This is a genomic window from Ruegeria sp. HKCCD4315, assembly GCF_013112245.1.
Classification (GTDB): domain Bacteria; phylum Pseudomonadota; class Alphaproteobacteria; order Rhodobacterales; family Rhodobacteraceae; genus Ruegeria.
This window is the reverse complement of sequence record NZ_WVRN01000001.1, coordinates 1,073,722-1,184,902: the sequence shown is the minus strand read 5'-3', so window position 1 is coordinate 1,184,902 and position 111,181 is coordinate 1,073,722. Positions and strand designations below refer to the sequence as shown.

General features: G+C 56.9%; 121 protein-coding genes and 1 tRNA gene (1 of these 122 cut by a window edge). 49 read left to right on the top strand and 73 right to left on the bottom strand.

What is annotated here, in order from left to right:
• From acnA to GS646_RS05915, 3 genes are all read left to right on the top strand, one after another.
• Positions 1-1,891, top strand: the 3' portion of a protein-coding gene (acnA, locus tag GS646_RS05925; RefSeq protein ID WP_171185873.1) for an aconitate hydratase AcnA. Its footprint begins 800 nt before the window's first position; the window shows 1,891 of its 2,691 coding nt (coding positions 801-2,691); its start codon lies beyond the left edge, outside the window; the stop codon is at positions 1,889-1,891.
• A 119-nt stretch (positions 1,892-2,010) separates the two neighbouring features.
• Positions 2,011-3,513 carry a BCCT family transporter gene (locus tag GS646_RS05920; protein ID WP_171647651.1) on the top strand — a complete coding sequence of 501 codons (1,503 nt, stop codon included), beginning with the start codon at positions 2,011-2,013 and terminating at the stop codon, positions 3,511-3,513.
• Positions 3,514-3,652: 139 nt separating this feature from the next.
• The gene (locus GS646_RS05915) at positions 3,653-4,354 is read left to right on the top strand and encodes an SDR family NAD(P)-dependent oxidoreductase (protein WP_171647653.1); all 702 of its coding nucleotides are present in this window, start codon (positions 3,653-3,655) and stop codon (positions 4,352-4,354) included.
• Between the two features lie 25 nt (positions 4,355-4,379).
• Here GS646_RS05915 and GS646_RS05910 read toward each other — a convergent pair whose 3' ends face one another.
• The 10 genes from GS646_RS05910 to yajC form a co-directional block, all read right to left on the bottom strand.
• Entirely contained in the window at positions 4,380-4,919 is a 540-nt protein-coding gene (locus tag GS646_RS05910; protein WP_171647654.1) for a DsbE family thiol:disulfide interchange protein, read from the bottom strand.
• Complete coding sequence (ccmD, locus tag GS646_RS05905) at positions 4,912-5,070, bottom strand: heme exporter protein CcmD (protein WP_171647656.1); 159 nt, start codon at positions 5,068-5,070, stop codon at positions 4,912-4,914. Before ccmD ends, GS646_RS05910 begins: the two co-directional genes overlap by 8 nt.
• Positions 5,067-5,840, bottom strand: coding sequence for a heme ABC transporter permease (locus GS646_RS05900; protein WP_171090769.1), 774 nt, complete (start codon positions 5,838-5,840; stop codon positions 5,067-5,069). Before GS646_RS05900 ends, ccmD begins: the two co-directional genes overlap by 4 nt.
• Before the next feature lie 61 nt (positions 5,841-5,901).
• A complete protein-coding gene (ccmB, locus tag GS646_RS05895) occupies positions 5,902-6,558 on the bottom strand; it encodes a heme exporter protein CcmB (RefSeq protein WP_171185885.1) in 657 nt (218 codons plus the stop codon).
• Positions 6,555-7,169 carry a heme ABC exporter ATP-binding protein CcmA gene (ccmA, locus tag GS646_RS05890; protein WP_171647657.1) on the bottom strand — a complete coding sequence of 205 codons (615 nt, stop codon included), beginning with the start codon at positions 7,167-7,169 and terminating at the stop codon, positions 6,555-6,557. Before ccmA ends, ccmB begins: the two co-directional genes overlap by 4 nt.
• A gap of 98 nt (positions 7,170-7,267) precedes the next feature.
• Positions 7,268-7,621, bottom strand: a complete 354-nt coding sequence (locus GS646_RS05885) for an Mth938-like domain-containing protein (RefSeq protein ID WP_171185889.1) — start codon at positions 7,619-7,621, stop codon at positions 7,268-7,270.
• A 12-nt stretch (positions 7,622-7,633) separates the two neighbouring features.
• Positions 7,634-8,386 carry a sulfite exporter TauE/SafE family protein gene (locus tag GS646_RS05880; RefSeq protein WP_171185890.1) on the bottom strand — a complete coding sequence of 251 codons (753 nt, stop codon included), beginning with the start codon at positions 8,384-8,386 and terminating at the stop codon, positions 7,634-7,636.
• Positions 8,379-9,347, bottom strand: coding sequence for a protein translocase subunit SecF (gene secF / locus GS646_RS05875; protein WP_171185892.1), 969 nt, complete (start codon positions 9,345-9,347; stop codon positions 8,379-8,381). Before secF ends, GS646_RS05880 begins: the two co-directional genes overlap by 8 nt.
• Before the next feature lies 1 nt (position 9,348).
• The gene (gene secD, locus GS646_RS05870; protein ID WP_171185894.1) at positions 9,349-11,010 is read right to left on the bottom strand and encodes a protein translocase subunit SecD; all 1,662 of its coding nucleotides are present in this window, start codon (positions 11,008-11,010) and stop codon (positions 9,349-9,351) included.
• A gap of 33 nt (positions 11,011-11,043) precedes the next feature.
• Positions 11,044-11,331 carry a preprotein translocase subunit YajC gene (yajC, locus tag GS646_RS05865; protein ID WP_171090782.1) on the bottom strand — a complete coding sequence of 96 codons (288 nt, stop codon included), beginning with the start codon at positions 11,329-11,331 and terminating at the stop codon, positions 11,044-11,046.
• A 201-nt stretch (positions 11,332-11,532) separates the two neighbouring features.
• Here yajC and GS646_RS05860 point away from each other — a divergent pair, with 201 nt between their 5' ends.
• On the top strand, positions 11,533-13,197 hold the full coding sequence (locus GS646_RS05860; RefSeq protein WP_171185896.1) for a mechanosensitive ion channel family protein: 1,665 nt from the start codon (positions 11,533-11,535) through the stop codon (positions 13,195-13,197).
• A 72-nt stretch (positions 13,198-13,269) separates the two neighbouring features.
• Positions 13,270-14,562, top strand: a complete 1,293-nt coding sequence (serS, locus tag GS646_RS05855) for a serine--tRNA ligase (RefSeq protein ID WP_171185898.1) — start codon at positions 13,270-13,272, stop codon at positions 14,560-14,562.
• 55 nt (positions 14,563-14,617) lie between these two features.
• Here the strand turns inward: serS and GS646_RS05850 are convergent, their stop codons facing one another.
• Together GS646_RS05850 and GS646_RS05845 are read right to left on the bottom strand one after the other, a co-directional pair.
• Positions 14,618-15,253: a helix-hairpin-helix domain-containing protein gene (locus GS646_RS05850; protein ID WP_171647659.1), complete on the bottom strand. Its 636-nt coding sequence runs from the start codon at positions 15,251-15,253 to the stop codon at positions 14,618-14,620.
• Positions 15,254-15,342: 89 nt separating this feature from the next.
• On the bottom strand, positions 15,343-16,326 hold the full coding sequence (locus GS646_RS05845) for a fatty acid desaturase (protein ID WP_171090790.1): 984 nt from the start codon (positions 16,324-16,326) through the stop codon (positions 15,343-15,345).
• A 353-nt stretch (positions 16,327-16,679) separates the two neighbouring features.
• Here GS646_RS05845 and GS646_RS05840 point away from each other — a divergent pair, with 353 nt between their 5' ends.
• Genes GS646_RS05840 through GS646_RS05830 form a run of 3 tightly spaced genes read left to right on the top strand, consistent with a single transcriptional unit; the run spans position 16,680 to position 18,068 of the window.
• The gene (locus tag GS646_RS05840; RefSeq protein ID WP_171185901.1) at positions 16,680-17,186 is read left to right on the top strand and encodes a hypothetical protein; all 507 of its coding nucleotides are present in this window, start codon (positions 16,680-16,682) and stop codon (positions 17,184-17,186) included.
• Positions 17,183-17,611, top strand: coding sequence for a hypothetical protein (locus GS646_RS05835; RefSeq protein WP_171185904.1), 429 nt, complete (start codon positions 17,183-17,185; stop codon positions 17,609-17,611). The genes GS646_RS05840 and GS646_RS05835 overlap by 4 nt, the downstream gene beginning before the upstream one ends.
• On the top strand, positions 17,604-18,068 hold the full coding sequence (locus GS646_RS05830) for a hypothetical protein (RefSeq protein WP_171185905.1): 465 nt from the start codon (positions 17,604-17,606) through the stop codon (positions 18,066-18,068). The genes GS646_RS05835 and GS646_RS05830 overlap by 8 nt, the downstream gene beginning before the upstream one ends.
• Positions 18,069-18,118: 50 nt before the next feature.
• On the opposite strand, the gene der is transcribed toward GS646_RS05830, so the two are convergent.
• From der to GS646_RS05815, 3 genes are read right to left on the bottom strand one after another with little or no spacing between them, the layout of a single operon-like run.
• Positions 18,119-19,582 carry a ribosome biogenesis GTPase Der gene (der, locus tag GS646_RS05825; protein WP_171185908.1) on the bottom strand — a complete coding sequence of 488 codons (1,464 nt, stop codon included), beginning with the start codon at positions 19,580-19,582 and terminating at the stop codon, positions 18,119-18,121.
• A gap of 49 nt (positions 19,583-19,631) precedes the next feature.
• Positions 19,632-20,954: a PQQ-like beta-propeller repeat protein gene (locus tag GS646_RS05820; protein ID WP_171185909.1), complete on the bottom strand. Its 1,323-nt coding sequence runs from the start codon at positions 20,952-20,954 to the stop codon at positions 19,632-19,634.
• A 45-nt stretch (positions 20,955-20,999) separates the two neighbouring features.
• A complete protein-coding gene (locus GS646_RS05815) occupies positions 21,000-21,671 on the bottom strand; it encodes a hypothetical protein (RefSeq protein WP_171185911.1) in 672 nt (223 codons plus the stop codon).
• Positions 21,672-21,898: 227 nt separating this feature from the next.
• On the opposite strand from GS646_RS05815, the gene GS646_RS05810 reads away from it, so the two are divergent.
• Both GS646_RS05810 and GS646_RS05805 read left to right on the top strand, forming a co-directional pair.
• Complete coding sequence (locus tag GS646_RS05810) at positions 21,899-23,125, top strand: efflux RND transporter periplasmic adaptor subunit (RefSeq protein ID WP_171185912.1); 1,227 nt, start codon at positions 21,899-21,901, stop codon at positions 23,123-23,125.
• On the top strand, positions 23,122-26,910 hold the full coding sequence (locus GS646_RS05805) for an efflux RND transporter permease subunit (RefSeq protein ID WP_171185913.1): 3,789 nt from the start codon (positions 23,122-23,124) through the stop codon (positions 26,908-26,910). The genes GS646_RS05810 and GS646_RS05805 overlap by 4 nt, the downstream gene beginning before the upstream one ends.
• A gap of 43 nt (positions 26,911-26,953) precedes the next feature.
• Here the strand turns inward: GS646_RS05805 and GS646_RS05800 are convergent, their stop codons facing one another.
• From GS646_RS05800 to GS646_RS05790, 3 genes are all read right to left on the bottom strand, one after another.
• The gene (locus GS646_RS05800) at positions 26,954-27,340 is read right to left on the bottom strand and encodes a DUF2147 domain-containing protein (RefSeq protein WP_253746597.1); all 387 of its coding nucleotides are present in this window, start codon (positions 27,338-27,340) and stop codon (positions 26,954-26,956) included.
• A gap of 69 nt (positions 27,341-27,409) precedes the next feature.
• Positions 27,410-29,200: an ABC transporter ATP-binding protein/permease gene (locus GS646_RS05795; protein ID WP_216600447.1), complete on the bottom strand. Its 1,791-nt coding sequence runs from the start codon at positions 29,198-29,200 to the stop codon at positions 27,410-27,412.
• A gap of 92 nt (positions 29,201-29,292) precedes the next feature.
• Positions 29,293-30,681 carry a LysM peptidoglycan-binding domain-containing protein gene (locus tag GS646_RS05790; protein WP_171185920.1) on the bottom strand — a complete coding sequence of 463 codons (1,389 nt, stop codon included), beginning with the start codon at positions 30,679-30,681 and terminating at the stop codon, positions 29,293-29,295.
• Between the two features lie 126 nt (positions 30,682-30,807).
• Between GS646_RS05790 and GS646_RS05785 the strand changes: the two genes are divergently transcribed.
• Entirely contained in the window at positions 30,808-31,359 is a 552-nt protein-coding gene (locus tag GS646_RS05785; protein WP_171185923.1) for a TIGR00730 family Rossman fold protein, read from the top strand.
• Positions 31,360-31,401: 42 nt separating this feature from the next.
• On the opposite strand, the gene GS646_RS05780 is transcribed toward GS646_RS05785, so the two are convergent.
• The 3 genes from GS646_RS05780 to GS646_RS05770 all read right to left on the bottom strand — a co-directional run bounded on the left by GS646_RS05780 (position 31,402) and on the right by GS646_RS05770 (position 33,565).
• Positions 31,402-31,863 carry a host attachment family protein gene (locus GS646_RS05780; RefSeq protein WP_171090811.1) on the bottom strand — a complete coding sequence of 154 codons (462 nt, stop codon included), beginning with the start codon at positions 31,861-31,863 and terminating at the stop codon, positions 31,402-31,404.
• 219 nt (positions 31,864-32,082) lie between these two features.
• The gene (locus GS646_RS05775) at positions 32,083-32,961 is read right to left on the bottom strand and encodes a metallophosphoesterase (protein ID WP_171185925.1); all 879 of its coding nucleotides are present in this window, start codon (positions 32,959-32,961) and stop codon (positions 32,083-32,085) included.
• A 4-nt stretch (positions 32,962-32,965) separates the two neighbouring features.
• Positions 32,966-33,565, bottom strand: a complete 600-nt coding sequence (locus tag GS646_RS05770; RefSeq protein WP_170704218.1) for a superoxide dismutase — start codon at positions 33,563-33,565, stop codon at positions 32,966-32,968.
• A 100-nt stretch (positions 33,566-33,665) separates the two neighbouring features.
• On the opposite strand from GS646_RS05770, the gene GS646_RS05765 reads away from it, so the two are divergent.
• The gene (locus GS646_RS05765; RefSeq protein WP_171185930.1) at positions 33,666-34,424 is read left to right on the top strand and encodes an FkbM family methyltransferase; all 759 of its coding nucleotides are present in this window, start codon (positions 33,666-33,668) and stop codon (positions 34,422-34,424) included.
• A 106-nt stretch (positions 34,425-34,530) separates the two neighbouring features.
• The gene (locus GS646_RS05760) at positions 34,531-34,923 is read left to right on the top strand and encodes a hypothetical protein (protein ID WP_171185932.1); all 393 of its coding nucleotides are present in this window, start codon (positions 34,531-34,533) and stop codon (positions 34,921-34,923) included.
• A 37-nt stretch (positions 34,924-34,960) separates the two neighbouring features.
• On the opposite strand, the gene GS646_RS05755 is transcribed toward GS646_RS05760, so the two are convergent.
• The 4 genes from GS646_RS05755 to GS646_RS05740 form a co-directional block, all read right to left on the bottom strand.
• Positions 34,961-35,527 carry a sarcosine oxidase subunit gamma gene (locus GS646_RS05755; protein ID WP_171185934.1) on the bottom strand — a complete coding sequence of 189 codons (567 nt, stop codon included), beginning with the start codon at positions 35,525-35,527 and terminating at the stop codon, positions 34,961-34,963.
• On the bottom strand, positions 35,520-38,534 hold the full coding sequence (locus GS646_RS05750; protein ID WP_171185935.1) for a sarcosine oxidase subunit alpha family protein: 3,015 nt from the start codon (positions 38,532-38,534) through the stop codon (positions 35,520-35,522). Before GS646_RS05750 ends, GS646_RS05755 begins: the two co-directional genes overlap by 8 nt.
• A 64-nt stretch (positions 38,535-38,598) precedes the next feature.
• Entirely contained in the window at positions 38,599-38,931 is a 333-nt protein-coding gene (locus GS646_RS05745; protein WP_171185937.1) for a sarcosine oxidase subunit delta, read from the bottom strand.
• 76 nt (positions 38,932-39,007) lie between these two features.
• The gene (locus GS646_RS05740) at positions 39,008-40,252 is read right to left on the bottom strand and encodes a sarcosine oxidase subunit beta family protein (protein WP_171185939.1); all 1,245 of its coding nucleotides are present in this window, start codon (positions 40,250-40,252) and stop codon (positions 39,008-39,010) included.
• 176 nt (positions 40,253-40,428) lie between these two features.
• Between GS646_RS05740 and ccmI the strand changes: the two genes are divergently transcribed.
• Genes ccmI through GS646_RS05725 form a run of 3 tightly spaced genes read left to right on the top strand, consistent with a single transcriptional unit; the run spans position 40,429 to position 42,362 of the window.
• Positions 40,429-41,649 carry a c-type cytochrome biogenesis protein CcmI gene (gene ccmI, locus GS646_RS05735; protein ID WP_171185941.1) on the top strand — a complete coding sequence of 407 codons (1,221 nt, stop codon included), beginning with the start codon at positions 40,429-40,431 and terminating at the stop codon, positions 41,647-41,649.
• Positions 41,646-42,110 (top strand): Holliday junction resolvase RuvX, encoded by a 465-nt coding sequence (gene ruvX, locus GS646_RS05730; protein ID WP_171090829.1) that lies wholly within the window; start codon positions 41,646-41,648, stop codon positions 42,108-42,110. The genes ccmI and ruvX overlap by 4 nt, the downstream gene beginning before the upstream one ends.
• Positions 42,111-42,128: 18 nt before the next feature.
• Positions 42,129-42,362, top strand: a complete 234-nt coding sequence (locus GS646_RS05725) for a DUF1289 domain-containing protein (RefSeq protein ID WP_171090831.1) — start codon at positions 42,129-42,131, stop codon at positions 42,360-42,362.
• A 571-nt stretch (positions 42,363-42,933) separates the two neighbouring features.
• Here the strand turns inward: GS646_RS05725 and GS646_RS05720 are convergent.
• The 6 genes from GS646_RS05720 to GS646_RS05695 all read right to left on the bottom strand — a co-directional run bounded on the left by GS646_RS05720 (position 42,934) and on the right by GS646_RS05695 (position 48,301).
• Complete coding sequence (locus GS646_RS05720) at positions 42,934-43,662, bottom strand: STAS/SEC14 domain-containing protein (protein ID WP_171185943.1); 729 nt, start codon at positions 43,660-43,662, stop codon at positions 42,934-42,936.
• A gap of 36 nt (positions 43,663-43,698) precedes the next feature.
• A complete protein-coding gene (locus tag GS646_RS05715) occupies positions 43,699-44,481 on the bottom strand; it encodes a hypothetical protein (protein WP_171185945.1) in 783 nt (260 codons plus the stop codon).
• Entirely contained in the window at positions 44,478-45,302 is an 825-nt protein-coding gene (locus tag GS646_RS05710) for a sulfite exporter TauE/SafE family protein (RefSeq protein WP_171185947.1), read from the bottom strand. Before GS646_RS05710 ends, GS646_RS05715 begins: the two co-directional genes overlap by 4 nt.
• Positions 45,303-45,317: 15 nt before the next feature.
• Positions 45,318-46,313, bottom strand: a complete 996-nt coding sequence (gene dusA, locus GS646_RS05705) for a tRNA dihydrouridine(20/20a) synthase DusA (protein WP_256368441.1) — start codon at positions 46,311-46,313, stop codon at positions 45,318-45,320.
• A gap of 390 nt (positions 46,314-46,703) precedes the next feature.
• Positions 46,704-47,459: a sulfotransferase family protein gene (locus tag GS646_RS05700; protein ID WP_171185949.1), complete on the bottom strand. Its 756-nt coding sequence runs from the start codon at positions 47,457-47,459 to the stop codon at positions 46,704-46,706.
• A gap of 5 nt (positions 47,460-47,464) precedes the next feature.
• A complete protein-coding gene (locus GS646_RS05695; protein ID WP_171090845.1) occupies positions 47,465-48,301 on the bottom strand; it encodes a hypothetical protein in 837 nt (278 codons plus the stop codon).
• A gap of 111 nt (positions 48,302-48,412) precedes the next feature.
• Here GS646_RS05695 and GS646_RS05690 point away from each other — a divergent pair, with 111 nt between their 5' ends.
• Positions 48,413-49,291, top strand: a complete 879-nt coding sequence (locus GS646_RS05690) for a LysR family transcriptional regulator (RefSeq protein ID WP_171185950.1) — start codon at positions 48,413-48,415, stop codon at positions 49,289-49,291.
• Positions 49,292-49,434: 143 nt separating this feature from the next.
• On the opposite strand, the gene GS646_RS05685 is transcribed toward GS646_RS05690, so the two are convergent.
• A complete protein-coding gene (locus tag GS646_RS05685; protein ID WP_171185952.1) occupies positions 49,435-50,058 on the bottom strand; it encodes a TetR/AcrR family transcriptional regulator in 624 nt (207 codons plus the stop codon).
• Positions 50,059-50,195: 137 nt separating this feature from the next.
• On the opposite strand from GS646_RS05685, the gene GS646_RS05680 reads away from it, so the two are divergent.
• From GS646_RS05680 to GS646_RS05650, 7 genes are all read left to right on the top strand, one after another.
• Positions 50,196-50,660 (top strand): (2Fe-2S)-binding protein, encoded by a 465-nt coding sequence (locus tag GS646_RS05680; protein WP_171185954.1) that lies wholly within the window; start codon positions 50,196-50,198, stop codon positions 50,658-50,660.
• 3 nt (positions 50,661-50,663) lie between these two features.
• Complete coding sequence (locus GS646_RS05675) at positions 50,664-52,850, top strand: xanthine dehydrogenase family protein molybdopterin-binding subunit (RefSeq protein ID WP_171647664.1); 2,187 nt, start codon at positions 50,664-50,666, stop codon at positions 52,848-52,850.
• 135 nt (positions 52,851-52,985) lie between these two features.
• Positions 52,986-54,305 (top strand): glutamine synthetase family protein, encoded by a 1,320-nt coding sequence (locus GS646_RS05670; protein WP_171185959.1) that lies wholly within the window; start codon positions 52,986-52,988, stop codon positions 54,303-54,305.
• A gap of 58 nt (positions 54,306-54,363) precedes the next feature.
• Complete coding sequence (locus GS646_RS05665) at positions 54,364-55,044, top strand: type 1 glutamine amidotransferase (RefSeq protein ID WP_171090856.1); 681 nt, start codon at positions 54,364-54,366, stop codon at positions 55,042-55,044.
• Entirely contained in the window at positions 55,044-56,402 is a 1,359-nt protein-coding gene (locus tag GS646_RS05660) for a glutamine synthetase family protein (protein WP_171090858.1), read from the top strand. The genes GS646_RS05665 and GS646_RS05660 overlap by 1 nt, the downstream gene beginning before the upstream one ends.
• 8 nt (positions 56,403-56,410) lie before the next feature.
• Positions 56,411-57,715 (top strand): FAD-binding oxidoreductase, encoded by a 1,305-nt coding sequence (locus GS646_RS05655; protein ID WP_171185961.1) that lies wholly within the window; start codon positions 56,411-56,413, stop codon positions 57,713-57,715.
• 113 nt (positions 57,716-57,828) lie between these two features.
• Positions 57,829-59,043 (top strand): DegT/DnrJ/EryC1/StrS aminotransferase family protein, encoded by a 1,215-nt coding sequence (locus GS646_RS05650; protein ID WP_171185963.1) that lies wholly within the window; start codon positions 57,829-57,831, stop codon positions 59,041-59,043.
• Positions 59,044-59,083: 40 nt separating this feature from the next.
• Here the strand turns inward: GS646_RS05650 and phaR are convergent, their stop codons facing one another.
• From phaR to GS646_RS05635, 3 genes are all read right to left on the bottom strand, one after another.
• A complete protein-coding gene (gene phaR / locus GS646_RS05645) occupies positions 59,084-59,635 on the bottom strand; it encodes a polyhydroxyalkanoate synthesis repressor PhaR (protein WP_171185965.1) in 552 nt (183 codons plus the stop codon).
• A 134-nt stretch (positions 59,636-59,769) separates the two neighbouring features.
• Entirely contained in the window at positions 59,770-60,216 is a 447-nt protein-coding gene (locus tag GS646_RS05640; RefSeq protein ID WP_171090867.1) for a phasin family protein, read from the bottom strand.
• Positions 60,217-60,347: 131 nt separating this feature from the next.
• On the bottom strand, positions 60,348-62,150 hold the full coding sequence (locus tag GS646_RS05635; RefSeq protein WP_171185967.1) for an alpha/beta hydrolase: 1,803 nt from the start codon (positions 62,148-62,150) through the stop codon (positions 60,348-60,350).
• Positions 62,151-62,261: 111 nt separating this feature from the next.
• On the opposite strand from GS646_RS05635, the gene phaZ reads away from it, so the two are divergent.
• Together phaZ and GS646_RS05625 are read left to right on the top strand one after the other, a co-directional pair.
• Positions 62,262-63,533, top strand: coding sequence for a polyhydroxyalkanoate depolymerase (gene phaZ / locus GS646_RS05630; protein ID WP_171185969.1), 1,272 nt, complete (start codon positions 62,262-62,264; stop codon positions 63,531-63,533).
• A 6-nt stretch (positions 63,534-63,539) separates the two neighbouring features.
• Positions 63,540-64,127 carry a DUF6151 family protein gene (locus tag GS646_RS05625; protein WP_171185972.1) on the top strand — a complete coding sequence of 196 codons (588 nt, stop codon included), beginning with the start codon at positions 63,540-63,542 and terminating at the stop codon, positions 64,125-64,127.
• Here the strand turns inward: GS646_RS05625 and GS646_RS05620 are convergent.
• From GS646_RS05620 to GS646_RS05605, 4 genes are all read right to left on the bottom strand, one after another.
• Entirely contained in the window at positions 64,118-64,834 is a 717-nt protein-coding gene (locus GS646_RS05620; RefSeq protein WP_171185974.1) for an alpha/beta fold hydrolase, read from the bottom strand. The genes GS646_RS05625 and GS646_RS05620 overlap by 10 nt on opposite strands.
• A gap of 84 nt (positions 64,835-64,918) precedes the next feature.
• The gene (locus GS646_RS05615) at positions 64,919-65,533 is read right to left on the bottom strand and encodes a hypothetical protein (RefSeq protein WP_171186243.1); all 615 of its coding nucleotides are present in this window, start codon (positions 65,531-65,533) and stop codon (positions 64,919-64,921) included.
• 44 nt (positions 65,534-65,577) lie between these two features.
• Positions 65,578-66,570 (bottom strand): carboxylesterase, encoded by a 993-nt coding sequence (locus GS646_RS05610; protein WP_171185976.1) that lies wholly within the window; start codon positions 66,568-66,570, stop codon positions 65,578-65,580.
• A complete protein-coding gene (locus tag GS646_RS05605) occupies positions 66,570-67,319 on the bottom strand; it encodes an alpha/beta fold hydrolase (protein WP_171185978.1) in 750 nt (249 codons plus the stop codon). The genes GS646_RS05610 and GS646_RS05605 overlap by 1 nt, the downstream gene beginning before the upstream one ends.
• Before the next feature lie 215 nt (positions 67,320-67,534).
• Here GS646_RS05605 and thrS point away from each other — a divergent pair, with 215 nt between their 5' ends.
• The 5 genes from thrS to GS646_RS05580 all read left to right on the top strand — a co-directional run bounded on the left by thrS (position 67,535) and on the right by GS646_RS05580 (position 72,230).
• Positions 67,535-69,493 carry a threonine--tRNA ligase gene (gene thrS, locus GS646_RS05600; RefSeq protein ID WP_171185980.1) on the top strand — a complete coding sequence of 653 codons (1,959 nt, stop codon included), beginning with the start codon at positions 67,535-67,537 and terminating at the stop codon, positions 69,491-69,493.
• 221 nt (positions 69,494-69,714) lie between these two features.
• Positions 69,715-70,017: a DUF2282 domain-containing protein gene (locus GS646_RS05595; protein ID WP_171090883.1), complete on the top strand. Its 303-nt coding sequence runs from the start codon at positions 69,715-69,717 to the stop codon at positions 70,015-70,017.
• A gap of 73 nt (positions 70,018-70,090) precedes the next feature.
• The gene (locus tag GS646_RS05590) at positions 70,091-70,948 is read left to right on the top strand and encodes a DUF692 family multinuclear iron-containing protein (RefSeq protein ID WP_171647665.1); all 858 of its coding nucleotides are present in this window, start codon (positions 70,091-70,093) and stop codon (positions 70,946-70,948) included.
• Positions 70,945-71,706 (top strand): DNA-binding domain-containing protein, encoded by a 762-nt coding sequence (locus GS646_RS05585; protein WP_171185984.1) that lies wholly within the window; start codon positions 70,945-70,947, stop codon positions 71,704-71,706. Before GS646_RS05590 ends, GS646_RS05585 begins: the two co-directional genes overlap by 4 nt.
• Positions 71,703-72,230 carry a DoxX family protein gene (locus GS646_RS05580; protein WP_171185986.1) on the top strand — a complete coding sequence of 176 codons (528 nt, stop codon included), beginning with the start codon at positions 71,703-71,705 and terminating at the stop codon, positions 72,228-72,230. The genes GS646_RS05585 and GS646_RS05580 overlap by 4 nt, the downstream gene beginning before the upstream one ends.
• 1 nt (position 72,231) lies before the next feature.
• Here the strand turns inward: GS646_RS05580 and GS646_RS05575 are convergent, their stop codons facing one another.
• Together GS646_RS05575 and GS646_RS05570 are read right to left on the bottom strand one after the other, a co-directional pair.
• Entirely contained in the window at positions 72,232-72,600 is a 369-nt protein-coding gene (locus GS646_RS05575) for a hypothetical protein (protein WP_171090895.1), read from the bottom strand.
• Between the two features lie 41 nt (positions 72,601-72,641).
• Positions 72,642-72,959, bottom strand: coding sequence for an ArsC/Spx/MgsR family protein (locus tag GS646_RS05570; RefSeq protein ID WP_171185988.1), 318 nt, complete (start codon positions 72,957-72,959; stop codon positions 72,642-72,644).
• 214 nt (positions 72,960-73,173) lie between these two features.
• Between GS646_RS05570 and GS646_RS05565 the strand changes: the two genes are divergently transcribed.
• A complete protein-coding gene (locus tag GS646_RS05565; RefSeq protein WP_008758035.1) occupies positions 73,174-73,380 on the top strand; it encodes a cold-shock protein in 207 nt (68 codons plus the stop codon).
• An 87-nt stretch (positions 73,381-73,467) separates the two neighbouring features.
• Here the strand turns inward: GS646_RS05565 and GS646_RS05560 are convergent, their stop codons facing one another.
• Together GS646_RS05560 and thyX are read right to left on the bottom strand one after the other, a co-directional pair.
• A complete protein-coding gene (locus GS646_RS05560) occupies positions 73,468-73,764 on the bottom strand; it encodes a hypothetical protein (protein WP_371732034.1) in 297 nt (98 codons plus the stop codon).
• A gap of 72 nt (positions 73,765-73,836) precedes the next feature.
• Positions 73,837-74,745, bottom strand: a complete 909-nt coding sequence (gene thyX / locus GS646_RS05555) for an FAD-dependent thymidylate synthase (protein ID WP_171090900.1) — start codon at positions 74,743-74,745, stop codon at positions 73,837-73,839.
• Positions 74,746-74,921: 176 nt separating this feature from the next.
• Between thyX and GS646_RS05550 the strand changes: the two genes are divergently transcribed.
• From GS646_RS05550 to GS646_RS05540, 3 genes are read left to right on the top strand one after another with little or no spacing between them, the layout of a single operon-like run.
• A complete protein-coding gene (locus GS646_RS05550) occupies positions 74,922-75,350 on the top strand; it encodes a VOC family protein (protein ID WP_171185989.1) in 429 nt (142 codons plus the stop codon).
• A complete protein-coding gene (locus tag GS646_RS05545; RefSeq protein ID WP_171185991.1) occupies positions 75,347-76,048 on the top strand; it encodes a DUF1194 domain-containing protein in 702 nt (233 codons plus the stop codon). Before GS646_RS05550 ends, GS646_RS05545 begins: the two co-directional genes overlap by 4 nt.
• Positions 76,045-76,758, top strand: a complete 714-nt coding sequence (locus tag GS646_RS05540; RefSeq protein ID WP_171185993.1) for a DUF1194 domain-containing protein — start codon at positions 76,045-76,047, stop codon at positions 76,756-76,758. The genes GS646_RS05545 and GS646_RS05540 overlap by 4 nt, the downstream gene beginning before the upstream one ends.
• On the opposite strand, the gene GS646_RS05535 is transcribed toward GS646_RS05540, so the two are convergent.
• The 3 genes from GS646_RS05535 to GS646_RS05525 all read right to left on the bottom strand — a co-directional run bounded on the left by GS646_RS05535 (position 76,759) and on the right by GS646_RS05525 (position 77,981).
• The gene (locus GS646_RS05535; RefSeq protein WP_371732032.1) at positions 76,759-77,256 is read right to left on the bottom strand and encodes a MarR family winged helix-turn-helix transcriptional regulator; all 498 of its coding nucleotides are present in this window, start codon (positions 77,254-77,256) and stop codon (positions 76,759-76,761) included.
• 78 nt (positions 77,257-77,334) lie between these two features.
• Positions 77,335-77,559: a succinate dehydrogenase assembly factor 2 gene (locus GS646_RS05530; RefSeq protein WP_171091216.1), complete on the bottom strand. Its 225-nt coding sequence runs from the start codon at positions 77,557-77,559 to the stop codon at positions 77,335-77,337.
• Positions 77,560-77,588: 29 nt separating this feature from the next.
• The gene (locus GS646_RS05525; protein WP_171185995.1) at positions 77,589-77,981 is read right to left on the bottom strand and encodes a helix-turn-helix domain-containing protein; all 393 of its coding nucleotides are present in this window, start codon (positions 77,979-77,981) and stop codon (positions 77,589-77,591) included.
• Positions 77,982-78,073: 92 nt separating this feature from the next.
• On the opposite strand from GS646_RS05525, the gene GS646_RS05520 reads away from it, so the two are divergent.
• Both GS646_RS05520 and GS646_RS05515 read left to right on the top strand, forming a co-directional pair.
• Complete coding sequence (locus GS646_RS05520; RefSeq protein WP_171185996.1) at positions 78,074-79,276, top strand: pyridoxal phosphate-dependent aminotransferase; 1,203 nt, start codon at positions 78,074-78,076, stop codon at positions 79,274-79,276.
• A 2-nt stretch (positions 79,277-79,278) separates the two neighbouring features.
• Positions 79,279-79,680, top strand: coding sequence for a hypothetical protein (locus tag GS646_RS05515; RefSeq protein ID WP_171185998.1), 402 nt, complete (start codon positions 79,279-79,281; stop codon positions 79,678-79,680).
• Here the strand turns inward: GS646_RS05515 and GS646_RS05510 are convergent.
• A complete protein-coding gene (locus tag GS646_RS05510) occupies positions 79,677-81,047 on the bottom strand; it encodes an MATE family efflux transporter (protein ID WP_171090912.1) in 1,371 nt (456 codons plus the stop codon). The genes GS646_RS05515 and GS646_RS05510 overlap by 4 nt on opposite strands.
• Before the next feature lie 107 nt (positions 81,048-81,154).
• A complete protein-coding gene (ppk2, locus tag GS646_RS05505; RefSeq protein ID WP_171090914.1) occupies positions 81,155-82,078 on the bottom strand; it encodes a polyphosphate kinase 2 in 924 nt (307 codons plus the stop codon).
• A 122-nt stretch (positions 82,079-82,200) separates the two neighbouring features.
• Between ppk2 and GS646_RS05500 the strand changes: the two genes are divergently transcribed.
• Entirely contained in the window at positions 82,201-83,079 is an 879-nt protein-coding gene (locus tag GS646_RS05500; protein ID WP_171186000.1) for an alpha/beta fold hydrolase, read from the top strand.
• 13 nt (positions 83,080-83,092) lie between these two features.
• Here the strand turns inward: GS646_RS05500 and GS646_RS05495 are convergent, their stop codons facing one another.
• Complete coding sequence (locus tag GS646_RS05495; RefSeq protein ID WP_171647667.1) at positions 83,093-83,701, bottom strand: carboxymuconolactone decarboxylase family protein; 609 nt, start codon at positions 83,699-83,701, stop codon at positions 83,093-83,095.
• Between the two features lie 195 nt (positions 83,702-83,896).
• Between GS646_RS05495 and GS646_RS05490 the strand changes: the two genes are divergently transcribed.
• From GS646_RS05490 to GS646_RS05470, 5 genes are all read left to right on the top strand, one after another.
• On the top strand, positions 83,897-84,667 hold the full coding sequence (locus GS646_RS05490; protein ID WP_171186003.1) for an SH3 domain-containing protein: 771 nt from the start codon (positions 83,897-83,899) through the stop codon (positions 84,665-84,667).
• 434 nt (positions 84,668-85,101) lie between these two features.
• Complete coding sequence (parE, locus tag GS646_RS05485; protein ID WP_171186005.1) at positions 85,102-87,060, top strand: DNA topoisomerase IV subunit B; 1,959 nt, start codon at positions 85,102-85,104, stop codon at positions 87,058-87,060.
• Between the two features lie 129 nt (positions 87,061-87,189).
• Complete coding sequence (locus GS646_RS05480) at positions 87,190-87,876, top strand: hypothetical protein (protein ID WP_171647669.1); 687 nt, start codon at positions 87,190-87,192, stop codon at positions 87,874-87,876.
• Between the two features lie 283 nt (positions 87,877-88,159).
• Positions 88,160-89,131 (top strand): UDP-glucuronic acid decarboxylase family protein, encoded by a 972-nt coding sequence (locus tag GS646_RS05475; RefSeq protein WP_171186009.1) that lies wholly within the window; start codon positions 88,160-88,162, stop codon positions 89,129-89,131.
• A gap of 203 nt (positions 89,132-89,334) precedes the next feature.
• Positions 89,335-89,616: a hypothetical protein gene (locus GS646_RS05470; RefSeq protein WP_171186011.1), complete on the top strand. Its 282-nt coding sequence runs from the start codon at positions 89,335-89,337 to the stop codon at positions 89,614-89,616.
• Positions 89,617-89,631: 15 nt separating this feature from the next.
• Here GS646_RS05470 and GS646_RS05465 read toward each other — a convergent pair whose 3' ends face one another.
• The 3 genes from GS646_RS05465 to GS646_RS05450 form a co-directional block, all read right to left on the bottom strand.
• Complete coding sequence (locus tag GS646_RS05465; protein ID WP_171186013.1) at positions 89,632-90,471, bottom strand: DMT family transporter; 840 nt, start codon at positions 90,469-90,471, stop codon at positions 89,632-89,634.
• Between the two features lie 99 nt (positions 90,472-90,570).
• Positions 90,571-91,341, bottom strand: coding sequence for an alpha/beta hydrolase (locus GS646_RS05460; protein WP_171186015.1), 771 nt, complete (start codon positions 91,339-91,341; stop codon positions 90,571-90,573).
• A gap of 867 nt (positions 91,342-92,208) precedes the next feature.
• A complete protein-coding gene (locus tag GS646_RS05450; protein ID WP_171186016.1) occupies positions 92,209-92,883 on the bottom strand; it encodes a TIGR04283 family arsenosugar biosynthesis glycosyltransferase in 675 nt (224 codons plus the stop codon).
• A 73-nt stretch (positions 92,884-92,956) separates the two neighbouring features.
• Here GS646_RS05450 and GS646_RS05445 point away from each other — a divergent pair, with 73 nt between their 5' ends.
• Both GS646_RS05445 and GS646_RS05440 read left to right on the top strand, forming a co-directional pair.
• On the top strand, positions 92,957-93,694 hold the full coding sequence (locus GS646_RS05445) for a folate-binding protein YgfZ (protein WP_171186018.1): 738 nt from the start codon (positions 92,957-92,959) through the stop codon (positions 93,692-93,694).
• A gap of 112 nt (positions 93,695-93,806) precedes the next feature.
• Positions 93,807-94,748: an ABC transporter transmembrane domain-containing protein gene (locus GS646_RS05440; protein WP_171186020.1), complete on the top strand. Its 942-nt coding sequence runs from the start codon at positions 93,807-93,809 to the stop codon at positions 94,746-94,748.
• A gap of 52 nt (positions 94,749-94,800) precedes the next feature.
• Here GS646_RS05440 and efp read toward each other — a convergent pair whose 3' ends face one another.
• Entirely contained in the window at positions 94,801-95,364 is a 564-nt protein-coding gene (gene efp / locus GS646_RS05435; protein ID WP_170459112.1) for an elongation factor P, read from the bottom strand.
• A gap of 218 nt (positions 95,365-95,582) precedes the next feature.
• Between efp and GS646_RS05430 the strand changes: the two genes are divergently transcribed.
• Positions 95,583-95,903 carry a DUF6280 family protein gene (locus tag GS646_RS05430; protein WP_171090939.1) on the top strand — a complete coding sequence of 107 codons (321 nt, stop codon included), beginning with the start codon at positions 95,583-95,585 and terminating at the stop codon, positions 95,901-95,903.
• A gap of 81 nt (positions 95,904-95,984) precedes the next feature.
• Here the strand turns inward: GS646_RS05430 and GS646_RS05425 are convergent, their stop codons facing one another.
• Positions 95,985-96,554, bottom strand: coding sequence for a cobalamin biosynthesis protein CobQ (locus GS646_RS05425; protein ID WP_171186022.1), 570 nt, complete (start codon positions 96,552-96,554; stop codon positions 95,985-95,987).
• 62 nt (positions 96,555-96,616) lie between these two features.
• On the opposite strand from GS646_RS05425, the gene GS646_RS05420 reads away from it, so the two are divergent.
• Complete coding sequence (locus GS646_RS05420) at positions 96,617-98,074, top strand: cobyric acid synthase (RefSeq protein WP_171186023.1); 1,458 nt, start codon at positions 96,617-96,619, stop codon at positions 98,072-98,074.
• A gap of 3 nt (positions 98,075-98,077) precedes the next feature.
• On the opposite strand, the gene GS646_RS05415 is transcribed toward GS646_RS05420, so the two are convergent.
• From GS646_RS05415 to GS646_RS05405, 3 genes are all read right to left on the bottom strand, one after another.
• Positions 98,078-98,848: a hypothetical protein gene (locus GS646_RS05415; protein WP_171186025.1), complete on the bottom strand. Its 771-nt coding sequence runs from the start codon at positions 98,846-98,848 to the stop codon at positions 98,078-98,080.
• Positions 98,849-98,921: 73 nt separating this feature from the next.
• A complete protein-coding gene (locus GS646_RS05410) occupies positions 98,922-100,340 on the bottom strand; it encodes a TolC family outer membrane protein (protein WP_171186027.1) in 1,419 nt (472 codons plus the stop codon).
• Positions 100,341-100,435: 95 nt separating this feature from the next.
• Positions 100,436-101,089 (bottom strand): protein-L-isoaspartate O-methyltransferase, encoded by a 654-nt coding sequence (locus GS646_RS05405; protein ID WP_171186029.1) that lies wholly within the window; start codon positions 101,087-101,089, stop codon positions 100,436-100,438.
• 226 nt (positions 101,090-101,315) lie between these two features.
• Here GS646_RS05405 and GS646_RS05400 point away from each other — a divergent pair.
• Positions 101,316-101,389, top strand: a tRNA-Cys gene (locus GS646_RS05400).
• An 83-nt stretch (positions 101,390-101,472) separates the two neighbouring features.
• Complete coding sequence (locus tag GS646_RS05395; RefSeq protein WP_171678520.1) at positions 101,473-102,276, top strand: tyrosine-type recombinase/integrase; 804 nt, start codon at positions 101,473-101,475, stop codon at positions 102,274-102,276.
• Positions 102,277-102,291: 15 nt separating this feature from the next.
• On the opposite strand, the gene GS646_RS05390 is transcribed toward GS646_RS05395, so the two are convergent.
• The 16 genes from GS646_RS05390 to GS646_RS05315 all read right to left on the bottom strand — a co-directional run bounded on the left by GS646_RS05390 (position 102,292) and on the right by GS646_RS05315 (position 110,497).
• Positions 102,292-102,804, bottom strand: a complete 513-nt coding sequence (locus GS646_RS05390; protein WP_171647673.1) for a hypothetical protein — start codon at positions 102,802-102,804, stop codon at positions 102,292-102,294.
• Positions 102,804-103,010: a hypothetical protein gene (locus GS646_RS05385; protein ID WP_171647674.1), complete on the bottom strand. Its 207-nt coding sequence runs from the start codon at positions 103,008-103,010 to the stop codon at positions 102,804-102,806. Before GS646_RS05385 ends, GS646_RS05390 begins: the two co-directional genes overlap by 1 nt.
• A gap of 37 nt (positions 103,011-103,047) precedes the next feature.
• A complete protein-coding gene (locus tag GS646_RS05380) occupies positions 103,048-103,947 on the bottom strand; it encodes a hypothetical protein (protein WP_171647676.1) in 900 nt (299 codons plus the stop codon).
• A gap of 311 nt (positions 103,948-104,258) precedes the next feature.
• Positions 104,259-104,585, bottom strand: coding sequence for a hypothetical protein (locus GS646_RS05375; protein WP_171647678.1), 327 nt, complete (start codon positions 104,583-104,585; stop codon positions 104,259-104,261).
• A complete protein-coding gene (locus tag GS646_RS22835) occupies positions 104,585-106,375 on the bottom strand; it encodes a phage tail tape measure protein (RefSeq protein ID WP_216600442.1) in 1,791 nt (596 codons plus the stop codon). The genes GS646_RS05375 and GS646_RS22835 overlap by 1 nt, the downstream gene beginning before the upstream one ends.
• Complete coding sequence (locus GS646_RS05365) at positions 106,375-106,635, bottom strand: hypothetical protein (RefSeq protein WP_171647680.1); 261 nt, start codon at positions 106,633-106,635, stop codon at positions 106,375-106,377. The genes GS646_RS22835 and GS646_RS05365 overlap by 1 nt, the downstream gene beginning before the upstream one ends.
• Entirely contained in the window at positions 106,622-106,828 is a 207-nt protein-coding gene (locus tag GS646_RS05360; RefSeq protein WP_171647682.1) for a hypothetical protein, read from the bottom strand. The genes GS646_RS05365 and GS646_RS05360 overlap by 14 nt, the downstream gene beginning before the upstream one ends.
• A complete protein-coding gene (locus GS646_RS05355) occupies positions 106,818-106,985 on the bottom strand; it encodes a hypothetical protein (RefSeq protein WP_171647684.1) in 168 nt (55 codons plus the stop codon). Before GS646_RS05355 ends, GS646_RS05360 begins: the two co-directional genes overlap by 11 nt.
• Before the next feature lie 7 nt (positions 106,986-106,992).
• On the bottom strand, positions 106,993-107,220 hold the full coding sequence (locus tag GS646_RS05350; protein ID WP_171647686.1) for a hypothetical protein: 228 nt from the start codon (positions 107,218-107,220) through the stop codon (positions 106,993-106,995).
• Positions 107,217-107,399 (bottom strand): hypothetical protein, encoded by a 183-nt coding sequence (locus GS646_RS05345; protein ID WP_171647688.1) that lies wholly within the window; start codon positions 107,397-107,399, stop codon positions 107,217-107,219. The genes GS646_RS05350 and GS646_RS05345 overlap by 4 nt, the downstream gene beginning before the upstream one ends.
• Entirely contained in the window at positions 107,399-107,689 is a 291-nt protein-coding gene (locus GS646_RS05340) for a hypothetical protein (RefSeq protein WP_171647690.1), read from the bottom strand. Before GS646_RS05340 ends, GS646_RS05345 begins: the two co-directional genes overlap by 1 nt.
• A complete protein-coding gene (locus GS646_RS05335) occupies positions 107,682-107,921 on the bottom strand; it encodes a hypothetical protein (RefSeq protein WP_171647692.1) in 240 nt (79 codons plus the stop codon). The genes GS646_RS05340 and GS646_RS05335 overlap by 8 nt, the downstream gene beginning before the upstream one ends.
• Positions 107,918-109,312, bottom strand: coding sequence for a hypothetical protein (locus GS646_RS05330; RefSeq protein WP_171647693.1), 1,395 nt, complete (start codon positions 109,310-109,312; stop codon positions 107,918-107,920). The genes GS646_RS05335 and GS646_RS05330 overlap by 4 nt, the downstream gene beginning before the upstream one ends.
• Entirely contained in the window at positions 109,309-109,545 is a 237-nt protein-coding gene (locus GS646_RS05325) for a hypothetical protein (protein ID WP_171647695.1), read from the bottom strand. Before GS646_RS05325 ends, GS646_RS05330 begins: the two co-directional genes overlap by 4 nt.
• Positions 109,542-109,949, bottom strand: a complete 408-nt coding sequence (locus GS646_RS05320; protein ID WP_171647697.1) for a hypothetical protein — start codon at positions 109,947-109,949, stop codon at positions 109,542-109,544. Before GS646_RS05320 ends, GS646_RS05325 begins: the two co-directional genes overlap by 4 nt.
• Positions 109,946-110,497, bottom strand: coding sequence for a hypothetical protein (locus GS646_RS05315; RefSeq protein WP_171647699.1), 552 nt, complete (start codon positions 110,495-110,497; stop codon positions 109,946-109,948). Before GS646_RS05315 ends, GS646_RS05320 begins: the two co-directional genes overlap by 4 nt.
• Between the last annotated feature and the right edge of the window lie 684 nt (positions 110,498-111,181).

The window sequence follows — 111,181 nt, the reverse complement described above, 5'->3', positions numbered from 1 at the left end:
AGGCACCACCGGTACAGACCTTGTTCTCAAGGTCGTAGAAATGCTGCGCGAAAAGGGCGTTGTTGGTAAGTTCGTCGAGTTCTACGGCGAAGGCCTGGACCGCCTGCCGCTGGCCGATCGTGCGACCATCGCCAACATGGCACCAGAGTACGGCGCGACCTGCGGCTTCTTCCCCATCGACGGCGAGACCCTTCGTTACATGCGCAATACCGGGCGCGACGAGGACCGTCTGGCGCTGGTCGAAGCCTATGCCAAGGAAAACGGCCTCTGGCGCGACGCGGACTACGCTCCGATCTACACCGATACCCTGACGCTGGACATGGGCACGATCGTTCCGGCGATCTCGGGCCCGAAGCGCCCGCAGGACTATGTTGCCCTGACCGACGCCAAAGCGGCCTTTACCAAGGAAATGGCCGAGACCTTCAAACGCCCGATGGGCAAACAGGTCGAAGTCAAAGGCGAAGAATACGGCATGGAGTCGGGTAAGGTCGTGATCGCTTCGATCACCTCCTGCACCAACACCTCGAACCCTTATGTGATGATCGGCGCTGGTTTGGTGGCGAAGAAAGCACATGAACTGGGTCTGAACCGTCAACCCTGGGTCAAGACGTCTCTGGCCCCCGGTTCGCAGGTCGTGTCTGAATACCTCGAGGCCGCCGGTCTGCAACAGCATCTGGACGCCATCGGGTTCAACCTTGTTGGTTATGGCTGTACCACCTGCATTGGGAACTCGGGCCCGATCCAGAAAGAAATTTCCGAGGCAATTGCCGAGGGCGATCTGGTCGCCACGTCGGTTTTGTCGGGCAATCGCAACTTCGAGGGGCGTATTTCACCGGACGTCCGCGCCAACTATCTGGCTTCGCCGCCGCTGGTGGTGGTTTATGCCCTGGCTGGCACGATGGATATCGACCTGACTTCGGAACCGATCGGTCAGGACAAGGACGGCAATGACGTCTTCATGAAAGACATCTGGCCGACCCAGAGTGAAATCGCTGAACTGGTCGAGGCCACTGTGACCCGCGAGGCGTTCCAATCAAAATACGCCGACGTGTTTAAGGGCGACGAGAAATGGCGCGGGGTCGAAGTTCCACAACAGGAAACCTACAACTGGCCGCCGACCTCGACCTACATTCAAAACCCGCCTTACTTTCAGGGCATGGGTGCTGAACCGGGCACAATCTCGAATATCGAAGGGGCCAAGGTGCTGGCAATTCTGGGCGACATGGTCACAACCGACCATATCTCGCCTGCCGGGTCATTTGCGACGACCTCGCCCGCTGGCCAGTATCTGATCGAACGGCAGGTGCAACCGCGTGAGTTCAACTCTTACGGCTCGCGTCGTGGCAACCACGAGGTCATGATGCGCGGCACCTTCGCCAATATCCGCATCAAAAACGAGATGCTGGAGGGCGTCGAAGGCGGTTACACCAAGGGTCCGGATGGCGAACAGACCTCGATCTACGACGCGTCGATGGCCTATCAGGCGAACGGCACGCCGTTGGTGGTGTTTGGTGGCGAGCAGTACGGCGCGGGCTCAAGCCGCGACTGGGCAGCCAAAGGCACTGCGCTGCTGGGTGTGAAAGCCGTCATCGCCGAAAGCTTTGAGCGTATACACCGGTCAAACCTGGTTGGAATGGGCGTCATTCCGTTTGAATTTACGGGGGGTGACACACGCAAGACGCTTGGCCTGAAAGGAGATGAAACCGTCTCAATCCACGGATTGGATTCGGTTGAGCCCCTGCAAGAGGTGCCCTGCACAATCGTTTATGGCGACGGAAGTGAAAAAGCCATCACCCTGAAATGCCGCATCGATACCGCGCCCGAGATTGAATACATCGAAAACGGTGGCGTGTTGCACTATGTGCTGCGCAATCTTGCAAAGGCATCGTAAACCGATAGCGTTGCGAGCGATTAAAACCCCCGGCTTAGCGTCGGGGGTTCTTTGTTATCTGGTCATTCATTCGAAAACCTGAAACTGTTGGGCAAGGTCATTCACGGAAGCCACACGCCATGCAAAAACCAAACGCCCTGCTGGTTTGTTCCCTCAGTGTCATTGCCGTGATCGGGATATGGGGGGTTGTCGACATCCAGAGTTTGGTGACCTGGGCCAGTGGTATTGTCCAACAGACCTTCCACAGCCGGGGATGGTTTGTGATGCTTGCCGCCTCGGGCATGTTGATCGGGTGTCTGGTTCTGGCGTTCTCGAAATACGGGAACATTCGCCTTGGTCGCGATGACGAAGAACCAGAATTCTCGACCGCCACATGGATTTCGATGTTGTTCTCAGCCGGGATGGGGGTCGGTCTTTTGTTCTGGGCGGTGGCCGAACCATTAACCCACTTCAATTTCATCTCAGGCATGGCGCCGGATTACATTGCTGCTCAGCAGGCCATGCTGGCGACCAACTTCCATTGGGGTTTGCACGCTTGGGCCATATACGGATCAACTGCCCTAACCATCGCCTATTTCAGCTTCCGGCGCGGCACTGGGATGATGGTCAGCGCACCGATCATAAGCCTGTTTCCCGGTGAACGCTGGGCCGAACGTGTCGGATGGCTTTCAGACTTCATGGCGATCATTGCGATTGCCATTGGCGTGGGTGGCTCAATGGCCATGGGCGTCTTTCAGGTCGCAGATGGAATTGCGGTGTTGGGAGGCCGGGAAACGGTCGGAGCATTTTTGATTACCGTCGTGTTTCTGGCAATGGTCGGAGCGTATATCCCAGCACTCTTGATCGATCTGGGGCAAGGCATGGCGCGCTTATCTAACGCTGCCATGCTGATTGCGATCGGCCTCGTGGCCTACACCATCATTCTTGGCCCAACCGAATACCTTTTGAATACTGTGGTTCAGGGGTTTGGCGACTATGTCACCAATGTCATCCCACGCGGCTTTCAAACCTTCACGTTTTTTGGGGACGACGTCACCAGATGGTTCAGCGACTGGACCCTCACCTACATGGTCTGGTGGATCGCGTGGGGGCCTTTTGTGGGCGTCTTCGTGGCGCGCATCTCTCGTGGTCGAACGATACGAGAGTTCGTAATCGGGGTACTGTTCGCCCCCACCCTGTTCTCAATCCTCTGGTTCGGCGCTTTTGGCGGCATTGGCCTGTTCGAGGCACTCAACGGCGCAGGCGAACTTCTGGCCTATACGCAGACAAACATTGAACGCGTGACCTTTGCCCTGCTCGACCGGCTGCCGCTGTCCCTGATGACAACGCTTGCAACGGTACTGGCTGCGTTCCTGTTCATTGTGACCAGCGTTGTCAGCGCGGCATTTGTTCTGGGCACCTTCTCGACCGGTGGCGACGAGAACCCGCCCCCCCGCGTACGCCTGATCTGGGGGGCGTTACTAGGACTATTAAGCGTTGCGATGATCCTTTCAGGTTCTGTGGACTCGGTCAAAATTCTGATTTCACTGGGTGCTTTGCCCTTTGTCTTCATTTCAGTTCTTCTGATGGTCTGCTTATTCCGTGGCCTGAGAGAGGAGGGTCAAAACAATGCTGATCGGTGATCTCACAGATACTCTGATGAACCTGGTAACCTTTGCGTTCATCGCGGCGATGATCTGGATTCTGCTGCGCAGCTGACGCATTTCCAAGGCGACCAGATTAAGCGTTGAAACAAATCCACTTTACAGATTTGGTGTGCCTATGGACAAAGTTGCATTGATAACCGGCGGCGCCCGAGGGATTGGCCGGGCAATCGTCGAAAACCTTGGTCGAGATCACAAAATTGCGTTTACGTGGTTAAACAGCGCCCCCGATTTGGATGTGTTGGACGGCGACGTTCTGGCGATACGCTCAGACCTGACGCAGCAAGATCAGCCCACTCGCGTGATTGATCAGGTCATCGCACAGTTCGGACGGCTGGATGTTATTGTGAACAATGCCGGGCTTGTCCGCCCAACGCCTAAAGAGGCGTTCAATTTCCAGGATCACAGAGACATCCTTGACCTGAATTTGCTTGCACCCGTGGCCCTTCTGACCGCCGCCCTGCCCCATCTGCAAGCCGGGGCATCCATCGTGAACATCTCGTCCATGAACGCAACCCTCCCACCGCGCGATGCCGCGACCTATGGGGCCAGCAAAGCTGCGCTTAACCTGTGGACCCGTGCCATGGCCAAGGAGCTGGGCTCGCAGGGTATCCGCGTCAATGCGATTGCCCCGGGCGCGATCAACATCCCCGAGGCTCCACGCTCTGACGATCTGACGGAGTTGTTTGTCAAAGACACCGCCCTTGGCCGGGTTGGCGTACCGGAAGACATCGCCAAAGTCGTGCGGTTTCTTGCCTCGGACGAAGCGGGGTTCGTAACCGGTGAAGTCTTGGGCGTCACCGGAGGCTATCGGTTGTAATTCTAGCTGATGCAAAATGAGGGCGTTATCCGCCCGCAGCTTTTTCCAACGCAGGGCGGATCGTGCTTTCGATCACACGCTGCGTAATAGGCCCGGCAAAGCGCAGGATGATGGTGCCATCACCGTCAATCACATAGGTTTCAGGCACGCCGTAAAGGCCCCAATCCAACGCCATGCGGCCTTGCTCGTCGCGTCCCATCGCGGTGTAAGGATCGCCTAGCTCGGTCAGAAATGCGTCTGCGTTGGCCAACTGGTCCTTGTAGTTGATACCATAGACCGGAATGCCTTCTTTCGCCAAAGCGTCCAGATTGGGGTGTTCGGCCCGGCAAGGGGCGCACCAACTGGCCCAATAGTTGACCAGCTTGACCTCTCCGTCGCGCAGGGTTGCGTCATCGAATGGGGTTTTGCCAGGAAACTCGCTTAGGACCACCGGTGGGGCGGGCTGCCCTTCCCGCGCGGATGGCAGAGCGTTTGGATCGTCGCGGAACATGCCGATTCCGGCCAATACGGCAAAGGCACCAAAAATCAGCGGCGGAGCGATCATCAAGGGCGAAATCTTAGCCATTGCGCGACATCCTTTGTTCGACGTGTTCCATATCTTTGCGCACCTTGCGTCCACGCATCACACTGAACGCAACCAACGCCACCAGAAGAACGATAGACACGGCATAAGACGACAGAACCGCATCAGCATATTTTCCAAGATCGGGAGTCATCCGCCCACCCTTTCCCGCGCCATCAGCGCCTTGATCCGACGCGCGCGAATTTCGGTTCCGGTACGGTACAGCACCAATGCGATGAACAGCAAAACAAAGCCGATGATGCAGACCAGCAGCGGATAGAAGAAAATGTTGCTGACCTTTTCTTCGGTGTCTGTCCCGGTCACTGCTGCTGCGCGCATGACAGATGCGCCCTGATGAAGCCCCTGATTCCAGAAGTTCACCGCATAACGGCTGAGGATCGCAAAAACAGACCCCACAAGGCACAGGACCGAGGTCAGGTCGGCCGCCGTATCCGGGTCTTCAATCGCTTCCCACAGGGCGACATATCCCAGGTAGAACAGGAACAGGATCAAAAACGAGGTCAGTCGCGGATCCCAGGCCCACCAGGTGCCCCACATCGGCTGCCCCCAGATCGCGCCTGTCAGCAAAGCAATAAGGGTCATCACAATCCCAATCGGTGCCGCCGCCCGCGCTGCCAGCGCACTGACATGGTGACGTCGTACCAGCCAAACCAACGACGTCGCCAGCATCATAAGCCAGCAGTTGATCGCCATCAGTGCCGCAGGCACATGCAGATAGATGATCTTGACCGTCGACCCTTGTTTGTAATCGTCCGGCGTAAAGAAAAAGCCCCAGATCAGCCCAACGACGATGCAGGCAATCGAGGTGATCCAGAAAAACGGGAGGACACGCTCGCTGGTTGCAAGAAACTTGCGCGGGTTGGCATATTCCCAGAGGGCATTGGCTTTGGCTGCGATAGACATGGGCCCTATCTAGTCCGAGTTGGGGTGGTTCTCAATTGACCTCGGTCAATATTGAGACGGTTCACCGCAGATTGATCCGCAACACTGCCGCGCTGGCAAAGGGCAACAGCGCGATCGTCGCCGCCGTGATGCCTGCCAGCATGAGCAAAGGCGTCTGTACTTCCATCCCCGTTGCACCGCGACGCGCAACCTCGGCCCCGAAAATCAATGTGGGCACGTATAGCGGCAGCACCAGCAGTGATAAAAGCAAGCCGCCACGCTTCAAGCCGACGGTCAAAGCTGCGCCAAAAGTTCCGATCACGCTCATCGCAGGGGTGCCGATCAGCAGTGAAATCACCAGCCAGAAAAAACCCGGCACAGGAAGATTGAGCAATACCCCCAGGAACGGAGCGGCTAGAACCAGAGGCAATCCTGTGGTCAGCCAATGCGCCAAAGCCTTGATGGTCACAACCGATTCCAGTGGCAGCGGCGCGGTGGCCAACAGGTCCAACGACCCGTCCTCCCAATCCAAGGCCAGCAAGCGGTCGAGCGATAGCAAACAGGCCAGCAACGCCCCCAGCCAAAGAACACCGGGTGCGATGGTCGAAAGCAGCGAGGATTGTGGCCCAACAGCAAACGGCACCATCACGGTCACGATCAGAAAAAACGCCAGTCCCAGTCCAAAACCGCCGCCTGCACGGAAGGCCAGTTTCAGGTCGCGCAGTAAAAGGGCGATCACAGGAAGCCTCCGTCGAAATCGTCAATGGGTTTGGGTTTGGCTTTGTTGGGTCCCACGTCCAGAACCTCTCCGTCCAGGCCAAGATCGATATGGGTCGCAATCACGGCCGACCCACCCTGTCCCAGATGGGCCCGCACCGCATCGGCAAACATCTGCACCGCGTTTTTGTCCAGCGACACGGTGGGCTCATCCAGCATCCAAATCGGTCGTCCAGTCACCAGCATCCGGGCAAGCCCCAGCCGTCGCTTCTGACCAGCTGATAGATTACCGGCATGGCGATCGGCCAACTCGTTCAGATCAAACGCATCCAATGCGTCTTGTATACCGCTTGTCCCAAAGACCGAGGCCCAGAAGGTCAAGTTCTCGGTCACCGTCAGTGTCGGTTTCAACCCGTCCGAATGCGCCGCATAGGCAATTTGATCTTCAGCACCTTCGATGGTTCCTTCAAGGGGTGGCTGCAAGCCCGCCAAAGTGCGCAGAAGGGTCGTTTTGCCGATCCCGTTCGGCCCGCGCAAGATCAATGCCTTACCGGGCGGCAGTTGAAAGCTGAGACCTTCCAGCACTGGAATGCCCCCACGCGTGATCGACAAGTCGGATACAGTCAGAGTCATGAAACCCGCTTAGCGGATTGTTTGCAGGGGCAAAAGGCAAGATTTGCCGCAGGGTCGCAGCGACATTGCCGAGTCCCGATGCCGAAACAGGGAGCCTGTCAAACAGGTATCAACGCAAGCGCGATCCGACGGCCTTCCGAAAGTAGCACGTTATAGGTGCGGCAGGCGGCAGGTGAGTTCATGATTTCGACACCGATTCCGGCGTTCTCCAGATCGGCACGCAGAGTTTGCGGAATGTGAGACACATCTTTGCCAGTGCCAATAAACAAGACGTCGATATCATCGGCGAGGTTCAGAAGCGATTGAACATCGTCATAGCCGCTCCAGCCCACAGGCCCTGCCGGGCCGGTCAGAACGGCACCTTCGAACACCTCTCCGCCAATACGAAAGAACCCGGGGCCGTAACCGTCCACTGGTTTTGCATCGCTAAAGGTCACTTGGTTCAGACGCATGTCGTTCCTCCGTCAATCCAGGATCGGCAGTCCGGACACCACCGCGATCAAAATGACCGAATAAGCCGCCACGCGATAGATGCGTTCCAGTTTGGGATCAAACACGGCTTTACCGATAAGCGTGGTGATCAGATAGGGCACCCCCAGCAAAAGGACAATCCACAGGATCGACATATCCGCCGCGCCTCTGATCAGGATGTTGAAGACAATCGCAATATCTAGCAATGCTAGGAAGATGATCGTATTGGCGCGAATTTTACGCACGTTCGTTGAACTTGCCAAATAGAAGACAATGACAACCGGGCCGGTCAGGCCAGTCATTCCGCCAACCACCCCAGCGCTGCCTCCGATGGCAAGTCGACCGGGCAGGCCCAGCCGTCCTTCCCAACGCCATCCGGTTATGACAGCAAACAGGGTCAGGCCGATGATACCGCAAGCAATCCAGCGCAGAATGATCGTGTCCACCTGCGCCATAATCCACAGCCCCAGCGGTACGGTAATGGCTGCCGCAATACCCAAAGTGCTGATTTCGGATTTGTCACATTCACGCCAAGCCTGCGGTGCCAGCGCACAGGTCGAAACAATACCTGTCGCTGCCATCAGAAACACCACATCTGCAATTGGCAGGAACTGAGTGGCGACCGGGACAAAGATCATCGCTGTCCCAAACCCGGTGAAGCCGCGGACAAGGCCCGCGGCTCCGATGGTCAGGATCAGCCAGTTCAGGCCCGGCAATGCCAGGGCCTGCTGTAATGCGTCAGGCATCAATGTTGGCAAACTGGTTACCCGCCGTATTCGACGGTTTGGACCAGTCGCGCTTGACCCCCAGCCACAACAGGATTGTCGAGGCCACAAAGACCGACGAATAGGTTCCGACGATAACACCCCAGATCATCGCAAAGACGAACCCTCGGATTACGTCCCCACCCAGCACATAAAGCGAGATCAGCGCCAACAGAGTGGTGACCGAGGTCATGACCGTACGGCTGAGGGTTTCGTTGATCGAGATGTTCAGAACCTCTTTGAGATCCTTTTTCTTATATTTGCGCAGGTTTTCCCGCACGCGGTCGAACACAACCACCGTGTCGTTCAGCGAATAGCCCACGATGGTCAAAAGCGCCGCGATAATCGCCAGATCGAACCGGATTTGCAGTTCCGAGAAGATGCCGATGGTCAGGATCACGTCGTGCACAAGGGCAGCCACGGCCCCCAGCGCAAATTGCCATTCGAAGCGCAGCCAGATGTACACAAGCACCGCGCCGATAGCCAGCGCAACGGCAATAACCGCAGTCTGGATCAACTCACCAGATACCTTTGGTCCGACCGACTCCACCGAGACAAACTGAATGTCAGGCACAACGGTTTGCAGTGCGCCCTCGACGGCGGTGATCGTGGCGGCCTCAACCGCTTCTGCATCCGCCTGCGCCTGAATTCGGATCATGGCGACGTTTTCGTCCGGGCCGAAGGTCGGATCGAAAATCTCGGTGATCGTCACATCACCCAGCTCCAAAGGCGCAATCGCGTCGCGGTAGAGCCCCACATCTATCGGCTGCACGCTTTCCGTACGGATCGTTGTACCGCCACGGAAGTCGATACCGAAGTTCAAGCCCTGCAACATGAAAGAAGCAAACGCCACAACCATCATCAGGCCCGAGATGCCCAGCCAGATTTTCCAGCGGCTGAAGAAATCGAACGAGGTGTTCTGGGGTACGAGTTTCAGTCTCATGTCAAACCTCGATCATTTTCGGACGGCGGCGTTCGAACCACATGACGACCATCAGGCGCGTCACGAAGATCGCGGTAAAGACTGAGGTCAAAATGCCCAGCCCCAGCGTAATCGCAAAGCCGCGCACCGGACCACTGCCCATGGCAAACAGGATGGTTGCAGTGATGAATGTGGTGACGTTGGCGTCCAAAATGGCCGACAGCGCCTTTTCATAACCCAGCTCAATAGCCCGCGCCGGGCCTTTGGCAGACTTCAGTTCCTCTCGGATCCGCTCAAAGATCAGCACATTGGCATCCACCGCCATACCGACTGTCAGAACGATGCCAGCGATACCCGGAAGGGTCAGCGTGGCTCCGATCAGGGACAGCAATCCGAACAGCAGGCCCACGTTGATGATCAGGGCGATGTTAGCAAAAATGCCAAACAGCCCATAGCTGAGGCCCATGAAAACCAGCACAGCCGCAAATGCCACGATGGTGGCAACTTTACCTGCATCAATACTGTCTTGCCCCAGTTCGGGACCGATCGTGCGCTCTTCCAGGAACTCCAGCCCGGCAGGCAACGCGCCCGCCCTAAGCAGGATGGCCAGGTTGGTGCTTTCCTCGACGCTGAAGTTGCCGGTGATGATACCAGACCCGCCCGGGATATGGCTTTGGATCACAGGGGCGGAAATCACCTCGTCATCCAGCACAATGGCAAAAGGCGCGCCGATATTGTCGCGAGTATAGTCGCCAAACTTGCGCGCACCCGAGGTATTGAACCGGAAGCTGACCGCAGGGCGTCCATTCTGATCAAACGAAGGCTGTGCATCCACCAGTTCCTCACCCGTCACAACCGGAGCGGATTCAATGGTGTAAAACACGCCGTTTTCGTCAATCGAAGGCACAACCTCTTCACCGATCCCGACAGAGGCGTCCGGGTCACTTCCACGTCCAGCGACAGGATTAAAGGTCAACTGAGCCGTGGTTCCGATGATTTCCTTGAGCTCTCCGGCACTGCCGATGCCCGGCACCTGGATCAGGATACGATCCGACCCCTGGCGCTGAATGGTGGGTTCGCGTGTACCCACCTCGTCAATCCGGCGGCGGATGATTTCAAGCGACTGACGCACGGTCCGGTCGTCCGACGCCAGCTTTTCCGCATCGGACAGTTGAACCAAAATAGTGTCGCCGTCTGCGCGGGCCTCAATATCCGTGGCTCCGACACCGGTCAGGGTTTGCACCTGACGGGCCAGTCCGCGCACCACTTCCAACGCGCGGGAGATCCCTTCGGGCTGGCTGATCCGAACACGAATCTCATCTGGGGCCGAGTCCTGACGGCGGATTGTGCCGACCGTCGCACGTTCGTCACGCAGGGCATCCCGGATTTCGGGCCACATGGCCTCCATCCGGGATTCGTAAACGTCCTGCACCCGAACTTCAGCCAAAAGATGCGCCCCGCCGCGCAGATCCAGACCCAAGTTAACCAAAGATGACGGCAGCCATGTGGGCCATTCCGCCGCCTGAGCTTGCATCTCGGGCGTGTCGTTGCCCAACTCGATGGCAACTTTTGCGTCGTTGGATTGTTCGACCCGCGTGTAGAACGCGTTTGGCAGGGCCATGAGCAAGCCGGTCACGCAGACCAGCCAGATCAGAACCCGCTTCCAGGTATCAATTTGCAGCATTACCCTGCCTTTTCAAGGGATTGTCGCGCGAACTTACTTCGCAGGTTCGGTCTTGTTCAGAACCTGAGCGATGGTCGACTTGACCACGCGGATCTTGACACCCTCGGCGATCTCGACCTCGATCTCGTTCTCACCTTCCTTGACCTTGGAGACTTTGCCAATCACCCCACCCTGAGTAATCACCTGATCACCCCGGCGCACGGCTTCGACCATGGCCTGGTGTTCTTTCATTTTCTTCTGCTGCGGACGGATCAGCAGGAAATACATGATCGCGAAAATCAGGATCAGCGGGAGAAACTGGGCGATTGCGCCACCTTCCATGGGATATTCCTTTGTTCAGATCTTGCGGTACCGTTCCGCAAATTTGGCCGGAACCTATGCTTTGAGATGCCTGTTTGCAAGCAAAGGCGTTGATGTGTCTCACTTGAAAAAGACTACGACCCATCAACTAAGGACAAAGCGTTGCAGATATGTCCTAGGAACATATGCAAATCCGGTTATAGTTTGACTGAAGGGGGACATATGACACTGCCATTCAAGCCTTTCCTTTTGCTATGTTATTTGCTGATCACCATATCTGTGGGTTTGACGCTTTCCCGCCCGGCGCAGGCGCAAGAAACACCCTCTGAAATCGCTGAACCCGAAGCAGAAGAAGCGGACAGTTTCAAAGCGCCTGTCATAGTGGACGGCGAAATGTTGTTCTTCCTGCGTGGGTCCAGTGCCCTGCCCGCGCCGGAACGGGCGGAAGGCGTTCAGGACAAGATCATTGAGGTTGCCGAAGCCTCAGAAAGTCCTGCGGTCGACATCGCTTTTGAAGAAACCGATCTGGGCGTTCGCATCCGCGCCGACGGTGTGATCGTGTCAATCGTGACCGTTGCAGACGCCGAATTGGATCAGATGGAGCTGGATGTTCTCAGCTTCCTTCATGGTCAGGCTATCGAAGAAGCCATCCTCGCCTATCGTGCCAACCGCACGGACCAGGCGCGGGTGTCAGGGGCAATTGAGGCTGCGGGATGGACACTTGGTTTTGTCGCTTTCGTGGCGCTGATCCTATGGCTGCATCGGCGGATAAGGCGGCGTACCCTGAAACTGGTAAAGCGATATTTGAAGGATGTTGAGACGGCGACTGCCAAAAGCGTCCAAGCTGAAGCGATCGCAGCCCTGATCCGGTACGGATTGAATTTCATCCTACTGATTATCTTCTTTCTGGGTTTCTACTATTACCTGTCTTTCGTCCTTCTCGCATTTGCCGAAACGCGTTATTTCGCTCAGCTGCTGCTCACTTACCTGACAGAACCTGTCCTTTTGATCTTCAAAGGCATCCTCAGCTACATTCCCAACTTGATCATGCTGGGCCTAATCACATGGGTCACGATGTATATCATCAAAGGGATGCGCGTGTTCTTCGATGCGGTCGAAGCGGGCTCGTTCGATATGGGCGATTTCGAGAAACACTGGGTCAACCCGACATTCAATATCGCCCGTGTCATCGTGATTCTGATCGCGCTGGTTTTTGCTGTCCCCTACATCCCCGGCTCGGACTCGGCGGCGTTTCAGGGGCTGACCATTCTGGTCGGCGCAATGCTGTCGCTGGGCGCTAACTCGGTCGTGTCCAACATGCTGGCGGGATTGTTCGTTATTTACCGAAGATCCACCTCAATAGGTGACCGTATCCAGATCGGAGATCACATCGGAGACGTGGTTCAGATCAAACTCATGGAAACGCATTTGAAGTCGATCAAGAACGAATTGATCTCGATTCCAAATGCGCAACTGATGAATTCAGACGTAGTGAATTTTTCAAAGAAGACCGATGGCAGCGGGCTGTTGCTGCACACAACGGTCGGCATCGGGTATGAAGAGCCGCCCGAAAAGGTCGAGGCGATGCTGATCGAGGCTGCCAATCGCACAAAAGGCATCAAGGCCAAGCCCGAACCATTCGTGTTGTGGACCGCGCTGGCCGACTACGCGATCAACTATCAGATCAACGGCTACACAACGCGCGGCAGTATCATTCCGAAAATCCGCTCGGACCTGCATCGCAACATTGTGGCCGTATTCAACGAGAATAACGTGCAGATCATGACGCCGTCTTACATGGCCGACCCGCCGGAACCAAAGATCCCGACAGAAGAATGGGATGGGCACTTGGCGCATGAAATCCACGACGGGGACGATAAGTCGTAACCGGTGCTACACCCTGCCCGACAGATGGTGCATAAGCGTTTTCAGTGATTCACGCATTTAAGGATCTGAGACATGCACGACATCCGCGCCATTCGCGAAAACCCTGCCGCCTTCGACGCCGCCCTTGCGCGCCGTGGGGACGCGCCGGTGTCGTCAGACCTGCTGCGGCTGGACGAAAGTCGCCGAGCCAAGATTCTGGCCGCCGAGACCGCGCAGGCTGAGCAAAACAAAGCCAGCAAAGAGGTCGGTGCAGCCAAAGGTCGCGGTGACGAGGCAGAGTTCGAACGCCTTCGCGCGCTTGTCGCCCAGAAGAAGGCCGAGATCGCCCAGATGCAGACCGAGGCAAAGGATCTCGACGCGCTGCTGACCGATCAACTGGCCCGCATCGCCAATCTGCCTGCCGATGACGCGCCTCAAGGTGCGGATGAGGACGACAATGTCGAGGTGAATCGTTGGGGCACCCCGCGCACGTTCGCCTTTGCCCCGAAAGAGCATTTCGAAATCCCAGCCGTTGCCGCCGCGATGGATTTTGAAACGGCCGCCAAGACCAGCGGCAGCCGCTTTGTTAACCTGTCAAAGGGCGTCGCGCGCATCCATCGCGCGCTGGCTCAGTTCATGCTGGATACTCATATCGACAAGAACGGGCTGACCGAGATGCAGACCCCGGTTTTGGTTCGCGATGAGGCGATGTACGGGACAGACAAGCTGCCAAAATTCGGTGATGACAGCTATCAGACAACCAACGGCTGGTGGCTTATCCCGACGTCTGAGGTGACACTGACCTATTCGGTCGCAGGTGACATTCTGGATGAAGCTGCCCTGCCCATCCGCATGACGGCGCACACAGCTTGCTTTCGCTCCGAAGCCGGTAGCGCGGGCAAGGACACGTCAGGCATGCTGCGTCAGCACCAGTTCGAAAAGGTTGAAATGGTCTCGGTCACGCATCCCGACAAGTCGGATGACGAACAAAAGCGCATGCTGCGCTGCGCCGAGGACCTGCTGGAGCAATTGGGCATTCCCTACCGCACCGTTGTTCTTTGCACCGGAGATATGGGTTTTGGTGCACGCCGTACATTCGACATCGAAGCATGGCTGCCCGGTCAGAACACGTATCGTGAGATCAGCTCGGTCTCGACCACCGGAGCGTTTCAGGCACGCCGCATGAACGCCCGATTCCGTCCCGAAGGTGGTGGAAAACCGGAATACGTTCATACGCTGAACGGCTCGGGTCTGGCCGTTGGGCGCTGCCTGATTGCTGTGTTGGAAAACGGCCAGAACGCAGACGGCAGTGTAACCCTTCCGCAAGCTCTCAGCCCTTATCTGGGTGGCAAACTGACGCTGCAACTGGACGGCACATTGGCATAAGAAAACCGACGCCCCATAAGGCGTCGGTCGCATATGATGAAAAGGCGGAGAAGACTTATTTCTTCGCCTTTTTCTTATCCTTTTTCTTATCCTTTTTCTTGTCTTTCTGCTTACCGTCTTTTTTGTCGCCCTTTTTCCCGGCGTCTTTCTTTTTGTCGTCCTTCTTGGACTTCTTGCCCTTTTTGGACTTGGCTTTCACCTTGTCCTTGGCCTTGGAAAACGCGGCTTCCATTTCGGCACGCTTCTTGGCGGCTTTTTCAGCCTTGGCTTTGGCCTTGGCCTTTTTGCGGGCTTTAGCCTCGGCGGCTTCAGCGGCTGCTTTTTCTTCTGCTGCCTTCTTCGCCGCCTCTTCGGCGCGTTTCTCGGCGGCGGCGGCTGCAACGGTCTTGCGGGCGGCCGGGCGTCGTACCGCAGGCTTACGCGCCGCAGGTTTTTGAGCAGCAGGTTTACGAGCCGGAGCCCGGCGCGCAGCGGGTTTCGTGGGTGCGGGTTTAGCGGCAGCGGTTTTTGAAGAAGTAGCCTCTTTTGCAGCAGCTATGAGCACCGCAGCACGCGCCAGACCAATCCGGGGAACCTTGACCAGATCTTCGGGCTTGGCCTTGGCAATCGCCTCGGCTGTCTTAAAGCCGTTGGTGGACAAAGCCGTGGCAAGCGCTTCGCCCACACCTTTAACATCGGTCACTGCGGTCATTCCGGATCCTTTCTCTTTCTCCCTGCATTAACGTATATACACAAGATATACGCTACTTCAAGCCGCGGGTCCAAACCGCGCGACTCTGTTTAACTATGGGCCAAGTCCGCCGTACGCCCTTTCTTTGGGAACGGCACCAAACGTTTGGCGTCCTCATCCCAAAGCTTGAGGTTCAGCGCTGCGACCGCCTCGGGGAACTTGATCCGACGCGGAGTATACTCGGGTGGCAAATTGTAATGGCAGGCACGCAGACGATAAGATGGAATGCGTGCGTTGAAATGGTGAATGTCGTGCAAGGTGATGCAGGCCACTGCGGTGTCGAACCACCAGCCAAAATCCAATGCGGAAGAGCCTTGCAGCGCCGCAAGTTGCGGATCCAGATCCGGGCGACGATCCCAGTACGTGTCCTCGAAGTTGTGCTGAAGATAGACAAGGAACACACCCAGCATCCCACCCAGAAGTGAGAAAACAAGCCAGACCAGAATGCCGGTACTGCCGGCAATCAAATAAAGCAGCCCCAGAAAAACAACGATCGAAAGATTGTGCAGCAACACGCCTTTCAATCCGAACCGCATGGTGTTCTTGGGCCAGCGATACCGGATGAAATAGGTGAACAATGCCCCCACCGGCACCAGGACAAACGGGTTGCGATAAAGCCGATAGAAAAGGCGTTTGCTCCAATCGGCCTCGTTCCATTCGCGCAGGGTCATTGTGTGAATTTCGCCGGTCTCGCGATGTTCAAGATTGCCGATCCCCGCGTGGTGCAGATTGTGGTTCTGCTTCATCACCTCAAATGGGGCAAAGGTAAACGGTGACAACCCATGCCCCGCCCATTCATTCTGCTGTCGCGTCTCGAACAGCGAATGATGGCCGCAATCATGTTGCAACACATAAAGCCGCACCGCCGAGAAGGCAAAGACCACACCCGCAGGAACCATAACATACCAGCGATCCACATATCCGATCGCCAGCGCCAGCGATGCAAAATACACCGCGAAAGTTCCAAAATAGCTCAGCGCTGCAAGCCTGTTGTCCTGAACAGCGTATTGCCGCGTATATTCCCTCAGATCCATCCAGCCCTCTCCCACGATGGCCTGTTAAATTTGAACTAAAAATATGACCTGGTTGAACAGGTGCAAGCCGCGCAAACAAAAACAAATGCACGCAAGCGAATGCTAGCGTGCCGAAAAGGCGCTGTCACGTCTTTGCGCCGAAAATGCTGAAAATTGGCGCAGTTACGCGCTCAACCACAAGTTTCCGTTGGACGATGCTGCTTTGTTCTTACCAACAGGTCTGACGAAAAGGCCCGGCTCTGCGTCGCCTTGGCGACCCCTCGTTGAGAGTAAAAAACGTACTGTCAATGCCCTGAGTTGACGTATGGGAAGCTTACCTGCAGTATATTAAATGATTTTTTAAGGCTAATTGATTGATTTTTTCGCTACATAAACTCTGCCTTGTTGCTCGGCTGGCCCCCTTCGCCAGCTTGGCGCTTACAGCTTGCTCCTACAATGGGTTGGGCACTTCATCCTCAGCTGTCATCGAAACAAGTTCAACGGTCGTTCATGAATTGCATGGTCGTGGGCTGCATTTCGCAACGTTACAAGGCAACGTAATCCTAAGCCTTGGCACCTATCACGAAGTCTTGGTGTTTGACGGTACATGCCTCGATCAACAGAAAATTGACTTAAACCGAAAATCCTTGATCGAGAGCCAAACGCTCGCTGCCTCTATCACAGACACCAGGGGGCTTGAGATCGCATTTGGCCGCAGGTGGAACGGGCTGACCATTGGCCGACACCAAGCTGCTGTCTTGGCGGAGTTTTCTCAAGACGACCAAATTGCCCGTAGCCTTCATCTGGATCTGCAGGATCTGTCTGTAACCAGAGTTGCGTTGCTCGACGAAACCTTATGCAAGAAGGAGACGCAGACTTGAAACACTTGGTTCCCATTTTGGGGTTGTGCAGCTTAAGCGCTTGCGGCGATCAACTCTACGTCGCGCATGATACGGTCGTTGGAGTCAATGCAGCCGTCAGCGCCAACCGCCAGCAAGGTCAGGTGGTCATCGGGTTCGACCGCGACTTTACGGCCCTGGTGCCTGTGATCGAACCGGATGCATCCGGTGAAACACGTGAAGCGATGGCTGTGTTTGGTTGCACACGAATGGAAACCAAAAGCATCTTCCTGACCCGATATTCAGATGTGATTTCCACTGGTGAAGCGGCGAACAAGCTGGCCGCCAAGTTGGGAAGTGGAAGTGAAACTAGTGGCACCGCGAGGCTGGCGACCTGTGGTGAAGACAAAGAAAATGAAAACGGAAACGGAAGCGGTTCAAACGAAGGAGCAGACACCAATGGCTAAATTGACCCGCCCAGCTATCACACTCGGTGTTCTGTCCATCTGCACCCTGTCTCTATCAAACTGCACAGACATTCAGGATCGCGCTTTGGTCTACGGTGAACGCAGCGGGGTAAATATCGCCCTACGCTCGGATCCGGCGAAAGCTCTGCCCGTGGAAGTGAACGCGGGTGTACAACGGCGGGTTACAACACTGGTGCCTCCGAAAGCGCGCAACAACAACGGCAGACCGACGGACGAAGCTGTCAGCTTGGTCTCGACTTTTGACCTGACTTACAACAACGCTGATGCCGAAAACGGCCTTTTTGGCGGCACAACACGCATAGCTTCAATCTTTTCAAGCGGAACGGCCGCGACTGCGTTGGCCACAGCAATTGAGAACGGTAACGGTTCAGGCGAAGGACTGGCTGAAGCGGCTGAGGCTAATAGGCTTTTCGTGAACAAAAGCCTCAACAACTAAACGCGACCTTCGGGACATGACAACAAGTCCCCCAGCTTTAGCATACTTGCTTAGCTCCGCCCCTTTAGATGCTTGGCCAGCGCGCCTGCGTTTTTCTTGCGGCGTCCTTTGTATGGGTTCTTGTCCCCCTGTCCGCGCAAGGTCAATCGGATCGGGGTGCCCGGCATGTCGAAATCTTCACGCAATCCGTTGACCAGATAGCGTGTGTAGCTGGCTGGCATCTTGTCGGGGTGCGAGCACATCACAACAAAGCCCGGCGGGCGCGTTTTGGCCTGCGTCATGTAGCGCAGCTTGATCCGACGTCCTTGTGGCGCTGGAGGCGGGTGCTGCTCCAACATCGCAGTCAGCCAGCGGTTCAGTGCAGCGGTCGGCACCCGGCGGTTCCAAATGTCATGGGCACGCAGGATCGCTGCGCGCAGTCTTTCGAGGCCTCGGCCAGTCTTGGCAGACACAGTGATCAAAGGCGCGCCGCGCAATTGCGGCAGCAGGCGGTCAAAAGACTCTTTGAGTTCGCGCAGTTTTTCCTGCTTGTTTTCTTCAACGTCCCATTTGTTGACTGCAACGACTACGGCCCGGCCCTCGCGCTCGGCCAGATCGGCGATGCGCAGGTCCTGTTGTTCAAACGGGATGGCCGCGTCCAGCAAGACCACGACAACCTCGGCGAATTTCACGGCGCGCAGACCGTCCGAGACCGACAGCTTTTCCAGCTTTTCCTGCACCTTCGCCTTTTTACGCATCCCTGCTGTATCGAAAATACGCATAGGCGTGCTTTCGCCATCCGGATCGGCCCAATCAATCCGCAGACTGATCGCATCGCGGGTGATCCCTGCCTCGGGTCCAGTCAGCAGGCGATCTTCACCGATGATCTTGTTGATCAAAGTCGATTTGCCCGCGTTCGGTCGCCCGACGACAGCCACTTGCAGCGGCTTGGCAGAGGTGATCAGAGGCGTTTCACCTTCGCCCTCTTCATCCAGTTCAATATCGGTTTCCGGGGCTTCTTCGGCCTGTGTTTCTTCGGCCGCATCTGCCAGAGGCATAAGCTGGGCGTAAAGGTCCGTCATGCCCTCGCCGTGTTCGCCAGACAGGCGCACGGGTTCACCCAGACCCAGATTATAAGCTTCCAGAACCCCCGCGTCCGCAGCAGAACCTTCGGCTTTGTTGGCTGCCAAAATCACATGCTTCGAGCGCTTGCGAAGAATCTCGGCGAACATCTCGTCCGTTGGGGTCAGCCCTGTGCGCGCATCGATCATGAACAGGCACACATCGGCCATGTCCACCGCGCGTTCGGTCAGGCGGCGCATCCGCCCCTGAAGGCTGTCATCGGTTGCGTCCTCAAGACCCGCCGTGTCGATCACGGTAAAGCGCAGATCGCCCAGACGCCCTTCGCCTTCGCGCAGGTCGCGTGTCACGCCGGGTTGGTCGTCTACCAAGGCCAGACGTTTGCCCACTAGGCGATTGAACAGAGTGGATTTGCCCACATTCGGGCGCCCCACGATAGCGAGGGTCAGCGACATGATACTCAACTTTCAAGACTCAAGATGCGCCCTTTAACGCATCTTTCCGTCAACGGAAAGCGTGTAGATCACCCTTGGTCGAAACGACATACAGTGTTTGACCCGCCACAACCGGCGCCGTTGTGGCGCCTCCGGGTACTTCGACCTGATGTACCAGCGTTCCGTCGACCGGATTGAAGAACCGCAGATATCCGTCATTGGACGCAATCACAATACGGCCACCGGCGAGGATCGGACCGTAATGCGCAAAGATCGGGCCACGACGACCACGTTTGTCTTTCACAAAGCCCGGAAGATCCTGCGCCCAGACAACCGAGCCATCTGCCGCGTTCAGACGCACCAACTGGCTGCGGTCGCTGATCAGGAAAATGCTGTTGCCAGCAGGCCATACGGCGTCCACGGCCCCTTCGTCAGCTGTCCAACGACGTTCGCCCGTTGCAACGTCAAAGGCGACAGTCCGGCCCGAATGGTTGCCGATATAGATCGTGTCCCCGGACACCATAGGACCACCGGTCACATCAACGATTTGCGCGGCGGCCCGTCCTCGGCGCCCACCGGCAACCGATGCGTTCCAACGGCGAATGCCACCCCGACGGAACGTGGCAGCAACGTCGCCAGAACCAAAAGCAAATACCGCCAAATCCGAGGCGATCACAGGCGCAGGTGCACCAAGCACATTACCCACGCTGGGCGTGCTTTCGATTTGCCAGGCGATACGGCCATCCTTGGTTGCGATGGTCCATCCGGTTTCATCCCCGGCCACCAAATAGAGCAGACCGTCGTTGACAAGCGGTGCACCGCTTCCGGTGGCTTGCAAACGTTTCTGCCACCGAACAGCACCCGTTTTTGCATCAAGCGCAGTCAGGCGACCATAGCCAGACGAGACGTACAGAACGCCGTCCGCATAGGCCATGCCGCCACCTGTAGCATCGGAATCCCCGTCACTTGAGGGGATCAAATCCGTCTCCCATGCAACCTGCCCCTGAGGCGTTACGGCTGAAACGATTGCTCCGGCATCCAGCGTATAGATCAACCCTCCCGCCACAACTGGCTCGGCGGTGATGCGTTGCTTGCGCGAGTCACCCTGACCGATCGAAGTGGACCAGATCCGCTGCGGCGTCGCGCGCAGTGCCGCATTTGTTGTACGGTACGCGGGCGTTCCCGGACTTTGCGACCAGCTGGCATTCGCCTGCTGTGATGGAAGGCTGATCGGCTGAGAGCCGCTTTTTTCGACTGTCTCCAAATCTGACAACGGCCGGATGTCTTCGCGCTCTCCGGGGAGAATGGGCTCGGGTTCTTCACAGGCGGCCAATGCGGTCAAAGCCAGCGCCGCGACCGGCAGTCCCACGCGGGAGAATAGTCTAGTTACCATGATATTCCGAACTCGCCTGTCAAAATGTCTTTATTCACCGCCCGATCAGCCTTGTTGCGCTACCAGCGGTTCTGGTTCGCCGCCCAGCGCGACAATCAGTTGCGCTGCACGCTGTTGCAGGTCAATACCAACCTCGGCATCCTGCCGCAGCGCCTGCAAACGATCCAGCGCCGCCTCGACATTGCCCTCGGACACGTCGATCAATGCCAGTTGCTCTTCCGCAAGCAGACGCAGCGGGGCGCCAGGTGCCGCAAGCGCTTCGAACTGCTGCCGACGATCTGCTGCGGGTAACGTGTCGCTTTGCAGCAATAAGGCTTTAAAGCTTGCGATGGCACGGTAGATCTCGGGCAGATCGCCCTGAACTGCAATTGCATTCAGGCTGTTGACCGCATCTTCGCGCGATCCGGCGTTAATCTGCGCGGTTGCAAGCAACATGTTCAATACCGCGTCACCGCCGGGCGATACCGTCTCAATGCTCTGCAACTCAGAGGCCCGCCCATCGGATTCATTCTGGGTCAGAGCAGCAAGAATCGAGTCGCCCAGATCCTGTGCCTGCGCCGCATCCCGGGATTTGCGATATTCATTAAAGGCCGCACCGCCGACGATCAGCACAACGGCAACCACACCGACCCAGCCCCAGCGGCGCAACAGCAGATACATCCGGTCGCGGCGTACCTCTTCCGTGACCTCATCAATGAAACTGTCTGTGTCGCTCATTCCCTGCCCCCTGGGCTGTATGTCTTGTCTTGGTGCGCCATGTCATACCCCGGCACCAACGCCAAGCCAAGGGTCCGAATTTGTACATTTTCACCCTCAGGCATCACTCTTGCGAAAAAAAGTGAACCAAACTATTCAGTTCAGTGTAGAAAAGACATAGGCAAAGCCCCATTTCAAGGCATGAACGTCTCGTGTTCTTGGGCAAAGAATTCTAGGAGAATCCCCGTATGCGTTTGATTTCATTCATCAACGCCATTCTGGTCATTGTTGCTTTGTATTTTCTTGTGTTCGAGCGTGATGCGCTGTTTGCCTTCGCCGGACGTGGTGAGGGCGAAGAAACCGCGCAAAGTGAAGCCGCGGCAACCGAGACTTCTGAAATCGCGGCGGTGGGTGTTGTCGCCCTGCGTTCGCAGGCCCGCGAGATCGACAGCGCGGTCTTGTTGCGCGGTCAGACCAAAGCAAACCGGCAGGTCGAGGTTCTGTCGGAAACGACGTCGACCGTGATCTCTGAACCCAAGCGCAAAGGTGCTTTTGTCGAAGCCGGGGACATTCTGTGTGAACTTGATCCCGGCACGCGCCCCGCCCAACTGGCCGAAGCGATGGCCGGCAAGCTTGAGTCCGAAAGCCGTATTCCCGAAGCCGAAGCCCGCCTGCAGGAAGCCCATGCGCTGGTGGCCGAGGCCGAGATCAATCTGACCGCGTCACGCAAACTGGCGGAAACCGGCTTTGCGTCGGAAACCCGCCGGATTTCCAGCGAAGCCGCGATGAGTACCGCCAAAGCCGGGGTAAAGTCGGCCGAGGCCGGTTTGGAAGCCACCCGTGCCGGGATTGAAGCCGCAGCCGCAGCCGTTGAGGCCGCACAGCGCGAGGCCGGTCGCGTGATCATCACCTCGCCTTTCAAGGGCCTGCTGGAAAGCGACACCGCAGAACTGGGCAGCCTGATGCAGCCCGGATCGCTCTGCGCGACCGTCATTCAGCTGGATCCGATCAAGCTGGTGGGCTTTGTGCCCGAGACCGAGGTCAACCGCGTGGTTGTCGGCTCCGAAGCATCCGCGACGTTGGTCACCGGGCGGCAACTTAATGGGCGGGTGACGTTCCTAAGCCGTTCGGCCGATGAGACAACGCGGACATTCGAGGTAGAGATCACTGTCCCCAACCCGGATCTAACCATCCGTGACGGCCAGACCGCAACCATTCAAATCGCCGCCGAAGGCGCCAAGGCGCATCTGCTGCCGCAGTCCGCGCTGACGCTCAGCAATGAGGGTCAATTGGGGGTTCGCACGGTAGGCGCAGGCAACATTGTCGACTTCAAGCCCGTCCAAATTCTGCGCGACACTGCAGAAGGTGTCTGGATCGGCGGGCTGCCGGAAACGGCTGACATCATCGTGGTCGGGCAAGAGTTTGTGACCCGCGGCGTCACTGTGAAACCCACCTATCGGGAAGCATCACAATGACGGGTGTTGTCGCATGGGCCGCGCATCGAGCCCGCATGGTCCTGGCGTTTATCGCCATCTCGCTGGTTATTGGCGGGTTTGCCTATGTCTCATTGCCGAAAGAGGGTGAGCCGGATATTGAAATCCCTGCCCTGTTCGTCTCGGTACAGTTTCCCGGCATTTCAGCGGAAGACTCCGAAAATCTTCTGATCAAGCCGATGGAGACCGAACTGGCGGATCTCGATGGCCTCAAGGAAATGACGTCGACCGCCGCCGAAGGCTATGCGGGGGTCGCGCTGGAGTTTGATTTCGGCTGGGACAAAACCGCGATCATGGCCGACGTCCGCGACGCGATGAATTCGGCGCAAGCGGATTTCCCTGAAGGCGCGGAACAGTATTCGCTGACCGAGATCAACTTTTCCGAATTCCCCATCGTCATCGTTAACCTGACCGGCGCAGTTCCTGAACGCACGATGGCCCGCGTTGCCAAAGACTTACAGGACGAGCTTGAGGCACTGGATTCGGTACTTGAGGCTGGCATAGCAGGTAATCGCGACGAGATGCTCGAGGTTGTCATCGATCCCTTACGGCTTGAGGCATACAACGTCACCGCAGATGAGCTGATCAATGTGGTTCGGAACAACAACCAGTTGATTGCAGCGGGTGAGGTTGAAACCGCGCAGGGTACATTCTCGGTCAAGATCCCGTCATCGTTCAAGACCGCGCAGGACGTTTATGGCTTGCCGATCAAGGTCAATGGCGACCGGGTTGTAACTTTGGGTGAGTTGGCGCAGATCAATTACACCTTCGAAGACCGCGCCGGCACGGCCCGGTTCAACGGTGAACCAACTGTTGCCCTGCAAGTGGTAAAGCGTAAGGGCTTCAACCTGATCGATACAGTTGCTCAGGTCAAAGAGACCATCGAGCAAGCCAAAACAAAGTGGCCACCTGAACTTCAGGCCGCCGTCGATCTGGGCACGTCCAACGACCAGAGCCGCATAGTGGGTTCAATGGTCAGCCAGTTGGAAGGCTCGGTTCTGACCGCGATTGCACTGGTGATGATCGTGGTGCTGGCCTCGCTGGGCACGCGGGCTGCACTGTTGGTGGGTTTCGCGATCCCCACCTCATTCCTTCTGTGCTTTGCCTTCCTTGCGGTCATGGGCGTCAGCATTTCGAATATCGTGATGTTCGGTCTTATTCTGGCGGTTGGTATGCTGGTGGACGGTGCCATCGTCGTCGTGGAATATGCCGATAAACGCATCAAGCAGGGCGTCGGGCCAATGCACGCCTATGTTGAGGCGGCGCAGCGCATGTTCTGGCCCATTGTGTCGTCGACTGCGACAACGCTTTGCGCCTTCCTGCCCATGCTGTTCTGGCCCGGCGTACCGGGTGAGTTCATGGGAATGCTGCCCGTTACTCTGATCTTTGTTCTGTCGGCGTCGCTGATCGTGGCGCTGATTTACCTGCCGGTCATGGGCGGTGTGTCAGGGCGGCTAAGCCGCGTCTTCGACCGCTCGTCGATCTGGTTGCGCGCGCGTACGCCTTGGTGGCTGCGGGCTGTGCTGGTGCCTCCTTCGCTGTACATGATCTTTCTGGGCGCGATGCAGACCCTGAACCCGGATTACCTGCTACCCGGCGGTTCAATCGCTGGTGCGCTTCTGTTCCTGTTCGGGGCCTTTGCAGGATCCGTGACCCTGAGCGCGGCCAGGATCGAACGCAAAGTGGAAGAGCGCGTTCATACAGCCGACGAACACACGCCGTTTGGTCATGTGGTTCGCTTTCTTGTCGGCAATCCGATCATGCCCATCGTGTCGTTGGCCGCAGTGTTCTTTGCCGTCTACACCGTTGCCTTCGTCTGGTTCCCGCAGGAATCCAGAGGCGTCGAATTTTTCGTGGAAAGCGAACCGGAACAAGCCACCGCCTATGTCCGCGCGCGGGGGAACATCTCGCTTGCGGAAAAAGATGGCATGGTTTTGGCGGCAGAAGATGTCATCGCGGCCCACCCGGCCGTGATCAACGTGTTTTCTTTCGCAGGCGAAGGCGGCCTGAACCAGAACAACGGGGGCGCTCAGGAACCTGCCGATACAGTGGGCCGTGTTCAGTTCGAGATCATTCCTTGGGAAGACCGTCCCAACGTCTCGGAATCTGTTCTGTGGGGCCTGTTTGATCGTCACTTTGTTGCGCCTGAATTTGACGGCGACTTCGTCATTGATGAACTCAACGCGCAACTGGCGGAGATCCCCGGCATCGTTGTCGAGATCCTGCCATTGGAACAAGGCCCGGCCTCCGCCAAGCCCGTGCATCTGCGTATCAAGGGTGACGGGCGGGAGGATCTGACCTCGGCGACGCTCAACGCGCGCGAGGTGTTCGACACCACGCCAGGGTTAATCAAGATCGAAGACACCTTGCCCCTGCCCGGCATCGACTGGCAAATCGATGTGGATGTCGCCAAGGCCGGTCGGTTCGGAGCTGACGTGGCCACGGTTGGGGCCATGGTGCAGTTGGTGACACGCGGCATTCTGCTGGGCGAGATGCGCCCGGACAGCAATGATGAAGAGATTGAAATTCGCGTCCGCCTGCCAGAAGAAGATCGCGTGCTATCGACTTTGGACACACTCAAGGTTCGTACCCCGGACGGTTTGGTGCCACTGTCGAATTTCGTAAGTCGTAAGCCCGTGGCCAAACTGGCCGAGATAAACCGGGTGGATCAGCAGCGGTACTATGACGTCAAAGCCGACGTTGAACCAGGTTTGAGCAAGGTTACGACCGAAGGCCCCGACGGTGAACTCGTCCGTCTTGCCGTGGTTCGGGAAGCTGCCGAAGGCTATACCCCCAACGGCACGGTCCTCAACAGCGGGGGCGGAAAGTCCTACGAGTTGGTTCAATTGACCGGCGCCGATAGCGTGGATCAACTCATCAGCACGGTTGAAAGCGGAGACGCACAGTTCGCGTTGATCAACCCAAATGAACGGATTGCGGTTCTGACCGAATGGCTTGAAACGGGTCCGTTTTCCAATTCGATCAGTTGGGAATGGACGGGCGATCAGGAAGAACAGGCAGAATCAGGCGCTTTCCTGGTAAACGCCTTCATGGGCGCGCTGGGGCTTATGTTCGTGATCCTACTGGCCCAGTTCAATTCGTTCTACAATTCGGTGCTGGTGCTTTTGGCGGTTGTTCTGTCCACCACCGGGGTTCTGATCGGCATGATCGTGATGGAACAGCCGTTCTCGATCATCATGACAGGTACAGGCATCGTGGCTTTGGCGGGGATCGTGGTGAACAACAACATCGTTCTGATCGATACCTATCAAGAATACAGCACGTACATGCCCCGGATCGAAGCGATCATTCGAACCGCAGAATCGCGCATTCGTCCGGTTCTGCTGACCACCCTCACGACAATGGCAGGTCTGACGCCCATGATGTTCGGACTGTCGCTGGACTTTATCAATGGCGGCTATTCCATCGACAGCCCCACTGCCCTGTGGTGGAAGCAGTTGGCGACGGCGGTGGTATTTGGTCTGGGTATTGCCACTGTTCTGACCCTGATCGTGACGCCATCGCTTCTGGCGTTGCGGGTTTGGGTGACAACCTATGCGGTGTGGCTCAGCCGTTTGCTGGCGCGCGTGACCGCTGGCAGGTCTAGCCAGATTGCGCAGGATATGGCGATTGGCCGCTCTGCCCGTCAAATGCAGGCAACCGAGATTGTGTGGGAGGATGAATCGCAATCAGGACGGCCGGAGCAGGACAGCGGATCGGATCGGCCGGATCATCCTTCGGGACCGCCACTGAAGGCCGCTGAGTAAAGCAAAGGACCGGATTTTCCGGTCCTTTTTCATTTGACCGATATCACAAACGAGACCACGTCTGATGCGCGCAAATCTCATGCTCGCACCCTTTGACCAACAACGTGTCACCCTGCAATGTCATTTGCGGCACGGCGTCTACGTTGATCAGCGGAACCCAGAATTCTCCGCCGCCATATTTTCCACTGCCTTCGCTGGCAACATCCCAGAACAGCTTTTTACCAATGTTTGGCGTTTGGACTTCTTTGCCCGAGGCGTCATAGGCCGAAAGGATCTGGCCGCAGAATTTATCTCCACAAGCCGAGATTTTGATGTGTGAGGTCAGGTTCTTTCGATCCGGCTCGGTTTTCCAGACCCCAACGATGGGATCCGCTGCGACGGCAACAGGAAGACAAACCGCAATCAAAATCGGCAGCAGCCGTTTTTTCATTCTGGCAATCATTGAAGCCACCTTTTTCACTCATCGCAGCCTATCAAATATCGCGATGTTCAAAGAGCCTCAGGCCGCTTCACCGTCCGATTGCTGGCGGTTCCAAAGTTGAGCGTACCGACCCGACCTTGCCAGAAGTTGATCATGCGAACCCTGTTCGATGATCTCTCCGGCCTCCAGAACCACAATCTGATCGGCCTCGGCGATGGTGCTCAGACGATGCGCGATGGTGATCACCGTCCGCCCCTCACCTGCTCGGGCCAGGGCATCTTTGATGTCCTGCTCAGTATCCGTATCCAGCGCCGAGGTCGCCTCGTCCAACAGCAGGATCGGTGGGTTCTTCAGCAAGGTGCGTGCTATTCCGACACGTTGCTTTTCGCCACCGGAAAGCTTCAGGCCACGCTCGCCTACCTTGGTGTCATACCCTTCGGGCAATGAGGCAATAAAATCGTGAATCTGCGCCGCCTTGGCCGCTGCTTCGACCTCGTCCATGGTGGCACCGTCGCGGCCATAGGCAATGTTGTAGCGGATCGTGTCATTAAACAGCACCGTGTCTTGCGGGACGACACCGATGGCGGCATGCAGGCTGGTCTGGGTCACGTCGCGAATGTCCTGACCATCGATCTTCAGCGCCCCTTTGGTCACGTCGTAGAACCGGAACAAGAGCCGCCCGATGGTCGATTTACCCGACCCTGTCGCCCCCACAATGGCCACGGTTTTCCCAGCCGGGACAGTCAGGGACACGCCCTTGAGGATTTCACGCTCGGGATCATAGCCAAAATGCACGTCCTCAAGCGTGACTTCGCCGCCGTTTACCTTCAGATTCGGCGCGCAGGCCTTGTCTGTGACTTCGGCGGGTTGTTCAAGCAGGTCGAACATTTGCCCCATATCGACCAAGGATTGCCGGATTTCCCGATAGACCGTACCAAGAAAGTTCAGCGGCACGGTAATCTGGATCATGTAGGCGTTGACCATGACAAAATCGCCCACAGTTAGGTTGCCGTTCTGTACCCCGATTGCGGCCAGAACCATCACACCAATCAGGCCGCAGGTGATCAGGAAGGATTGTCCGAAGTTCAGAAATGCCAATGAATAGGCCGTCTTCAGCGCAGCCGCTGCATAGGCCTTCATCGACACGTCGTACCGTTCAGCCTCGCGGGTTTCGGCGTTGAAATACTTGACGGTTTCAAAGTTTAGCAAGCTGTCGATGGCGCGCTGGTTGGCCTCGGTGTCCTGATCGTTCATCTCACGCCGCAGCTTCACGCGCCATTCGGTCACGGCAAAAGTAAACCAGATGTACAGACCAATGGTGACGGCAACGACAACCAGGTACCAGACATTGAACAGCCACATCAGGATGATGGCGACCAGCAGCAGCTCCAGAATAAGCGGCCCGATCGAGAACAGCAGGAACCGCAGCAGGAACTCAACCCCTTTGACGCCCCGTTCGATGATACGGCTCAGCCCGCCAGTGCGACGCGTCACGTGATAGCGCATCGATAGGTTGTGGATGTGTTGAAACGTCTCAAGCGCCAGCGCCCTTAAGGCGCGTTGTCCGACGGGGGCAAAGGCGGCATCCCGCAATTGCTGAAAGCCCACCGTCATCATTCGCGCCACGCCGTACGCCACTGTCAATCCAACTGCGCCCAGCGCCAATGGCGGCACACCCTCGCCCGCCAGCGCGTCAACAGCGCCTTTGTACAGAATGGGCGTATAAACCGCGATCACCTTGGCCAGAACAAGCATACCCATGGCTATGACGACGCGACGCTTTACCCACGGCTCGTCGTCGGGCCAGAGATAGGGGGCAACCTTGCGGATCGTCCGCCAGCCCGAGCTGCGTTCGTCATCCGACACCATGTCATCTGAAGTCCTAGGAGATGTGCGTCTCATCACGTGCCTTGTCTGCGGTCAGAGTTAGACCTCTGCCCATAAAAGGCCAGAAGGGCTGATTATTCCGGGATTGTAAAGATTTGCCCGGGATAGATCAGATCCGGATCGCGGATCAAGTCACGATTGGCTTCGAACAGCCGCACATATAAGACCCCGTCGCCAAATCGATCACGTGAGATGGCCCATAGCGTGTCGCCCTGCTGCACCGTGACAGACCGGATTGCAGGGGTCGCTTGAGGCGTATCTGCCTGAGCCGTGCCCGTTGCGGCCTGAAGAACGTCAAGTGGTTCGCGTTTGAACGGAGTTTCGACCCGGCTAAGGACCGTCCCGTCCGTGTTTACCGCATCTACCCGGAGCGTGTAGACGCCTGGGTCAATTCCCTCCAGATCGCTGCGCCAGGATCCATCTTGTTCCGGGGCAAGGTCCGCGACCAGACGATTGTTCAGGTACAACCGAATGGCGGTCCCATCCTGAACGCGCCCTGTCAGCTGCACATCGCCCGTTTCGGAATATCCGATCGTGTCCAGTGCGACCTGCTCGGGTGGGGTATCCCGCACGACCGGGGGCTGCACCAGCTCAACGCCCTCTTCGCCAGATCGCAGCACGGCGACCTGCTGATCCTGCTGTGGGGCTTCATCGGTCAGTTCAGCAGTTTCAACTGTCGCAGCCCCGGGCTCTGACGTTTCAGGTTCCGAGACGTCTGCCGCAGCGTCAGCATCGGGCTGGGTCTCGTCGACTGTGGCCACCTGCTCCTGCGCGTCCTCAGATGCGCTCTGCTGGGCTTCGGGCGTCGTCTCGGCAACAGGTTCTTCTTTGATTGGCTTGGGCAAGGCGGCAATCAGATAGTCGTCGGATCGCGTTGCTTGCGCCCCGTCCGTGCTTTGCAACACAAGTCCCTGCGCGGTGTCGCTGAAGGGGATCGTCACAAATTCAGCAAACTGACCGCTGCCATCCACGGTAAAAGAATGTGCGACTTCGCCGTTCAGCAGAACTTCTATCTGACTGCCGGGTTCTGCGTCACCCGAAAGAAGCGCGGTGCCGTCAGTTTCTACAAAAATCTGATCCAGGACGGGAGGCGCGACGGGCGCAGGCGCAGGCGCAGCCACTTCCTCTGCAACTTCGGCGGCTTCCGTTTCAGCAGGTTCTTCCGCTTGCTCCGCCAGGTCTTCAGCAGGTGCGGGTGTTTCTTCTGACGACGCAGTATCCGGATTGGACGGCTCTGCGACAGTAACTTCATCCGCCTCTTTTGCTGCTTTCGGGGCCTCATCTGCTGGCTCTGAGATTGCTGGAACGGAAGCAGTTTCCTGCGGTGTGTTTGCGTCAGGTTCCGGTGCGTTGGTGAAGACGCCCGACAGGTACAAGCCACCTGCACCCAATACTGCAACAAGCCCTGCAATCACCCCCCAGATGAAATTGCCCGAGCTTTCGTTTCCCGAATTGGCGTTCATTCTTTTCCTTTCACTCCGCCCTACAAAAGCTTTTCGTTCAAAAGCTTTCCGGCGGACAGTTGAGGCAATCTATCAATCCCGCTATCACGGGTCAAAACCTCTGACACAACCCGGAGCCCTTCTTTCATGTCTCAGAAATCAGTGTGTGTGTATTGCGGGTCACGCAATGGTGCCGAGAAGTCTTATTCTGAAACTGCTAAGCACTTCGGCACGCTGCTGGCGCAGGAAGGCTGGCGGCTGGTTTATGGCGCCGGGGATGTGGGATTGATGGGCGAAGTGGCCCGTGCCGCGCAAAATGCCGGTGGTGAAACCTTTGGCGTCATTCCGGTGCATTTAGTTCAGCGTGAGGTCGGAAAGACCGATCTGACCCATTTCGTGATCACCGAGACGATGCACGAGCGCAAGAAGGTCATGATCATGAACGCCGACGCGGTGGTCGTTCTGCCCGGAGGGCCGGGCTCATTGGATGAATTGTTCGAAGCCCTCACTTGGCGTCAGTTGGGACTGCACGACAAGCCCATCGTCGTGGTGAACGTGAATGGCTATTGGGATGCGCTGCAGACGCTGCTGGGTCAGGTGATCGGACAAGGCTTTGCCGACGGGTCGCTGGCAGATTTCATCACATGGGTAGAAGATGCCGACGTGGCCATGGCCGCCTTGCGGAACAAGCTAAACTGACACCAGAAACGGTGCGGGCGGCAAAACCGCCCGACTTGTTGATCAGGCCAGTCGGGCCTTGGGTTGCAGGCTGTGGCGCACAACCTGCTCGACCTTGTGCAAGGGGTGATTGGTCAGGGTCTTGTTGACCTCGGCCACGACCTTGCCCAGCACTTCGCTGTGCAAACGGCGGCGCAGCAGACCCAGAACATGAGGGCTGGCCACAAGTACCAACCGGTCATAAGCGCCTTTCAGCCCTTTGCGATTTAACAAATTCGCCAGATCCTGCACAAACAGGGACTTTGCATGGGTCTTCCACGTTGGATCCTCAAGGGCCGATTTCTGCTTTGGCCCGCCATCGTTCCGGCGACCGGCGCGGTCAGTCGGCTTTGAGGCTGGGTTGTCCTGTTCCTCGACAGCGACGACGACAAGATTGGGATCGTCAGCATCGGTGATATTCTCCATCACCAGCGCTTTCTCTCCATCTGCAACAATAACCCAAGTTCCCTGTGTAAGTGCGACCATTGCGATCTCCTGTTAAGGTTGTTCTCTGGGTATCCCTCGACCTGCCGGACATACGGTTTGGTTGACGCACCAGCGGTGCGCAGCCCGGTCGTTGTTTAAATTGGTGTGCGGTTCTCTCCCTCCGCCCTACAAAGATGTGCATTGCAGAACGGCAAACAAGATGCGGTTGTGCCGAAAAGAAGCCCGTCGGCGGGATTTCACCGGCGGCTCATCATTCCTTTAGGCCGACATCTCTACGACGGTGATTTCGGGCGTCACGCCGAAACGCACCGGCAGGATGGAACATCCGATCCCCCCCGACACCACCAGATCACGCGCACCTTCGCGCACATGGCCATAAGCGAACCGGTTGCCAAACTTCGACGGCACCACGGGCGACCACCCAAACAGGCGCACTTGGCCGCCATGCGTATGCCCCGAAAGGGTCAGGGCCACCCGGTCTGGCACCTTAGGGAAAACATCCGGCTCATGTGCCATCATTACAACCGGAGCATCGTCGGTGATCTGCGCCAAAGTTCCTTCCAGATCGTCCAGCCCCTTCGGTTTACCGTTTCGCCAGATCGCCAGTTGATCCTCAAGCCCTGCCAGCCAGATGCCGGGGGCTTCGAGTTTCACGGCGGTGTTAGACAAAACCGAAATGCCGTTCTGTTGCAGAGTCTCGGTATAGCGATTGGGCCCCGCCCCACGACGCTGTGCTGGCTTGTCATCCCACCAGTCGTGATTGCCCAGCACGGTAAAGACACCGTTCTTTGCCTCTAGCCCCGCCAATACAGGTGCCAGATCCTGCATCTCGACGGTTTCAGAGACCCCTTTGTGGCTTGCGAAGAAATCGCCCAGCAGCAGGACAACATCGGGTGCCAATGCGTTTGTACGGCGCACAACCTGCCTTATGCGATCCAGACCAACATAGGGCTCACCCACGTGCAAATCCGACAGCACCGCGATCCTGAGCGGTGGCGCCGTCCAATCGTCCCGACGCACGCGCCATTTACGCACGCGCAGCCGCACTGCGGGTTCAATGAAAAACCCGTAGGCTGACGTGATGAGACCTGCAAGCGTCACCGCCAGCAGGCCCTTTATAAACCGACGTCGGTTCAATTCATTACATCCGCGATGCGACGTTTTCCCAGTTCACCAGATTGTCGAGGAAGTTCGACAGGTATGCCGGGCGCTTGTTGCGGAAGTCGATGTAGTACGAGTGCTCCCACACGTCACAGCCCAGCAGTGCGGTTTGGCCAAAGCACAGCGGGTTCACGCCATTCTCGGTTTTGGTCACGGCCAGCGAACCGTCCGCGTTCTTGACCAGCCACGCCCAGCCCGAACCGAACTGACCGGCACCGGCCGCGCTGAACTGCGATTTGAATTCGTCAACCGAGCCAAAGCTTTCGGTCAGCGCTTTTTCCAGTTCACCGGGCATCGCGTTGTCGCCAGGGCCCATCATTTCCCAGAACTGGTTGTGGTTCCAAAGCTGGCTGATGTTGTTGAAGATACCGTTTTGCGCCACTGCGTTTGCGTCATAGGTGCCAACGATGATCTCTTCCAGCGACTTGCCGTCCCATTCGGTGCCGGCGATCAGCTTGTTGCCGTTGTCGACATAGGCTTTGTGGTGCAGGTCGTGGTGATATTCCAACGTTTCCGCGGACATACCCTTGGCTGCCAGCGCGTCATGTGCATAAGGAAGATCAGGAAGTTCAAAAGCCATGTCGGCCCCCTGTTAAATTAAAGTTGCGGTTCCCATCGGTTAAATGCTGTGGCAGCCGCCGCAGGTCAAGGGGCGAGACAATAAAACCCGGAGGTCCGCGATGCTGACACAGGCGCGCAAGATGTTTTACCGCGCCCGCGGATACTATGCAGGTACCCTGAACGGAGAGCCCTTTCACCTGGACCCGTATCATTCCAAATTCTGGCGCAAGGCGTCTGCGGGCCATTGGGAACCAGAAACCTTTGCGGTGCTGGACCGGTTCCTGTCGCCCGACAGCGACTATCTGGACATCGGGGCTTGGATCGGTCCCACAGTCCTGTACGGCGCACGAAACGCACGGCATGTGTGGTGCTTCGAACCCGACCCCACCGCGTACCGGCATCTGGCCTGGAATCTGGATCTGAATGACGTTCAAAACGTCTCGGCGTTTGGCGTCGCCCTGTCGGACCAGTTTGGCGTGGCGCGTATGGCCTCGGTTCGGGGCGAGCCGGGGGATTCCACAAGTTCGCTTCTGCACGACGGGGCGCATGGGTCTGATGCATTGACCATCGCGTGGGACCAGTTCGCGGCCGTAAATGATCTGTCCGGCGTGTCGTTGGTTAAGATGGATATTGAGGGGGCAGAGTTCTTTGTCTTACCAACCCTCGCACCGTGGCTCAAAGAACATCGCCCTGCCCTGTTTTTGTCGCTGCACGCTCCTTTGCTGCCCGAGGCTGAACGACATGACCGGGTGGCTGGGTTGTTGGAGGCGTTGGATTTCTACCCCTCTCTCTCGGATGACAAGATGCAACCGCTGAAACCGGCGGAGATTTTGAAGCCAGAGGGGTTAAACCGGTACCGCACAATCCTCTTGCAATAAAGGAACACCGGGGCCGGTATTCTAAAAACTTCAACGAATTGATCTTGCATCTTCTGGGTGTGCTGGATTGTTTGCACTCATCCGAAACCAAAAATAACTGGATGAAATGAAAAGATTTTTATTGACGATTGCCGCGCTTGCATTTGCACAAACCGCAGCGGCCGAAACCGTTACTTATGTATGTAAGATGACAAAACAGGACGCCCACGGCTGGATCGCGCCAGAGTACGGGTTCAAGATTGATACAGCCCAAGCGTCGGCACAGGCAGCCAGCTCTTACCAGGAATGGGAAGCGGCACAATTTAAAGATCGAGGCGCGAAAGGCTATCGTGTTGTCTGGAACTTAGATCAAACCATGGCCGCAGGCGGAAACGTTCGTGTTCGCTATCAGGCCAACCTCGAACCTTCCGATAAGTCCGTTACTGTGCGCATGGCCTTTTTGCATGGTAACTTTGCGAACAAACCATACGGTGTTGGCACTTGTAGTGTCCAAAGCTGAGAAAAGCCCCGTATGATCCGGGGCTTTTAACTTTCTATCAATAAACGCCAACCTCACTGCCCGGCTGCGCGGCAACCTTCAGCAATTTAAAGACGTAGTCCGCAGCGGAGCGGAAGCACACAACGCGGAAGGTCTGATCGTCGTCCATCCAGAATGCGCCAGCCACCTGCGCCAGACGCGAGCGACGGATTTGGCCGGGTTGGAAGGCTTCTGCCGACAGCTCAACCGGGGCCAGCTTGCCCAATACTTCACGCGCGCTGGCACCCGTGATGCTGAATACCGCACGCGCATCCGAGACGTTGACCGCCAGAGCATGCGTGCCGCTGAGCGCGTTGGTCATTGCGGCCAATTTGGCCTCGGCCTCGGCGTAAGGCACCAGCACCAGCAATTCATCGGTAGACATCCAAGCCACGCCGGTGTCGCCCTTGACCAAAGCCTCGCGCTGACCCGGCACTTTCTGCCCGGTTGCATCCTTGACGGCTTTGGCCAGAACCTTGTCGGACAGATCACCGCGCAGGGTGATCATGCCTTGCAGGCCACATTCCGCGATCTTGGCGATCCCGTCATAACTGGCGTGGTTCAGTGCGCTGATGGGTTCAGACATTCTGCTTCTCCCCGTCCTTGTCGAAGAAGATCGGGTCCACGATCTTGGCTTTGTAGGTTTTACCGTCGGTGCCCGGGAACTCGACAATCTCACCCATGCGATCCGGGCCGTGCTTGATCAAGCCCATGGCGATGCCTTTGCCCAGATTGGCCGAGTAATAGGTCGAGGTCACGCGCCCGATCATGTTGCGCTGACCGTTGGCGTTGACGCCTTCGCCCACCGCATAAGCACCGTCGGGAATGACAGAACCATCCACAGTCTCAAGACCGACCAGTTTCCAGCGCTCTGGATCGGTCATATGGCTGCGCGAATGGGCGCGTTTGCCCAAGTAGTCTTCTTTCTTTTTCGACAACGCCCAGTGCAGCCCCAGATCCTGCGGGATCACGGTGCCGTCGGTCTCGTCGCCGATCATGATAAAGCCCTTTTCGGCCCGCAGGATGTGCAGACATTCGGTGCCGTACGGCATCACTCCGAACTCTTTACCTGCCGCCATCAAGGCATCCCAGAACGCCTGACCTTGAGATGCGGGAACAGCGATCTCATAGGACAGCTCACCCGAGAACGAGATGCGATAGGCACGGCAATCGAAGTCACCGATCTTGCCATCGCGCCATTCCATGAATGGCAGCGCCTCTTTGCTGACATCCATGCCGCCCAGCTTCTCAAGCACCTTGCGCGCGTTCGGTCCGACCACGGCGACTTGCGCATATTGCTCGGTCACATTGGCGACGTAGACTTTCCAATCCCACCATTCGGTCTGCAGCCATTCTTCCATGTGACCATGGATGCGCTCGGCCCCGCCGGTGGTGGTGTGGCACAGCCAGGTGTCATCGTCGATCCGGGCGACAACGCCGTCGTCGATCAGGAAGCCGTTTTCCGAACACATCAGGCCATAGCGGCATTTGCCGACCTTCAGCGTGGACATCATGTTGGTGTACATCATGTCGAGGAACTTGCCTGCATCAGGCCCTTTGACGATCAGTTTTCCCAGTGTCGATGCGTCCAGCAATCCGAGGTTTTCGCGGGTGTTCTTCACCTCGCGGTTCACTGCGTCATGCACGGACTCACCGGGACGAACATAGGCATATGTCCGGCGCCAGTGGCCGACAGGTTCCCAATCGGCACCGTTCTTGTCATGCCAGTTGTGCATCGGAGTCTGACGGATCGGTTGGAACACTTCACCGCGCGCCTCGCCCCCGATCGCACCCATCGAAATGGGCGTATAGGGCGGACGGAAGGTGGTGGTGCCGACTTTGGGAATCTCTGATTCAAGTGCATCAGCAAGGATCGCCAAGCCGTTGATATTGCTCAGCTTACCCTGATCGGTCGCCATGCCCAGCGTGGTGTAACGCTTGGTGTGCTCGACGCTTTCATACCCTTCGCGCGCCGCCAGCTGAACGTCCGAGACTTTGACGTCGTTCTGGAAGTCGAGCCACGATTTAGCGCGCAGCTGGATTTCAGCATTGGCAGGCATCAGCCAAACAGCTTCCATCGGTGCCTCGGCAGTGGTTTCACCAACCGGGGCTTTGGTGCGTTTGGGCGTATGACCAACGGCCTTGCCCGCTGCTTTGCCTGCTGCGTCTGCGTCTTTCAGAACATCTGCCAGAGCCAACGGACCATTCGAGCTGCCAGTAGCAAGAACAAAGCCTTCACCATCAGCACCCAACGGTGGGCGATCAGGATCGGGGCGGAAATGCGCGTGCGCCTCGTCCCAGATCAGTTTGCCACCGCAATGTGACCACATATGCACAACCGGAGACCAGCCGCCTGACATGGCGACCGCATCGGCTTCGATCTCTTCGCGCGCGCCGCCGACACCCTCTTGGTTACAGATGGCAACCTTTTTGACGCGTTTACCGCCTTTGACCTTCGCGATGGCCTTGCCGGGATCAACGCGGATACCAAGGTCCCGCGCCTCTTGCGCCAGAGGGCCAGCAGATGCACGGGCGTCAACCACGCGCAGAACATCAACACCGGCCTGTTTCAACAAGATCGCGGTGCGATAGGCGTCGTCGTTGTTGGTGGCAACAATTACGCGCTCACCGGGTGTTACACCCCAGTTCACAACATAGTCGCGCATCGCAGATGCCAGCATCACGCCCGGCACATCGTTGCCCGCGAATGACAACGGACGCTCAATTGCGCCGGTGGCGGTGACAACCTGCTTTGCGCGGATACGCCACAACCGATGGCGCGGACCTTGAATGCCCGGAGTGTGGTCTGTCAGACGCTCATATCCCAGTACATAACCGTGGTCATAGACGCCCGCACCCATGCAGCGCGCACGCATGGTAACGTTGCCCATTGTTTCGAGTTCGGAAACTAATTGTTCCACGAACTTATCCACAGGCTCGCCATTCACCGTACCACCGTCAACCGGAGCGCGACCACCCCAATGCGCCGTCTGCTCGATCAGCAGAACCTTGGCACCGGATTGCGCAGCCGTTTTGGCGGCCTGCAGCCCGGCGATACCACCGCCGATCACCAAAACATCGGTGAAGGCATAGAAGTGTTCATAGGTGTCCGCGTCGCGGCTGTCTTTGTCAGGCGCTTTGCCCAGACCGGCAGATTGGCGGATGAAGGGCTCGTAGACGTGTTTCCAGAACGGTTTCGGATGGATGAACGTCTTGTAATAGAAACCGGCGGGCAGGAACCGCGCCAACGCCGTGTTCACTGCACCGATGTCGAACTCGAGGTTCGGCCAGTGGTTCTGAGAGATTGCGTTCAGACCGTTGAACAACTCGGTTGTTGTCGCGCGCTGGTTCGGTTCGAAACGATTGCCCTGCCCCAGACCAACCAAAGCGTTCGGCTCTTCCGCACCGCTGGCGACAACGCCACGCGGCCGGTGGTACTTGAAGGAACGGCCCATCATCATCTGATCATTGGCCAGCAGCGCCGAGGCGAGCGTATCGCCTTCATAGCCCTGCATCGCAGTGCCGTTGAACGTAAATGTGACCTTTTTCGACCGGTCAATCAGCCGGCCCTGTTTTGCGAGACGGGTGCTCATGGTGCGGACCTTTCGCAGGTGGAGGCGTCAGAGCCTCCGGCGGGAGTATTTTTGAAAACGTGAATCATACGGAGAACTCTCTCCATGACCATCCGGGGCGCTTGGCGGTGATGGCGTCCTTGATCTCTTGCGGCGGCTCGGTGGTCTGGGCCGGATAGGTGCCGAAAACTTCGAGCGTTTGTGTGCAGCGCGCGGTGTGGAACCACTTGCCACAGCCGTTGGCATGGCGCCAGCGTTCAAAGTGAACACCTTTGGGGTTTTCACGCATAAACAGGTAGTCGTGGAATTCATCATCCGACGAACCGGGGCCATAGCGCTTCAGATGCGCTTCGCCACCGGCTGTCAGTTCGGTTTCTTCGGCATCGACGCCGCAGTATGGGCAGTTCAGGATCAGCATGTTGTCATCCTTTTGGCGGTTGGCCGGCGCGGAAGCCGACCTGAATTCTGTTGTTTGGCAACCCTGGGCAGACGCTTTAGTGCGCCACCCCAGCAGCGACGCTTTCGTCGATGAAGCGGCCCTCTTTGAAGCGGTCGAGAGTAAAGGATTCGGTTAGCGGCGAATGGCCGGTGGCCATCAGCTGTGCCATGCCCCAGCCGGACCCCGGGATCGCCTTGAAGCCGCCTGTCCCCCAACCACAGTTGATGAAACAGCCACCTAGCGGTGTCTTGGACAAAATCGGGGACCGGTCGCCGGTCATATCCACGATCCCACCCCATTGACGCAGCATTTTCAGGCGCGAGATCATGGGGAAGGTCTCGACCAAAGCGCGGACGGTTTCCTCGATGTGATGGAACGATCCGCGTTGTGTGTAGTTGTTGAACCCGTCGGTGCCGCCACCGATCACCATCTCACCCTTGTCGGACTGAGACATATAGCCGTGCACGGTGTTCGCCATCACAACCACATCCATGCAGGGTTTGATCGGTTCCGACACCAGTGCCTGCAATGCAATCGCTTCAAGCGGCAAACGGAAACCCGCCATTTCGGCCAGTTGACCGGAATGGCCGGCAACGACGATGCCCAGCTTGTCACAATCGATGGCGCCTTTGGTGGTGTCGACGCCAACCACTCGGCCGTTATCCGATCGGACGCCGGTGACTTCACATTGCTGAATGATGTCCATCCCCATGGCAGAACAGGCACGGGCATAGCCCCAGGCCACAGCATCGTGACGCGCGGTGCCGCCGCGTTCCTGCCACAACGCGCCCAGAACCGGATAGCGCGGACCGTCCAGATTAATGATCGGCACCAGTTCCTTGACGCGCTCGGGCGTAATCCATTCAGTTTTCACGCCCTGCAAAGCGTTGGCATGGGCCGTGCGTTGATAACCGCGAATCTCGTGCTGTGTCTGCGCCAGCATCATCACGCCACGCGGGCTGAACATGATATTGTAGTTCAGGTCCTGGCTCAGGTCCTCGTAGAGGCCCCGCGCCTTTTCATACAGCGCCGCCGACGGATCTTGCAGATAGTTGGACCGAATGATCGTGGTGTTGCGACCGGTGTTACCGCCGCCCAGCCAGCCTTTTTCGATCACTGCGACATTCTGAATGCCGTAGTTCTTGCCAAGGTAATACGCGGTCGCCAGACCGTGCCCGCCTGCACCGATGATGATGACGTCATATTTCTTCTTGGGTTCGGGTGAACGCCAGGCGCGTTCCCATCCGGTGTGATAGCGCAGAGCTTCCCGCGCCACAGCAAAGGCTGAATAATGTTTCATGTGCGAATCCATCCGGTTCGGTGATTGGGCGCAGATATGCCGTGTAGGTGCAGTTTACCCGTGCCGTGCAACGCCGCAATATCGCACTATTGCGACATGTCGTTCATTCGCGGCCATTTGTCCCTTTTGTCGGGCGGCGCGTAGGTCTAAGTCAGGACAGCATCTTCGGAGGGACCATGACGTTCTGGGTTCTGATTTTCATTGTCGCGCTTCTGATTGCGGCTTTCCTTTGCTTTACCTTGCTGCGCAACCGCCGCGCGGAAAAGCCTGCAGCCGCATATGACCTTGAGGTATACCGCGAACAATTGGCGGGGGTTGATAAAGACCTTGCGCGCGGCGTGATTGGCGAGGCAGACGCCGAACGGGTTCGCACCGAAATCTCTCGTCGCATTCTGGCTGCGGACGAGAATTTGAAAAAGGGCGGTGCCGCGTCTGGCCCGTCGCGGGCTGTGTCCATCGTGTCGGTGGTGGTGATCGCGCTGATCCTGATCGGTGGAGCGATGGCGCTGTATGATCGGACCGGTGCCGTCGGTTTGCCGGACATGCCACTGACGGCTCGGTTGGAGCTTGCCGAAGATGTCCGGGCCAACCGACCACCCCAAAACGCCGCCGAGCAACTGGCGACTCCGCCCCAGCCTGCACAGCTGGACGAAAGCTATGCGGCGCTGCTGAAACAACTGCGAGATACTGTCGCCAACCGTCCAAATGATCTGCAGGGCCAGATGCTGTTGGCACAACACGAAACAAATGCAGGTAATTTCAAGGCAGGATACACCGCACAGCAAAAGGTAATCGAACTGTCCGGTGATGCGGCAACTGCGGACGCCTATGCCGATCTTGCCGAAATGATGATCCTTGCGGCTGGCGGCTATGTATCGCCCGAAGCGGAACAAGCCCTGACAGAGGCATTGAACCGAAATCCACGCCACGGGCCCGCCCGGTATTATTGGGGGCAAATGCTGGCGCAGGTCGGACGGCCCGATCTGGCCTATCGCATGTGGGTGCAAACCTTGCAGGACGCCCCAAGCGGCGCGCCCTGGGCCGGGGCCATTCGGGCGCAACTGGATGAGCTTGCTTTCCGTGCAGGTGTCTTCAATGCACCCGACCTGAGTGCAGCGCCAGGTCCAAGCCAGGACGACGTGAATGCCGCCGCCGAATTGACCCCTGAAGAACGGCAAGAGATGATTCAGGGGATGGTGAACCAACTGTCTGACCGACTGGCAACCGAAGGCGGCGCGCCCGAAGAGTGGGCTCGCCTGATTGCAGCATTGGGCGTTCTGGGACAGGGCCAACGGGCCATCGACATTCACAAAGAGGCCATGCAAGTCTTTGCCGGGAATTCCGAAGCGCTTGAAATCCTTGACGCAGCCGCGTTGCAGGCCGGGATTGCCCAATGATCCATGACGTCTTTGAAGAGTTCGCTGCGGCGTTGTCGCCGATGACCGCATTGATGGGTCTCGATCTTGGCGAAAAGACAATCGGTGTTGCCGTCTCTGACCGGATGCGCGGCGTGGCAAGTCCGTTGGAAACTGTTAGGCGCAAGAAATTCACGTTGGATTCCGCTCGTCTGATTGAGATCGTGACCGACCGTGAGATCGGCGGCATACTGTTGGGATTGCCAAAAAACATGGATGGGTCCGAAGGCCCACGTTGCCAGTCAACGCGGGCTTTTGCGCGAAACTTGTCACGTTTGACGGATCTGCCAATCGGTTTCTGGGACGAGCGGCTCAGCACGGTTGCGGCAGAAAAAGCACTGCTTGAGGCGGATACGACACGAAAACGTCGCGGACAGGTTATTGATCACGTTGCTGCCGGTTATATCTTGCAAGGGGCGCTGGACAGGCTGCGCTTTTTGTAACCAGGTCGGAGACCGTCAATGACGAATATGGTGTGGAAACGGAATGAGGTCGAAAGCCCTTGCGTCCAGATCTGCGTTGTTCATCCGACCGAACGCATCTGCACGGGCTGCTATCGCACGATCGACGAAATCACGCGCTGGTCCAAAATGGACAGCTCTGAACGTGCCGACATCATGGATGATCTGCCCTCGCGCAAACCACGGCTTGCCAAACGGCGCGGCGGACGAGCAGCCCGACTGAACGGCTCCTGAGCTATCAGCCCACTTTTTTTCGCGCTTTGGTTTGAGCGTGCCCGCCCCTGACCGGGATCGGTTTGCGCAATTCCTTGCGGAACAAAACAGTCATCTCTGATCGCGTCGCCTTGTCGTGCCGAACAGCTTCGCGTTTTTGTGTCACGCGCCGGTTGTCCGACGTGCTGCGGTTAAGAAATCTTCCTATCAGACCTTTAAGTGCCATTTCAGAATTCCCGCTTTAAAAAACAATGTCGCTGCGGGTCGAATTCGAGCTCCGAGGGTTCAAGCTCTTGAACGTGACTGTTCTACGTGAGTGGTGACCCGCAGCGACAAGGCGTGGCTAAAGGTGTTTCCCGAAAAAATTAGGGGGAAAACACGCGGGTTCTGATCTTTTTTGACGCGTCGATCAATAAAAACCTAAAATGACGCAAAATTCCCTAACGTCACAATTTGGCTCAGCCGACGTGGCAAAAGGCGAATAATCCGCGCGATCCCGGAAAAACCGCCTGTGGATTGCGAATCGCTACGGAGTTTGCGGGCAAAAAAAGCGGTCAAAAGTTGACCGCCATCTTTTGAATCCCGCCAGAAACTAACCTGTCGCCAGCCAGTTTTTAGCGTTGTCGAACTCTTCAGACGAGAAGAACTGAGTGCGCGTGCCCAGAACATGACTGGCAACCTTCTGGGCCATATGCTGCCAGCTTTTGTCCCCTACAATGGCCGCCCGGTCCAACAGACCGATATGGCGGCTGGCCAACCGAAAATGCGCAGCCAGGGCAGACAACCCCTGCCAGCCGTCAAATTCCCGCAGGTCAATCAACAGGCGAAAACCGGCGCGATTCTGAAGCAATACGTCCAGATCACGCTCTGCCTGCTTGTACTCCTCGGGGTCCAGCTTGCCCAACAGACTGATCTGCACACAAGGCCCGCCCAGATCTGTCAGGTGTATCGATCCCAGCGACTCGCGCATCCAACGGCGGGCTGCTTCCAGATCGGCCAGGTCAAATAATTGCACAGGGCACGGCAAGATCGGGGCTGCCAGTCGAATACTGGTCTGCACCCATCCCTGATCGGCAACTACGGCGATCCGGTCAAAGCCACGCCAATGACTTAGACCCAGCTTCGTGTCAGACCAGGCCGCACCCAGATCATATCCTTTGAACTCGGGCTGCACGATGGCCAGCAGACGCACCGAGTCATGCTCGGCCAGCGCGGCTTCAATCGCGGGGACCAGAGTGTTGGTGTAGTCGGCGCTAGTAACCTGCCCCGACAATTCGACTTCAATCAGTGCGCCATCTGAATTCGTATGGACCGTAATCATCCGTCAAAACCTCCAAAGCCAAATAGTGACAGGAGGTTAGGCAGATTCGATCCATTCGGCTACACCCCCGGCGCATTCGGGGCGGAAATAGGCAATCATCCGTCCATCTGGCCCTGCCGTCGCCGCGTCGGCCCAAGGTGCAACACCGTGCAAACAATGGCGATGCAACAGATAGGCTTCGCCGGGCTTGGCGGGCAATTCAATCCGTGGACAAGTCTCGAACACCTCGTGACGCGCGGCCTGGTAGATGTCGGTTACATCAACTTCGTGCAGCGTCTCGTTTGACGTGCCATTCAGCGCATCCCTGAACGCAGCGCCCAGAATGTGGTGGCTGCCTTCCCACAACACCATAGGCGATGCATCTGGGCTGGCCTCGGTCAGGGGAATGCCCAATATCCACGCATGAGGCTCATCCACGCGTCGGCGACGATCTGGTCCCATCGGACGCAAACCATCCACATGGGCCGCATCCCGGTTCCGGCGATATCGGGTCGCGGCCTCATTCTCACCACGACGCGGGCGCGGGTAGCCCGGATAAATGATCGACACCTGCCCTTTGTGCAGGGGTAAATCGCCATAACGTTCGCGAATAAACGACACCGCCTGCCCAGCCAGAGGCGCAGACTGACCAACCCTGCCCTGCGTGTCATTGGGCAGCGCATCTACGCCGATGAACCATGTCCCTTCACAGTCTAACCATTCCGCATGAGCCGGGTCTGAAGTCGAGGCACGGGCTGCGGGCAACGCATGGCTGACCCACTCGGCCAGTGATGGGTCATAGGCAAACTTTACCCAACCCTTGGCCCAAAAATCACTCATAGGCCAATTGCCTTCCGCAGCATGTTCAGCGCCACCAGCGTCAGAAACACGGCGAAGACCCGTTTTAAGGGTTTCGGATCCATCGCGTGCGCCAGTTTCACACCCCAGGGTGCAGTGATCATCGTCATCGCAACAACAACGGCAAAGGCCACAAGATTGACCGCCCCGATGGTCAGCGGAGGGCGGTGTTCGGGCGCGATCTCAAGAAACAGAAAGCCGACGACCGACGGCACCGCGATGATCACACCAAAGCCTGCCGCTGTTGCGACCGCACGGTGGATCGGGGTGTTATAAAGGCTCATCAGCGGAACACCAAAACTGCCACCCCCGATCCCCATCAGAACCGAAAGACAGCCTACCATGGGCGACAGTATTGCCCTTTTGATCCCCCCCGGCATGACATCGCCCAGCCGCCATTGAGAACGGCCCAGCCCAAGATACGCGCCAATCACCATACCCAGAACGCCAAACAGGGCCTGCAGGGCCTCGGTCCGCAGGGCAGAGGCAACCAGAACACCGATGACCGCACCGATGACGATACCCGGGCCCCAGCCACGCAATATATCCCAATCCACGGCTCCCTTTTTGTTATGCGCCATAACCGAGCGAACCGATGTCACAATGATCGTGGCAAGCGACGTCGCCAAACACAGCTGCATCAGTTGCGGGCCGCCATAGCCAAGGGTTTGGAACGCATAAAAGAACGCGGGGACAAGGACGATACCTCCGCCGACTCCCAGCAACCCGGCCAGAACGCCTGCAAGCGCCCCGATCACAAGCAAAAGGCCCAACATCTGGGCCAGCAACATCGTTTCGGGCATTGTTCCCCCTGCTTGTTACGCCTCTGCCATCGGCGCAACGTGGTTCAGCGCCTGCAACATCACTTTTGGCCCGGCCTCTTTGTGAACGGCCCCTTCGGACAATGCACGCCGCCACGCGCGGGCGCCGGGGCGACCGGCAAAAAGACCGAGCATATGACGCGTGATCTGGTGCAAGCGTCCACCTTTGGCAAGGTGCTGATCGACATAGGGCACCATTTGTTGAACGATCGCAATCGGATCCCGCGCGTCTCCAACACCAAAGATACGCGGGTCGGCCTCAGACAGGATGTCTCCTGGTTGGTGATAGGCGGCACGTCCGATCATCACCCCGTCCAGACCTGCGTCCAAATGAACCTTCGCCTCGTCCAACGAATTGATGCCACCGTTTATTGAGATATGAAGGTCGGGAAACGCCGCCTTCACCCGGTGCACCAAATCATAATCCAAAGGCGGAATGTCCCGGTTTTCTTTGGGGCTGAGCCCTTGCAACCAGGCCTTGCGCGCGTGGATAGTCACCCTTTGACAGCCCGCGCTGCGGATCTGATCCAGAAACGCAGGCAAAACCTCCTCGGGGTTTTGGTCGTCCACCCCGATGCGGCACTTGACGGTCACGTCTATGTCCACCGCTGCGCGCATTGCAGACACGCAATCGGCGACGCGGCCCGGATCCTTCATCAGAACCGCGCCAAAGGTGCCCGATTGCACCCGGTCCGACGGGCAACCGCAATTGAGGTTGATCTCATCGTACCCGGCCTCGGCCCCCAGCCGCGCCGCTTGCGCCAGCTCTTCCGGGTCTGACCCGCCCAATTGCAAAGCCACGGGATGTTCGTCTTGGGAATACTCCAGCAGATGCATCGCGCCTCCCCGCACAAGTGCCGGGGCCGTCACCATCTCGGTAAAAAGCAAAGTCTCGGCGCTAAGCAGACGATGAAAAAACCGACAATGTCGATCGGTCCAATCCATCATGGGCGCCACGCTTAAACGCGCTGCTTTTTGTGATTTATTTTTCAAAGCGCTAGCTCCACACAGCTTTGAACTTCTTTGTGTACAAGCCCCTTGGGTTTTGCTGTGTTTCCGCAAATTGTCCAAGGATCTCGATTCGAGTGTCCTTGGGGTGTAGCACATCCAGAAGGCGCGAACAGCAGACGGATAGCTGCTAAGCACCGGGCCCAAGGATTGACCCTGTTTCTGACACGGTTTTTGCAACTCTCGCCAATGCCTTCCGGACATCGGTGGGCCCCGGACATCCTAGACCGTGATAATGCAGCGCCGTTACATGATACCGGTCAATCCCTTTGTCACACAAGTACCTAAAGCTCAGGGATCGGGCCATAGGGCATGACTTTTGCAGGGCGCGGAGCCGCCTCAGTTTTCACTTGCTTGTTCATTTTCCAAAGACTTTCAAACGGTTTCCGACACCCGGATGCGATGCTTATAGAGGTGATCGTAGTGGGGCTTCATCCGACGATGGACGCGACGCACACGTTCCGGAGCATCTGCCACTTCGATATATTTACGTTTTTGCGGCGTCAGGCCGGTGGATTGCGCCAGATTGGCGTGGAACGAGCCGCCATCCCACCAACTGTGCTCGGACGGGTCGCCGCCCGCTTCCCAGGTTAGCGCCTCTGGGATGAAGGGAATGCCAACGGAGTCGCAGAACGCCTTGGTCATGTCATGGGGGTTTTCCAGCAAGTCGTCACTGTCAACAACCGGGGGGGTCTTGCCGTCGTTCAGCGCCGTCAGCAGGTCGAACAGCGCCCGCTGCTCGGGGAAGCCAACCTCCAGCTCATCGAAATCCGGCCATTTGTTGTACATGGACGAAATCGTCTTTGCCGGGTCGCGGATCAGGAACGCATGGATGAAATGCGACAGAAACTCAGGATCCCACATGTGGTTGATATAATGCGGGAAGTCTTTGATGAAGACCGGGCCTTTTTCGGCACGGGCTTTGATATCGTCCCACACGCTTTCCAGAGTGAGGCCGGGGGTCGTGACCTCACCCTCTTTGTAGCGCGGCCACATTGGGTCTTCACCTTGGTACCAGGCTTCGCCGAAAGGTTCGTGCAGGCAATCCAGATCGCCACGCTGGCGCATCATCCATTCAAACGCGGTCGAGGTAGAGCGGGGTATCGCCCAAAGAGCTACAATCTTGTGCATTCGCTTCAGTCTTTCAGTGAGGAGAGCAGGCTGCCCTGCTGGGTTTCCGGGGCCAGGCCCAGGGTTTTGAAGATGCGCCAGTAGAGCGCAGTGTCATGGCCGATGACCGGCTTGCCGAGGCGTTCTTCCAACTCGACCTCATAGTGAACCGGACGTTGCGCAATTCCGTCAGACGGACGGCGGTAATTGCTCATCCCGTTGATCAGATAGGCATCCACATTGGGGGCTTTGTCGGCGGTATAATCGAAGGACTTGTAAATCAGCTCTTCGTCAAAACACCAAATGCAATCATCGACCGCCTCTTGGCTGTCGAACCAACCCTGATCAAAGAAGTTGCCGGCCCAGACCACGTCGAACCCGGCTTCTTTCAGAAATCCTACAGTTCCTTGATACCATGTGTCCCTGTGATAGCAGGCGTTGAGCGCAACCTTTTCGACATTCTGATCCCGCAGCGCCTCGACCATCGAATAACCAGACATGTGAAACGGCGTTTCGTACTTGTCGCTCAGCATTTCGATATGTTGGCGGATGCCCTCAACACCCAGACCACTGGCGTGCACCCAGTTCGAACCGACCTGCCCGCAGACGTCAGCGCCGTTGTTGGCCATACATTCCATGTATTCTTCCAGCAGGCCAAAGTTCTTTTTACGCTGATCAAGGCGATGGGCGTAGTCCGGCACGTGAAGCATACGCCCGTGAACGCCCACACTGCGCGGAGCCATGCGCAGGAAGTCCGACGGGGCTGCATCAAAGTCATGCGGAGGGCAAGTGAAGCCCACCTGATGCGGGAACAGTTTAACCTTGGGGTTTTCCCACTTGGGCGGCTTTACGTAGGTGTTCATCGCTCTTCTTTTCCATTGGAGAATTCTAGCCGAGAGTTAGACCTGTTTCGCCTAATTTTCCTATTGCTTTTTTGTGCCTCTAATCATATCGAAATTGATATGACGTCCCGTATGTATAACCTGCCATCAACAAGTTCTCTGATTGCGTTTGAGGCGGTGGCGCGGTTACAGGGGTTTGCGCGAGCAGCCGAAGAACTTAATACCTCTCAGCCTGCAATCAGCCGTCACATCCGCAATCTGGAAATTCGTTTTGGGGCGGATCTTTTTCACAGGGACAGAACACCGATTTGCCTGACGGCTAAAGGAAGCTTGTTCTATGCCGGAGTCGTTCAGGGATTTGACGCATTACAAAACGCGGTTCGGGATCTTGAGCGCGTCGAAAATCGGGTCACACTGGTGTGTTCGCATTCGGTGTCGCATCTGTTGCTCATGCCACGCTTCGGAAAACTCCGGCAGGCGTTGGGTCGCAATGTCGAGCTACGTTTTATGACATCGGCGTACAATCTGGTTCAGGCTGCTGTTGAGACAGGCGGTGATATCGTTTTTGAATACTCTGCATCACCGCCGGAGCACGAACATGTCGTTGTTTGCAAGGAAGAAATTAAGCCCGTTGGAACGCCCGAAAATGTTGCCAGAGCGAAAGACGCATTGCGGGGCAAGTGCGAACCGCCACCGCTTTTGAAGCTTCAAAAGGAAAACTATGGTTGGATGGACTGGTCCGACTGGCAAAGCGCGCATCCCGACTATGCCAATTGGCCGATTTCGGAAGAGTTCGATAGCTATGTCTATTTGTTGGAAGCCGCTGCTTCCGGTGAGGGGCTTGGCCTTGGGTGGCGCAGCTTTGTCGATGCCTATCTGGACCGTGGTGATCTGGTTGAAATGCCCGATGACTGGTATTCAAGAGAGACGATTATTTATGCCAGGCTGACCCGCTACGGGCAACAGAACCCTATCGCTCGAAAATGCCTCAAACTGCTGGAGAACCTTTAGCAAAATCACCGCTGGCACATGACTTTATGGCAAACAAATTGGGTTTAAGCACCGTATCGCAACGCAAGCCCTCAAGATGGGCAGTGTGAGGCGGAAAACAGACTTGTGGACAGAAACCCCTGCCCTCGTAAAAATACGTCAGATCAATCACGGTTTGAGGCAAAAGAAACGCCGTACCTGCTGATCATCATCTCGACACTGTTTTCGATCGTTTGCGCCATTTCCGATTCGCTAAGCGTTCCACCCGTGAACATCAGCGGCCAAAAAGCACGCGCCTTTATCAGACCGACAAACTCGATCCCCGCGCGTTCGGGATCATCGACCTGCAACTGCCCGTCCTCGGCCGCATCCTTCAACATCGCAATAAAGGTCTGGGTCTTGTCCAGTTTCCCTTGAACCTTCGCCGCAAGTTCAGGGTTGCGCAAAGTTTCGCTGACCACCATCCGCGCCATGGCGATCACGTCGGGATGCATCAGAATCCGCCCCTCGGCCCAGGCCAGTTCAGTCAATTGCTCACGAATATCGCGGCCTTTTTCATACCGGATTTCCAGAACTTCGGCAAAACGGCTGGACAGCTCAACAACGATAGAGCGAAAAAGATTGTCCTTGCTTTCGAAATACTTATACAGCGTACGCTTGGACACTTCTGCCCGAGCTGAAATTCGATCCATACTGGCCGCAGCAAAACCCTTTTCCTGGAATTCGGCCACAGCAGCTTCGATGATCTGTGCGTACTTGGACGCATTCGGTGTGCTGCATTCGTTCATATCAGAGCTATAGACCCATTGACGGGGAGCGGTCAAACCCTAGGTAAACGCAAGAGTTTACAAGGGCGCAAATCTGTGCCACTAGTAAACCCGCCAGTTTACCACTCTGGGAACCAGCGCTAACAGGAGAGGCCCCAATGTCCTTAACTTTGAAACTAAACGGCAAGACCCATGAGGTTGATGCCGAACCCGGCACGCCCTTGCTGTGGGTGATCCGGGACGAGTTGAAGCTGACCGGAACCAAATTCGGATGTGGCGTTGCGTCGTGCGGCGCGTGCACCGTGCATTTGAATGGCGAGCCTGTCCGCTCGTGCCAGACTTACATCGAAGACGTCGAAGACGCCGAAATAACCACAATCGAAGCGGTTGGCGACGACAATATCGGTGCTGCTGTTCAACAGGCATGGGTCGAGCTGGATGTGGTTCAATGCGGCTATTGCCAATCGGGTCAGGTGATGTCAGCGGTGGGGCTGCTTTCGGAAAATCCCAACCCCTCTGCGGAAGAGATCGACGATTACATGGCTGGCAACGCGTGCCGCTGCGCCACCTATCAACGCATCCGCGCCGGTATTCAGCGCGCGTCTGAAATCCTGGAGGCCTGATTCATGACCATCAACACTTCCCGCCGTGGATTTCTGAAAGGTGCTGCCGCTGCTGGTGCCGTCCTGCTGGTTGGCGCTCGTCCTGATGGCTCGCTTGCTGCCACAACAACGGAAAGCGCACAGTTCAATCCGTTCGTGAAAATTGACGCCGATGGCACAGTAACAGCTATCGTTAAGCACTTTGAGATGGGCCAAGGACCAGCGACCGGCCTGCCCACTTTGATTGCCGAGGAAATCGGCCTGCGCATGGACCAAATCGCGTATGAATTTGCGCCGTCCAATGCACAGGTTTACGCCAATATGGCGTTCGGTCAGGCACAAGGCACCGGCGGGTCGACCGCCATGGCAAACTCTTGGCAACAATACCGTCAGGCCGGAGCCGCAGCGCGCGAAATGCTGATCAACGCCGCCGCTCAGGCTTGGAGCGTGGATGCATCGGGTGTGACCATCGAAGAGGGCATCGTCAAAGCAGGCGACAAGTCGGCACCGATTGCCGAATTTGTTGCAGCGGCTGCACAACTCGAAGCGCCAGCCGAACCGCAGCTTAAAGACCCGTCAGAGTTTCGCCTGATCGGCAACGAAGCCGTGCGCCGTAAGGATTCGGCGATCAAAGGCAATGGCCAGGCCATTTACGGCATGGACCTGCACCTGCCCAACCAAATGGTTGCGATGATCAAACGTCCAGACGCTCGCGGTGGAACGGTCAAGAGTTTTGACGACAGCGGGTCACAGCAAGTCAAAGGTTTCATCAACGCAGCGACCCTGCCGAACCAGGCCGGTGTGGCTGTCTATGCCGAAAACACATGGGCGGCTATTCAGGCGCGTGAAGCGCTTGAGGTTGAATGGGATGTTTCCGCTGCCGAAACCCGCAGTTCTCAGCAAATTGAGGAAGAGATCCGCGCCGCTTTGGACGCTGCGCCTCAGTACAACGTCAACGGGGCGGACGCGACCGAAGTTGCAGCAAAGATCGACGGTGCCGACACAGTTCTGGAGAAAACGTTCTACTTCCCGCTGCTGGCACATGCACCGATGGAACCGATGAACTGCACCATCGAACAGGCAGAGGACGGTACGATTGTGCTGCACGACGCGGCGCAGATTCCTACCATCGTACATTTCGCCCTGGCCGCAGTCTTTGAATTGCCGCCCGAGAAAATCCAGATCAACACCCTGTTGGCCGGTGGTTCTTTTGGGCGCCGCGCAACACCGGACGCAGATTATCAGGTCGAGGCGGCGTTGGCCTTTGTGCTCACAGATCGCGCCCGCCCGGTGAAGCTGGTTTGGACACGTGAAGATGATATCCGCAGCGGCTATTACCGCCCGGCGTTCGGCCACAAGGTTCGGATTGGACTGGACGGTCAAGGCGACATCGTCGGATGGCAGCACCAGGTCGCAGGCCAGTCCATCATGAAAGGTACACCCTTCGAAGCGGTATTGGTTCATGACGGCATTGATCACAGCTCGATCGAAGGTATCGCGGACAGCCCTTATGCAATTCCCGGTATGGCCTTGGGGTTAACGGACACACCAAAAGCAACCTCGCTTCTGTGGTGGCGGTCTGTGGGGCACACCCACACGGCCTATGTCATGGAAACCATGATGGATCTTGCCGCTCAGAGCGCGGGACGCGATCCGGTAGAGTTCCGCTTGGCTCATTTGTCCGACAGCAGCAATCCTGACCAGCAGCGCAAGGCGGCCGTGTTGAAGCTGGCTGCGGAAAAGGCTGGCTGGGGAACCCGTCGTGAGGGCCGGGCATTAGGTGTTGCGGTTCACAAGTCTTTTGGGTCTTACGCAGCTGAAGTGGTCGAGATTTCGGGCGATCCGGAAAGCGGCATCAAGATCGAAAAGGTCACTTGCGCCGTGGATTGTGGCATTGCCGTGAACCCCGATACTGTGCGCGCCCAGATGGAAGGTGGCATTGGATACGGCATTGGCCATGTGATGCGTGACCAGATCACACTGACCAGCGGAGCGGTAGATCAGAGTAATTTCCCTGACTATGAACCGCTTCGCATTGGCGATATTGCCGCGATCGACGTGCATATCATGCCGTCCGCCGAGGCACCGACTGGTGTTGGCGAACCCGGCACTCCGCCTTCGGCGCCGGCGCTGGCCAACGCGATCCACGCCTTGTCGGGCGTTCTTGTTGCGCAACTGCCGATGGAAGAGAACGGCGTTAGTTTTGCATAAATAGCTTTGCCCCGCGCCGGGTCACACCAGCGCGGGGCTTGGCCTTGGTCTCCTGATCTAAAATTTGATCAAATTTGGTGACAAAACAGGTTCATTGAAGTACATCACGGGGAACCAGCACCGACGGAGCCCCCTATGGACCTGAGCGCCCTGCACAATTTTCGCGTTGCCGCATGTGACTTGAATGGCCAGATGCGTGGCAAGCGCGTTCCCCCTGCCTATGCGGACAAATTGGACAAAGGCGCAGTTCGAATGCCGTTTTCAGCATTGAACGTCGATCTATGGGGCGCCGACATCGACGGCAGCCCGCTTGTCTTTGAAACCGGTGATGCTGATGGCGTGTTGCGTCCGACCGAACGCGGCGCGGTCCCTGTACCATGGCTTGAGAGTGAAACAGCCCTGGTGCCAATGAGCCTTTATGATGATGAAGGTGTTCCATTTGCCGGAGATCCACGCCACGCGTTGTCAGCCACGCTGGACCGTTATGCGCAACGCGGCTGGTCGGTCATGGCAGCAACCGAGCTGGAGTTTACTCTGGTGGATGCCTCTGGCCCGCAACCGCAACCTCCGATAAACCCAATTACCGGACGTCGTATGTCGGACGAAGCCGTTCTGTCGGTTGCTGAAATGGACGCGTTCGAGGAATTTTTCACCGACCTGTACGACGGCTGTGCTGATATGGGGATCCCTGCGCAGACGGCTATCTCAGAAAGCGGCATCGGCCAGTTTGAGATCAACCTGAACCACCAAGGCGCTATGCGATGCGCTGACGATACGTGGCTTTTCAAGACCTTGACGCGTGGGTTGGCCCGCAAACATGGATTTGCCGCCACCTTCATGTCGAAACCCTATGCCGATGATGCAGGCAACGGGATGCATGTGCATTTCTCGGTTCTGGATCAAGACGGGCGCAACGTGTTCGACAACGGTGGATCAGAAGGCACTCAGGCTCTGAAGTCTGCCGTTGCAGGCTGTGTTGCGGCCATGCCGGGAAGTACGCTGATCTTTGCGCCGCACGGCAACTCTTACACCCGGCTTGTGCCGGGCGCTCATGCGCCGACGGGGGCGTGCTGGGCCTACGAGAACAGAACTGCCGCCATTCGTATTCCCGGTGGAAACCCATCCGCGCGCCGTATCGAGCACCGCGTCGCAGGAGGGGACATCAACCCCTACCTCATGCTGACTGCGGTTCTGGGGGCGGCACTGGTTGGTATCGAAGACGGGCTGCAACCGCCTGCTCCGATTTCCGGAAATGCCTATGATCTGACAGACTTGCCGCAGCTGATGCCCGACTGGTCAACGGCAATCGACCGATTTGAAGCAGACCCCATGATCGCACGCCTGTTCCCTGCCGATCTGATCCGGTATCTGGCCATGACCAAACGACAGGAAGTCAAACGGTTTTCGAGCATCCCACTAGAGGCACACTGGCTGAGCTATCTTGAGGCGGTTTGACCCTCTTGCCGCCTTGTATGGACTCGGCTAGTATGAATTTGATCAAATTTGGTGACGCATGAAAATCGGCATATTACAAACCGGCCACACCCCCGATGTGCTGCAGGGTGAATTCGGGGATTACGATGCTCTGTTTCCCAAACTTCTTGATGGGCACGGGTTTGATTTCGAAACCTTCGCTGTGGTGGACGGCATTTTCCCGAAGGATGCTGATGACGCAGACGGTTGGGTCATCACCGGCTCGCGCCATGGCGCTTATGAAGACCTGCCTTGGATTGCACCGCTGGAAGCGCTGGTCCGAGAGATCCACCAAAGCGGCAAACCCCTTATTGGTGTGTGTTTTGGTCACCAGATCATCGCGCAGGCCCTTGGCGGTAAGGTCGAAAAATTCTCGGGCGGATGGGCCGTAGGGCGCACCGAATACGACTATAACGGGGATAAGGTCTGGCTGAATGCCTGGCATCAGGATCAGGTTGTAGACCTTCCTGAACAGGCGCGTGTTCTGGGACGGAATGCATTCTGTGAAAACGCAATGCTGGCTTATGGGGACACAATCTGGACCGTTCAGGCGCATCCAGAGTTTTCCAACGGCTTCGTTTCGGGCCTGATGCGAACACGGGGCAAAGGCGTGGTTCCCGACACCCTTATGCAAGCCGCCGCAAACCGTGAAACTGCACCTGATGACAATGCCAGAATCGCGCGCCAGATGGCCGAGTTTCTAAAGAAAGAGAGAGCCTGATGGCTGATTGGACCGATAAACTGCCGGACGCCGCCAAAGCGTATTTCCATGGGCAAAGGCTGGACGAGGTTGAGTGCATCATCTCAGACCTGCCGGGTATTGCGCGGGGCAAGGCGGTGCCTGCCTCAAAGTTTGCAAAGCAGTCGTATTTCCACCTACCCGACAGCATATTCTACCAGACCATCACTGGTGGCTGGGGTGAAGCTGCGGGTGAAGATGGCTTTATCGAGCGGGACATGATCCTCAAGCCCGATTTCTCGACCACCTCCGCCGCGCCCTGGACCGGAGACTGGACGCTGCAGGTGATCCACGACGCCTATGACCGAGAGGACAACCCTATCCCGTACAGCCCGCGTAACGTCCTGAAGCGTGTTGTACAGCTTTATCACGACAAGGGCTGGAAACCTGTTGTCGCGCCCGAGATGGAGTTTTTCTTAGTCGCCCCCAATGTCGACCCGGCACAGGGCATTAAGCCGATGATGGGGCGCTCTGGTCGCCCAGCCGCGGCGCGACAGGCCTATTCCATGACTGCGGTGGACGAGTTCGGCCCGGTGATCGACGACATCTATGATTTCGCTGAACACCAGGGGTTCGAGATCGACGGCATCACGCAGGAAGGCGGAGCCGGACAGTTGGAGATTAACCTGCGTCACGGCAATCCAATCAAGCTGGCGGATGAGGTGTTCTATTTCAAACGCCTGATCCGCGAAGCCGCGCTGCGCCACAACTGTTTCGCGACGTTCATGGCCAAACCGATCGAGGAAGAGCCCGGATCGGCCATGCACATCCACCATTCGATCATCGACATGGAAACCGGTGAGAACATCTTCTCCGGTCCGCAAGGCGGTGAGACGGACGCGTTTTACCATTTCATCGCAGGCTTGCAGAACCACTTGCCTGCTGGTCTGGCGGTGATGGCACCATATGTGAATTCGTACCGTCGCTATGTGAAAGACCACGCCGCGCCGATCAATCTGGAATGGGCCCGCGACAACCGTACAACCGGTATCCGCGTGCCCCTATCCAGCCCGGCGGCGCGCCGTGTCGAAAACCGCATCGCCGGAATGGACTGCAACCCGTATCTGGGCATCGCGTTGTCACTGGCCTGCGGCTATCTGGGACTGGTCGAACAGGAACGCCCCCGCCGCCAATTCTATGGCGACGCTTATGAAGGCGAAGGGGATATTCCTCAGATCATGGGGGAAGCGCTGGATCTGTTTGACGGGGCCACTGCCCTGCACGAGGTCCTTGGACCTGAATTCGCCCGCGTCTACGGCATTGTAAAACGGGCCGAGTACGAGGAATTCCTGCAGGTCATCTCTCCGTGGGAACGCGAACATCTTTTGGTCAACGTCTGAGACGCGCCGTGAACCTGCTTTATTCTAATGACCGCAAGGGCGAATACCCTGCCAGTTGGTACGCTGCGACGTCAAACCCGACGGATCGTTTCCCCGCACTGTCAGAAGACGTCAAAGCAGATGTGTGTGTTGTTGGTGGTGGCTATACCGGCCTGTCCGCAGCATTGCATCTTGCCGAAGCCGGGTTCGACGTCGTATTGCTTGAGGCCCACCGCGTCGGCTTTGGCGCATCCGGCCGCAACGGTGGTCAGTTGGGCAGCGCACAACGGATGGATCAAGAGGATCTCGAAAGCCTTGTTGGCGATGAAGATGCCGCCAAACTGTGGAGTCTGGCCGAAGACGCCAAGGATTTGGTCAAGTCTCTGATCACCAAACACCAGATCGCATGTGACCTGAAACCCGGCGTCGCGGTTTTGGGGCTAAGCACCTCAGAGCAGAAAGAACTGCACGACCATGCCGGTCACCTGTCTGACCGGTACGGCTATGATCAGATTGAGCTGTTGGACGAAAACGCAGGCCGCGCGCTCTGCCCGTCCCCAGCTTACAAAGGCGGCTATCTGGATATGGGCGCGGCGCACCTGCATCCCTTGAACTATGCCTTGGGGTTGGCGCACGCGGCGGCAAAAGCGGGTGTGCGGATTTTTGAAAGCACCGAGGTCACAGGGATTGATGACTCCCGGCCTGCGGTGATCCGTACCTCTAACGGTACTGTTCGGGCCGAGCATGTGATCCTGGCGTGCAACGGCTATCTGGGCGACCTCAATCGCTCTGTTGCCTCTCGGGTCATGCCGATCAACAACTTCATTGCCGCCACCGAACCTTTGGGCAGCGATGCGGCGCGGGTTTTGACACAGGATGTCGCGGTTGCGGACACCAAGTTTGTGGTAAATTACTTCCGCCTAAGTGCGGATGGTCGACTGTTGTTTGGGGGCGGCGAAAGCTATGGCTACCGTTTCCCTTCGGACATTGCCGCCAAGGTTCGCAAACCCATGGCCGAGATTTTCCCCCACCTGCGTGACGTCAAAATCGACTATGCTTGGGGGGGAACGCTGGCTATCACCATGCGGCGGATGCCCTATTTGGCCCGCGTCGCGCCGAACATCCTGTCCGCTTCGGGCTATTCCGGTCATGGTGTCGGCACCGCGACCCACGCCGGGCAGCTCATGGCATTGGCCATTCAAGGACAGGCTGAAGGGTTCGACACAATGGCGCGCGTGCCTGCCCTGCCCTTCCCCGGCGGACCTGCGCTGCGCAACCCGCTGTTGGTGCTTGCGATGACCTGGTTCGCGCTGCGCGACCGGCTTGGGATCTGATCCACGTAAATTACGACAGATTGGTGAATTTTTGCCAACCCTGTGATTGAGGGCTTGGATTGCCATGTGATTACCTTTATCTTTCCCAAAGATAGAATTCGGGAAATCCAAATATGACGCTTCCACCAAACGTCCATGACGCCGAACCCATCCCCGCAGCAGCCCGCGAAGCCATCGGCGCCTTGATGCAATCAGGCGATCTGTTCCGCTATACCGCACCGCAAGACGCCCCGGTGGCCTTGCTGGAAGCTGAGTTCGCGGAATTGCTGGGCTCGAAATACGCGCTTGCTGTATCGTCCTGCTCGGCTGCGCTGTTCCTGTCGCTCAAGGCGCTGGATTTACCCCGCGACGCTCGCGTTCTGATCCCAGGCTTTACCTTCGCAGCAGTGCCGTCATCCGTCGTTCACGCAGATTGCATCCCCGTACTCTGCGAAGTGGGCGAAAACTATCGCATCGACATGGCTGATTTCAAAGTCAAGCTGAACGGCGTACAGGCCGTGATCATCAGCCATATGCGCGGACATACATCCGACATGGACGCAATAATGGACCTGTGCGACGCGCGCGGCATTCCAGTGATCGAAGACGCTGCGCATTCGCTGGGCACCACGTGGCATGGCCGCAATATTGGTACGATCGGCAAGGTCGGTTGTTTCTCGTTCCAATCCTACAAGATGATCAACGCAGGCGAAGGCGGCATTCTGGTCACAGACGATGCCGATCTGGTGGCCCGCGCTGTCATCATGTCCGGCGCGTATGAGCATAACTGGAAGAAGCACAAAACCCCGCACGGCGATAACTCGCCCGAGTTGGAAGAGGCGTTTGCCCGTTGGCAGAACAAACTGCCCCTGTATAACCTGCGTCTCAGCAATCTGAGCGCGGCAGTAATCCGCCCTCAGATCCCGGAACTTGCGCGCCGTGTGCGCGACGGTCTGGCGAACCACGACTATGTGGCTGAACGCCTGAACACCTCACCCTATATCGATGTTCCCGCACCGCTGGCACCTGAACGGCGTGCACCCGACTCGATCCAGTTCAATCTTGTTGGGATGGACGAGGCCGAGATTCGCGCGTTTGCCGCCGCATCCGAGGCACGCGGCGTAAAAGTTCAGGTCTTTGGTCTGAGCGAGGACAATGCCCGCGCCTTCTGGAACTGGCAGTTCCTTCCTGAAACATTCGAACTGCCGCAAACCCGCGCCATGCTGATGAAAGCCTGCGACGTCCGCCTTCCCGTGCGACTGACGCGCGAGGAACTGGATGTGATCGCGGATATTATTTTGGCCTCGGTGGGTGAAGTGACCGGCCCGATGCCGGTCTATGGCACCTAAAAAACAGGCCCGCTTAACTGCGGGCCTTTTCTTTTCGATATCAGTTCAGCTTGGATAGCTTCTGCTGAAGCTCTGCCAGCTGTTTCTTGATATCATCCAGATCCTCTTTCGGCTCGGCCTTTTCCTCTTCCGCGTCAGGCGCAGACCATCCGCCGGACAAGCCCCCGGTCATGGCTTTCAAGAACGCTTGTTGCTGCGCTTGCAGCGCGTCGAAGCCCGGCATCTGAGACATCGGGTTCATGGCGCTCATGTTCTCCATCATCTTGCTTTGGCTTTCGCGCAGCATCTCGAACGAGCTCTGCAGGAATTGCGGCATCATACCCCCGCCCGGCACCATATAGCTGCGGACCAGATCGTTCAGCACGTTCACCGGCAGCACATTCTCACCCCGGCTTTCATGTTCAGCAATGATTTGCAGCAGATACTGCCGCGTCAGGTCATCTCCGGTTTTCAGGTCAATGATCTGCACCTCACGCCCGTCGCGGATAAAGCCCGCAATATCTTCGAGCGTCACGTAGTCGCTGGTCTCGGTGTTATACAGCCGACGGCTGGCATAGCGCTTGATCAGCAGCGGTTTTTCTTGGTCCGACACCGGGTACCCTCCCCAAGGATGATGCGTTGCAGCACAGGTTATGCGACTGCAGCACAAAAAGAAAGGGCAGGTCAATCGACCTGCCCAACGCGATTGCACCTCATGGGAGGATTGGGTGCGCTTCGCGAACGTTCTTACTTAGCCGCTGCGGCTTTCTTAGCAGCAGTGGTCACGTCGTTGGTTGCTTTTTTGACAGCAGCAGTTGCTTCTTCTGCAGCGTCTTTACCAGCAGCCATCAGCAGCTCGACGGTTTCGGTCTGAACTTTTTTCGCGATTTCAGCGAAAGCAGCCAGGTTTTCAGCTGCAACTTCAGCCGACGCGCTTGCAAAATCGGTTGCCGCTTTTGCGTAGTCAGCAGGTTCTGCTTTTGCTTTCGACATCTCGGTCAGTTTGGCCAGAGTTTCTTTGGTCCATTTGTTCGAGATCTCAGCCGATTTCTCAGCAGCTTCCAGAGCAACACCCGACAGCTTTTCGTTCAGCGAAGCGGTCGATTTGAATGCGTCTTCCATTGCGGTGGTGTCCACCGGGAATGCGCCCATCATGTCTTTCATGATCGCGCTAAAGTCTTGGGTCTTTGCCATTGTCCTAATCCTTTTAGCCGGTCCGGGCCCACCCCGGGCTTCATCAGCTTGAGGACAATATGATTGCTGCGCCGCAGCATTGCAAGTTTTTTCTTGCTGCAGCGCAGAAAAAATTAAGTTTCAAAATGAAATCAGGCGTTTGGATTTGCCAAAACGTAGGTCCCCGGAGCGGGTGCAAGACTTGGATGGTCCGAATCGCCTGCATCGCGTGCTGGCACCTGTTTCCCCGACCGTTTCTTCAGCCAAGCGTCCCACATGGGCCACCACGATCCTTGGTGAAAATCTGCTTCTTTCAGCCAAGTATCAGAGTCCGCTTTCAAGTCCGGATTGGTGTAGTGCCCATATTTCTTCTTGCTCGGCGGGTTCACAATACCGGCGATATGACCCGACTCTGAAACCACGAAAGTCTTCGACCGTGAGCCCATCTTTTGGACACCGCGATAACAGTCTTTCCAGGCAGCGATATGATCGGTCTCGCAGGTAATGGCCATCAAGGGCACATCTACGTCGTTTAACGTCAGCTTGTGGCCCATCAACTCAAAACCGTTTGTTGCGAATTCATTGCGCTGACACAGGCCACGCAAATACTGCACAGCCATTTTGGCAGGAAGGTTCGCACCATCGCCGTTCCAGTACAGCAGATCAAACGCCGGAGGCACCTCTCCCATCATATAGCTGCGAATGGCCGGCCCATAGACCAGGTCGCGCGACCGAAGGAACGACATGGTACGCGCCATGATCCACGAGCGAAGGACACCTTCCTTGTTCACTTCTTCCTCAATACCGTCGATGAAGTCGTTCTGCAGGAAAGGCGTGAACTCACCCTGATCAGAGAAATCCGTCAACGCCGTAAACAGCGTGGCCGATTTGACCGACTTGTCACCGCGCTGTTTCAACAACGACAAGGTGAGGCTGAGCGTCGTGCCCGCGATGCAATAGCCGACCGCGTTGACTTGCTTGACCTTGCAGATCTTCTTGGCGACGTCGATTGCCGTCAAAAAGCCGTCCTGAATGTAATCTTCCATGCCGGTTTCGGCATAACTTTCGTCTGGATTAACCCAACTGACGACGAACAAGGTGTAGCCTTGATCGGTGATCCATTTGATCAGGCTGTTTTGCGCTTTGAGGTCCAGAATATAGAACTTGTTGATCCAGGGCGGAAACAGGACGATCGGCGTCTCGTACACGGATTCCGTTGCAGGCTTGTATTGGATCAGCTCCATCATCCGGTTGCGGAACACCACGTCTCCCGGTGTGGTTGCCAGGTTTCCGCCAACCTCGAACGCATTTTCATCCGCAAGCTTTACAACCAGCTCGCCATCATTGGCCTCCAAGTCGGAAACAAGGTTTTCCAATCCCTGAATCAAGGATTGGCCTTCGGTCTCAACCGCCTTTTGCAGGGCATCAGGGTTTGTTGCCAGAAAATTGGTGGGGGCCATCATGTCGATGATCTGCTGCGAAAAGTACTGCAAGCGCTGCTTGTCCTTGGCATCCAGATCGTCGACCGAAGCGACAGCTTGCGCGATGGCCTGCGCGTTGGTTTGGTATTGCTGTCGGATCAGACGGAAATAGGGGTTGGTTTCCCATAGAGGGTTCGAGAAACGCTTGTCTCCGGGGGCGGGGTTTTCGTCTTCCACTTCACCTTGGGTCAATGCCTGCTGCGCTTCGGCAAAGTTCAGAACAGACTTTCCCCAGAATTCTATTTGCTGTTCCAACAGTTTGGCGGGATTTTGCCAAGCTTCGGCCCAATATGCCGTTGCTGCTCGTGCGAAAAGCTCTTGATTCGGGCCATCCAGTGCGGGGGTATGCGGCTTTTTAGTAGCCATGACCTCAATCAATCGCTTCGAGAGCTGCTCGACCTTGTCCATATTTTCTTTAAGGCGTTCAATGTGTTCGTCTGATACGTCTGGCATTTGGTCTTCGCTAGTTGTCATTTTAACAATTCCCCCCTAACCTCGCTGCTATGCAGAATAACGTCGTGGGTGCTGGGGGGCAAAGCGACGAATGGTCCGAACTCTCAGGCTGACACTCAGGAGGCCCCATTTATGCGCTACATGATGACCTACGACCTTATGGAAACCATGCGCAACACCAACCAATGGCTTGGGGCAACAGCCAGCGCGATGGCCTCTTACCCAATGTTTTCGATGGTGCCCAACCCGGCTTTCAACTGGATGGCCGCCTGGGGTGAGGTGACTGAGCGTACTTTCCAGCGCATGGTTGTGAAACCTGACTGGGGTATTCGCACCTTCACTTGTGAAGACGGCAAGGACCACCTGGTTGAGATTACAACTGTTCTGGAACGCCCATTCGGCGATCTGGTCCATTTCCGCGTCAACGGCCGCGAAGAACAGCCGCGCAAGGTGCTGCTGGTCGCGCCCATGTCGGGACACTACGCAACGCTGCTGCGTTCGACCGTCAAAAGCCTTCTGGTCAATTGCGAAGTCTACATCACCGACTGGCATAATGCGCGCGATATCCCTGTGTCTGCGGGCAAGTTCGATGTCGAGGATTACACCCTCTATCTTGTCGATTTTATGAAAGAGTTGGGCCCAGAAACGCATGTTGTTGCAGTCTGTCAACCGGCCCCTCTGACCCTTGCGGCCACAGCCTACCTGGCCGAAGTGGAACCCAAAGCACAACCCAGCACCTTGACCTTGATCGGCGGCCCGGTCGACCCGGATGCGACCCCCACCGACGTGACCGATTTCGGACGGCGCGTCACCATGGGTCAGTTGGAAGAAACGATGATCCAGCGTGTCGGCTTCAAATACAAAGGCGTCGGTCGCATGGTCTATCCCGGCCTGTTACAGCTTGCATCTTTCATGTCGATGAACGCCGAACGCCATTCCAAGGCTTTTTCGGATCAAATTCAACGCGTTATCCGGGACGAAGCCTCGGACATGGACGCCCACAACCGGTTCTATGATGAATATCTGGCCGTCATGGACATGACCGCCGAGTTTTATCTTTCGACTGTCGAGCGTGTCTTCAAGAACCGCGAGATTGCGCGGAACGAGTTTGTCGTCGCCGGTCACAAGGTGGACATGTCCAAGATCACGGATGTGGCAGTGAAAACTGTCGAAGGGGCAAATGACGATATTTCAGCACCCGGTCAGTGCATCGCCGCGCTTGATCTGTGCACCGGCCTGCCCGACAGCAAGAAGGCAAGCCATGTGGAACCCGGCGCAGGTCATTACGGCATCTTCGCAGGCCGCAGCTGGCGTGACAACATCCGCCCGCTTGTGATTGATTTCATGAATGAAAACAGCCGCAAGCCACGTCGCCGCGCTGCCAACACCAACAAAGTCGCGTAAAACGGAATGAGCGAGCCTGCGCATAGCGGCCTCGCCTATTCCTGCCAGTGCGGAAAGTTGCAAGGGCACATTTCCGCAAGGGGCGTTCGGCAAGGGACTCATGTCTCCTGTTTTTGCCACGATTGCCGCGCCGCACAGCTGTATTTCAAACAACCGGACCCAGCCCCCGGACCTGTCGACATACTGCAGATGGCACCGGAAGAGATCGAAATCTCTACCGGCAGTCAATTTTTGGCCGCAATGAAGCTTGGCCCCAACGGGATGCTGCGATGGTACGCCAGTTGCTGCAATGCCCCGCTGGCAACAACGCCACCACGCGCAAGTTTTCCTTTTGGTGGATTTCTGGTTCGCAGGATCACCGATGACATTTCGATCCTGGGTCCCGTCACAACCCGCGGATTTGTGCCCCAACCCGATGGAAAACAGAAACACGAGAAAATCAGGTTTGCGGCCTTCGGTCTGATACGTCGCGTTGCAGCTTCGCGCCTTTCCGGGCGCTGGAAGAACACACCTTTCTTCGACCCGAAATCCGGCGAACCCGTTGCGACGCCCTTGCTGATAACGAAAAACGAACGCGCAGCGCTCTATCCATAGTCGAACCGAAGCTGAGCATTCAGCCAGGTTTGCAGGGCTTCGTTCACGTGGTCAGGCGCTTCAAGGGTCAAAAGATGACCTGCGTTTTGAAGAACAAGCATTTCGGCCTCCGGTATCAAATCAGCCATAAACGAATGTCGTCTGACGGGTGCAAGAGTGTCATGTGCGCCGCATAGCACCAGTGTCGGCACCTTGATTTTCCGTAATGCTGCTTGCTGATCAGGTCGTCGTTGCAAGGCTCGCATCTGGCGCACGAACACTTCGGCCCCCAGCCCCTCTGCCATCGCCAAAAGATCGTTCAGGATGGGGATGCGCCGAGGCCCCGGCGCCAAGGCGTCGGATCCTACAAGTTTGCGCATCATCTCTTCCAGACGACCGCCTTGCGCACCAATGATCAAATCTTCCCGACTGGCCGCCATTTGCGGCGTATCAGCCTGCGCATCGGTGGCCATCAGACACAGCCGAGAAATCCGTTCCGGCGCCCTGCGCACAAGTTCCAAGGCCACCACGCCACCCATACTGTGCCCGGCAAGCGCAAAACGAAGCGGCAGTTGGTCGAGTAACCCCGATGCGATTTCTTCAATGCGCTCGCCGCCAGACACAGGTGCGACAGTCACAGACCGCGCACGCGACAACAGCTCGATCTGAGGGCGAAACAGTCGGGCATCACACATCAACCCAGGCAAGAACACCAGCGGCTCGATCACGCGGGGCCTCCATTTACTCGGTTTTCCGAGCCCTTCCCTTTTCTGTCAGGATGAAAGGTTTGCCACAATCGGGCAAGGGAAACCTTATGGATAGGCGATTGCGCGAAACGCAGGGAAATCCGCGTACCGGCGTTGACGTTTGGCCCTGTCTTCATCGGGTTCGGCCCCCGGCTTCAAAAGGCAGCCCCGCGGGTCGATATAGCTGTCAATCCTGCGTAGCGGTTTGGGCCGCCACACCAAATTGAATGCACAAAGCTTGGGAAAAAACCAAATCTCGGAATAGGTCAAGTGATCATGTATCCACCACGCCAGATCGCGCCAGTCCCGCCCTTGTGCGTATTGATCCGCAAACCAAGGGATCACGATAGAAGCTCCTGCAATCCGCGCATCGCCTTCGCCTCGATCCCAGATATGGCATTCCAGCGGGTTGTCATTGCGGGCGCAGTTCAGCCGGTTTTCATTGCCGAACCGGTTCAAAGACGGCGACCTGTACCCTGATCGCACGGCGACACGGCCAAAGGTTTCCTCCAACGGGTCCAGCAGTGTTTCGCAAAACGCACGCCCCGTCTCGATCGCCAGGTCCGGATTGTCGGGAATATTCTGTTTTTGGTGGAAATTGCCGATCTCCGAATACAGAAAATCGCGCATGAAGAAATGCCGGGACAAGCGAACGCGACCCAAGGTCTCTAGACTCCACATGCTGCCCGGCTTTCGCATTTTGCCTCCTCAATTCCGGTTGGGCTTTACTCTATCCCCAGTTCTTTCAACCAAGTCAGGATACCCTCAACGGCGGCATCGGTCTGCCCCGGCGACATCAGCCGCCCGGCAATGACATGTGATGCGGGATCGTCTCCTGGCCCCATTGTGACCAACTCGACCGTTGCTGATGCGCCCCAGGCCTCGGCGACTTTATGTGTCTTGTCGGGACGCACAACCTGATCATCGTCCGAAAACCAAAACAAGGCTGGCACCAGAGCTTCGGAAAAATCCAACGCATAAACGACATCAACCAGAACGGACATCGGAACGACGGCTTCCCAAGGATAGACGGCGGACCAATACGTGTTCTTCTCTGGATCCGGCCCGGACACATCACGCTCTGGCCCCATAAGGATCGGCAACCAATCCCGGGCCCATGGCAGCGTCGGCACCCATGCCGCGGTTGTATTCACGCCGAAATTCGGCGACACAAAGACCATTGCGGCAACATCTTTGCTAAGATCCGCGTCAAGCGCTGCAGCCGCTGTCAAAGTACCACCGGTAGAGGTTGAGATAACGATCACCTTGTCGCCAACCGCCCGTGCCGCAGCCAACCCTTCGGCAGTGTCCTGCATCCAACCTGAGGCCGTGCCTTCCGCCATGGCAGATCCATCTCGGCCATGACCCTGCAGGCGCGTGTAGACAAGGTTTGCCCCAAGCGCATCGGCGACCAGATCAGGCACCGGACGGATTTCTTCGGAACTTGCAGAAAATCCATGGATATAGAGCACGGAGTAAGGTGTGCGCTGCTCCTTGAAACCCTCCTGCCAGACTACACGCTTCTCAACGCCCGGAACAATATCGCCAAAGGCTGATTCAGTGCTTTCGAAATAGACCTGAACACCTTCACCAAACTTGCGCGAGTCGAATGTCGGGCGCAAATTCACTTCCTCGCGCGGCCCAAACCAATAGAGTAGGCCGCCGACGACAATCAGCGCCAGCAGAAACCGCCCAAGCAACCAGCCCAAACGCCGCATCAGACGCCTCCCACCACATCCAGCACCGCGCCTTCAATCAGCCCCAGACAGGGACCGTCCGAAAAGCGATGGTCCGCATCCTTGACTAGCAAAAGGCGCATATTCGGCCCGGTCGCGTGATCCAATAGCCGCACTGCGGTTTCCGTCGACACCGCCGTATCCGCCGTTCCCTGAAGGAAACGCACCGGGAAAGGCAGATGAAGCGGATCTCGAAGAACCAACCGCTGCCGCCCGTCTTCGATCATTCGTTTGGTGATGATGTAGGGTTCCATATAGTCAGAAGGCAGTTCCACCTGACCAACTTTGTCCAGCTCCGCCTTTTGTTCATCGCTGAATGCCGCCCAGTAGCCGTCTTCTGTGAAGTCCGGCGCAGCAGCAATTGTGACCATGCCCGCAATCCGGTCCGGCATCGCTTTAGCCAACAACAACGCCTGCCACCCACCCATGGAGGATCCCACAACAATCAACGGCCCATCAGTCAACGCCGTCACGGCCGCTACAGTATCTTCGTGCCAATCGCCGATGCACCCATCGGTAAATGCTTCCGAGCTTTCTCCGTGCCCCGAATAGTCAAACCGCAAGAATGCCTGCCCTCGCGCCTGTGCCCAGGCCTCCAGATAAACCGCCTTGGTGCCTTCCATATCCGACATCAGCCCGCCCAGGAAAACGATGGTCGGGCCCGCACCCTCACTTTTGTGATAGGCCAACCGGCGGCCTTGCGCCGTCTCCAGAAAATTTGTTGCTGCCATGAAATCCTCTTTCCTTTCGCAGCATCATGCACGCCACGTACCCAAGTGCAATTCCCGGATCCCTCTTCATCTGGCTCAAAATACCTCGGGGTGCGCGAGGGGCTGGCCCCTCGCTCCTGCCCTTGACACAGGATCAACCACCTGCCAAACGAGCCGAACGCAAATAACCCGCAACCGGGCGTTCAGTGGGCGCCAAACCGACGAGGAGAGCCGATATGGCCCTGGATTCAAAATCCGTCTCTCTCACCTTTCCCGATGGCAATGCACGCAACTATGACGCAGGCGTTACGCCTGCGCAGGTGGCTGCCGATATTTCAACTTCATTGGCCAAAAAGGCCATCTCGGCCACGGTAAACGGCCAGCATTGGGACCTGCAATGGCCCATAGACGCTGACGCCCAGATCGCCATCCACACCATGAAGGATGAAGAACAAGCCAATGAGCTGATCCGCCACGATCTGGCGCACATCATGGCGCGTGCCGTTCAGGAAATCTGGCCTGCCACCAAGGTCACCATCGGCCCCGTGATCGAAAACGGCTGGTACTATGACTTTGACCGGGCGGAACCGTTCACGCCCGAAGATCTCGGCCTGATCGAGAAAAAGATGAAAGAGATCATCAACAAGCGCGATCCCGTGACCACCGAGGTTTGGGACCGTGACCGCGCGATCGAATTTTATAAGGCCAATAATGAGCCCTATAAGGTCGAATTGATCGAGTCCATCCCGGGCGACGAACCGCTGCGCATGTATTGGCACGGCCATTGGCAGGACCTATGCCGTGGCCCGCACCTGCAACACACCGGCCAGGTGCCGGGCGACGCGTTCAAGCTGATGTCAATCGCTGGCGCCTATTGGCGTGGCGACAGTGACCGCGCCATGCTGCAACGCATCTATGGCGTGGCCTTCACGGGTAAGGAAAAGCTGAAAGCCCACCTGCACATGTTGGAAGAGGCAGCCAAACGCGACCACCGCAAACTTGGTCGTGAAATGGACCTGTTCCACATGCAGGAAGAGGCCCCCGGCCAGATCTTCTGGCATCCCAACGGTTGGACCGTCTACACGCAATTGCAGGACTACATGCGCCGCCAGCAACGCAAAGGCGGCTATGTCGAAGTCAACACCCCTCAGGTCGTTGACCGCAAACTGTGGGAAGCCTCGGGTCACTGGGACAAATATCAGGAAAACATGTTTATCGTCGAAGTGGACGAGGAACATGCGCGTGAAAAGGCGATCAACGCTCTGAAACCGATGAACTGTCCGTGCCACGTGCAGATTTTCAATCAGGGTTTGAAGTCCTATCGTGACCTGCCATTGCGGATGGCGGAATTCGGATCGTGCAACCGTTATGAGCCGTCAGGTGCCCTACACGGTATCATGCGCGTGCGCGGCTTTACGCAGGATGATGGGCACATCTTCTGCACCGAGGATCAGATTGAATCCGAAACTGCCGAATTCATTCGCTTCCTGTCCGAAATCTACAAAGACCTCGGGTTCGAAAACTTCTCGGTCAAATTTTCGGATAGGCCCGAAAAGCGCTCTGGATCGGATGAGGTTTGGGACAAGGCCGAAGCCGCCCTGCTCAGCGCGACCCGTGCGGCGGGGATCGAACCGGAACTCAACCCCGGTGAAGGCGCGTTCTACGGCCCGAAGCTTGAATTTGTTCTGACCGATGCAATCGGCCGTGACTGGCAATGCGGAACGCATCAGGTGGACTTTGTTCTGCCTGAACGTCTGGATGCGACTTATATCGGCGCCGACGGCGGCAAACACCGCCCTGTGATGTTGCACCGGGCAACTTTGGGTTCGTTCGAACGTTTCATCGGCATTCTGATCGAGGAACACGCAGGCAAGCTGCCCTTCTGGCTGGCCCCGCGGCAGGTCGTTGTCGCCTCGATCACGTCCGAGGCCGACGCCTATGTTGCCGAAGTTGTTGAAACCCTGCGCGCCGTCGGTGTGCGGGCCGAAGCAGATATTCGCAACGAAAAGATCAACTACAAGGTCCGCGAGCACTCGGTTGGCAAAGTGCCGGTGATTCTGGCTGTTGGTCACCGCGAAGTTGATGAACGCACCGTCAGCGTCCGGCGTCTGGGTGAAAAACAGACGCAGGTTCAACCGCTTGATGTTGTAACAAATGAGCTTTCGCACGCCGCAACACCACCAGATCTGCTGTAACAATCAGCGGCATATCGCTGTAAATCCGGCCCTTGAAACGGGGCCGGATTGTAACATTTCACTCTTTATTCATCAAAAACAATGTATTAGGCTTCAAGAGGGCGTGCCGCCCCCTGACGCGCTTGTGAGACACGGGCTCGTGAATTCAACTCTGGCCGACAAGCCACTAGTTTTGTCAGTGTCACAAGCAGACATACCCTGTCATCAAGAGGATTACCGAGATGTCGAACACAGCTAAGTCCCTGGTTATCGCAACCGCAGTCGCAGCCGCCGTATCGGGCGCTGCAACCACAGCAACCGCGCAAGCCAAAGAAAAATGCTATGGCGTATCGCTGGCCGGTCAGAACGACTGCGCCGCAGGCCCCGGCACCACATGCGCGGGCACCTCGACCGTTGACTATCAGGGCAACGCATGGACCCTGGTTGACGCCGGAACATGTGCGGACATCGAACTGCCAGCCGAAGCAGACGGCACCCCGCGGAAAGGTTCGCTGGAAGCACTGGATCGCGACCTGCCGGCATAAGGTCGACCAAACGAATTCAGAGGGGCGGGCCAGATCGCCCGCCCCTTCCCTTTCGTGATCAAGGAACTGACCCATGTTGGATGATGCGCTCCGCTCGAATCGCCTGCCCACAGCGCCGGGTGTGGGGTACAAGCCGCAACACTTCGCTCAGATACTTGAACACGCGCAGCCTGTTGCATGGCTGGAAATTCACGCCGAGAACTATATGGGCGATGGTGGGCGCCCCTTGGCACAGCTGCGCCACCTGTCCGAACATTTTCCGATTTCAGTCCATGGCGTTGGACTGTCCATAGGTGGCGAAGGCCCCTTGGACCCAGACCACCTTGCCCGGCTGAAACACTTGATCGGCTGGTTGAAACCCGCGAGCTTTTCCGAACATCTGGCCTGGTCTACTCATGACAGCAATTTTTACAACGACCTGCTGCCGCTTCCTTACACGGACAAGACGCTGACGCGAGTCTGCGAGCACATAGATCAGGTGCAGGACACCGTTGGACAGCAGATGCTGCTTGAAAACCCATCCAGCTATTTGGCCTTTGAGGAAAGCACCTGGTCGGAACCCGATTTCCTGCAAGAGATTGCCAAACGCACTGGCTGTGGCTTGCTGCTGGACGTGAACAACGTCTTTGTTTCGGCCACCAACCTCGACTTCTCGCCCCAAGGCTATATCGACGCCTATCCACTTGAAAAGGTGGGTGAAATCCATCTTGGAGGCCATGATGAGGACGAAGATGATCACGGCCATCCGTTGCTGATCGACAGCCATGGGCGCGAAGTGGTCGATCCGGTCTGGGCCCTGCTCGACTATGTTCTGGAACGGTCGGGCCCCAAGCCGCTGCTGGTCGAGTGGGACACCGATGTACCCGACTGGCCGGTGTTACGCGAAGAAGCAGTTCGCGCTCAGACCGCACTGGACCGGGTACCGGCATGAGCGTATCTCAGTCCGAGTTTCGCGCCGCCATGATGGATGCTTCCGCGCCGGTTCCATCCGGTTTGCTGGACGCCGACGCGCAACCGGCTGGTCGCAGGTTCAGTGTCTATCGCAACAACGTTGCCGTTTCTCTGACCGAAGCGATGCATCAGGCGTTCCCTGTGATCGCTAAACTGTTGGGTACTCAGAATATGGACGGGCTGGCCGGGATTTTCTTGCGCCAGCATCCGCCATCCTCACCGCTTATGATGTTCTACGGTGAGGCGTTTCCCGATTTTCTGGCGGGGATGCAGCAACTTTCGCATCTTGGCTACCTGCCCGACATAGCCCGGTTGGAACTGGCGCTGCGCCGGTCTTATCACGCAGCCGACAGCCAACCTGCACCGGCCGAGGCATTGGCCGTAGACCCCGAACAGGTCATGCAAGCCCGGTTGCAGTTTGCCCCGTCCATGCAAGTGATCCGGTCGAAATGGCCCATTCATGCGATCTGGCGTTTTAACTCTGTGGCTGACGCCCCGAAACCTCAACCGCAAGCTGAGGATGTGTTGATCACGCGCGCCGAATACGACCCTGAGCCTCACTTGCTGCCAGTGGGCGGGGCGAACTGGATCACGCATATGCAAAATGGGGACACGATCGGATCGGCGTTTGAGAAAACCGCCGCTGAAACCCCCGAATTTGACCTCGGAACCACTCTGGCACTGCTTTTACAAGGCAGTGCAATAACCTCTGTGACTATCGAAAGGCCGAAGACATGACTGCGCTGATCTCATTGCACAACAACACCCTGGGACGGTTGGGCGTGACCTCCGGCTGGCTCACACCAAGCTTGGCCCGGCTGGTTTTTGCCGCGACGTTGCTTGTGTACTACTGGAACTCGGCAACAACCAAGCTGGGCAGCGGGATCTTTGGGTTTCTGCGCCCGTCAGATGGGGCCTACGTGCAAATTTTCCCCAAGGCGATGGAAGCCGTCAGCTATGACAGCTCGCAACTGGGCATCTTCCATTGGGCTGTGGCCGTCGCAGGCACATGGGCCGAATTTCTGCTGCCAGCCTTGATCGTCATCGGTCTGCTGTCGCGATTTGCCGCCTTGGGTATGATTGGGTTTGTCTGGGTCCAGACCATTGTGGACGTGACTGGTCACGGTGCTGAACTGGGCAGCTATTTCACCAACGCCCCAACCTTGCTGGACGACCGAACAATCTGGACATTCCTGCTGGCGGTGATTGTCATTCATGGTTCAGGCCCGCTCTCGGTTGACCGGATCCTGCACCTAAAGTGATCTAGAAATGCGCCTTGGGCTGATCCGGTTTTCCTGCCGCCAGCCCAAGCACGCCCGCCACACCGGCGAAGGCAATCGGGAACATGGTAAAGACACCAAACCCAAACGCGTAATACATTGCCCCTGCTGAGATCAGCAACAAAACCCCACCGATCAGAGCCCGCGCAGGCGCCATAGCGCCACCGGCAATCGCCAACAAAGGCGCGACGATCGAAAGGGCCTGGATCAGGCCGGGGTTGTCGACTTGGCTCAGAACGCCATCTATCTCGCCAACATGGTCAACCACAACCACCCTGGCATACCCGAAGAACCCGACGATCATGCCGATCAGTCCGGCAATAACGCCCAAAATCATTGCGGCATTGCGCATAGATAATCCTCATTCTTGACCATTGGCAGATAAGCACCCGTTTAGGAAATGCCAAGCTGACCCCGCGTTTCAGCGGTCCACCCCAACAGCAACTTACCGTCAGCTTCGATCAACGGGCGCTTCATCAGGGTTGGGTGTTCTTTCAAAAGCTCCAGCGGTGCTTTAGCGCGCTGGCTCTCATCCAAACCGCGCCAGGTGGTTGATCTTGTGTTGAGCAGAGCATTGCCGAACTCAGCAAAAGCTTGCGACAGCACCGGCTCCGGTACGCCGTCACTTCTGACGTCGAAAAAGACCGCATCTGGCAAAGATTTCAGCGCCTTACGACAGGTGTCACAGGTCTTTAGCCCATAAAGTTTCATTTCTTGGATACTCCTGCTCGTGCTTCGATTTTGTGCAATCACGCCAGTTTTTGGCAGTTATTCTTGATTTTTTACTTCACCGTGCAATGTTGAAAAAGGCGAAACATGTAAATTGGACTGTTCTGCAAACGCGAAACAGTGGGGTTTACGATGACGCTGACCACAGCCCCCACCAATTTGTGGGACAATGCGTAAGTAGAAGGAGACACGGGACATGCCAACCGGCACCGTGAAATGGTTCAATACCACTAAAGGCTATGGATTTATTGCCCCTGATGAAGGGGGCAAAGATGTGTTTGTTCATATCTCGGCCGTAGAACGGTCCGGCCTCACCGGACTCGCAGACAACCAAAAAGTCTCGTACGAGTTGCAGGACGGACGCGATGGCCGCCAAATGGCAGCTGATTTAAAGCCGTTGTAACGACACCCCCGCACTGCGCGGGGTTGAAACATCTTAGGATGGCGGCCAATTTCCGGCCGTCACCCGCCCCCCACCGGATTTGTTCCATTACCCTCGCGCGGGCTTCGGCTTGTCATGAGCAGTCCAGTTGTCGCCCATGGCAACGATGCAGGACGTCCCGGTTGCGTAGGTCACGACCATCGTCCAGTCGCCGCGTGGGTTAGACCAGACCTCCATGATTTGCTCAGGTCCACGAATACCGGTGGCCACGCGCTCGGAGCGGAACTGTCCCTTGAGCTTTTGGTGCAACCTGGGTGTGGGTTCACACAGAATTTCAGCGATAGGTGACTGCGCCTGCACGGGCAAAGCCATGCCTGATACAAGACACAGTAAAGCGGGTTTCAAAATACGCATCATGGAACCAATGTAACGGTTCCATGACAGAATGTATAGACAATCGCTATGCGTTGACAGCCGTTACTTGCGGATGATCTCTTCAAACTCGCGCCATTCGCGGGCGGTCATGCCCGAGTTTTCCTGCGTGACCGTCTCGCCCGCCAGCATGTTCCGAAGGCTCTCTACCATCTGAGCAGAAAGGTTGACTGCGCCTAACCGGTAATCCTCGAAGGCTTTGTAAGCAAACGGCACCCAGTCGGCGACAATCTTGCACATCGCATCGGCATATACGCGGATTTCGTATTGCGCATGAGGGTCCGCGCGCAAGCGCAGGAAATGGAACAGGTTGTGCAGGTCAACCTTCCAGTACCATTGCGTATAGATATTGGCGGGAAGGTTCATCCGGGCCAACTCACGCGCCAACCCCTGTTGCCCGTCCTGGCTGATCAGGGCTTCGTAATTGTCATAGCAGCGGGTACTGTCGGCCTTCAGTATCTCCAAAACACGCGCGGCTTCTTCACCTTCCAGCGTTGATCCACGGCCCTGATTGTTCACCTCTGACTGCGCCGCCACATGTTCGGGTGCGGGGATGTAAAACTCACGATCCAGAATAGAGTACCGGGCGGAGTATTCGTTCACATTTGCCGTCCGGTGCCGAATCCATTGGCGGGCCACGAAAACCGGCAGTTTCACATGCAGTTTGACTTCGCACATCTCAAACGGGGTCGAGTGCCAGTGCCGCATCAGATACCGGATCAACCCTTCGTCGTTCTGAACCGACTTTGTGCCTTTGCCATAAGACACACGAGCCGCCTGACAGATCGCGGCGTCATCGCCCATATAGTCGATCACGCGGACAAAACCGTGATCCAGAACCTGATGCGCGGTGTACAGATGGTCTTCCATTCCCGCTGAAACGACGCGACGTGTGGGATGCGATTGCGCGCGTTGCGCCTCGATCTCGGCCTGTTGGTCAGCGGACAGCGGCATCAAATCTTCCTTTCTGGCAATGAGTCGCCCCCTACTATATATCGCTAACCCCGCCATCGGAACCGCGATATATGCCGCAACCTGCTCTAATTTCAATTTGGGCTGCACGGTGCCCTCGACAGGCCAAACCAGTGCGCTAAGTTGCTGGCAAACCAAATCAATGAAGGATGGCCAAAATGGCGCTGACATATCTACACACTATGATCCGCGTGAAAGACCTGGAAAAGTCCATGGCGTTTTATGAACTGCTGGGATTAAAGGAAACACGCCGATATGACAGCGAGGCCGGGCGATTCTCGCTGATCTTCATGGCGCCTCCGGGGCAGGAAGACGCCCCAATCGAACTGACGTACAACTGGGATGGCGATGACAAGTTACCCAGCGACAGCCGCCATTTTGGCCATCTGGCATACGGTGTCGACAACATCTACGAGGTTTGCCAGCATTTGCAGGACAACGGCGTGACCATCAATCGCCCACCACGCGACGGTCGCATGGCCTTTGTCCGTTCTCCGGACAACATCTCGGTCGAGTTGCTTCAAAATGGCGACGCGCTGGAACCAGCCGAGCCCTGGGTCAGCATGGAGAGCACCGGCCACTGGTGATCCGTTGGATCATAAAGTTGGGGCTGGCCCTGTTGGCCAGCCCTTTGCGGGCTGAACAATGCCGTTTAGCCCTTGCGCTTGCGATGGACATTTCGGTTTCGGTCGACGACGCGGAAGACCTTTTGCAGCGACAAGGACTGGCCGCGGCACTGCTGGCACCTGAAGTGCAAGAAGCATTCTTCTCATCTCCGCTACCTGTTGCGTTGGCCGTTTATGAATGGAGCGGGCAAAGTACCCAGCACGTTATCCAAAACTGGCGCTTGATCGAAAATCACGGAGATCTGGTGGCTGCGGCGACCCGGATAAGTCAGTCGATCCGGTCCAATGAAGGCTCTGCCACGGCTATGGGCCACGCCTTACGGTTTGGGGCCGAACTGTTCCAAACCGCGCCTTCGTGTCTGTTTCGCACCATCGATCTTTCAGGAGACGGGTCCAACAACGACGGTTATGGACCACAGATCGCATATCAGCGGTTCTTTAGTCATGACATCGTCGTTAATGGTCTGGTGATAAACGCCGCTGATTTTGAAGGGGAACTTTTTCTCATCCCCTTTTTCGAAAACAACGTCCTGCATGGCCCGGGCGCTTTTCTGGAAGTCGCACAAGGTTTTGAAGACTTCGAACGCGCGATGCGCAGAAAACTTGAACGGGAACTGAGCGGGCTACAAATTGGTGCAGTACAGGTGTACGACCAATGAAGTCGCGCTTGCTGGTCATTCTGCTCTTCCTGCTGTCAGGGCCTGCCCTTGCGCAATGTCGCCATGCCTTGGCTTTGGGTCTGGATGTGTCGGCATCTGTCGATAGCGGTGAATACAGATTGCAACTGGAGGGCCTGGCCGCTGCTCTGCGCGATCCTGAGGTCAGTCAACTGATGGTGGCCAATGGCTCAACATCCATGAGGTTAGCAGTCTATGAATGGACAGAACCAGGGCACGAGAGGGTTCTGCTCAACTGGACCGATATCCAAACCTCGGCCGATCTGAACGCCATCAGTACGCGTCTCATCCAGACATCGAGGCGATCAACCGCAGAAGGAACGGCGGTGGGGGCGGCGATGGCTTTTGGTGCTGAATTGTTGAATCAGCAAAAGACGTGTTGGCGGCGAACTTTGGATCTATCAGGTGATGGCAAACACAACCTTGGGCCCCATCCCAGAGATGTCAGAACAGCGTTGCGCGGCAGCGGCATTACAATCAACGGGCTTGTAATCGGTGCGGATGATCCAAGTTCAGGTGACCGGCGCTATGTGCAAGTTGGGGAATTGTCGGCGTATTACAATGCCTGGGTTATTTCCGGCCCAAACGCGTTCGTTGAAGTCGCGCTGGGGTTTGAGGCCTACGCAGAGGCCATGACCCGCAAATTGATCCGAGAGTTGGACAGCCTCGTTCTGTCAGATGCACGCCCCTGATCAATAGATATACCGTATCTGATCGGTCCAGTACCGTTCCACGCGGCGCAGCGAGGTTGTGATATCCTTGATGCCATCCAGTTCCAGCACGCCCCGTCCCTGCAAGCCTTCGGCGTGGCGTGCAAACAAATCCGAGACGATATCCCGGATCTCTCGGCCTTGCGGCGTCAGGCGCACGCGCACTGATCGGCGATCGATCTCACACCGTTGGTGGTGCATGTATCCCATCTCAACCAGTTTCTTGAGGTTGTAGCTGACATTGCTGCCCTGATAGTAGCCACGGCTTTTCAGTTCACCGGCTGTGACCTCATGATCACCGATGTTGAACAACAAAAGCGCCTGCACAGCGTTGATTTCCAACACGCCGACGCGTTCAAACTCATCCTTGATGACGTCCAGCAGCAACCGGTGCAACCGCTCCACAAGGGCCAGCGCCTCAAGGTAGCTGGTCATTAACCCCTTGGTTTCCGGTCCGGAGACCTTCATTTCCATACTCATCCGACCCTCCGATTCAGTCGTGCTGTTTGAGACACGATGAACCGAAAATCCGAAAAATCGGTTAAGCTTGAATTGTCTTTATTTTTGAAACGTTTGTGCGATGTCCGAAACGAGATCGGCAAACTGGCTGGGGGGCTGAACCTGCCCGGTCACCCATTGATAGAGATCCTGATCATTTTCATGAAGCAGCGCGTCATAGATATCCAATCCGGCGTCATCCATATCCGCGAGATTACGATCCGCATAAGCGGAAAGAATAATATCCATCTCTTTGATCCCACGCCGCATCGAGCGCATTTTCATACGCTTGATACGCACATCCCGCTGTTCGCTCAATGTCGTTGCTCCAACATCAGACGCATTTTCTTTTCAAGCCGCGCCGCGCGCTCGGCGCAGGCGCGCATTTCACCGCGAATGGCGCGCAACTCAGCGACGGCGGTTGATAACTCCACTCCGCCTTCGCCCTCGTCCACCGGTGCGTCCATTCCTTCGCCTTCGCCAGTCAAAAGCCACATGATCGAAACGTTGACCATCCCGGCTATCATCGAAAGGCGGTTTGCGCGCGGCTCGGACAGGTCGTTTTCCCAATCAGCAACGGTCGCCTTTTTGACACCGAGGCGTCGCGCCAATTGCGCCTGGGTCATTCCGGCGGCTTCACGCGCGCCAGCCAGACGGTCCCCAAATGTTGCAGAATCCGGACCATACCAGTCGTTTTCATCAGTCATTCGGATCTCCAACTCAGAGTTTCTATACGGCTTGAACGTCTTTCGGGCGCACCCTATGACAGTCAGGTTGAACATACAAACCGAGGCCGACCATGAGTTTCCTGTCTGCGACACTGTCACGCGTCAAACCTTCGCCCACCATCGCCATGACAGCCAAGGCAGCTGAACTGCAGGCCGCCGGTCGCGATGTCATTCGCCTGAGCGCGGGAGAACCGGATTTCGACACGCCTCAGAACATCAAAGATGCCGCTGTTGCAGCTATTGCGGCAGGAAAAACCAAGTACACCGCGCCAGACGGCATTCCCGAGCTCAAACAAGCGGCCTGCGCCAAGATGAAGCGCGATCATGGCCTGGACTACACCCCTGCTCAGATTTCGGTCGGAACCGGCGGCAAACAAACGCTGTACAACGCCCTGATGGCGACAATGAACCACGGCGACGAGGTCATCATCCCAGCGCCCTATTGGGTGAGCTACCCGGACATGGTGACGCTTGCGGGCGGTACGCCGATTATGGTTGCGACAACGCTGGAGAACAATTTCAAGCTTACCGCAGAACAGCTTGAAGCTGCGATTACCCCAAAGACAAAATGGTTCATCTTCAACTCACCCTCAAACCCGACGGGTGCCGGTTATAGCCGGGACGAGTTGAAAGCGCTGACCGACGTCCTGATGCGCCATCCGCATGTCTGGATCATGTCGGACGACATGTACGAGCACCTCGCCTATGACGGATTCGAGTTTTGCACGCCTGCCGAAGTGGAACCAGGCTTGTATGACCGTACACTCACCTGCAATGGGGTTTCCAAAGCGTACGCCATGACCGGCTGGCGCATTGGCTATGCAGCGGGTCCGGTCGAGATCATCGCGGCAATGCGCAAAATCCAGTCTCAATCCACCTCGAACCCGTGTACGGTCAGCCAGTGGGCCGCAGTTGAGGCGTTGAACGGCACGCAGGAATTTCTGGCCCCGAATAACGAGATGTTCAAACGCCGCCGCGATCTGGTTGTGCGCATGCTGAACGAGATCGACGGCATCACCTGCCCGACGCCGGAGGGTGCGTTTTATGTTTACCCTTCAATCGCCGGGCTGATTGGTAAAACAACTCCTGCCGGAACGGTCATCGACACGGACGAAGCTTTTGCTACTGCCCTGTTGGAAGAGGCAGATGTTGCCGTTGTCTTCGGCGCTGCCTTTGGACTTTCGCCGAATTTCCGGGTCAGCTACGCTACGTCCGATGCGGCGCTGTCCGAGGCTTGCAGCCGCATTCAGCGTTTCTGTGCATCACTGAGGTGACCATGTCTGCCGATCTTCCCGAATATTACTTTCGCATCCGTGAAAACGGGGCTGCAGTGTTTCGGGTCGATACGGAAAATCGCCAACGGCGGATTGAGATGGACCAGATCGCGGTCATCAACATCCGCAATGGTGACGTCAAACCGCAAGGACAGCGGACCCTTTCAGAGCGGGATCAGGCCGAAATCCACCTTTGGATGGAAGAGCGCCGGGCACTGCTGGCGCAGCGCGACATAGACGACATTCACCGTGCCGTCGATCATCTGAACCTGACTACTCAATGGGTTCAGTCCAAGGCAACCGACGCCCAGCTTGAGGATGTGACTGACAGGCTGCTGATGGCGATGCATGACCTGCGCACCGTTCTGGTTCGGAAAAAAGCAGATCGGCTGAGTAAAGACTAAGCAGGCTCAGCCGCCGCTGGCATTTGCCGCACCGAATGCATCCAGAACCGGGCCATGAGCAGTACGGCAGCAAATGCCAAGCCAAGCACGAGCCCCAGCCAGATTCCAATGCCATCCATCTGCCGGACGAAACCGAAATAGTACGACGCCGGGATACCCACGACCCAATAGCTGAGCGCTGCCATGACCATGGGAATCTTGGCATCCTGCAACCCGCGCAACAGGCCCAGCGCGATGACCTGCGCACCGTCCACCAACTGAAACAACGCCGCCATGGCAAGCAACCCGGTTCCAATGGCCAGGATTTGTCCGCGCTGTGGATCGTCTGCCTCCATGAACAGGGAAATCAGTGGTTCGGCACAGGTCAGAAACAGGATGACTGTGAACACAGACATAACCAGAGACATGCCTGTCACCGCAATTGCGCCTTTCTCCAGATGCGCGCGATCCCGACGTCCCAGCGCATTACCGGCTCGGATAGTGGCCGCATTTGACAGCCCCAAATGCACCATGAACGTGGCCGAAGCGAGGTTCAGCGCGATCCCATGCGCCGCCAGTGGAACCTGTCCCAACCAGCCCATCATCACAGCTGATGTCGCAAACAAAGACACCTCGGCCAACGTGGTCAGGCCAATGGGAACCCCGAGCTTCCAAACACTGACGAACATCTCCCAATCCGGTCGCCAGAAACGCTGAAAAAGGCTGTGCTCCGGCAGCGTTCGAACCACGTAGATGACGACAGCGATCAGCGAAACGACCTGCGTCGCGATTGAGGCGATTGCTGCACCCATCACACCCAATTCCGGTGCGCCCCAATTGCCGAAGATCAGCGCATAGTTGGTCACCGCGTTCACAAATGCCGCCGCGACTGTAATCCACAGAACGATTTGCGTGCGCTCCAAGGCCGCAAGGTAGGATTTGAGCACCATCACGATAAGGGCCGGAAACAACCCCCAACCAGCTACACGCAGATATTCTGATGCTGTTTCAGCAACCTGTGGCTCCTGCTTCATGGCGATCAGGATTGGATAAGACCACCACAGCAACGGCATGACCACTACTGCGTACAGCAAAGACAGCCAAAGCCCCATGCGGGTCGAGCGTCGAATACTGGTTTCGTCCCCTTCCGCCGCAGCTGTGGCAACCATCGGCATGACCGCCCAGCCGAACCCGGCCCCAAACAAAAACAGCACAAAGTAATAGCTGCTGGCCAACGTGACGGCAGCAAGTGCCTCGACCCCGTACCAACCCAACATGATGGTATCGGTCAAACCGATGGCAAACTGCGCCAGATGGCCACCGACCAGCGGCAAGCCAAGCACGGCAATCGCCCGAAAATGGGCGGGGTATGTCATCACTTTTGTCATTGCACCAGCCATATGCGCGGGCTTGGCGCGGGACAAGAGCGGATCAGCAAAATTTCACTATGAGACTATGGCGCCCGCCTCACCATTAAAAACGGGCGCGTTGAGGATTAGCGGGCATCCGGATGCAGTGTTGCGCCCAGAATATGCTCGGACCGGTGGATGACGTGGTGGGCTTGTCCAACGATCAATGGATCAGGGTCCCCTACGACGTTCAAGTCCTTGCCCGGGTAATCCAGCGTCGACAAGAAATGACGCATACAATTCAGGCGCGCACGTTTCTTGTCATTCGACTTGATGATCGTCCATGGCGCGTCTGCGGTGTCAGTATAGAAGAACATCGCCTCTTTCGCCTCGGTATAGTCGTCCCATTTGCTAAGGCTGGCCTTGTCGATCGGTGACAGCTTCCACTGCTTCAGTGGGTCGGTCTCGCGGCTTTTGAAGCGGCGCTGCTGCTCTTCCTGCGTGACCGAGAACCAATACTTGTACAGCTGAATACCCGAGCGCACCAGCATCCGTTCCAGTTCCGGCGTCTGACGCATGAATTCCAGATACTCGTTGGGCGAACAGAACCCCATCACCCGTTCGACGCCTGCGCGGTTGTACCAGGACCGGTCATAGAACACCATTTCGCCAACGGTTGGCAGTTCCTGAACATAGCGCTGGTAATACCATTGCCCCTTCTCTTCCCAGGTCGGTTTATTCAGTGCAACCACACGGGCCTGTCGCGGGTTCAAATGCTCCATGAACCGTTTGATCGTGCCACCCTTGCCAGCGGCATCACGGCCTTCGAACAGCAGAACGAACCGTTGCCCCGTATCCTGCGCCCACAGCTGAACCTTCAAAAGCTCCGCCTGTAGGCTTGCCTTCTGCGCCTCATAGGTCGACCGCGCCATCTTGCGGCCATAGGGGTATTTTCCGCTTTCGAACGCCTGCCGGATCTTCTCGGGGCTTGGCTCTGCCGCGTTTGCCGCCTTGGCCTCTACGACTTTGATCTGAGGGGATTTTGCTTCGACCGGAGCAATGGCTTCCATACATCTTATCCTTTTTCAACTGTCCTGAATGAGGGCTAGCAGAAACGTCGAAAATCCGCTTTGATTGGTGTCAAATTGATGCCTCAAAAACCCATAAATTCCACTCTGGATCAGAGGTTCCGATGCACACGTCATTTGCCGATCTGAATGGTCAGTCCTTTTGCCTCCGAACATGGGGCGAACCTGATGCGCCACCGCTTTTGATGCTGCATGGTTTCCCGGAATACGGCGGTGCGTGGGCAGATCTCGCCCCTTATCTGGCGGATCGCTTTTACTGCATTGCTCCGGACCAACGTGGATATGGCCAAAGCTGGTGCCCTGAAGGGATGCAGAGCTACGCCTTATCTCAACTAGTGTCCGACATGGCCGCTTTGATTCAGAGCCACAGTGCACCTTTTGCTGTTCTGGGTCATGATTGGGGTGCATCGGTGGCCTATGGCCTTGCCATGTTCCGCCCTGATCTTGTTGACCGGCTTATCATTGCAAACGGCGTGCATCCGGTTCCGTTTCAACGCGCCATGGCCGCAGGCGGTGCGCAATCAGAAGCCTCACAATACATCAACCAACTGCGGGCGCCCGATGCGGCACAAAAACTGTCCGAGAACAACTTTGCATTGCTCGAAAGGTTCTTTCGCCACGGCATGGGACTGGATTGGCTGACCGAGAGCCGCATGGCCGAATACCGGACCGAATGGGCGCGACCCGGACGGTTAGAGGCGATGTTGAACTGGTATCGCGCCTCTCCGTTGGTTGTCGCGCAGCCAGGGCTTCCCGCAACAGACCTGCCGGATCTGCCGCTGGATCGGCTGCATGTCCGATGTCCGCATCTGTTGCTTTGGGGACCGGATGACAAAGCCCTTTTGCCCGAGGCAACTGAAGGCTTGGAAACCTTCGCGCCCAATCTGACCCGCATCACGATCCCTGGCACTGACCACTGGCTGCATCACCAAAAACCGCAGGACGTTGCACATGCCATTCAGGAATGGATTCAAACGGCCTGACCTGTCAGGTCCATTAACGATGGCCCCAATCGTCGGGGTTGTCAGAATTGTTCGGCGACAAACCCAATTCGTCGCCATCGGTTGAACATCCCAACCCCAGCACTGTCCGGTTTGCATAAGAGAAGTACGAACAGACCTGATTGATCTCTAGGATCTCTCCGTCGTCCCATCCGGCCTCGCGCAGGGCGATCACATCCGCCTCAACCATATCCCCCGGCGTTTCGGCCAGTTTACGGGCATAGATCATGGCAGCCAGCTGCGCTGCATCCAACGGAGCGGCGGCCGGATCGCGCGCCTCAATCGCCGCCCGGATCGCTTTGCCCCGCGCCTCATCGCCAAGCAACCGCTGCAAGCCGGCAAAATGATGTTCAACGCAATACCCGCACCGGTTCAGAGAACTGACCCACACGCCCAACACCTCAAGGAACCATTTAGGGATCTTGTTGCCCGAATGATGCAGGACTGCCTTGTAGATCGCCATGTGGCCTTCCATCGAATGCGGCCGCAGGCTGTGCGCCATCATGATGTTATCCACATTGTTGTCTGGCCCGGTGACTCGGTCATAGAGTTTCTTCAGCTTGCCCGTGGCCTCAGCGAAGGGGATGGTTTTGATCCAGCTCATTTGGGGTCCTGTTATGGTGTTTGCTTATTATCGAGAGACTAAGAGCGCTTTGGGCAGGTTGCGAGATGAAATCTCTCTGAATCAACTGCGAAGTAAGAAGTACTAACCCCGCTTGCGCCCGATTTGGGAATTGGCCGTCTTTTTGATAAGATCAAATGATATTCAAACATAAGTTTTTAAAAAAGGAGAACTCAAATGCCGAGAGTTGTTCCAACTTCATGGATGCCAAATGTAAAAATGGAGAGAATACATCTGCATTGGACTGGTGGCGGGAATTCAGCGAACTCAACAGACAAAAAAGCCTACCACATTCTGATCGAGGGAAACGGTGATCTTGTGCGCGGTAAATCGATTGTCAAAAACGCGCGCCCCTTACCCAGCGACTATGCGCGTCACACTGCGGGCGCCAACAGTGCCTCCATAGGTGTCTCGTTATGCTGCATGGCAGGCGTCAACCGAGAAAGAGACTACAAAGAATCCACGGCTCCAATGACCACAACACAGTGGAACAAAAGTTTCGAAGTCATCGCCGATCTTGCTGAGAAATACGACATTCTCATCACGCCCACCAAGGTGTTGACGCACGCGGAAGTGGAACCAAACCTGAATATCCCACAGAACGGAAAATGGGATATTACGCGTTTATCGTTTAACTCTGACCTTCGAGGATATCGCGATATTGGCAATGAAATGCGCGCCAATGTTGCCTCACTCCTCGGGGACGGCGGGGTTCCAGCTTCGGACGACATGTCAGAAGCCGAAAAACTACCCAAGTTTCGCGTTTCCGGTGTTCATCCGGACGTTCTGAATTTTAGGGCATCACCGGGGGGCAAGAAAACAGGAACCCTTCCAGAACGAACAGTCGTTGAGCGATTGGGTGTTGATGGTGAATGGTGGCGGGTCAGAACCCGGCTTGGGTATGTTGGCTACGTACATTCGGGTTATCTCAAGCCAGTTGATCCTTGATGCTTCGCACCATGGCACAACTAGCCAGTCCCGGTGGACCGCTGATGCCGCTCGCTGAGCCTCAACCAAAATGATTGAAAAGCGCTGCGCTGCGAAGGCAAGACGAAACTCAGGTTGATTTTGACGCGCATTAAGTCAGGTCTTGAGAGCAGATATTGATGCAAGGCGCAGCGTCAAGCACTTTGGACTCAGCGCGCCCATCCTTTGCAGATCGCGTTGACCGTAGTCAGAAAGCCCTTCTGAGATCCTCATACCTGGACTGAGCTTCGCCAGAACAACGCGTTACGAACATGATAGCGCGGCCATTAGCGGCATTCGGTACGGCAACGAGGGCTTGCGTGAGGCCCAAACCTTCCACAACACCTCGCGCCCCTCTTCCCCCGGACCACATCACCTGCCATAATGGGGGAAACTCAAAAACAAGAGCAGCCCATATGCCCGACGATCTGTTGACGCCCGAAGCGACCAATACCTATGACGCCTCCTCGATCGAGGTGCTCGAAGGTCTGGAACCGGTCCGCAAACGCCCCGGCATGTATATCGGCGGCACGGATGAACGCGCGCTGCACCATATGGTGGCTGAAATCCTCGACAACTCGATGGACGAGGCAGTCGCGGGCCATGCCAACCGGATAGAGGTCGAGCTGCACGCAGATTACGCCCTGACCGTACGCGACAACGGGCGCGGCATTCCGATCGATCCGCACCCCAAGTTCCCCGACAAATCCGCGCTCGAGGTCATCCTGTGTACCCTGCACGCGGGCGGCAAGTTCTCGGGCAAGGCGTATCAGACCTCGGGCGGTCTGCATGGCGTGGGTGCGTCGGTGGTGAACGCGCTTTCGGATTCGATGGTCGTGCAGGTGGCGCGCGACAAAACGCTGTTCGAACAGCGGTTCTCGCGCGGTATCCCTCTGGGTCCCGTGGAAAAGGTTGGCGCGGCCCCCAACCGGCGCGGCACGACCGTCACCTTTCACGCGGATGCGGACATCTTCGGCCACCACAAGTTCAAACCCGCGCGGCTGTTCAAATCCATCCGCTCCAAAGCCTACCTGTTCTCGGGCGTGGAAATCCGTTGGAAATCCGCCATCGATGACGGAGAAACCCCGACCGAGGCCACCTTCCACTTTCCCGGCGGCCTTTCGGATTACCTGAAAGAGACGATGAACGGCTCGTCCACCTATGCCGAGCAACCCTTTGCAGGCACCGTGGATTTCAACGAAAAATTCGGAACCCCCGGCAAGGTCGAATGGGCGATCAACTGGACGCCCTCGCGCGATGGGTTCATCCAGTCCTACTGTAACACCGTCCCCACCCCCGAAGGCGGCACGCACGTCGCGGGCTTCTGGGCCGCTGTTCTCAAAGGGATCAAAGCCTATGGAGAGCTGATCAACAACAAGAAGGCCGCTCAGATCACCCGCGATGACCTGATCACCGGCGGCTGCGCGCTGGTCAGCTGTTTCATCCGCGAGCCGGAATTCGTCGGCCAGACCAAAGACCGCCTGGCCACGGTCGAGGCGCAACGGCTGGTCGAAAACTCGGTCCGCGACCATTTCGACAACTGGTTGGCCGCGGATACGAAATCCGCCGGCGCGATCCTGGACTTCCTCATACTGCGGGCTGAGGAACGCCTGCGCCGACGGGCCGAGAAGGAAACACAACGCAAGTCCGCCACTAAGAAACTTCGTCTCCCCGGCAAGCTGGTGGACTGTAGTAGTTCAACACGGGACGGCACGGAATTATTCATCGTCGAAGGCGATTCTGCGGGCGGGTCTGCAAAAATGGGCCGGGACCGCAAAACGCAGGCCCTGCTGCCCCTGCGCGGCAAAATCCTGAACGTGCTGGGCGCGGCCAGTTCGAAACTTGGCACCAATGCCGAAATCAACGATCTGACCCAAGCGCTGGGTGTCGGCCTTGGCACCAAGTTCAATGTCGACGACCTGCGCTATGACAAGGTCATCATCATGACCGACGCGGATGTGGACGGGGCGCATATCGCCTCGCTGCTGATGACGTTCTTCTTCACCCAGATGCGGCCGATGATCGACGCGGGCCACTTGTATCTGGCCTGCCCGCCTCTGTATCGCCTGACCCAAGGGGCCAAGCGCGTTTACTGTCTGGATGAGGCCGAGCGCGACGAATGGCTTGAGAAAGGTCTGGGTGGCAAGGGCAAGATCGACGTGTCCCGCTTTAAGGGTCTGGGCGAGATGGACGCCAAGGACCTGAAAGAGACCACGATGGACCCCAAATCCCGGAAATTGATCCGGGTCACCATCGACGAGGACGAACCCGGCGAAACCGGCGACCTTGTCGAGCGTCTGATGGGTAAGAAGCCCGAACTGCGGTTCCAATACATTCAGGAGAACGCGCGGTTTGTGGAGGAGCTGGATGTTTGAGTTTGGTAAAGCCGTCAAAGAAATTGCCAACTGATAGGTTTTGTGACTAACCAATTGGAGTTTTTCGAGGCTATCTTGGTCACCGACTTTAACAGTCGTTTCCCAAAAACTTGAAATTAAGAAACGCCAATGGCGAAAAAGAAAAAATTTCGCTTCTATATCGGGACGGAGACTGAACGTTTCAGTTCTGTTTATTCAATTACAGTTCACCGAGGAAACGTTTACCTTATTTCCAAAAGCCTTGGTGGAATTGCGAAAGGTTCCTTCCACGAGGGAGGTGTTTGCCACTTTGGGTTTACCGATGAATACTGGAAAAAGAACTTTATTGGAATGCGGTACTCGCCGAGTAGGTGGCGAAGACCAACGAATATTTCACTTAACAGATTTGCGCCAATCGCGTTTGTCCGGTTTCAAAACAACCTATTGAAGGCCCAGCATTCTATTGCAAGCGGCAACTTGCATTGTGTTCGAGCACCGCAAAGGACCCAAATGGTGGAACTTATTCTCATCATCGCATCTCCGGAAATTAGCGGCACCGAAGGAGCGTTCCAAAACCAGAATGTGCTCTGGGAGCAGAACATAAAGGAAAATGAAAAACTCTTGGTGTTGTCACAACGCGGACCCGAGCGTCATAGAACCGACGACATAGTATCAAAACTCAATCCTCACGGCCCAAGATACGAGTGGACCGGGATTTCTGAAATGGCGCCAGGCGAGCGGATGGAAGACTTGAACGCCACACTAGCGACTAAGCCGAAAGATGGTGAACCCATTATTCTTACGGAAATCACTGGGCTTAAGTTCACTAAGTACTAGCCAGCGCCGATAGGTTACTTGCGCCCGTCAAATTCCCACATCGAGATCGGCGTAAACATCCATCCGACCTCAACACAACCCTCGCGCCCGCCCATGTGGGCGGGTCGGGCGCGTGCTTGATGCTTTGCCTCATGCGATGGCTAGATAGAAGACACACCAACACCACACGCGCCCTCAAAAAACCAAAATCTACTGCAATCCAAACATCTTCGGTTTACTAATCAAACCAAGACCCGGCTTCCTTGTGACAAGCTGGCTTGGATTTAACGATTAAGGATTTGCAATGGCCCGCCTTTATGACAGTCGAAAACGTGTTCTCGTAACCGGTGGGGCCGGTTTTTTGGGCTCGCATCTGTGCGACCGGCTTCTGGATCAGGGGCATGAGGTTTTGTGCGTCGACAACCTGTTCACCGGCACCAAGCGCAACATTGACCATCTGCACAACAACCCGCGGTTCGAGTTCATGCGCCATGATGTGACCTTCCCTCTGTTTGTGGAAGTGGACGAGATCTATAACCTCGCCTGCCCGGCCTCACCCGTGCATTACCAGCACGATCCGGTGCAGACGACCAAGACCAGCGTGCATGGCGCGATCAACATGCTGGGTCTGGCGAAACGTCTGAAATGCAAAATCTTTCAGGCCTCGACCTCTGAGGTGTATGGCGATCCGACCATTCATCCGCAGACCGAAGATTATTGGGGCAACGTCAACCCGGTTGGTCCGCGATCCTGCTATGACGAGGGCAAGCGCTGCGCCGAGACGTTGTTCTTCGACTATCACCGGCAGATGGGGTTAGAGATCAAGGTGGCCCGCATCTTCAACACCTACGGCCCCAGAATGCACCCCGCCGACGGGCGCGTTGTGTCGAACTTCATCATGCAGGCGCTGACGGGTGAGCCGATCACGATCTTTGGCGACGGCACGCAGACCCGGTCATTCTGTTATGTGGATGATCTGATCGAAGGGTTCATCCGGTTGATGGAGACCGACAAAGACGTCACCGGCCCGGTCAATCTGGGCAACCCTAACGAATTCTCGATGAATGAACTGGCCAGCGAAGTGCAGGCGCTTGTGGGCACCGACACACCGATCAGTTTCAAGGACCTGCCACAGGACGACCCCAAGCAACGCCAGCCCGACATCACTCTGGCGCGGAGCGTGCTCAACTGGGAACCCAAGGTGCAGTTGAAAGAAGGGTTGGCGTCCACAATCAGCTATTTCAGAGAGCTACAGTCAGAAGCCGAGTCCCACTGAACAAAGGGCTGCTTTCCCCCAATTGGCCAGGATTGCTCAGGTCTGCAGCTGGGCATTAACGGGCTGGCACGCAGGGGCGATGGCAATTTCTCGTTGCCTAAACCTTTGATCTCGTTCACACTTACCGCAACATAACAACAATGGCTTGAGGTCCGGGCGTCCAATTTCTTTTACCGACTACGAATTTAAGACGGGAGGACGACATGAAAGCACTAACCTTCGGGCTGGCCCTGACCCTGCTGGCCACGCAAGCCATGGCGCAGCAGACGTTAAGCTTGGCTTCGCCAATCCCCGACGGGGCCGAGACCCGGTTTTGCTATTATGATGGTATGGCTTATTCCGAGGATGCCTTTGTTCTGATGGTTGGCGATAATACTGTGACTTCGACGATTACCACGGTTCAGGAACGCCTGCTGCGCTGCCACCGCGACAACGACGGGACCCTGAAATGGAGACCGCAGAGCACATTCTCGACCAATAACTAAGCGCTGCGCCCCTGATCAGACAGCGAGTCCAATCAAAGCAACCCCAGCGGCCATAAGTACGGCGGCCCCCAGCCGTCGTATCCAGTTGCCTTCCTTCAGGAAGATGAACCCGATCAGCGCAGCAAAGATGACTGAGGTTTCCCGCAGCGCCGAGACCGCGCCCAGTGGTGCAAAGTTCTTAGCATACAGCACCAGCCCATAGGCGGTCATCGAAACCAGCCCGCCCAGAATGCCTGTCATCCAGACCTTGGTTGGCAAGTATTTGAGGGTATCGCGTTTCTTAATTCCGACAAAGCCTGCAATGAACAGATGCAGGAAAGCCCCCCAGGCCCAATAGCTGAGCGTATTGCCAGACAGCCGAACGCCGATCCCATCCACAACCGAGTAGATCGAAATGCAGAACCCGGTGCCCAGCGCAAAGCCAAGCGCACTGCGTCCGACCCCCGAGCGCAGCGCTTTCCAGCTGCTCAGCTGAATGCCAAATGCAATCAGTGCAATGCCACCCCATGCCTGCAATGGCAGCACCTCGCCCACCAGAACCATCGCCCAAAGCGAAACCAGCGCCGGAACGATGCCCCGCGCAATGGGGTAGACCACACTCAGATCGCCATGCTGATAGGCTTTGCCCAGCATGAAGTAATACCCGAAATGCACAACGGTCGAGATTAGGATGTAGATAAAGCTTTCAGCACTGGGCAATGGCAGGACCATCACCATCACGGCTGCTGGCAACACGTGGCCCAAAGCAACAAGGCCCAACATCGTCGTGCGATCCGCCGCTGTCTTGACGATGGCGTTCCAAACCGCATGCAGAAGTGCCGCAGACAGAATGATAAGGATGACAAACAGGGTCATGCCCGGACCTTTCCCGCAGATATTATGCGCAAAAAGGGTCAGTGGCCCTATTCACTTGGCGCGATCTCGGCCAAAACGGCGATTTTTGTCAACCCGGATTCAAACCGGCTGCTGACCAAGCCAGCTTTCGATTTGCTCTGCCGGCCCCTGCCAGCCGGGCTCCATAAACAGAAAATGCGCGTGGTCCTGAACCAGCAAAAAGGTCCCACGTTCCCCGTACCGCTCTGCCAAGGCGCGGCAGGTATCGGGGTTAACCGCCCGGTCTTCTGCACCGGAAACGACTAGAACCGGGCAGTCGACCTTTTCGAAATCGACCTTTATCGCGTGATCGTCGTCGAACATCCAAAAGAACATTTCGAACATCACGCGCCCACTTTCGGCCCCCAGTTGATCGAACACAGCATGCTGTTGAGCCTCGTCCATTTTATTAAGCGCAAATGGCGCCATCAGGTCGAATTCGACACGCATGGGCTGTTTCCAGAAGGCCCCACCTTCCATCAACGCCCGCGGCACGGCGCGTTCGTCGTCGGTTTCCGGCAAAGTGCCCCAGGGTGCATTGGGGTTAATCAACACAATAGCACTGGCAAGACCGCGCGCGGCCACCTGTTGCGCAACCACACCCGCGATGGCGTGGCCCAGCAGAACCGGCTTGCTGCCCAAGCCCTGCACAAATTCCGCTATGTCATTGGTATAATCCAACACGCTTGTCTCAGTCAGCCCGGGGTCAGGGTCTGCTTTCGGATCACCGCCATGGTGACGCAAGGCTGGTGTATGTACGGTCCAGCCCCGATCCCGAAAGAAAGTTGCGTAATCCTGCATGCACCAGGGTCCGGCAAACGCCCCATGAATCAGAACAATTTCTTTTGGCATCGAAATCTCCTGTGGCTCTGCGATCAGTATGAACATCCGGTAAGATGTTACAACAGCCCGTGATCCCTGTTGCAGGACGCAGGTCAGGTCCTAAGATCGGGACTATGAGCTTTGTAACCGACAACCAACTGCCCCTGCTGATCCTGTTTTTTGTGATAGGGTCGATCGGTACGGCGTTTCTGTTCCGCAAACCAGCCGGGCATCGGGCGTGGAAACTGGCCGACCTGGTTTGGGTCGTTCTGGGCGGCATCGGGGCGTTAGTTGCGGTTATGGCCGGGCTTTACACCTCCGACAGCTCTCGGCTGGATCGTCAGATCGACGTGGCCTATGCGGCCACTCTGGCCTTTGATCGCGACGCGGCACGGTTTCGCCTGCGCTTTTGTGATCCAGCCTTTGACCCGGATACGGCTGTTTTATGCGACAAAGTCGAGTTCCTGTCGGCTTCAACCGCCAGCAATTCTGAACTGCCGTTGTTCATTGCCGTCACCAATGAGGTCGCCCCATTACAAGGCCTGCATTTCCTGTTCGGACGTCAAGCCAATGATGACATGGATGAAATGCGCAGCGCTGCCGCGCAGGCTGACGCCTTCGATATTGACCAGTTTCTGGTCTTCACCTCGCTGGACGACGAAACGCAAACCGCCATCGACAATATGCGCCGGAAAGTACCGGCCATTGCCGGGGACTACCTGATTCTGGCCCAAAGTTATGATGATCTGATCGATCAGGTCGGTAAATTGAAAGACGAGTGGGAATATTTGCAGGCCAACGCCCACATTCTGGTTCTGCAAATCGTAGCTTTGTGCCTTGTCAGCTTTGCAGCCCCGTTCCGGTTGGGGAAATCGCTGGTCGAGCTACGTACGACACTTATCGCCGATACGCCTGTGCCAACACCTGCGGATCCGTCCCCAGAAAGTAACGCAGCAGAGTCCACAGGTTCCGACTACCCCGCCGAATCCAGCCCGCCTGCTCATACCGCTCCGCGCTTGTAAAGGCCCGCGCATCCAGAAGTGTGATCCGGGGCAATCGACGCGCTAGGGCGACGTCTTCCATCAAGGGTTGGTCTGGAAAACCGCCTGCGGCATGGTAGACATCACGCGGCACCAAAAGCCCCTGATCCCCATATGGCAGCCCGAACACCCGGCTGCGCAGATTGGCCCAGCCCGAGACCCATCCCGGCGCAATACCCCGCGCTTTAAACGCCAATCGAAAGGCCGCAGGTCCGTTGCTGGATAGATGGGCGCTTACCGCCTCGCTCCAGCCGTTTTCCAATACAGTGTCAGCATGCAGGATCAGCAACCAATCTCCATTGGGCTCTGCGCACCCTCGGCGCAATTGCCCGCCGCGTGACGGCGTGCCTGTGACAACCCTTGCTCCGGCCTCTTCCGCGATCTCTAGTGTTAGGTCGTTAGATCCGCCATCGCTGATGATCAGGTCCCGGATCAGCCCGGCATGCAGTCCTTCCATCAATGCGCCAAGGCACTCGGGCAAGGCATCGGCAGCGTTTAGGGTCGGAATAACAACAGAGATCGGGGCTGGCACGTCTGATACCCTCTGGTCTTGGCGGCGGATCTTCCTATATCACGAGGCCAAGGGAAATGACGAGGACCAAGCCATGCCCACCCGCCGCATCCTGCGCCTGACCGGCTCGGACACCGAAAGTTTTTTGCAGGACCTGATCACCAATGACATTCAGGGTTTGGATGACGGGCTGGTATATGCCGCGCTGTTGACGCCGCAAGGCAAGTATCTGGCCGACTTTTTCCTCAAGCGCGATGGCGATGGCGTTCTGCTGGACGCGGCCGAGCACCTTGCCGATGATCTGATCAAACGTCTGAACATGTACAAACTGCGAGCAGACGTGGCCATCGAAAGCACCGATATGAACCTGCAGCGCGGAACCGGCTCCTCGCCCGAGAGTGCCCTGCCCGACCCGCGGCACCCTGACATGGGCTGGCGCATGTATTCTGCGGCACCCGAACAGGATGATGGCACCGATTTCGATGCACTGCGTGTGCAACACTGTATTCCCGAAGCGGGTACTGAGCTGACCCAGGACAGCTATATCCTCGAATCTGGGTTCGAAGCGCTGAACGGCGTGGATTTCAAGAAGGGCTGTTATGTAGGTCAGGAAGTGACCGCGCGCATGAAGCACAAGACCGAATTGCGCAAGGGCCTGCGCCGCGTTGTTATCGACGGCACCGCGCCCGTGGGGACCGAGATCACAGCTAATGGCAAAACGGCAGGCACCCTGTTCACTCAGTCCGGGGGCCACGCGATTGCCTATCTGCGTTTTGACCGCGCTGGCGGCGAAATGCAGGCGGGCGAGGCCACGGTGCGACTGACCGACTAAGCGCTGCTTGTTGCCTAATCAGCACGACCCCCTCGTCGACACACATCGCCAAGTTTGAACCTGTTCCCCAGCCCTGCCAAACTGAGGGAAACAGGTCAAACCGGATACACCCATGTTTCGACTATATTCCGCGATCTGGCGGGCCAGTGCCGGGCGGCAGATCATCCTTATCGTGCTGTCCATCGCCATTGCGGCGCTTGCCGCCGTTCCGCTGGAGTTTCAGCGCGACATCGTCAACCACCTGACGGCAGATGATGTCGGCACTGAAAAGCTGATCCAATTGGGTATTGGTATGATGGCCGTTATCCTGCTGAGCCTTGGGCTGAAATGGATCCTTGGATACCGGGCTGGCACTTTGGGTGAAGACATGATCCGACTGATCCGGCAGCGCCTGCTATGGCGTTCAACCGATCTGAAGGAAACGGGCGCGGACCTGCGCAAAGGCACCATGACCACGGCCATTTCCGCCGAGGCTGAAGAGTTGGGAAAGTTTGCGGGCGGCGCTTTCTCGGATCCGGTGGTTCAGATTGGAACGTTGATCAGCGTGATCGGCTATATTTCATCCACGCAACCCGGGCTCGGGCTGATCGCCTTCTCGATGATTGTGCCGCAGATCATTATCGTTCTGGTGTCACAACGCAAAGTGAACACTTTCGTGGCAGAGCGCGTCCGCATCCTGCGCGGCGCCACAGACCGGCTGACGACCGAGGATATCGAAGCGGTCGAGCGGGACATCAACACCATGTTTGACGAAATTTATCACACACGGCGACGTATGTTCCTGTGGAAACTGTCGGCCAAATTCCTGCTGAGCGTGATCAATGGGGCCGGTACCGTCGGTATTCTGATGCTGGGCGGTTATCTGGTGTTACAGGGGAAAACGGATGTGGGCACCGTTGTGGCCGCCACCAGTGGCCTTAGCCGAATTCAGGGGCCGACCGCATTTCTGATCGCTTTTTATCGCCAGGTCAGCGCCAATCGCATCAAGTATGAACTAATGCTGGAACTGTTTGGCCCCGACCCAACACGGTATCGTTACCGCCCTAACGCGTAAAAAAACCGCGCGGCGGGTGCCTGCGCGGTCTCTTTCACAAAGTGACGGAACGTCACGCACGTTCGGAATATTCCATCGTTTCGGTGTTCACGACGATCATTTCGTCCTGACCGATGAAAGGAGGCACCATGACTTTCACGCCATTGTCCAGCACCGCAGGCTTGAACGAGTTTGCAGCGGTCTGGCCTTTGACGACCGGCTCGGTCTCGACAATTTGGCAGGTCACTTTCTGCGGCAGCGTCGCGTTCAGCGCCTCGCTTTCGTAGAATTCAACGACAATGGTCATGCCATCCTGAAGGAACGGGCGACGTTCGCCCAGCAAATCTGCCGGCAATTCAATCTGTTCGTAGGTTTCTGCATCCATGAACACCAACATCCCATCGGATTCGTACAGGAATTGCTGATCTTTCTGCTCAAGGCGAACACGCTCGACCTTGTCCGCAGACCGGAAGCGCTCGTTGAGTTTTGAGCCATTGCGCAGGTTGCGCAGTTCGACCTGAGCAAACGCCCCACCCTTGCCCGGTTTTACGTGGTCAACCTTGACCGCTGCCCACAGGCCGTCGTTATGCTCAAGCACATTGCCGGGGCGAATTTCGTTCCCATTTATCTTGGGCATTACATAAATCCTTCACAAACGGTTGATGCATCAGTTGCGGTCCCTATATCTGGCGGGATCACACCTGACAAGACAACGACACCTAGTGCTGCACTTGCAGCAAGCCATGCAAGTGACGCAACGCAACTATGCATTTTAGCTGTATCCGAATCGCACCTAATAGGTCATAAGGACCCTCACGCCGAAAATGCAAGAGCAAGAACAACAAGGAAGACGAGATGAGAGATTTCGTTGACGGCACTGCCTTTAACAACGAGCAAGGCAATCGTGCGCGCAAACTTTTCGCGGCCGTTGTGTTGGCTGCACTCGATGACGCTATCGCCGATGACAAGAAATACGGCAATGGCCCCGAACAAATCGCCCGCTGGGCACGTTCGCGCGATGGGCGTGAAGTTCTGTCCTGCGCGGGTATTGACCCGAACGAGCGGGTTGTCAGCGGACTGATGGAGTTCGTTGGTCGCGGTGTACGGACCTCGGTCGCACTGTCCCGTGAAGAAAGCGAGCGCCGCAACGCCGCTCAGCACGCAGAAGCCGCCTGAACTTAAGCGAGTTCGAACAGAAAAAACGCGCTCTGTCCGCCAGAGCGCGTTTTTCTATGCTCTGCCGCGATGTCCAAAAGGCTAGAAAAACAACAACCACTGCCGTGCCACCCAAACTTCGGCCAGCAGCATGACGCCAAACATGGACTTGCCCCAGACAGACAGACCGCGCTGCCACAGTGCGACATACGCAGCAAGACAAACTGCGGCAGAAACCGGAGCCACCCATAATGCGTGATGGCTGCTGTCCCAATAGCTGACCGGGCTGTGAAACACCCAATCGCTCAAAGGCCAGAATTGAGGTCTCCCGTCGCCCGCATGCAGCACAAAATCTGTCGCTAGGTGCAACAAACCTGCCGCTGCTCCGACAGCCACGGCGTGCCAGCCACGCCAAACTGCCAGCAACTGTGCAATCCCCCAAAGGATAAAGGAGTTGTCGATCGCAAAGACGGTTTGCCAGGCCCGCGAATAGTACAGTTGCCCGAAGACCACTTGTTCCGGTATGCCCAATACAAACAACGACACTCCCACCATGAGATACAGGGACAAATCCGGCAGCACTGCCCCCAGCATTGCAGCCAACAAGATACGGCCCTGCGGCGGTCGGGCAAAAGCGGCGGCCCCGATCAAAAGATGCGCTGGTGTGTTCATCCAGGTCTTTCCCTTCCGGCTCAAATCAAGTCATCTGCGCCTCGACATATAGGAGACAACCCATGGTTCGCGCCATCATGATTCAAGGCACTGGCAGCAATGTCGGAAAATCGGTTCTTGTGGCCGGGCTTGCGCGCGCCTTTACGCGCCGGGGTATGCGGGTTGCTCCGTTCAAGCCACAAAACATGTCAAACAATGCGGCCGTCACCGAAAACGGGGGCGAGATTGGCCGCGCGCAGGCGCTTCAGGCCCGTGCAGCGAAGCGGGCGACCCACACAGATATGAACCCCATTCTGCTGAAGCCCGAGACGGACACCGGTGCTCAGATCATCGTTCAAGGGCAGCGCGCGGGTACGATGAAGGCCGGGGACTACCGTAAGGATAAGTCCAAGCTGCTGGGGGCCGCGCTGGAAAGCTTTGACCGGCTTTGTGCGGATGCGGATCTGGTGCTGATCGAAGGTGCGGGCAGCCCGGCTGAGACCAATCTACGCAAGGGTGACATCGCCAATATGGGTTTTGCCTGCGCCGCAGGTATTCCCGTGGTTCTGGTCGGTGATATTCATCGTGGCGGCGTGATCGCACAGATCGTTGGCACACAGGCTGTGCTGGACGGTGGCGATCTGGCGCAGATCCGGGGTTTTGCTGTCAACCGGTTCAAAGGGGACGTGTCTTTGTTTGAGGAAGGGCGTGACGACATCGCCGCCCGCACTGGTTGGCCCTGCTTGGGTGTCGTGCCCTGGTTCCATGACGCGTGGAAACTGCCTGCTGAGGATATGATGGACATTCGCTCTCATACCGGCGGCACGTGCAAGGTGGTTGTGCCTCAGCTGGAACGGATGGCCAATTTTGACGACCTTGATCCGCTGTCCGCTGAACCAGACGTGAGTGTCGAGATCATCCCAGCCGGACGCCCCCTGCCCGGTGATGCCGATCTGGTTCTGCTGCCGGGCAGCAAATCCACCATCGGGGATCTGGCCTATTTTCGAGCGCAGGGTTGGGACATCGACCTTTACGGCCACGTGCGGCGTGGCGGGCACGTTCTGGGCCTGTGCGGCGGCTATCAAATGCTGGGAAGAACCATTTCTGACCCGTATGGCGTCGACGGCAGACCCGGCAAGGTCGAAGGCTTGGGGTTGCTGGATGTCGACACTGTGATGGGCGGACAAAAGCAAGTCATTTTACGCTCGGCCCATGCCCTGCCCGACCGCGATCCGGTCAGCGGGTATGAAATCCATATGGGACACACTGAAGGACCTGATTGTGACCGTGCATGGCTGGAGGTCGAAGGCAAACCAGAAGGTGCCGCCAGCGCCAACGGACGGATCAAGGGCAGCTATTTGCACGGTATCTTTTCGTCTGACACGTTCCGCGCGCGTTACCTTTCAACGCTGGGCGTGACCTCGAACGTCGCTTATGAGGATGGCGTCGAACAGGTTCTGGATGACTTGGCAGATCATTTGGAACGCCATATGAATCTTGATCTGCTGCTGAGCCTCTCCCAGCCCCCTAGGCGCAGCTAGGCGTTACTCCAGATCTTTTGCGGCTAGGGCACGTGCAATCTCGCGCCGGACCATCTTGCGCACATTCCGCGTGATCCGCTCGCCCATCGTGCCCTGCAGCTCTTGCCGGACAACTTCTGCGATCAGGGCGCGCAGATCCTCTTCATCCATGTCGATACTTCTGTCATCGACTGCAGGCTCTGCGATCACCTCGGTCTCGGTCCTCGGCGCGCGGATGAACTCAGCTTGAACGTGTGCGTCGCCCTCATCGTCGGACGCGTCAGCTTGCTCAATGTCAATGGAACCGACGGCCTCGGCTGCGGCAAATTCTGCTTCTACGTTCCACGGCAAAGACTGCGACGGTGTGCCCGAGTAAGCATCTTCGCTGTCGCCATCCGGTTCCCATTGATCTTCTGTTTGTGCAATGGCAGCTTCCAACGCTTCGATCTTAGCGCTTAAGCTTGTTGCGGCATCCGCAGACTGAGTAGGTTTAGGCGCATCGGCCGCGTCCTCTGCGGCGTTGGCCGGCTTACCGGCCTGCACAATATCGCAGGCCCGCAGCAACATGGGTTTCGCCGAGTCGGACATCTTGAGGTCTGAGTCGGTCTGGGTGGGAACCCCATTGGTCTGCTTGGGCGTGCTGACACGCAAAGCATCCGTCAGAACCAGCCGCCCCGGCTTTCTCGATACAGGCTGTTGATCCGAGACGGATTTATCGCGGTTGTCTTCGCTTACCAGACGTTTGACCGAAGACAGAACGTCTTCGATCCCTGCTTTTACGACGTTATCAGTCATTGTTCTCTACCGCTCTATCCTTGGATCGAGTGTAGCCAAACAATCCCAACCTCACAACAAATAGTATGGCCGATCAGTCCCGACGCAACGCTTTGAGGACGCGATCCAGATCTTTGCTCTGTTTGCTGACCTGTGCCGGTGCCTTTTTGACCAGGTTGTAATACAAGGTTGGATCGTAAATCTGCACAGCCAAACCCAGACGTTCAGCCGTCAGCAGACCCTGAGCCTGCAACAATTGGTATGCCGCGCGCGAGCGTTCAGTGCGTGAAGCAACTTCGGCCAATTGCGCATCCAGCAAATCCTGCTGAGCGTTCAGCACATCCAAAGTTGTCCGCGCGCCCAGTGTTGCCTCTTCGCGAATCCCGTCAAACGCCACTTGCGAGGCACGAACCCGTTCAGTCGATGCCCTGAGGCTGGCGCTGGCCGCCTGGAACGCCGCATAACGGTCAGTCACGCCCTGCGTGATGTTTTTTTGGACATTCAACAGGTTCGCGCGTGACGCATCCCGAGTCGCCATTGCGCGACGTATATTCGCAGCCAACCGACCACCTGCATAAATGGGCTGGTTGAAGTTCAGCGAGATAGTCGCATCGTTGATATAGTCGTCGTTGTCATAGCTTTCCGTCACACCCGCGTCAGCGTTCAGGCTTACATTCGGACCAAGATTGGCCCGCTGCTGTTGCACGATCAGATCAAAAGCGCGCACCTGATGCTGCGCTGACAGAATCGCGGGATGGTTGCGCTGCGCCAGACTGACGGCCTCAGCCTCGGACCGCGGCAGGTTGGGCAGACTCGGCTGTCCCGCTGTACGCCCCGGTGCCTTCCCGACCGCGTTTACATATTCTGCCTGCGCGATGCTCAGCTCACCACGCGCGACCGCCAAATCCGCCTGCGAGTTCGCCAACTGCGCTTCGGACAAAGCAACGTCCGTGCGTGTGACCTCGCCAACCTCGAAGCGATCATTCGATGCTCTGAGTTCTTCGGCCGAAACCTCGACGTTGTTTTGGCGGATCCCCACGGTTTCTTCCTGCAGCAACACGCCCAGATAGGCATTTGCCGCACGGATCAGAACCTGTTGCTCGATGTCGATCAGAGTTTGTCGCGTCGACAACACGGTTTCCTGCGCAGATTGCTTGCCCAGAATCGAAGCCCCACCGTCATACAGAAGCTGACCCAGGGTCAGACCCGTAAAAAACCGCGACGGTTCATTGGTTGTGACCACATTGCTGGTCCGACTGCGGGTATAATCCTGGCTAACCTGCACCGTCCAGTTGATGATCGGCCGCAACGCCGACAACGCAATGGCCACATCTTCATCCGCAGCCCGCAAAAGTGCCCGGTTCTGCTCCAGCAAACCGCTTGTATTATACGCACCGATGAAGGCGTCTGTTATGTTATCAGCCCACGCTGCACGCCCTGGCATTACGCTCATGGCAAGCCCTGCGGTCACTGCGAATGCCTTGACCAGCCTGCCTGTCGCTGAACCACGCATACCGAAATCCTCTCAAAACGAAATTACACTGCCCTGCAGGCAGTTTGCGGCCTTGTTTTCAACTAATCAAGGCGGAAGAAAAATCTATCGGCGGACTATAGCGAAAATGCACACTCAGCCGAAAAACTCTCCAAGACCGGCGCGCTGGCGTTGAATGCGTCGCGCCAGCTGACCTGACCGCCAGACTTCCGACCAATCCGCACCGTCCCCAAGTTGCCGTCGACAAACAAGCACGCGATTCGGCCGTGCTCCTTGAGTTGATCCAGCAAACCTTCGGGGATTTGCTCGACACCGCCCTGCACCATGATCACGTCGTACGGGCCATGTTCGGCAACACCCTGCTCCAGCGGACCCACATGAATGATGGCATTATCAACATCTGCTTCGGCCAGAAGGCTTTGCGCCTCAGCCGCCAGTGCCTCGTTACTTTCCACTCCAACGACCAACTGCGCCATGCGCGCGGCCACCGCCATGGAATACCCCATGGCCGGCGCGATATCGAGAACCATCTCATCATTCGAAATGTTCAACGCATCCAGCATCTTGGCCAGTGTCCGCGGCTCAATCATAGCGCGCCCCTCGCCCATATCGATCAGACCGTCGACATAGGCAGCTTCACGCTGAGCATCTGGAACAAAATTTTCGCGTGGCACGCTCAACATTGCTTCGATGATCGGGAATTTGGTGACATCAGAGGGTCGGACCTGTGTATCAACCATTGTGCGGCGCCGGGTTGCGAAATCTGTCATTGGATATCTCGTCTCATTCCCATAGATGTCCGGCTTGTGCCACATCCTGACCCGACCAGCAACGGCCCTGTTGCCGCAACCCAGCCAAGGTGTCGAAATAATCCGGCGCCAGCTCATGCGAAATTCATTCTTGTCGCCAAATTTGCACGCAATCCACTGGACGCCCTCCTGGAAAGCTGCTAAAACCCCACGCACACCACGACAAGTATTTGATTTTACTTGAAAAGGCGAGTTGGCGGAGTGGTGACGCAGCGGATTGCAAATCCGTGTACACCGGTTCGATTCCGGTACTCGCCTCCAAACAAAATGACCTGCAAAAGCAGGCACTTGAGGCACAACGCACGGACATCGCGACACCTGTACACTTATCAGGGGATGAATCCATGCGCGTGCGCGATGCACTAGAACGCTACAAAACTGACCATCTGGACGGCCTGAAAAACGGGCGCGAACGGTACCTGCAACTGGCCCGCTGTCTTCGGAAATACCAAAGTAAGCAGGTGTCAGAATTATCGAACGCGGACCTGACAGATTCGGTCAAACGCTGGTCTGGTGGCACGCGCAATCGATACCGGGCCGCGATCACCCACTTTTTCACCTACTGCCGATCCCATGACTGGACGGTTCTGCACCCGACGATTCTGCCGGGGAAGGAACAGCCGCGCGATGTCGTCCTGTCGCTGGATCAGTTGCGCGCGCTCTACAATGCCGCGCCGTACCAAGGGCAGGAATGGTCGCAGTTCCTGCAACTGCTGATCCTGACCGGTCAGCGCCCATCCGACCTGATGCGGTTCTGCCCCAGCCGTGCGCAGGGCATGGACATGTATTTGCCGACCAGTAAGAACGGCACCAGCCACATTGTGCCGCTGGCGGATCGCGCGTTCGTGCTGGGTGTCATGACGCCTAACCGGTTCGCCCATTTCAAGACGACGGCCCATGTCAAAAAGCGGTGGTTTCAATCGGCCTATGTCCCGACCACCCAGTTCCGCATCCAAGACATCCGGCGCAGCTTTGCCACGCATCTGGCTGAAGACGGACAGGATGAAAACGACATCGACCGGATATTGAACCACCAAGCGGCATCAACCGCACGCGGCGTACAGCGCACATACAACCGCGCCAGACGCCTGACCCAACGACGGGCCATCATGCACCGCTGGGAAGACCTGTTGTTTCAGGATCGGTAAACAAAAAAGCCCCGCTCAATGGCGGGGCGTTTTGGTCAGGTGTTCGGCTTGGGCATCCGCCAATCGTTTTAGGTTGTTGATCCGGCGTTGGATGATCGCAATGTCTTCGGGCGATTTGGTTGACAGGATTTCTTCGGCAATCGGTCGGATCAATTCGTGCCGCAGACTGTACTGACGGAAGTATTCTTCGCGTCGGATTTGCAGTTCGATAACCGCGCACGCCCGTTCAAACGACAGCGGAAAGATTTCACGCGGTCCGCTTCCATGCACGTGCTTAGGGTCCAACCCCGCATCAACACGCAAAGCGCAATGGACAGCGGTTTCAAAATCTTCCCGCATCAGATGCCGGGGTATGCGATATTCACGAAGGTTTTTGATCCATCCGTCATAGCCTTTCAGGCCGTTTGTTTTGGCGTATTGTCGAACCCGTGTGTCAGAGTCATTCTGTGTGATCCCGACTTTCACTTCGCGGTTGTCGTCCCGCCCCGCCACATACAAGCGGTCCGTATTGATCAGCATTCGGTTCATCAGTCGCACCCCTTTTCCACGGATTTCTTGATCCAGAACGACTGTTCCCAGTCGGTCTTGCTGCGGCGCAGTTCCGTATCGATGTGTTCGCACATGGCGATCTGCACCGGGTCGTCATTGCGGGTCAGGTCGATCCCGCTGTCGGTCAGGAATGTGACAGCCAAAGCGGTTGCCGCGATCATCCCGACAATCATCCATTTGGTCATGTCAGTTTCCTTTGTCAGTTGATGGCTTCACCCCGCGTCACTGCGGGATGAAGTAGTCGTATCGTGCCTTGAACGGTTCGGCTTTGCCGTGATCCTTGCCGCATCTGCGGCGATGGGTGGACCATGACAGGCCGCTTTTGGGGTCAGCGATGTAGCAGCCAGCCGCAGCGATGCAGACGATCTGGCCGTCTTCATATGCCGCCTTGGCGTCGGCTTCGCTCATTGACCCGTCACAAGCGTCACGCTGTGCAGCCAGAACCCGGTACGCGGCTTCGTCCAATTCGTCTTCCAGCTTGGCGCGCAGCCGTTGCAGTTCACGCCACGTCTGGATCGTTGCGAAGGTGTCACCCACTGGCGGGTTCATGATGCCCACATGGGGTGTGATGGCCTCTTGCGCTTGCTGCACGTCCGGTGCGGCCTGTGCGGTCTGCTGGTCCAGCCATTCTTCGTCCAGCTTTGCCAGCTTGTCGTCACGGCGTTTGATGGCCTTTTTGTAGCGGCCTTTCGGTTCGCCCTTGGCGTCCAGCAAATCCGTGGTTTCGACACCCAGTTCCGCAGCCAATGCGTCAAGATCGTTGCGGCCTGCTTCGACAAATTCGTCCAGCTTGGCGTTGGCGATCTTTCCCCATTCTTTGACCACGGCGTCGGGGTAGTTGGCATTCTCGGGAACCAGTGCGACCGCTTTCGGATGCTGGTGCATCCAGATCGCACGGCTGGCCAGTATCGAAGGTGTGGCAGTGCCAAGCACTTCGGTGGCCCAATCGGTCAGCATACCTTTGACCGGTGCGCTGTCCTTCACTTCCAGAGCGATCCGACCGATTTCCATCCAATGGTCGCGAACCTTACCGTTCGCCAGTTTGATCGCCTTCATTTCGCGCTTACCCGCTTTGACGCGTTTGTTTATCCAACCTTGGGTTGGTGTTTCAGGTGCTTTCATAAGCATTCCTTTCTGTGTGTTTTTGGGATTTCGCATTATCGGCGTGAAGCCTAGCGAACGAAAAAGTACAACAATGTCAAAGAACAAGCCGGAACGATTCGTCCCGTGCCTGACCTTGTTAGCACAAGTTGTTTTAGGGTTCAAACCCTAACTTTGATTAGGAATTGTACGTACCCAGCCCAATGCGGACCGATCCCCCATCTATTGGGTTACACAGTTTTACCGCTGTAAGTGATTGAAATCGCCCGCACCGTTGATGGAACCTGACGGTGCGGGCTGGCCAACCGGTTTGGGAATAACGCCCCGGTCGGTTAAGGTGTTACTTCTATCACTGGCATAAATGGGTGGACGTCACATGAAGGCACGAACCGGTCAGCAATGGGCTGCGCGTTTAGCATCCGCAGCAGGCGAACCAGATCAGACCACGCGGCACGCATCGCTTCATCCACCACTTCGGCGTCACTCAAATCCCGACTTACTCGCAAGCTATCCAACACACGAAACGGGCCGATCTGCATTTGGATCACCCAGTTCGGGCCACCACTATCCGGCAGTGCCCAGCAAAATACACTGACGTCCTTTTCGATGAACGGGGCCAATGCGGCCCGCAGTTCGTCCTGAATGAACTGACCTTCCATCAAAACGCCTTCCTGCCGGACCTGTAGCTGCTTTCCAGAGCGGACGCATACGTGCCGTGACCGCTCTGCATCGACTGAGCATAGTCCTGTGCCACAGCCTGCCGCGCCTGACCGACCGCAATTTCAATGACCTCGCTGTCCGACCGCGTGACGGTCACTTCTTGGCCCGAATAGTTGTTGATGGATATGGACGGGCCACCAACGCCCAGACGGCCCGCAGAATCGCGCTGTAGGGGGATGATCGCTTCGGGGCCTGCCTCACCCATCAATCCGGTCCGACCACCGGACAGCGGGAACATGGCAGGGCTGGATACCACACCCCCGTCTGCAAATGGCACGACGCTTCCGTTGGCAATCGCACCGCCATTGGCAAAGCCCAAGATCGAACCAAGACCCGTGCCGCCAAGGGCACCCGACAGCGCGTTGAAGATCATCTGCTGGATGATCATTTCGCCAAGGTTGCGCAGGATCGATTGCGCCATATCCGCGAATGCTTCACTGGCCGATTTCGTTCCGTCCGCGATGTCGAAGATCGCATCGGTAAATCCAGACGACAGATCACCGATCAATTCCTGCTGACGCTCATAGGCTTTTTCTTGCGCTTCCAATGCTTCCATGGCTCGGGTCGCGCCGTCGATCTGTTCCTGGGTGTAGTTGGCGTAATTGTCGCCTAGCTTCTTCACCACGTCCGCTTCGGCCTCTGACAGACCGACAAGCCGTTCACGCAGCGTGATGCTTTCCATCAACTCTTCAAGCGGATCGCGTCTGCTGCGACCGCCCCCACCCCCGCCACCGGCTGGCTTGTCTTCGGGCAGCGTGTAACCGGACAGAAGCCGGTCGCGTAGTGCCTGCTGGCCAGCACCGTACGCCGCACGGTCAAAGCGACCCTGCAACCCACCATCACCGCCATCGATGATCGCGTTGGCCTGTGCTGCCTTGATGAACTCTGTGGCCATGTCCTTGGCTTTGTCGATTATGGTGTCCAGCTTGCCGGACATGGAATCCCACGCTTCGTTCATCCGAATGACGGGGTTCAACGCTTGGTTAAACGCGTCAATCAAGTCGCGGGTCTTTTGGATTTGTTCTTCCAGCGCACGCCGCTGTTCGCGAATTTCCTTCAGTTGCTGACGTTTCAGGTCCAACTGTTCTTGTTCGTCTTCGACCAGTTCGTTCAGGACAATTTCGATGTCGGCCAGATCGTCGGCACTACCGGCAAATTCTTCGCGGATGTCCTTGATGATCAGTTCCAGTTCCGCAATCTCGGCAACCAATGCTTCGGCCTGACGACCCAGATCACGCTGCTGGTCGGTTTCACCAAAGCGCAGGCTGTCCAGTTCGTCTTGCAAATCCTTCAGGGCAGCGGTCACAATCTCGGTTTCATCCCCCGCATCGATCAGCCATTTGATCAACGGAATACCGGCAGCGATTGCCGCGCCGATCACGGCAGGCCAAACGCCAAAACCGGCCAGAAGCTGGGATGACTGCTGTCCAAACGCACGGGCAAATGACGTACCCATTTCAAGTTGCACCGCCATGTCCGCGACCTGATAGCTGGCGTTTTGGATGCTGTTGCCCATCCGACGGGTGCCAGTCGTCGCTTGCCTTGCGGTGTTGGTGAAGTTCTTGGTGGCAGTATTGAACTTGTTACCGGATGCACTGGCGCGATCCAGTTGAACGACCACATCGCGCAGTTCGCGGTCCACAGCATCCAAACCCTTTTTCATCCCGTTGGCGTCAGCCAGCAGCATCAGCGTGTGGGTGGATTGTGTATTCGTCGGTGCGGTAGCCATCAGTTCATCCTTTGCTTTTCAATTTCAAACGACAGCAGGCGGCGAACAAATTCCTGCGGATCGTTCTGCGGAACGCCCGTCATGTGCCGGGTCAATGGCAGCACATCATCGGGCCATGGTTCTTTACGCAGTTCGGACCAGAGCGTCCGACACAGCCGCGTCATCTGGACAGCAAAATCTTCATCAGTTGGCGCAGACCATGCCAGCGCCATGCTTGCGCCCACGGCGGAATAGATTGCTTCCCATTCATCGGTCTGCATTCATCCGGTCCAGTTCGCTTTGCAGCTTACGGGCCGCTGTGTGCAGCCCTGCGGCCTTCAAACTCTCAATCCGGCCCACCAGCCTGTCACGGCCCAGTTTGCCCGCTTCACGGCTGTTCACGTTGGCCTGTGCGACCTGCACACGGTCACGTTCCGTCTTCTGGGCGTCCACTCTGTTGGCTTCACTTGGCATTCAAGTGGTCCTTTGTGCCTTCTTCGTCCGCGATGGCGTTCCACACATGGCAGTATTCTTCCCACGTCAGCGGTCGCCCCAATTCCTTCTGAACGGCCAGTGCGGCTGCGTCCCGGTCGATCTTTGGTTCTTTACGGGGCTTGCGTTTTCTCGGCATGGGTCCATCAAACGGCATTCCTGCGTTTCCTTTTGCGTGCGGCTTCGGGCGGTGGCAGATCGTCTGCGTGGACGTAATAGGGCCACCACTGACCGCCATATCGTTTGGCAAAAGCGTTCACGTCCCATTTGCCCAATTGGTAAAGCTGGGTGCCTTTGACGCGGCTGTAACTCAGACCTTCAGGCAAGGTCATGTCGCGCTGAAAAACGCCCGCTTTGTTGTAGACAGCGGTCATGGCGTCAGGTCCGATTGCAGCACGTATAGGCCCGACCAGACCGCTGGCCCGTTCGGATGGCTCATTCCAAGCTGGGTTGTGGGTGTTCCGGGTACGGGCAGATCAATGTCATAGTCGTTCAGTTCGACAGTGACCCCCAAGTTGGTGCCTTGCTTATTCGTGCGTGTCACTCTGGCCATCAGATCAGATTCCCTTCGCTGTCGATGCTGGTCAATTCGCCCAACTGAACCTTGCGACGGGCAATGTCGCACGGTTGGGGTTCGCGACCGCCACTGTCGTCAAAGACCGCAACGCCATCGGCACCGCACTGGCCGACCCGTTCGCCCTCATAGGTGACGATCTGGTCAGGCTTGCCCGTTACGGTCGGCCAACTGTGGATCGGTGCAGGGTCGCGCGGTTCCAGCACGGTGCCAAGTTCGACCGTGGTAAATCGCGGCGTGTTGGGTCGAGTGTCAAACGTCTTAGCCACGGCGTTTACCCCGCTTCGGCTTCACATCCACAGGCGGCAGGAATTGCGCGGCCAACAGGCGATCCACCTTGCCCGATGGGTTTGACCAGTAGACCTGATCGCTGTGCTTCACGCCCGCCTTGGCGAGTATCGCGCCGATCTGGTCAGGCGTCGTGGCGGTCTGGGTCTGACCGTCCACATAGACGCTTGTTTCGGTGCTGTGGCGGTGCTGGGTCAGGCTGATCTGTCTCACCACGCGACCCCGCTAACCCACGCCGCGCGACCCGTGTGCAGCATCCCCCATTCGGTCGGGGTGACGCAGCGCAGGGCGGTCGAGTCGGTCTGGAACATCGACTTGACCTGTGCCGCGTGTTCGGGTGCCGGTGACGTTCCAATTGCGTCGGACACTTGGATCGAACCCTGTTCTGTGATCGCGTTTTCAGCGGTCATTGCAGGATCGGGTGCCGAGTCATTGGCCATCACCACCGTGGCGGTTTGTGACATGTCCACTTCAGCCGGATTGATCCAGTGCATGAAATCGTCGGCGTCAATGATGTAGATTTGATCGGTCGGCACCGATGCGCTGGACACGAACGGCACGCCAAAGATCGTGCCTTTATCCATTTCCGATCCAAAGACCCAACCCATGTTGTCGCGCCACGTGCGCAGCCGCAATTCGCGGCCAGTATCCATGATCAGAAGCGGCTTTTTGGGTCGGTCAATCGCGGTGATCAGGTACGACAGATCACTGATGATGCTGGCCAGATCGGTACCAGCCGACGCGCGGTTGGCTTCGTTGAACCACGGGCTACCCGGTCGCAGATTGGCCTGTGCGGGCAGGGTCGGATCAAGGATCACGGCGTCCAGCATTTGCGACGTGTCATCGATGATCATTTCCAGCAGGATGGTGCGCAAATCTTCCACCGCAACCTTATACAGTTCGTTACTGGCAACGGTGATCACGCCCATCTTTTTGCGGCTAAACGTCAGGCCCGCAAAGGTCGCCTGTTTGACAGGGAAGGTGCCGCTTTCCTGAACGAATGCCTGTGCGATTGCACCCGCATCAATCGGGCTGCGCTTGGCATAACTGACCGAGTGATTTCGACCCATCGGGATCGGACGACCACCAGCCGCGACGATGGCACCGAAAATCGACGTGGTTTCCAGTGCGCTGACCCAACCCAGATGATCGGATTCCACCAGATCAGCAGCCCAACCGATGGCTGTCGTGGTGGCTGGATTGGTTGCGGATTTGGTCAACAGATCACGGGCCGCTTTCCGTCGCAGTTTGCCACGTTCGTCGGGGTGCAGTTCGTGCAGCGTCTGGTCAACGTCCTTTTGCCCGACGTAGCGGCAAAACTCGGCTGTCAGGGCCGATCCGACCGCCAACACAGGGTCGATCCGTTGCACGGTCCCTTTGGCCACGTGCGGCTGCTTCAGGCGGGCTTCGACCGTGACGGGACGCGACACGGCCCGTTGCAGTTCTTCCACCTTAGCGGCAAGCTGTTTGACCTGATCCAGCCGCTGCGGGATTTGCTTTGCTTCGGCCATCGCCGCATCGAAAAGGGCCGCTTTGCGTTCGGCGTCGATCAGCTTGCGCGCTTTGCGATCTTCGGCGGTGTCGCCATCGAAATGGTCTTTCATGACAGGACTCCAATCCTCTTTAGGGTTCTGCGGGCAGCATCGGCCAATCCCGGCCCGTGCTGATCTTCGAAATCACGCAGCCATGCCTTGTACGTGCGCTTGTGTGCTGCGTCGGAAATGTGCTTGGCTTCTGCGGTGCTTTTGCCTTCAGCAATCAGTTCACCGACCATCTGCGCCTTGGTGCGTCTGACCTTGCGGGGCAGTTCATCCATGATCCGTTTGACATCGATCATCGTTTCACCCCTTCCATCATCTTCGCGTGCTTGCGGGCCATATCCAGCAACTGCTGTTCATCCAGTGGCCCGTCTTCGTCCAGAAACGCGCCAACGTCGCTGTCGATGGCGTCTGCTGACTTGCTGATTTCCACGGCAAGCGCTTTTTCCAGCGAATTTATGCGCTTTATCAATGGGTTAACCAATTTTGCCATCGCTTTTGCGACGTCATCGGCGGATAGCGTGCGCTTATCGACCTGTTTCATGATGGTCTGGATCAGCGCCACACCAGCCGGATTGACCGCATCACTTACCGGATCGTAAACGACCATGTTCGGATCGGTTGCGGATCGGGTGCCGTTCAGCGCCGGTCCACCGGGAAGATCATATGGATTCTGCTGGTCGTTACGGAATGGATTGGTCATTTGCTGATCGTCTTCCATGCTGTGTAGGTTTTCTGCGCCTTGCGCACCAACGGGTGTTCTTTCTTGAAGTCGTGCTTGGCCAGTGCCGCCAGATAGTCGGCCAATTTGGTCGTCGCCATCAGATCAGCGTCCGCTGCGTCCATCCGTGTCTGGGCCTTGTCGGCTGATGACCGGGCAGCGGTTGCGGCCATGGTCAGCCGGTCGGCTGCGGCGTCACGCTGGGCTTGGGATGCACCAAAACGGACCATGCGGCTTGCGTGCGCAACGATGCCGCTTTGACGTCGTGTTGATGTCGGGATGCTTCCGGTCCGCAATACATGGCACGCCAGTTCGTACTGGGCAGCACGGGCTTCGGTATCGGTGATGGCTTGGCGCGCGTCGTGCAGATCGGCGGTGAACTTGGCGGTCACACGGATGCGTTCTTCACGGGCACCGGTCACGTTGTCCTGTTCACTGCGGGAAGCCTGATCAAGTGATCGACGGATGAACCCGGTGGACTTCACCAGTTTTCTGGCTGCGGTCGGTGCTGTTTTCACGGTCAGGGTCATCGGTCGGTCCATTTGTAGGTTGATCCAACCATGCCACGATATGTGGGGTGCGAGTCAAGTATTTGTTATTTATGGAAAAAGTATTACCTTTTCATACCAGATGTGGTAGCCAAACTTGTTCCCTAAAAGAGCAAGTGGCCCGCTGTGCGGGTCGATCCTCTCGTAAAAAGAGAAGACCCCACATGTTACAAAACCGGCCCGATCCGGCCCAACTTTCATACTTGGTGTGAAAGTGACCCCCAGAGCGGCCCGAATTACCTGCACGGTCCGCTGATATGCCGTACCCGTGCCGCGCGGCACGGGTGGGCCGATACCGAAAAGTGTGGATGTAATTTGGCCCAAATGTGGGTGCTATCCCCAATTGGGGATGGGTGGGCCAAAGTGGCCAAATTACCTGCACGGTCCGCTGAAATGCCGACCCCTTCCCGCGCGGGAAGGGGTGCCCGATACCGGAAAGTGTGGATGTAATTTTGCTGGAAATGCCTTACCCTTCCCGCGCGGGAAGGGTAGACCGATTTTGCGAAAATTACCTGCACGGTCCGCTGAAATGCCGACCCCGGTTCGCGCGAACCGGGGTGCCTGATTGCGGAAAGTGTGGCCCAACTTTCATACTTGGTGTGAAAGTGACCCCCAGAGCGGGTCGAATTAGGCTTTAAAAAAGCCAAAGGTCACCTTCGATTTTTC

Coding starts and splice junctions, on each gene's coding strand:
- GS646_RS05920 (WP_171647651.1), top strand. CDS start 2,011: ATGCAAAAACCAAACGCCCTGCTGGTTTGTTCCCTCAGTGTCATTGCC.
- GS646_RS05915 (WP_171647653.1), top strand. CDS start 3,653: ATGGACAAAGTTGCATTGATAACCGGCGGCGCCCGAGGGATTGGCCGG.
- GS646_RS05910 (WP_171647654.1), bottom strand. CDS start 4,919: ATGGCTAAGATTTCGCCCTTGATGATCGCTCCGCCGCTGATTTTTGGT.
- ccmD (WP_171647656.1), bottom strand. CDS start 5,070: ATGACTCCCGATCTTGGAAAATATGCTGATGCGGTTCTGTCGTCTTAT.
- GS646_RS05900 (WP_171090769.1), bottom strand. CDS start 5,840: ATGTCTATCGCAGCCAAAGCCAATGCCCTCTGGGAATATGCCAACCCG.
- ccmA (WP_171647657.1), bottom strand. CDS start 7,169: ATGACTCTGACTGTATCCGACTTGTCGATCACGCGTGGGGGCATTCCA.
- GS646_RS05885 (WP_171185889.1), bottom strand. CDS start 7,621: ATGCGTCTGAACCAAGTGACCTTTAGCGATGCAAAACCAGTGGACGGT.
- GS646_RS05880 (WP_171185890.1), bottom strand. CDS start 8,386: ATGCCTGACGCATTACAGCAGGCCCTGGCATTGCCGGGCCTGAACTGG.
- secF (WP_171185892.1), bottom strand. CDS start 9,347: ATGAGACTGAAACTCGTACCCCAGAACACCTCGTTCGATTTCTTCAGC.
- secD (WP_171185894.1), bottom strand. CDS start 11,010: ATGCTGCAAATTGATACCTGGAAGCGGGTTCTGATCTGGCTGGTCTGC.
- yajC (WP_171090782.1), bottom strand. CDS start 11,331: ATGGAAGGTGGCGCAATCGCCCAGTTTCTCCCGCTGATCCTGATTTTC.
- GS646_RS05860 (WP_171185896.1), top strand. CDS start 11,533: ATGACACTGCCATTCAAGCCTTTCCTTTTGCTATGTTATTTGCTGATC.
- serS (WP_171185898.1), top strand. CDS start 13,270: ATGCACGACATCCGCGCCATTCGCGAAAACCCTGCCGCCTTCGACGCC.
- GS646_RS05850 (WP_171647659.1), bottom strand. CDS start 15,253: ATGACCGCAGTGACCGATGTTAAAGGTGTGGGCGAAGCGCTTGCCACG.
- GS646_RS05845 (WP_171090790.1), bottom strand. CDS start 16,326: ATGGATCTGAGGGAATATACGCGGCAATACGCTGTTCAGGACAACAGG.
- GS646_RS05830 (WP_171185905.1), top strand. CDS start 17,604: ATGGCTAAATTGACCCGCCCAGCTATCACACTCGGTGTTCTGTCCATC.
- der (WP_171185908.1), bottom strand. CDS start 19,582: ATGTCGCTGACCCTCGCTATCGTGGGGCGCCCGAATGTGGGCAAATCC.
- GS646_RS05820 (WP_171185909.1), bottom strand. CDS start 20,954: ATGGTAACTAGACTATTCTCCCGCGTGGGACTGCCGGTCGCGGCGCTG.
- GS646_RS05815 (WP_171185911.1), bottom strand. CDS start 21,671: ATGAGCGACACAGACAGTTTCATTGATGAGGTCACGGAAGAGGTACGC.
- GS646_RS05810 (WP_171185912.1), top strand. CDS start 21,899: ATGCGTTTGATTTCATTCATCAACGCCATTCTGGTCATTGTTGCTTTG.
- GS646_RS05805 (WP_171185913.1), top strand. CDS start 23,122: ATGACGGGTGTTGTCGCATGGGCCGCGCATCGAGCCCGCATGGTCCTG.
- GS646_RS05800 (WP_253746597.1), bottom strand. CDS start 27,340: ATGAAAAAACGGCTGCTGCCGATTTTGATTGCGGTTTGTCTTCCTGTT.
- GS646_RS05795 (WP_216600447.1), bottom strand. CDS start 29,200: ATGGTGTCGGATGACGAACGCAGCTCGGGCTGGCGGACGATCCGCAAG.
- GS646_RS05790 (WP_171185920.1), bottom strand. CDS start 30,681: ATGAACGCCAATTCGGGAAACGAAAGCTCGGGCAATTTCATCTGGGGG.
- GS646_RS05785 (WP_171185923.1), top strand. CDS start 30,808: ATGTCTCAGAAATCAGTGTGTGTGTATTGCGGGTCACGCAATGGTGCC.
- GS646_RS05780 (WP_171090811.1), bottom strand. CDS start 31,863: ATGGTCGCACTTACACAGGGAACTTGGGTTATTGTTGCAGATGGAGAG.
- GS646_RS05770 (WP_170704218.1), bottom strand. CDS start 33,565: ATGGCTTTTGAACTTCCTGATCTTCCTTATGCACATGACGCGCTGGCA.
- GS646_RS05765 (WP_171185930.1), top strand. CDS start 33,666: ATGCTGACACAGGCGCGCAAGATGTTTTACCGCGCCCGCGGATACTAT.
- GS646_RS05760 (WP_171185932.1), top strand. CDS start 34,531: ATGAAAAGATTTTTATTGACGATTGCCGCGCTTGCATTTGCACAAACC.
- GS646_RS05755 (WP_171185934.1), bottom strand. CDS start 35,527: ATGTCTGAACCCATCAGCGCACTGAACCACGCCAGTTATGACGGGATC.
- GS646_RS05750 (WP_171185935.1), bottom strand. CDS start 38,534: ATGAGCACCCGTCTCGCAAAACAGGGCCGGCTGATTGACCGGTCGAAA.
- GS646_RS05745 (WP_171185937.1), bottom strand. CDS start 38,931: ATGCTGATCCTGAACTGCCCATACTGCGGCGTCGATGCCGAAGAAACC.
- GS646_RS05740 (WP_171185939.1), bottom strand. CDS start 40,252: ATGAAACATTATTCAGCCTTTGCTGTGGCGCGGGAAGCTCTGCGCTAT.
- ccmI (WP_171185941.1), top strand. CDS start 40,429: ATGACGTTCTGGGTTCTGATTTTCATTGTCGCGCTTCTGATTGCGGCT.
- ruvX (WP_171090829.1), top strand. CDS start 41,646: ATGATCCATGACGTCTTTGAAGAGTTCGCTGCGGCGTTGTCGCCGATG.
- GS646_RS05725 (WP_171090831.1), top strand. CDS start 42,129: ATGACGAATATGGTGTGGAAACGGAATGAGGTCGAAAGCCCTTGCGTC.
- GS646_RS05720 (WP_171185943.1), bottom strand. CDS start 43,662: ATGATTACGGTCCATACGAATTCAGATGGCGCACTGATTGAAGTCGAA.
- GS646_RS05715 (WP_171185945.1), bottom strand. CDS start 44,481: ATGAGTGATTTTTGGGCCAAGGGTTGGGTAAAGTTTGCCTATGACCCA.
- GS646_RS05710 (WP_171185947.1), bottom strand. CDS start 45,302: ATGCCCGAAACGATGTTGCTGGCCCAGATGTTGGGCCTTTTGCTTGTG.
- GS646_RS05700 (WP_171185949.1), bottom strand. CDS start 47,459: ATGCACAAGATTGTAGCTCTTTGGGCGATACCCCGCTCTACCTCGACC.
- GS646_RS05695 (WP_171090845.1), bottom strand. CDS start 48,301: ATGAACACCTACGTAAAGCCGCCCAAGTGGGAAAACCCCAAGGTTAAA.
- GS646_RS05690 (WP_171185950.1), top strand. CDS start 48,413: ATGTATAACCTGCCATCAACAAGTTCTCTGATTGCGTTTGAGGCGGTG.
- GS646_RS05685 (WP_171185952.1), bottom strand. CDS start 50,058: ATGAACGAATGCAGCACACCGAATGCGTCCAAGTACGCACAGATCATC.
- GS646_RS05680 (WP_171185954.1), top strand. CDS start 50,196: ATGTCCTTAACTTTGAAACTAAACGGCAAGACCCATGAGGTTGATGCC.
- GS646_RS05675 (WP_171647664.1), top strand. CDS start 50,664: ATGACCATCAACACTTCCCGCCGTGGATTTCTGAAAGGTGCTGCCGCT.
- GS646_RS05670 (WP_171185959.1), top strand. CDS start 52,986: ATGGACCTGAGCGCCCTGCACAATTTTCGCGTTGCCGCATGTGACTTG.
- GS646_RS05665 (WP_171090856.1), top strand. CDS start 54,364: ATGAAAATCGGCATATTACAAACCGGCCACACCCCCGATGTGCTGCAG.
- GS646_RS05660 (WP_171090858.1), top strand. CDS start 55,044: ATGGCTGATTGGACCGATAAACTGCCGGACGCCGCCAAAGCGTATTTC.
- GS646_RS05650 (WP_171185963.1), top strand. CDS start 57,829: ATGACGCTTCCACCAAACGTCCATGACGCCGAACCCATCCCCGCAGCA.
- GS646_RS05640 (WP_171090867.1), bottom strand. CDS start 60,216: ATGGCAAAGACCCAAGACTTTAGCGCGATCATGAAAGACATGATGGGC.
- GS646_RS05635 (WP_171185967.1), bottom strand. CDS start 62,150: ATGACAACTAGCGAAGACCAAATGCCAGACGTATCAGACGAACACATT.
- phaZ (WP_171185969.1), top strand. CDS start 62,262: ATGCGCTACATGATGACCTACGACCTTATGGAAACCATGCGCAACACC.
- GS646_RS05625 (WP_171185972.1), top strand. CDS start 63,540: ATGAGCGAGCCTGCGCATAGCGGCCTCGCCTATTCCTGCCAGTGCGGA.
- GS646_RS05615 (WP_171186243.1), bottom strand. CDS start 65,533: ATGTGGAGTCTAGAGACCTTGGGTCGCGTTCGCTTGTCCCGGCATTTC.
- GS646_RS05610 (WP_171185976.1), bottom strand. CDS start 66,570: ATGCGGCGTTTGGGCTGGTTGCTTGGGCGGTTTCTGCTGGCGCTGATT.
- GS646_RS05605 (WP_171185978.1), bottom strand. CDS start 67,319: ATGGCAGCAACAAATTTTCTGGAGACGGCGCAAGGCCGCCGGTTGGCC.
- thrS (WP_171185980.1), top strand. CDS start 67,535: ATGGCCCTGGATTCAAAATCCGTCTCTCTCACCTTTCCCGATGGCAAT.
- GS646_RS05595 (WP_171090883.1), top strand. CDS start 69,715: ATGTCGAACACAGCTAAGTCCCTGGTTATCGCAACCGCAGTCGCAGCC.
- GS646_RS05590 (WP_171647665.1), top strand. CDS start 70,091: ATGTTGGATGATGCGCTCCGCTCGAATCGCCTGCCCACAGCGCCGGGT.
- GS646_RS05585 (WP_171185984.1), top strand. CDS start 70,945: ATGAGCGTATCTCAGTCCGAGTTTCGCGCCGCCATGATGGATGCTTCC.
- GS646_RS05580 (WP_171185986.1), top strand. CDS start 71,703: ATGACTGCGCTGATCTCATTGCACAACAACACCCTGGGACGGTTGGGC.
- GS646_RS05575 (WP_171090895.1), bottom strand. CDS start 72,600: ATGCGCAATGCCGCAATGATTTTGGGCGTTATTGCCGGACTGATCGGC.
- GS646_RS05570 (WP_171185988.1), bottom strand. CDS start 72,959: ATGAAACTTTATGGGCTAAAGACCTGTGACACCTGTCGTAAGGCGCTG.
- GS646_RS05565 (WP_008758035.1), top strand. CDS start 73,174: ATGCCAACCGGCACCGTGAAATGGTTCAATACCACTAAAGGCTATGGA.
- thyX (WP_171090900.1), bottom strand. CDS start 74,745: ATGCCGCTGTCCGCTGACCAACAGGCCGAGATCGAGGCGCAACGCGCG.
- GS646_RS05550 (WP_171185989.1), top strand. CDS start 74,922: ATGGCGCTGACATATCTACACACTATGATCCGCGTGAAAGACCTGGAA.
- GS646_RS05540 (WP_171185993.1), top strand. CDS start 76,045: ATGAAGTCGCGCTTGCTGGTCATTCTGCTCTTCCTGCTGTCAGGGCCT.
- GS646_RS05535 (WP_371732032.1), bottom strand. CDS start 77,256: ATGAGTATGGAAATGAAGGTCTCCGGACCGGAAACCAAGGGGTTAATG.
- GS646_RS05530 (WP_171091216.1), bottom strand. CDS start 77,559: ATGAAAATGCGCTCGATGCGGCGTGGGATCAAAGAGATGGATATTATT.
- GS646_RS05525 (WP_171185995.1), bottom strand. CDS start 77,981: ATGACTGATGAAAACGACTGGTATGGTCCGGATTCTGCAACATTTGGG.
- GS646_RS05520 (WP_171185996.1), top strand. CDS start 78,074: ATGAGTTTCCTGTCTGCGACACTGTCACGCGTCAAACCTTCGCCCACC.
- GS646_RS05515 (WP_171185998.1), top strand. CDS start 79,279: ATGTCTGCCGATCTTCCCGAATATTACTTTCGCATCCGTGAAAACGGG.
- GS646_RS05510 (WP_171090912.1), bottom strand. CDS start 81,047: ATGACAAAAGTGATGACATACCCCGCCCATTTTCGGGCGATTGCCGTG.
- ppk2 (WP_171090914.1), bottom strand. CDS start 82,078: ATGGAAGCCATTGCTCCGGTCGAAGCAAAATCCCCTCAGATCAAAGTC.
- GS646_RS05500 (WP_171186000.1), top strand. CDS start 82,201: ATGCACACGTCATTTGCCGATCTGAATGGTCAGTCCTTTTGCCTCCGA.
- GS646_RS05495 (WP_171647667.1), bottom strand. CDS start 83,701: ATGAGCTGGATCAAAACCATCCCCTTCGCTGAGGCCACGGGCAAGCTG.
- GS646_RS05490 (WP_171186003.1), top strand. CDS start 83,897: ATGCCGAGAGTTGTTCCAACTTCATGGATGCCAAATGTAAAAATGGAG.
- parE (WP_171186005.1), top strand. CDS start 85,102: ATGCCCGACGATCTGTTGACGCCCGAAGCGACCAATACCTATGACGCC.
- GS646_RS05480 (WP_171647669.1), top strand. CDS start 87,190: ATGGCGAAAAAGAAAAAATTTCGCTTCTATATCGGGACGGAGACTGAA.
- GS646_RS05475 (WP_171186009.1), top strand. CDS start 88,160: ATGGCCCGCCTTTATGACAGTCGAAAACGTGTTCTCGTAACCGGTGGG.
- GS646_RS05470 (WP_171186011.1), top strand. CDS start 89,335: ATGAAAGCACTAACCTTCGGGCTGGCCCTGACCCTGCTGGCCACGCAA.
- GS646_RS05465 (WP_171186013.1), bottom strand. CDS start 90,471: ATGACCCTGTTTGTCATCCTTATCATTCTGTCTGCGGCACTTCTGCAT.
- GS646_RS05460 (WP_171186015.1), bottom strand. CDS start 91,341: ATGCCAAAAGAAATTGTTCTGATTCATGGGGCGTTTGCCGGACCCTGG.
- GS646_RS05445 (WP_171186018.1), top strand. CDS start 92,957: ATGCCCACCCGCCGCATCCTGCGCCTGACCGGCTCGGACACCGAAAGT.
- GS646_RS05440 (WP_171186020.1), top strand. CDS start 93,807: ATGTTTCGACTATATTCCGCGATCTGGCGGGCCAGTGCCGGGCGGCAG.
- efp (WP_170459112.1), bottom strand. CDS start 95,364: ATGCCCAAGATAAATGGGAACGAAATTCGCCCCGGCAATGTGCTTGAG.
- GS646_RS05430 (WP_171090939.1), top strand. CDS start 95,583: ATGAGAGATTTCGTTGACGGCACTGCCTTTAACAACGAGCAAGGCAAT.
- GS646_RS05425 (WP_171186022.1), bottom strand. CDS start 96,554: ATGAACACACCAGCGCATCTTTTGATCGGGGCCGCCGCTTTTGCCCGA.
- GS646_RS05420 (WP_171186023.1), top strand. CDS start 96,617: ATGGTTCGCGCCATCATGATTCAAGGCACTGGCAGCAATGTCGGAAAA.
- GS646_RS05415 (WP_171186025.1), bottom strand. CDS start 98,848: ATGACTGATAACGTCGTAAAAGCAGGGATCGAAGACGTTCTGTCTTCG.
- GS646_RS05410 (WP_171186027.1), bottom strand. CDS start 100,340: ATGCGTGGTTCAGCGACAGGCAGGCTGGTCAAGGCATTCGCAGTGACC.
- GS646_RS05405 (WP_171186029.1), bottom strand. CDS start 101,089: ATGACAGATTTCGCAACCCGGCGCCGCACAATGGTTGATACACAGGTC.
- GS646_RS05395 (WP_171678520.1), top strand. CDS start 101,473: ATGCGCGTGCGCGATGCACTAGAACGCTACAAAACTGACCATCTGGAC.
- GS646_RS05390 (WP_171647673.1), bottom strand. CDS start 102,804: ATGAACCGAATGCTGATCAATACGGACCGCTTGTATGTGGCGGGGCGG.
- GS646_RS05385 (WP_171647674.1), bottom strand. CDS start 103,010: ATGACCAAATGGATGATTGTCGGGATGATCGCGGCAACCGCTTTGGCT.
- GS646_RS05380 (WP_171647676.1), bottom strand. CDS start 103,947: ATGAAAGCACCTGAAACACCAACCCAAGGTTGGATAAACAAACGCGTC.
- GS646_RS05375 (WP_171647678.1), bottom strand. CDS start 104,585: ATGGAAGGTCAGTTCATTCAGGACGAACTGCGGGCCGCATTGGCCCCG.
- GS646_RS22835 (WP_216600442.1), bottom strand. CDS start 106,375: ATGGCTACCGCACCGACGAATACACAATCCACCCACACGCTGATGCTG.
- GS646_RS05365 (WP_171647680.1), bottom strand. CDS start 106,635: ATGCAGACCGATGAATGGGAAGCAATCTATTCCGCCGTGGGCGCAAGC.
- GS646_RS05360 (WP_171647682.1), bottom strand. CDS start 106,828: ATGCCAAGTGAAGCCAACAGAGTGGACGCCCAGAAGACGGAACGTGAC.
- GS646_RS05355 (WP_171647684.1), bottom strand. CDS start 106,985: ATGCCGAGAAAACGCAAGCCCCGTAAAGAACCAAAGATCGACCGGGAC.
- GS646_RS05350 (WP_171647686.1), bottom strand. CDS start 107,220: ATGACCGCTGTCTACAACAAAGCGGGCGTTTTTCAGCGCGACATGACC.
- GS646_RS05345 (WP_171647688.1), bottom strand. CDS start 107,399: ATGGCCAGAGTGACACGCACGAATAAGCAAGGCACCAACTTGGGGGTC.
- GS646_RS05330 (WP_171647693.1), bottom strand. CDS start 109,312: ATGAAAGACCATTTCGATGGCGACACCGCCGAAGATCGCAAAGCGCGC.
- GS646_RS05325 (WP_171647695.1), bottom strand. CDS start 109,545: ATGATCGATGTCAAACGGATCATGGATGAACTGCCCCGCAAGGTCAGA.
- GS646_RS05320 (WP_171647697.1), bottom strand. CDS start 109,949: ATGACCAATCCATTCCGTAACGACCAGCAGAATCCATATGATCTTCCC.
- GS646_RS05315 (WP_171647699.1), bottom strand. CDS start 110,497: ATGACCCTGACCGTGAAAACAGCACCGACCGCAGCCAGAAAACTGGTG.